General features: G+C 74.2%; 71 protein-coding genes, 5 tRNA genes and 2 pseudogenes (1 of these 78 only partly in view). 36 read left to right on the top strand and 42 right to left on the bottom strand.

Going from position 1 to position 91,703, the window contains the following annotated elements:
- The 5 genes in view from ACIQVD_RS28040 to ACIQVD_RS28060 are tightly spaced (each overlapping or abutting the next) and all read left to right on the top strand, a layout consistent with a single transcriptional unit that may run on beyond the window.
- Nucleotides 1–674 carry the 3' portion of an ABC transporter ATP-binding protein gene (locus ACIQVD_RS28040; RefSeq protein WP_111553388.1) on the top strand. It extends 85 nt beyond the left edge of the window, so only the last 674 of its 759 coding nucleotides appear in the window; the start codon falls outside the window, past its left edge; its stop codon occupies nt 672–674.
- Nucleotides 671–1,399 (top strand): ABC transporter ATP-binding protein, encoded by a 729-nt coding sequence (locus ACIQVD_RS28045; RefSeq protein ID WP_400680112.1) that lies wholly within the window; start codon nt 671–673, stop codon nt 1,397–1,399. The genes ACIQVD_RS28040 and ACIQVD_RS28045 overlap by 4 nt, the downstream gene beginning before the upstream one ends.
- Nucleotides 1,396–2,262, top strand: coding sequence for a branched-chain amino acid ABC transporter permease (locus ACIQVD_RS28050; protein WP_400680109.1), 867 nt, complete (start codon nt 1,396–1,398; stop codon nt 2,260–2,262). The genes ACIQVD_RS28045 and ACIQVD_RS28050 overlap by 4 nt, the downstream gene beginning before the upstream one ends.
- On the top strand, nt 2,259–3,329 hold the full coding sequence (locus ACIQVD_RS28055) for a branched-chain amino acid ABC transporter permease (protein WP_400680107.1): 1,071 nt from the start codon (nt 2,259–2,261) through the stop codon (nt 3,327–3,329). Before ACIQVD_RS28050 ends, ACIQVD_RS28055 begins: the two co-directional genes overlap by 4 nt.
- Complete coding sequence (locus ACIQVD_RS28060; RefSeq protein ID WP_400680105.1) at nt 3,326–4,180, top strand: alpha/beta fold hydrolase; 855 nt, start codon at nt 3,326–3,328, stop codon at nt 4,178–4,180. The genes ACIQVD_RS28055 and ACIQVD_RS28060 overlap by 4 nt, the downstream gene beginning before the upstream one ends.
- Before the next feature lie 69 nt (nt 4,181–4,249).
- Here ACIQVD_RS28060 and ACIQVD_RS28065 read toward each other — a convergent pair whose 3' ends face one another.
- Nucleotides 4,250–5,509: a hypothetical protein gene (locus ACIQVD_RS28065; RefSeq protein WP_400680102.1), complete on the bottom strand. Its 1,260-nt coding sequence runs from the start codon at nt 5,507–5,509 to the stop codon at nt 4,250–4,252.
- A gap of 265 nt (nt 5,510–5,774) precedes the next feature.
- Nucleotides 5,775–6,386 (bottom strand): hypothetical protein, encoded by a 612-nt coding sequence (locus ACIQVD_RS28070; RefSeq protein ID WP_100838141.1) that lies wholly within the window; start codon nt 6,384–6,386, stop codon nt 5,775–5,777.
- A 505-nt stretch (nt 6,387–6,891) separates the two neighbouring features.
- On the opposite strand from ACIQVD_RS28070, the gene ACIQVD_RS28075 reads away from it, so the two are divergent.
- Nucleotides 6,892–8,022: an LLM class flavin-dependent oxidoreductase gene (locus ACIQVD_RS28075; RefSeq protein WP_402292066.1), complete on the top strand. Its 1,131-nt coding sequence runs from the start codon at nt 6,892–6,894 to the stop codon at nt 8,020–8,022.
- Nucleotides 8,023–8,101: 79 nt separating this feature from the next.
- On the opposite strand, the gene ACIQVD_RS28080 is transcribed toward ACIQVD_RS28075, so the two are convergent.
- Together ACIQVD_RS28080 and ACIQVD_RS28085 are read right to left on the bottom strand one after the other, a co-directional pair.
- Nucleotides 8,102–9,961 (bottom strand): putative bifunctional diguanylate cyclase/phosphodiesterase, encoded by a 1,860-nt coding sequence (locus ACIQVD_RS28080; protein ID WP_402292067.1) that lies wholly within the window; start codon nt 9,959–9,961, stop codon nt 8,102–8,104.
- 364 nt (nt 9,962–10,325) lie between these two features.
- Nucleotides 10,326–10,751, bottom strand: coding sequence for an OsmC family protein (locus ACIQVD_RS28085; RefSeq protein WP_400680094.1), 426 nt, complete (start codon nt 10,749–10,751; stop codon nt 10,326–10,328).
- Between the two features lie 322 nt (nt 10,752–11,073).
- Between ACIQVD_RS28085 and ACIQVD_RS28090 the strand changes: the two genes are divergently transcribed.
- The 3 genes from ACIQVD_RS28090 (at nt 11,074) to ACIQVD_RS28100 (ending at nt 12,586) form a co-directional block, all read left to right on the top strand.
- Entirely contained in the window at nt 11,074–11,400 is a 327-nt protein-coding gene (locus ACIQVD_RS28090) for a chorismate mutase (protein ID WP_400680092.1), read from the top strand.
- A 104-nt stretch (nt 11,401–11,504) separates the two neighbouring features.
- Nucleotides 11,505–12,191 carry a signal peptidase I gene (lepB, locus tag ACIQVD_RS28095; protein WP_400680089.1) on the top strand — a complete coding sequence of 229 codons (687 nt, stop codon included), beginning with the start codon at nt 11,505–11,507 and terminating at the stop codon, nt 12,189–12,191.
- A gap of 95 nt (nt 12,192–12,286) precedes the next feature.
- Nucleotides 12,287–12,586, top strand: coding sequence for a YciI family protein (locus ACIQVD_RS28100; RefSeq protein WP_100838147.1), 300 nt, complete (start codon nt 12,287–12,289; stop codon nt 12,584–12,586).
- A 50-nt stretch (nt 12,587–12,636) separates the two neighbouring features.
- Here the strand turns inward: ACIQVD_RS28100 and ACIQVD_RS28105 are convergent, their stop codons facing one another.
- From ACIQVD_RS28105 to ACIQVD_RS28130, 6 genes are all read right to left on the bottom strand, one after another.
- Entirely contained in the window at nt 12,637–13,545 is a 909-nt protein-coding gene (locus ACIQVD_RS28105) for an EamA family transporter (RefSeq protein WP_402292102.1), read from the bottom strand.
- Nucleotides 13,546–13,672: 127 nt separating this feature from the next.
- Nucleotides 13,673–15,955 (bottom strand): transglycosylase domain-containing protein, encoded by a 2,283-nt coding sequence (locus ACIQVD_RS28110; RefSeq protein WP_400680085.1) that lies wholly within the window; start codon nt 15,953–15,955, stop codon nt 13,673–13,675.
- 255 nt (nt 15,956–16,210) lie between these two features.
- Nucleotides 16,211–16,284 (bottom strand) — tRNA-Lys (locus ACIQVD_RS28115).
- A 151-nt stretch (nt 16,285–16,435) separates the two neighbouring features.
- Nucleotides 16,436–16,509, bottom strand: a tRNA-Lys gene (locus ACIQVD_RS28120).
- A 73-nt stretch (nt 16,510–16,582) separates the two neighbouring features.
- Nucleotides 16,583–17,341 carry a hypothetical protein gene (locus tag ACIQVD_RS28125; RefSeq protein ID WP_400680082.1) on the bottom strand — a complete coding sequence of 253 codons (759 nt, stop codon included), beginning with the start codon at nt 17,339–17,341 and terminating at the stop codon, nt 16,583–16,585.
- Nucleotides 17,342–17,488: 147 nt separating this feature from the next.
- Nucleotides 17,489–17,845 carry a nitrite reductase (NAD(P)H) small subunit gene (locus tag ACIQVD_RS28130; protein WP_402292068.1) on the bottom strand — a complete coding sequence of 119 codons (357 nt, stop codon included), beginning with the start codon at nt 17,843–17,845 and terminating at the stop codon, nt 17,489–17,491.
- Nucleotides 17,846–18,374: 529 nt separating this feature from the next.
- Between ACIQVD_RS28130 and ACIQVD_RS28135 the strand changes: the two genes are divergently transcribed.
- The 3 genes from ACIQVD_RS28135 to ACIQVD_RS28145 all read left to right on the top strand — a co-directional run bounded on the left by ACIQVD_RS28135 (nt 18,375) and on the right by ACIQVD_RS28145 (nt 22,410).
- Complete coding sequence (locus ACIQVD_RS28135) at nt 18,375–19,541, top strand: low temperature requirement protein A (RefSeq protein ID WP_400681510.1); 1,167 nt, start codon at nt 18,375–18,377, stop codon at nt 19,539–19,541.
- A gap of 3 nt (nt 19,542–19,544) precedes the next feature.
- Entirely contained in the window at nt 19,545–20,180 is a 636-nt protein-coding gene (locus ACIQVD_RS28140) for a pentapeptide repeat-containing protein (RefSeq protein WP_400680077.1), read from the top strand.
- 178 nt (nt 20,181–20,358) lie between these two features.
- Complete coding sequence (locus tag ACIQVD_RS28145; protein ID WP_402292069.1) at nt 20,359–22,410, top strand: phosphocholine-specific phospholipase C; 2,052 nt, start codon at nt 20,359–20,361, stop codon at nt 22,408–22,410.
- 76 nt (nt 22,411–22,486) lie between these two features.
- Here ACIQVD_RS28145 and pflA read toward each other — a convergent pair whose 3' ends face one another.
- From pflA to adhE, 3 genes are all read right to left on the bottom strand, one after another.
- Nucleotides 22,487–23,257 (bottom strand): pyruvate formate-lyase-activating protein, encoded by a 771-nt coding sequence (gene pflA, locus ACIQVD_RS28150; protein ID WP_402292070.1) that lies wholly within the window; start codon nt 23,255–23,257, stop codon nt 22,487–22,489.
- Between the two features lie 35 nt (nt 23,258–23,292).
- Nucleotides 23,293–25,560, bottom strand: a complete 2,268-nt coding sequence (gene pflB, locus ACIQVD_RS28155) for a formate C-acetyltransferase (RefSeq protein ID WP_402292071.1) — start codon at nt 25,558–25,560, stop codon at nt 23,293–23,295.
- A 107-nt stretch (nt 25,561–25,667) separates the two neighbouring features.
- Nucleotides 25,668–28,424, bottom strand: a complete 2,757-nt coding sequence (gene adhE, locus ACIQVD_RS28160; RefSeq protein WP_402292072.1) for a bifunctional acetaldehyde-CoA/alcohol dehydrogenase — start codon at nt 28,422–28,424, stop codon at nt 25,668–25,670.
- 294 nt (nt 28,425–28,718) lie between these two features.
- Between adhE and ACIQVD_RS28165 the strand changes: the two genes are divergently transcribed.
- From ACIQVD_RS28165 to ACIQVD_RS28175, 3 genes are all read left to right on the top strand, one after another.
- Complete coding sequence (locus ACIQVD_RS28165) at nt 28,719–28,907, top strand: hypothetical protein (protein ID WP_111553407.1); 189 nt, start codon at nt 28,719–28,721, stop codon at nt 28,905–28,907.
- Between the two features lie 86 nt (nt 28,908–28,993).
- Nucleotides 28,994–29,206 carry a hypothetical protein gene (locus ACIQVD_RS28170; protein ID WP_100838156.1) on the top strand — a complete coding sequence of 71 codons (213 nt, stop codon included), beginning with the start codon at nt 28,994–28,996 and terminating at the stop codon, nt 29,204–29,206.
- A gap of 218 nt (nt 29,207–29,424) precedes the next feature.
- Nucleotides 29,425–30,348, top strand: coding sequence for an LPXTG cell wall anchor domain-containing protein (locus ACIQVD_RS28175; protein ID WP_402292073.1), 924 nt, complete (start codon nt 29,425–29,427; stop codon nt 30,346–30,348).
- A 50-nt stretch (nt 30,349–30,398) separates the two neighbouring features.
- Here ACIQVD_RS28175 and ACIQVD_RS28180 read toward each other — a convergent pair whose 3' ends face one another.
- Together ACIQVD_RS28180 and ACIQVD_RS28185 are read right to left on the bottom strand one after the other, a co-directional pair.
- The gene (locus ACIQVD_RS28180) at nt 30,399–30,839 is read right to left on the bottom strand and encodes a nucleoside deaminase (protein ID WP_400680064.1); all 441 of its coding nucleotides are present in this window, start codon (nt 30,837–30,839) and stop codon (nt 30,399–30,401) included.
- A complete protein-coding gene (locus ACIQVD_RS28185; RefSeq protein ID WP_402292074.1) occupies nt 30,836–31,660 on the bottom strand; it encodes an LLM class flavin-dependent oxidoreductase in 825 nt (274 codons plus the stop codon). The genes ACIQVD_RS28180 and ACIQVD_RS28185 overlap by 4 nt, the downstream gene beginning before the upstream one ends.
- Before the next feature lie 93 nt (nt 31,661–31,753).
- On the opposite strand from ACIQVD_RS28185, the gene ACIQVD_RS28190 reads away from it, so the two are divergent.
- Entirely contained in the window at nt 31,754–32,200 is a 447-nt protein-coding gene (locus ACIQVD_RS28190; protein ID WP_400680060.1) for an Lrp/AsnC family transcriptional regulator, read from the top strand.
- Between the two features lie 36 nt (nt 32,201–32,236).
- Here the strand turns inward: ACIQVD_RS28190 and ACIQVD_RS28195 are convergent, their stop codons facing one another.
- Nucleotides 32,237–35,458 (bottom strand): S41 family peptidase, encoded by a 3,222-nt coding sequence (locus ACIQVD_RS28195; protein ID WP_402292075.1) that lies wholly within the window; start codon nt 35,456–35,458, stop codon nt 32,237–32,239.
- Nucleotides 35,459–35,729: 271 nt separating this feature from the next.
- Between ACIQVD_RS28195 and ACIQVD_RS28200 the strand changes: the two genes are divergently transcribed.
- Complete coding sequence (locus tag ACIQVD_RS28200; protein ID WP_402292076.1) at nt 35,730–37,400, top strand: chitinase; 1,671 nt, start codon at nt 35,730–35,732, stop codon at nt 37,398–37,400.
- 259 nt (nt 37,401–37,659) lie between these two features.
- Nucleotides 37,660–38,040 (top strand): VOC family protein, encoded by a 381-nt coding sequence (locus ACIQVD_RS28205; RefSeq protein ID WP_400680053.1) that lies wholly within the window; start codon nt 37,660–37,662, stop codon nt 38,038–38,040.
- Between the two features lie 53 nt (nt 38,041–38,093).
- Here ACIQVD_RS28205 and ACIQVD_RS28210 read toward each other — a convergent pair.
- Nucleotides 38,094–38,167, bottom strand: a tRNA-Lys gene (locus ACIQVD_RS28210).
- Nucleotides 38,168–38,280: 113 nt separating this feature from the next.
- On the opposite strand from ACIQVD_RS28210, the gene ACIQVD_RS28215 reads away from it, so the two are divergent.
- Together ACIQVD_RS28215 and pgi are read left to right on the top strand one after the other, a co-directional pair.
- Nucleotides 38,281–39,861, top strand: coding sequence for a Na+/H+ antiporter (locus tag ACIQVD_RS28215; RefSeq protein ID WP_400680052.1), 1,581 nt, complete (start codon nt 38,281–38,283; stop codon nt 39,859–39,861).
- Between the two features lie 167 nt (nt 39,862–40,028).
- A complete protein-coding gene (pgi, locus tag ACIQVD_RS28220) occupies nt 40,029–41,693 on the top strand; it encodes a glucose-6-phosphate isomerase (RefSeq protein WP_400680049.1) in 1,665 nt (554 codons plus the stop codon).
- 145 nt (nt 41,694–41,838) lie between these two features.
- Here the strand turns inward: pgi and ACIQVD_RS28225 are convergent, their stop codons facing one another.
- On the bottom strand, nt 41,839–42,498 hold the full coding sequence (locus ACIQVD_RS28225; protein ID WP_402292077.1) for a GntR family transcriptional regulator: 660 nt from the start codon (nt 42,496–42,498) through the stop codon (nt 41,839–41,841).
- A 57-nt stretch (nt 42,499–42,555) separates the two neighbouring features.
- Between ACIQVD_RS28225 and ACIQVD_RS28230 the strand changes: the two genes are divergently transcribed.
- From ACIQVD_RS28230 to ACIQVD_RS28240, 3 genes are read left to right on the top strand one after another with little or no spacing between them, the layout of a single operon-like run.
- Nucleotides 42,556–43,344, top strand: coding sequence for a (Fe-S)-binding protein (locus ACIQVD_RS28230; RefSeq protein ID WP_400680043.1), 789 nt, complete (start codon nt 42,556–42,558; stop codon nt 43,342–43,344).
- Nucleotides 43,341–44,909 carry a LutB/LldF family L-lactate oxidation iron-sulfur protein gene (locus tag ACIQVD_RS28235; RefSeq protein WP_402292078.1) on the top strand — a complete coding sequence of 523 codons (1,569 nt, stop codon included), beginning with the start codon at nt 43,341–43,343 and terminating at the stop codon, nt 44,907–44,909. The genes ACIQVD_RS28230 and ACIQVD_RS28235 overlap by 4 nt, the downstream gene beginning before the upstream one ends.
- Nucleotides 44,906–45,580 carry a lactate utilization protein C gene (locus ACIQVD_RS28240; RefSeq protein ID WP_402292079.1) on the top strand — a complete coding sequence of 225 codons (675 nt, stop codon included), beginning with the start codon at nt 44,906–44,908 and terminating at the stop codon, nt 45,578–45,580. Before ACIQVD_RS28235 ends, ACIQVD_RS28240 begins: the two co-directional genes overlap by 4 nt.
- A 15-nt stretch (nt 45,581–45,595) precedes the next feature.
- Here ACIQVD_RS28240 and ACIQVD_RS28245 read toward each other — a convergent pair whose 3' ends face one another.
- From ACIQVD_RS28245 to ACIQVD_RS28275, 7 genes and pseudogenes are all read right to left on the bottom strand, one after another.
- On the bottom strand, nt 45,596–45,838 hold the full coding sequence (locus ACIQVD_RS28245) for a hypothetical protein (protein WP_400680034.1): 243 nt from the start codon (nt 45,836–45,838) through the stop codon (nt 45,596–45,598).
- Nucleotides 45,839–45,928: 90 nt separating this feature from the next.
- Nucleotides 45,929–46,002 (bottom strand) — tRNA-Lys (locus tag ACIQVD_RS28250).
- Nucleotides 46,003–46,077: 75 nt separating this feature from the next.
- A pseudogene (locus ACIQVD_RS28255) lies at nt 46,078–46,641 on the bottom strand (bifunctional DNA primase/polymerase); the annotation flags it as partial.
- A 116-nt stretch (nt 46,642–46,757) separates the two neighbouring features.
- Nucleotides 46,758–47,156: a hypothetical protein gene (locus ACIQVD_RS28260; protein WP_402292080.1), complete on the bottom strand. Its 399-nt coding sequence runs from the start codon at nt 47,154–47,156 to the stop codon at nt 46,758–46,760.
- A gap of 160 nt (nt 47,157–47,316) precedes the next feature.
- Nucleotides 47,317–48,711 carry an AAA family ATPase gene (locus ACIQVD_RS28265; protein WP_402292081.1) on the bottom strand — a complete coding sequence of 465 codons (1,395 nt, stop codon included), beginning with the start codon at nt 48,709–48,711 and terminating at the stop codon, nt 47,317–47,319.
- A 7-nt stretch (nt 48,712–48,718) separates the two neighbouring features.
- A complete protein-coding gene (locus ACIQVD_RS28270; RefSeq protein ID WP_400680026.1) occupies nt 48,719–50,317 on the bottom strand; it encodes a hypothetical protein in 1,599 nt (532 codons plus the stop codon).
- Complete coding sequence (locus ACIQVD_RS28275; protein WP_402292082.1) at nt 50,314–51,534, bottom strand: hypothetical protein; 1,221 nt, start codon at nt 51,532–51,534, stop codon at nt 50,314–50,316. Before ACIQVD_RS28275 ends, ACIQVD_RS28270 begins: the two co-directional genes overlap by 4 nt.
- Nucleotides 51,535–51,672: 138 nt before the next feature.
- Between ACIQVD_RS28275 and ACIQVD_RS28280 the strand changes: the two genes are divergently transcribed.
- A complete protein-coding gene (locus tag ACIQVD_RS28280) occupies nt 51,673–52,323 on the top strand; it encodes a histidine phosphatase family protein (protein ID WP_400680021.1) in 651 nt (216 codons plus the stop codon).
- 115 nt (nt 52,324–52,438) lie between these two features.
- Here ACIQVD_RS28280 and ACIQVD_RS28285 read toward each other — a convergent pair whose 3' ends face one another.
- Nucleotides 52,439–53,821 carry a tetratricopeptide repeat protein gene (locus ACIQVD_RS28285; RefSeq protein ID WP_402292083.1) on the bottom strand — a complete coding sequence of 461 codons (1,383 nt, stop codon included), beginning with the start codon at nt 53,819–53,821 and terminating at the stop codon, nt 52,439–52,441.
- Nucleotides 53,822–54,157: 336 nt separating this feature from the next.
- Between ACIQVD_RS28285 and ACIQVD_RS28290 the strand changes: the two genes are divergently transcribed.
- Nucleotides 54,158–54,589: a hypothetical protein gene (locus ACIQVD_RS28290; protein WP_402292084.1), complete on the top strand. Its 432-nt coding sequence runs from the start codon at nt 54,158–54,160 to the stop codon at nt 54,587–54,589.
- Between the two features lie 226 nt (nt 54,590–54,815).
- Complete coding sequence (locus tag ACIQVD_RS28295; protein WP_400680012.1) at nt 54,816–55,694, top strand: spermidine synthase; 879 nt, start codon at nt 54,816–54,818, stop codon at nt 55,692–55,694.
- 20 nt (nt 55,695–55,714) lie between these two features.
- On the opposite strand, the gene ACIQVD_RS28300 is transcribed toward ACIQVD_RS28295, so the two are convergent.
- From ACIQVD_RS28300 to ACIQVD_RS28325, 6 genes are all read right to left on the bottom strand, one after another.
- Nucleotides 55,715–56,278, bottom strand: a complete 564-nt coding sequence (locus ACIQVD_RS28300) for a Uma2 family endonuclease (protein ID WP_402292085.1) — start codon at nt 56,276–56,278, stop codon at nt 55,715–55,717.
- Nucleotides 56,279–56,367: 89 nt separating this feature from the next.
- Nucleotides 56,368–57,165: a hypothetical protein gene (locus tag ACIQVD_RS28305; protein ID WP_402292086.1), complete on the bottom strand. Its 798-nt coding sequence runs from the start codon at nt 57,163–57,165 to the stop codon at nt 56,368–56,370.
- Nucleotides 57,166–57,331: 166 nt separating this feature from the next.
- On the bottom strand, nt 57,332–58,789 hold the full coding sequence (locus ACIQVD_RS28310) for a glycoside hydrolase family 1 protein (protein ID WP_402292087.1): 1,458 nt from the start codon (nt 58,787–58,789) through the stop codon (nt 57,332–57,334).
- 59 nt (nt 58,790–58,848) lie between these two features.
- The gene (locus tag ACIQVD_RS28315; RefSeq protein WP_111553427.1) at nt 58,849–59,763 is read right to left on the bottom strand and encodes a carbohydrate ABC transporter permease; all 915 of its coding nucleotides are present in this window, start codon (nt 59,761–59,763) and stop codon (nt 58,849–58,851) included.
- A gap of 1 nt (nt 59,764) precedes the next feature.
- Nucleotides 59,765–60,721 (bottom strand): carbohydrate ABC transporter permease, encoded by a 957-nt coding sequence (locus ACIQVD_RS28320; RefSeq protein WP_400680000.1) that lies wholly within the window; start codon nt 60,719–60,721, stop codon nt 59,765–59,767.
- A 109-nt stretch (nt 60,722–60,830) separates the two neighbouring features.
- Nucleotides 60,831–62,147, bottom strand: coding sequence for an ABC transporter substrate-binding protein (locus ACIQVD_RS28325; protein ID WP_400679997.1), 1,317 nt, complete (start codon nt 62,145–62,147; stop codon nt 60,831–60,833).
- Between the two features lie 401 nt (nt 62,148–62,548).
- Between ACIQVD_RS28325 and ACIQVD_RS28330 the strand changes: the two genes are divergently transcribed.
- Nucleotides 62,549–63,613, top strand: a complete 1,065-nt coding sequence (locus ACIQVD_RS28330) for a LacI family DNA-binding transcriptional regulator (protein ID WP_100838181.1) — start codon at nt 62,549–62,551, stop codon at nt 63,611–63,613.
- A 157-nt stretch (nt 63,614–63,770) separates the two neighbouring features.
- On the opposite strand, the gene ACIQVD_RS28335 is transcribed toward ACIQVD_RS28330, so the two are convergent.
- From ACIQVD_RS28335 to ACIQVD_RS28355, 5 genes and pseudogenes are all read right to left on the bottom strand, one after another.
- Nucleotides 63,771–64,217, bottom strand: coding sequence for a DUF4442 domain-containing protein (locus tag ACIQVD_RS28335; protein ID WP_111553431.1), 447 nt, complete (start codon nt 64,215–64,217; stop codon nt 63,771–63,773).
- A 228-nt stretch (nt 64,218–64,445) separates the two neighbouring features.
- Nucleotides 64,446–64,521, bottom strand: a tRNA-His gene (locus tag ACIQVD_RS28340).
- Between the two features lie 114 nt (nt 64,522–64,635).
- Entirely contained in the window at nt 64,636–65,238 is a 603-nt protein-coding gene (gene orn, locus ACIQVD_RS28345; protein ID WP_100838183.1) for an oligoribonuclease, read from the bottom strand.
- A gap of 750 nt (nt 65,239–65,988) precedes the next feature.
- Nucleotides 65,989–67,006: pseudogene (locus ACIQVD_RS28350) on the bottom strand (helix-turn-helix domain-containing protein); the annotation flags it as partial.
- 1,390 nt (nt 67,007–68,396) lie between these two features.
- A complete protein-coding gene (locus ACIQVD_RS28355; protein ID WP_402292088.1) occupies nt 68,397–69,386 on the bottom strand; it encodes an HAD family hydrolase in 990 nt (329 codons plus the stop codon).
- 1,189 nt (nt 69,387–70,575) lie between these two features.
- Between ACIQVD_RS28355 and ACIQVD_RS28360 the strand changes: the two genes are divergently transcribed.
- The 3 genes from ACIQVD_RS28360 (at nt 70,576) to ACIQVD_RS28370 (ending at nt 74,260) form a co-directional block, all read left to right on the top strand.
- On the top strand, nt 70,576–71,085 hold the full coding sequence (locus tag ACIQVD_RS28360; RefSeq protein ID WP_400679991.1) for a universal stress protein: 510 nt from the start codon (nt 70,576–70,578) through the stop codon (nt 71,083–71,085).
- Nucleotides 71,086–71,367: 282 nt separating this feature from the next.
- Entirely contained in the window at nt 71,368–73,293 is a 1,926-nt protein-coding gene (locus ACIQVD_RS28365) for a hypothetical protein (protein WP_402292089.1), read from the top strand.
- A 172-nt stretch (nt 73,294–73,465) separates the two neighbouring features.
- Complete coding sequence (locus tag ACIQVD_RS28370; protein WP_402292090.1) at nt 73,466–74,260, top strand: hypothetical protein; 795 nt, start codon at nt 73,466–73,468, stop codon at nt 74,258–74,260.
- Nucleotides 74,261–74,270: 10 nt separating this feature from the next.
- Here ACIQVD_RS28370 and ACIQVD_RS28375 read toward each other — a convergent pair whose 3' ends face one another.
- The 4 genes from ACIQVD_RS28375 to ACIQVD_RS28390 form a co-directional block, all read right to left on the bottom strand.
- Nucleotides 74,271–75,461 (bottom strand): acyl-CoA dehydrogenase family protein, encoded by a 1,191-nt coding sequence (locus ACIQVD_RS28375; protein ID WP_100838188.1) that lies wholly within the window; start codon nt 75,459–75,461, stop codon nt 74,271–74,273.
- A 67-nt stretch (nt 75,462–75,528) separates the two neighbouring features.
- On the bottom strand, nt 75,529–76,563 hold the full coding sequence (locus ACIQVD_RS28380; RefSeq protein WP_402292091.1) for a hydroxymethylglutaryl-CoA lyase: 1,035 nt from the start codon (nt 76,561–76,563) through the stop codon (nt 75,529–75,531).
- Entirely contained in the window at nt 76,560–78,740 is a 2,181-nt protein-coding gene (locus tag ACIQVD_RS28385; protein ID WP_402292092.1) for a biotin carboxylase N-terminal domain-containing protein, read from the bottom strand. Before ACIQVD_RS28385 ends, ACIQVD_RS28380 begins: the two co-directional genes overlap by 4 nt.
- A 207-nt stretch (nt 78,741–78,947) precedes the next feature.
- Nucleotides 78,948–80,654 carry a carboxyl transferase domain-containing protein gene (locus tag ACIQVD_RS28390; protein WP_400679979.1) on the bottom strand — a complete coding sequence of 569 codons (1,707 nt, stop codon included), beginning with the start codon at nt 80,652–80,654 and terminating at the stop codon, nt 78,948–78,950.
- 130 nt (nt 80,655–80,784) lie between these two features.
- Between ACIQVD_RS28390 and ACIQVD_RS28395 the strand changes: the two genes are divergently transcribed.
- Together ACIQVD_RS28395 and ACIQVD_RS28400 are read left to right on the top strand one after the other, a co-directional pair.
- Complete coding sequence (locus tag ACIQVD_RS28395; RefSeq protein ID WP_400679976.1) at nt 80,785–81,465, top strand: TetR/AcrR family transcriptional regulator; 681 nt, start codon at nt 80,785–80,787, stop codon at nt 81,463–81,465.
- Nucleotides 81,466–81,690: 225 nt separating this feature from the next.
- Nucleotides 81,691–85,464 (top strand): ABC transporter ATP-binding protein, encoded by a 3,774-nt coding sequence (locus ACIQVD_RS28400; RefSeq protein WP_402292093.1) that lies wholly within the window; start codon nt 81,691–81,693, stop codon nt 85,462–85,464.
- 236 nt (nt 85,465–85,700) lie between these two features.
- On the opposite strand, the gene ACIQVD_RS28405 is transcribed toward ACIQVD_RS28400, so the two are convergent.
- Entirely contained in the window at nt 85,701–86,597 is an 897-nt protein-coding gene (locus ACIQVD_RS28405; RefSeq protein WP_402292094.1) for an ATP-grasp domain-containing protein, read from the bottom strand.
- A gap of 158 nt (nt 86,598–86,755) precedes the next feature.
- Here ACIQVD_RS28405 and ACIQVD_RS28410 point away from each other — a divergent pair, with 158 nt between their 5' ends.
- The 4 genes from ACIQVD_RS28410 (at nt 86,756) to ACIQVD_RS28425 (ending at nt 91,277) form a co-directional block, all read left to right on the top strand.
- Complete coding sequence (locus tag ACIQVD_RS28410; protein WP_402292095.1) at nt 86,756–87,529, top strand: NUDIX hydrolase; 774 nt, start codon at nt 86,756–86,758, stop codon at nt 87,527–87,529.
- Nucleotides 87,530–88,370: 841 nt separating this feature from the next.
- Nucleotides 88,371–89,429, top strand: coding sequence for a tryptophan--tRNA ligase (trpS, locus tag ACIQVD_RS28415; RefSeq protein ID WP_402292096.1), 1,059 nt, complete (start codon nt 88,371–88,373; stop codon nt 89,427–89,429).
- A gap of 182 nt (nt 89,430–89,611) precedes the next feature.
- Nucleotides 89,612–90,541 carry an LD-carboxypeptidase gene (locus ACIQVD_RS28420; RefSeq protein ID WP_400679961.1) on the top strand — a complete coding sequence of 310 codons (930 nt, stop codon included), beginning with the start codon at nt 89,612–89,614 and terminating at the stop codon, nt 90,539–90,541.
- A 10-nt stretch (nt 90,542–90,551) separates the two neighbouring features.
- Complete coding sequence (locus ACIQVD_RS28425) at nt 90,552–91,277, top strand: nucleoside/nucleotide kinase family protein (RefSeq protein ID WP_402292097.1); 726 nt, start codon at nt 90,552–90,554, stop codon at nt 91,275–91,277.
- Nucleotides 91,278–91,703 lie beyond the last annotated feature (426 nt).

The following is a 91,703-nucleotide window of genomic DNA, read 5'->3' on the forward strand; positions in this document are numbered from 1 at the left end:
ACGTCGCCGAGGGCGAGTTCGTCGCCTTCATCGGCCCGAACGGGGCGGGCAAGACCTCCCTGTTCAACCTGATCACCGGCATCCACCCCGCCACCCGCGGCACCCTCCACCTGGACGGCGCCGACATCACCGCCCTGCCGGTGCCCGCCCGGGCCCGGCGGGGCCTGGGCCGGACCTTCCAGACCTCCTCGCTCTGGCCCGGCCTCACCGTCGCCGAGCACCTGCGCCTCGCCGCCCAGGCCGCCGCCGGGCCCGCCGCCTCCTACCGGATCTGGCGGCGGGCCGGACGCCACCGGCAGCAGGTCGAGGAGACCCTGGAGCGCACCGGCCTGGCCGACCGCGCCGACGACCCGGCCGGCTCGCTCTCGCACGGCGGCAAGCGCAAGCTCGAACTCGCGGTGCTGCTGGTCGGCGAGCCGCGGCTGATCCTGCTGGACGAGCCGATGGCCGGCGTCAGCGCCGAGGAGGTGCCCGCGCTGGTCGAGCTGATCCGCTCCGTCCACCAGGAGCAGGGCCGCACCGTCCTGATGGTCGAGCACCACATGGACGTGCTGCTGGGCCTGGCCGACCGGCTCGCCGTGATGCACCACGGCACCCTGCTCGCGCTCGACACCCCCGACGCCGTGATGGCCGACGCCACCGTCCAGGGGGCCTACCTCGGGGAGGCGCTGTGAGCCTGCTGACGGTCCGCGACCTGAGAGTGGTGATCGACGGCCTGCACATCCTGCACGGGGTGGACCTGGACGTCGCCGCCACCGGCGTCACCGCCCTGCTCGGGCGCAACGGCGCCGGCAAGACCACCACCGTCAAGGCGGTCATGGGCCTCGTCCCGCGCACCGGCGCCCTCACCTTCGACGGCGCCGACATCGGCCGGCTCCCCACCCACCTGGTGGTCCGCCGCGGCATCGGCTACGCCCCCGAGGACCGCGGGATCTTCGCCGGCCTCAGCGTCGCCGAGAACCTCCGGCTCGCCGAACGCGACACCGCCCCCGCCTACGACCTGGTCTTCGAGCTGTTCCCCGAGCTCAAGCAGCGCCACCGGCAGCCCGCCGGGACGCTCTCCGGCGGGCAGCAGCAGATGGTCGCCATCGCCCGCACCCTGCTGGGCGGCAACCGGCTGATCATCGCCGACGAGCCCACCAAGGGACTCGCCCCGAAGATCGTCACCGAGGTCGCCGACGTGCTCGCCCGGGTCGCCGAGACCGTCCCCGTCCTGCTGGTCGAACAGAACCTCGCCCTGGTCCGCCGGGTGGCCGGCCACTGCGCCGTCCTCGCCGACGGCCGCACCGCCCACCAGGGCGACGCCCGCGCCCTGCTCGCCGACGAGGACGCCGCCCGCCGCCTGCTCGGCGTCGGCGGCCACCGCCCCGCCCCCGCACCCGAGGTGACGCCCCGATGAACACCGTCGTCCTGCTCGCCTGCACCGGACTCGGGCTCGGCGCGCTGTACTTCCTGGTCGCCTCCGGCCTCTCGCTGATCTTCGGCCTGATGGACGTGCTCAACTTCGCCCACGGCGCGCTGCTCTCGGTCGGCGCCTACGCCGCCTGGTGGGCCGCCACCGACGGCGGGATGGGCTTCTGGCTGGCCGTCCCGTTCGGCACCCTGGTCGGCACCGCCGCCTCGGTGCTGCTCGAACTCGCCCTGATCCGCCCGCTGTACACCCGCCCCCGGGACCAGATCCTGGCCACCGTCGGCGTCGGACTCGCCCTGCCCGCCCTGCTGATGGGCGTCTGGGGCCCGGACGCCCGGCCCTTCCCGCAGCCCGCCGCGCTCTCCGGCACGGTCGGCCTGCTCGGCGCGACCGTCCCGGTCAACCGCTTCGTGCTGATGGCCGCCGCGCTGGTGGTGCTGCTCCTGCTCCGGCTGTTCCTGGCCCGGACCCGCTACGGGCTGATCGTCCGGGCCGGCGTCGAGGACCGCGCGATGGTCACCGCCCTGGGCATCGACGTCCGCAAGGCGTTCACCCTGGTCTTCGCGATCGGCGGCGCCGCCGCCTCGCTCGGCGGGGCGCTGGCCGGCCTCTACTTCGGCTCGATCAACCCCGCCCAGGGCACCGGGCTGCTGATCTTCGCCTTCGTCGTGGTGGTGATGGGCGGCACGGGCTCGGTCACCGGCGCCGCCGTCGCCTCGGTCGGCGTCGGCCTCGTCCAGCAGTTCGCCAACTACTACACCGCGGCGGGCCTCGGTGACCTCTCGGTGGTCGTCCTGCTCGCCGTCCTCCTGCTCGTCAAGCCCCGCGGACTCACCGGGAGACTCGCGTGACCACCCACCTCAAGCGCTGGTGGCCGCTGGCCCTGCTGCTCGTCCTGTTCGCCGCGCCCTACAGCACCCTGCCGCTGCCCGGCCTGCTCGACGGGCCGCTCGGCAGCCCCGGCAGCCTGCAACTGATCGCGCTCTGCCTGCTGTACGGGGGCCTGGCCACCGGCTACGACCTGCTGCTGGGCCGGACCGGGCTGCTCTCCTTCGGGCACGCGCTGTACTTCGCCACCGGCCTGTACGCCACCGACCTGGCCATGCTCGAACTCGGCCTCGGCTTCTGGCCCGCCGCGCTCTTCGGCGTGGCCTGCTCGGTGGCCCTCGCGCTGGCGCTCGGCGCGGTCTCGCTCCGGGCCACCGGCATCGGCTTCTCCATGGTCACCCTGGCCTTCGCCCAGGCCGGCTCGATCCTGGTGCAGCGCAACCCCGGCGGCCTCACCGGCGGCGAGGAGGGCCGCTCCGTGCCCGCCGCGCACCTGCCCGACGCGCTGATCGGCATCCAGAACACCGCCAACCTGTACTGGATCGCGCTGGCCTACCTGGTCGTCACGCTCGCCGTCGTGCACCGGACGGTCTCCTCGCCCACCGGCCGGGTCTGGTCCGGCATCCGGGAGAACGAGCGCCGGGTCGAGGTGCTGGGCCTGCGCCCGTACGGCTTCAAGCTGGTCGCGTTCACCGTCTCCGGCGCGCTGGCCGGCGCGGGCGGCGTGGTCTACCTGCTGCTCACCGGCGGCGCCACCCCGCAGGCGGCCGGCTCGGACGCCACGCTCGCGCTGCTGGTGATGGTGGTGCTGGGCGGCTCCGGCACCCGCTGGGGCCCGCTGCTCGGCGGCGTCCTCTACACCTGGGCCGCGCACCGGCTCGGCGACCTGGCCAACTCCGACTCGGTCGCCGAACTGCCGTCCGTGCTGCGGGTTCCGCTCTCCCAGCCGCTGTTCCTGCTCGGTACGCTCTTCGTCGCCGTGGTCTACCTGCTGCCGGGCGGCCTCGCCAAGCTCCCCGCCCGGCTGCGCGGCGGCCGTACCGCCGGGGCCGCGGCCCCCGTCACCGCCGTCCCGGAAGGCGCCGCATGACCAGCCCCCAGCCCGTCGCCCTGACCGTCCCCGTCGAGGGCGGCGACCTCGCCGTCCTGCACTGGCCCGCGACCGTCCCCGGCGCGCCCGTGGTGGTCGCCGTCCACGGCATCACCGCCAACGCGCTGGCCTGGGCCCCGCTGGCCCGGCTGCTCGACGGCCGGGCCGCGCTGTACGCCCCGGACCTGCGCGGCCGGGCCGCCAGCCGCGACCTGCCCGGCCCCTGGGGCCTGGCCCGGCACGCCGAGGACGTCGCCGCGCTGGTCACCGCCCTGGACGCGGGCCCGGTCCGGCTGGTCGGCCACTCGATGGGCGCCTGGGTCTCGGCCCTCACCGCGACCCGGCACCCGGAGCTGGTCGCCGAACTCACCCTGGTGGACGGCGCGGTGACCTTCCCGCTGCCGCCCGGCGTCAGCGAGCGGGACGCCCTCGCCGCGGTCCTCGGCCCGGCGCTGGCCCGGCTCTCGATGACCTTCCCCGACCGCGCGGCCTACCGGGCGTTCTGGCAGGCCCACCCCGCGTTCGACCCGTGGACCGAGGAGCTCGACGCCTACACCCAGCGCGACCTGGTCGGCGAGGCCCCCGAGCTGGTCTCCTCCTGCGTCCACGAGGCGGTCACCACCGACGGCGCCCAGGTCCTGCTCGACCCGGAGGCCGCCGGGGCGATCCACCGCCTGACCGTCCCCGCCCGCCTGCTCTACGCCGAACGCGGCCTGATGGACGAGCCCCGGGCGCTCTACGACCCCGCCCGGCTGGAGGCCGCGAAGGTCACCGTCCCGACCGAGCCGGTCGCGGACACCAACCACTACTCGATCATCCGCTCCGCGCGCCTGGTGGAGCTGCTGGTCTGACGGCGGCACGGCGGCACGGCCGGGGCCCGGGGAGCGGTGCTGCTCCCCGGGCCCCCGCCGTCCCGTCCACTACGCGCCCAGGAAGGTCTGCCAGCCGCCGGTCGGGGCCTGGCCGACGTTGAGGGTGCGCAGCTTGCGGAGGGTGGACTGGTCCTGGACCTCCAGCCAGTCGACGAGCTGCTTGAAGGAGACCAGGCGGACGTCGGGCTTGCCGGCGATCTGCCGGAGGGCCTCCTCGACCGCGTCCATGTAGATGCCGCCGTTCCACTGCTCGAAGTGGTTGCCGACGAAGAACGGGGCCCGGTTGGTGGTGTAGGCGCGCTCGAAGCCCGCCAGGTACGCGTCGCGGGCCTGGTCGCGCCACTGGCCGTACTTCGCCGGGTCGCCCTTGGTGGAGCCGCCGGACTGGTTGGCCAGGATGTTGTAGTCCATGGACAGCACCTGGAAGCTGTGGCCGGGGAACGGGATGCCCTGGAGCGGGAAGTCCCAGATCTTGCCGTCCTGGACCTTCTGCGGCCAGATCTGCAGGCCGCCGGGGGAGCTGGCGTCGTACTTCCAGCCGAGCTTGGCGGCGGTCGGCAGCAGCGCCTTCTGGCCCTCCAGGCAGGGGGTGCGGCCGCCGATCAGCTCCTTCTTGTAGTCGAAGGGGAACGGGTCGACGTCGGTGAAGCCGGTGTTGGTCCTCCACTGGGTGACGAAGGACACCGCCTGCTGGATCTCGCTCTCCCAGTCCTCCGGGGTCCACTTGTTGACGCCGTTGTGGTCGGAGCGGGTGGAGCAGAAGTGCCCGTTGAAGTGGGTGCCGATCTCGTGGCCGGCCTGCCAGGCCTGGGTGATCAGCTTGATGGTGTTGCGGACGGCGTTGTCGGACAGGAACGGGATGTCGGAGGCGCCGACGGGGTGCTGCGGCGGGTGGTAGAGCGAGGACTTCTCCTTCGGCAGGGTGTAGATGCCGGAGAGGAAGAAGGTCATCGCCGCCTTGTGCTCCTCGGCGAGCTTGAGGAAGCGGGCGAACTGGCCGTCGTCGGTGGCCCCGGCGCCGTCCCAGGAGAAGACCACGAACTGCGGCGGCGTCTCGCCGGGCTTCAGCTTCTCGGGCGTGGGCTGGCGGGGCTGGGTGCCGGTGTCGGCGGTGGAGCCGTCGCCGAGCGGGGTGCCCTTGACGGCGGACGGGCTGGTGCCGGCGGTGGCACTGCCGGTGCCGCCGGGGCCGGCGTCGGAGCCGGGGCGGTTCGCCGTGCCGCCTCCGCTGGAACAGGCCGCGACGGCGCCGAGGGCCGCCGTGGCCGCTGTGGCGGTCAGCACTGTCCTGCGCGAGATGCTGCTCATGGTCTCCCCTGCCACGGTGGGCCCGGCCGGAACGAAGACCCGGGCGCCGACACGCGGCTCCCGGGGTCAACTTCTGGCAAAATCGGACAATTTGACGGTATTGCCACCCAAGGATGGCATGCCCGGGACGGACGGTCCAATGCCGCCCACCCTCACCAGGTCATCACGCGAAGTGGTTCCGCCCGGCTCCCGGACCGGCCGCCTTGTTGCCGTCCTGAGACACGGAACGCGAGGTCGCGGGCCCGCCGGGCCCCGCGGCAGCGGCCTACTCGCTCTCGACCAGGGCGGCCAGCCGGCGCCGCCGCCGGACGAGTTGCACCACCGCCGAGCTGATCGCGGTGGCCGCCGCGCAGGAGATCACGAAGCTCAGCCAGGCGGTGTCGAACCAGTGCAGGTTCAACCAGCCGAGGCTGACGATGTACGCCGCCCACACCACCGCGGCCACCGCCGACCAGCGCAGGAAGGTCCAGGGCCGGTTCGCGGAGTGGCCCACCGCGAGGTCCAGCACGGTCCGCCCGGCCGGGACGAAGCGCGCGACGATCACGATGGCGGCCGCGGCCCGGCTGGTGGTGCGGCCGGTCAGCGCCAGCTGCACCCGCTCCACGCTCGCGGCCAGCCGGGGCCGGCGGGCCAGCCGGCGGTGCACCGCGGGCGCGCCGCGCCGGGCCAGGTTGAGCAGCAGCAGGTCGCCGAGGAAGGAGGCGAGCGCCACGCCCGCGCCCAGCAGCAGCGGCGAACCGTCCACGTGCGCGGTCTTCAGCACCGCGAGGATCACCAGCGTCCCGCTGGGCAGGAACGGCAGGAAGGCGTCACCGAGGACGGCGGCCAGCGCCAGTGCGCAGTACCAGGCGGGGCCGATGACGGCGTTCGGGTCCACGGTGTCTCTCCCTCCAGCACGCCCGGGGGGAGCAGCTGCAACGGGGGACAACGCTAGCGCGGGCAAATTTCATGGCATGAAGCACCCCCGTGTGGCATACCGCACACGGGCCCGGGAACGGCGAGAGCCCCCGGGCGGGGTGCCGCTCCGGGGGCTCGTGGGATCGAACGACGCTGGTCGAGCCCGTCGATCTGTCGCTGGCGCGCGGAACCGGTACGTGATCCGCGCCGATCTCCAGACTGCCCCATCCGCGGCCCCGACCGGGCCGCCGGACCTGGCGACTTCTCGCTGTGGCGTGAAGTCGCCACGCAGCGTGGCCTCCTGTCGGGGCGTCAGACGGGGTGTCAGGCGGGGCGGCGGGCGGAGCGGTGGGAGGGGGCCGGGAGCGGCGGTGGGAGCGGCGGCCGGAAGGCCGGCGCCGGGGCGGGAACAGCCCGGACGCCGGGCGGGTTGTGCTCCGACGAACGCCCGGGCACCCGGCCGGGGCACCAGGAGGACGCACCGCATGAGCACCGCACCGGAGCCGACCGCCCCCGGGGCCGCCACCGCCCCCGACCAGGCCGCCGCCGCAGGCCCCGCCACCGCCGCCGACCGGATCCGCGGCCGGGCCGCGGGCCGCGCGCCCGCCCCGCTCTCCATCCTGGACCTGGCCACCGTCGGCTCCGGCCACACCGCGGGCGAGGCGCTCGCCGCGACCACCGAGCTGGCCCGGGCCGCCGAGGGCTGGGGCTACCACCGGTTCTGGGTGGCCGAGCACCACGGCATGCCCGGCGTGGCCTCCTCGGTGCCCGCCGTGCTGCTCGCCCACCTCGGCGCGCACACCGGCACGCTGCGCCTGGGCTCCGGCGGCGTGATGCTCCCCAACCACGCCCCGCTGGCGATCGCCGAGCAGTTCGGCCTGCTGGAGGCCCTGCACCCGGGCCGGATCGACCTGGGCCTGGGCCGTGCCCCCGGCACCGACCAGGGCACCGCCCGGGCACTGCGCCGGGGCCTGGCCGACGGCGCGGAGGACTTCCCGCGCCAGCTCGCCGAGCTGACCCACTTCCTGGACGGCGACTTCCCGGCCGGCCACCCGTACGCCCGGCTGGAGGCGGTGCCGCGCTCGGCGTCCCGGCCGCCGATCTGGCTGCTCGGCTCCTCCGGGTTCAGCGCCCAGCTCTCCGCCCGGCTCGGCTACCCGTTCGCGTTCGCGCACCACTTCAGCGCGGCCAACACCGTCCCCGCGCTCGACCTGTACCGGGAGGGCTTCACCCCGTCCGAGGTGCTGGAGGAGCCGTACGCGCTGATCGGGGTGAGCGCGGTGGCCGCGGAGAGCCGGGAGCGGGCGCTGTGGCTGGCCCGCTCGGCCGGGCTGGGCATGCTGCGGCTGCGGCAGGGGCGGCCGGGGCCGATCCCGACGCCGGAGGAGGCCGCCGCGCACCCCTACACCCTCGCCGAGGAGGACTTCCTGGAGTCCTGGCTGGCGAACGTGGTGCTCGGCACCCCGGCGGAGGTCGCCGAGGGACTGGAGGCGCTGCGACGGCGCACCGGGGCCGACGAGCTGATGGTCACCTCGCACATCCACGGCCACGAGAACCGGCTGGCCTCCTACGGCCTGATCGCCGAGGCGTACGGGCTCACCGCCGCCGCGGGCTGAGCCCGTCCGGCGCCGCGTCCGCACGTCCCGCCGCCCCGGTCCCCTCCGCGGTCCCCTCCGCGCCGGGAGGCCGCGGTCGCTACCGCGGCCGATCCCGGAGTATCGCGGCGACCACCTCGGGGCCGCCGGGGCGGGCGTAGTACCAGCCCTGGGCGGTGTCGCAGCCGGTCTCGCGCAGCCGCTCGGCCTGGGCGGCGTGCTCGATGCCCTCGGCGGTGACGGTCAGGCCCAGGGCGTGCGCGAGCTGCACCATCGCGCCGACGATCTGCTCGTCGGCGGCCCGGCGGCGGCCGTCCGCGCCGGGCGCGGACTCGCGGAACGCCTCGATGAAGGTGGCGTCCAGCTTGAGGGCGTGCACCGGCAGCCGGGACAGGTAGGCGAGGTTGGAGTAGCCGGTCCCGAAGTCGTCGATGGCGATCCGCACGCCCATGTCGGCCAGCGCCTGCAACGCCTGCAACGGCCGGCCGCCCGGGCCCAGCAGCGCGCTCTCGGTGATCTCCAGCTGGAGCAGGCGGGCGGGCAGCCCGGTGCGCTCCAGCACGTCGGCGACGTCCGCGACCACGTCGGAGTCCCAGATCTGGCGGGGCGCCAGGTTGACGCTGACCAGCACCGGCTGCCCGGGGAACTCCTCCAGCCAGCGGCGGGCCTGCCGGCAGGACTCCTCCAGCACCCACTTGCCCAGCGCCACGATCGCCCCGGACTCCTCGGCGAGCGGGATGAACCGGTCCGGCGACAGCAGCCCGTACCGCGGGTGGTTCCAGCGCACCAGCGCCTCGGCGCCGTGCACTGCGCCGTCGGCCAGGCCCACCAGCGGCTGGTAGACGACGGTGAACTCGCCGCGCTCCACGGCCGGGCGCAGCTCGGTCGCCAGCAGGTGCCGGGTGAGCTGGTCGGCGCCCCGGTCGCGGTCGTACAGCGTCCAGCGGGCGCGGCCGTCGGACTTCGACCAGTACAGGGTGGAGTCGGCGTCCCGGACCAGGTCGGCGGGCGTGGAGCCGCGCACCGGGCGCTCCACCACGCCGATCGACGCGGTGACGGTCAGCCGGTGCCCGGCCACCTCGAAGGGCCGCTCCAGGGTCTCCATCAGGTCGGCGGCCAGCCGGGTCAGCTGCTGGTGGCCGGCGCTGCCGGTGACCAGCACGGCGAACTCGTCGCCGCCCAGCCGGGCCACCAACTGCCGTCCGTCCCGGGCGAAGCCGTGCTCCAGCCGGGCGGCGACGGCCACCAGCAGCTGGTCGCCGACGTGGTGGCCGAGCGTCTCGTTGATCGTCGCGAAGCCGTCCAGGTCGACGTAGCAGAGCCCGATCCGGGCCTCGCCGCCGGTGCCCGGACCGTCCCGGCCGTCCGGCTTGAACGCGCTCTCCAGCCGCTCGTAGAACAGCGTCCGGTTGGGCAGCCTGGTCAGCGGGTCGTGCAGCGCCTGGTAGGCGAGCCGGTCGCCGAGCTGGCGGCGCTCGGTGACGTCCTCGACCATCACCATCGTGTAGTACGGCTCGCCCGCGCCGTCCCGGATCAGCGAGACGGTGACCCGGCCCCAGACCTCCCGCCCGCCGCGGTGCTTGAGCCGCTTCTCGGCGCGCATCCGGTCGCGCTCGCCGCGCACCAGCTCGCGGTAGCGGCTGCGGGACGGCTCCTCCGGCTCGATGATCTGGTGGATGTGCATGCCGGGCAGCTCGGCCACCTCGCGGCCCAGCATCGCCGCGAACACCGGGTTGCCCTCGATCACCAGGTCCTCGGAGTCGATCAGCGCCATGCCGATCCCGGCGTCGGCGAACGCGGCCCGGAACCGCGACTCGCTGGCCCGCAGGGCGGCCGCCAGCCGCTCGGCCTCGGTGTCCGGCGGGGTGCCGCAGGCGGCGCAGGGCCCGGTTCCCGGGCGCGGCGTCTCGGGCCGCCCACCCCGATGGTGTGCGTCGGTCCCGACGTTCCGGCCCGGCACGGCACGCTCCCGTCCGCTGCTGCCACTGGTCGCGCCGGCTGCTCCTCGCGGACGGCCACCGGCCGGGCGGCCCGTGCCCGCTCGCGGACCCCGGCCGGTGACCGGGGAGCAGTCGGCGGCCTCGGGCCACGTCCGCCGATCATAGGCCGCAGGGGTAACTGTCCGCGACCGCCGCCAGGGTGATTGGTGACGGTTGTCCGCACATGCCCGTTACATTCTGTACGAGCCACCCGGGCTCCCGCCGGAGCGCGCCGGGTCCGGCACCGCTGCGGCGAGGACGGACTCCGGGGAGTGCGCCCGCGCTCACGCGCCGTGTGCGGGGCGCGAGCACGGGCGGGGGCGGGCCGGCGGGCCCGCCCCGGGGTCAGCCCAGGCTCGCGGAGAGCGTGATGGTGGTGCCGGACAGGGCCTGGCTCACCGGGCAGTTGGCCTTCGCGTCCTCGGCGGCCTTCACGAAGCCCGCCTCGTCCAGACCCGGGACGAGGCCCACCACGGTCAGGTGGATGCCGGTGATGCCGGTGCCCGGCTGGAAGGTCACCTCCGCCTTGGTCTCCAGCTTGGTGGGCGGGGTGCCGGCGCCGGTCAGGCCGTGCGAGAGCGCCATCGAGAAGCACGCCGAGTGCGCGGCCGCGATCAGCTCCTCCGGGCTGGTCTTGCCGTTCGGGGTCTCGGCCCGGGCCGGCCAGGACACCGGGAACTCGCCGACGCCGGAGGAGTCGAAGGTCACCAGGCCCTTGCCGTCGAGCAGGTTGCCCTCCCACTCGGTGTGCGCGGTGCGGGTCGTCGCCACGATCAGGTACCTCCCATGAGATCAGGACAGCGGTCGAACTGCTGTGCCCGCGACCGGACTTCCGGCCGGGGCCCGCCCAGCCTACGGCCCGCACCGCCCCTCGGCGGGCGAACGCCGCGCGGAGCCGGCCACCCGGTCCGGCACCGCCCCGCCGGGCGTCCCGCACGCCGTCCCGCACGCCGTCCCACATGCCGTCCCACATGCCGTCCCACATGCCGGAACGCGCGGGACATCCGGGCGGACCGGCCCGGCCCGCCCTGTTAGATTGGCCGTTCGCCGCGCCCGAGCGCCCACCCGTAATCCCGCATCGGAGCCACCCCACATGACGGACCAGCCCACCCCCTCCCCGGCGGGGATCGACGACGCCGTGCGGGCCGAGCTGACCCGCCTGCGCGAGTCCATCGACAACATCGACGCCGCCGTCGTCCACATGCTGGCCGAGCGCTTCAAGGCCACCCAGCAGGTCGGCCGCCTCAAGGCCGAGCACCAGCTGCCGCCCGCCGACCCGGCCCGCGAGCGCCGCCAGATCAAGCGGCTGCGCGAACTCGCCCTCAGCGCCAACCTCGACCCGGTGTTCGCCGAGAAGTTCCTCAACTTCATCATCGCCGAGGTGATCCGCCACCACGAGGCCATCGCCAACGAGTCCTGAGCGGCCGCTCCGCCGGGGCGGGGTGTCGGCGCGGGGTAAGGGCCGGATTTCGCCCTGCCCCCGGCTCGGGTTAGCGTGCTGTCCTTGCCAAGGAGGCGGTGTCGGTGTCGGTGGCGGTGACCGAGGGGCCCACCCAGGAGCGGAGTCCGCGCAGGCGGCGGCCCTGGTACGTGGAACTGCCCGTGATGATCGTGATCGGCCTGGTCGTCGCCGTGCTGATCAAGACCTGCCTGTTCCAGATGTTCTCCATCCCGTCCGGCTCGATGGAGAACACCCTCCAGGTCGGCGACCGGGTCGCCGTCAACAAGTTCGCCACCCTGACCGGGTGGAAGCCCGAGCCCGGCGAGCCCGTGGTGTTCAAGGACCCGGGCGGCTGGCTGCCGCCCGCCCCCGCGAGCGGCAACGCCTTCACCCGCGCCGTGCACTCCGGCCTCAGCACCGTCGGCCTGCTCCCGCCCGGTGACGACTACCTGGTCAAGCGGGTCATCGCCACCGGCGGCCAGACCGTCTCCTGTCAGGGCAGCACCCTCACCGTCGACGGGAGGACCGTCACCGAGCCCTACCTGCACCCCGGCGACGACTCCTGCTCCGGCCTCGACTTCGGCCCGGTGACCGTCCCCGCCGACCACGTCTGGGTCGAGGGCGACCACCGCAGCGACTCCGCCGACTCCCGCTACCACCGCGACGGACCGGACGGCGGCGCCGTCCCCGTCGCGGACCTGGTCGGCCCCACCAGCGCGGTGGTCTGGCCGCTCGGCCACTTCACCTGGTTCGGCTGGACCGGCCGCTGAGCCCGGCCGCCGAGGCCGAGGGCCGCCGGGCCCGACTGCGCGCCGACGCCCGCGCATCCGGCCCGGCCCGCCCGGGCCCGGCGTACGATGATCACGTGTTCATCCTCGAACTGACCTACACCGCCCCGCTGGAGCGCGTCGACGCCCTGCTGCCCGCCCACGTCGCCTGGTTGGAGCGGCACTACGCGGACGGCGCCTTCCTCGCCTCCGGCCGCAAGGTCCCGCGCGACGGCGGCGTCATCCTGGCCGTCGCCCCCGACCGCGCCGCCGTCGAGGCGATCGCCGCCACCGACCCGTTCGTCCCCGCGGGGGTCGCCGAGTACCGGATCACCGAGTTCCTCGCCACCACCACCGCCCCCGCCCTGGCCGCCCACCGCCAGACCCTGCCGGCCTGACGCCTTCCGGCCCCCGGCCCGGCGCGTGACGCGTGACGCCTGACGCCGCCTCAGCCCCGGCTCGCCGACTGCGCGGCGAACGCGCCCGCCAGGACGAGCGCGCCGCCCGCGAGCTGCGGGGCGCCGAGGTGCTCGCCGAGCAGCACCCAGGCCAGCACGGTGGCCACCACCGCCTCCAGGTTGGCCACCACGCCCGCGACCGGCGGGGAGAGGTGCTGCACGGAGACCACCCCGGTCAGGTACGCCAGGACGGTGGCCACCAGCACCATCCACAGGGCCGGGACGAGCGCGGGCAGCCGGTGCCCGTTCATGGCCACCGACTGGCCCAGCAGCGACCAGTCCGCCTCCCAGGGCCGGGTGAGGGCGGTCAGCAGCACGGCGCCGATCAGCAGCCCGTGCGCCGAGACCGCCAGCGGGTCGATGGGGCGCTCCCCGCGCCGCCCGGCGTCGGCGAGCACGAAGTAGCCGACCTGGCAGCAGGCCGCGCCGAGCGCGAACAGCACGCCCAGCGGGTCGAAGGACAGGCCGTTCCACACCTCCACCACGCAGGCCAGCCCCGCCACCGCGACGCCCGCCCCGGCCGTCGCCCGCCGCGAGACCGGCCGCCGCTGCACCAGTCGGACGTAGGCGATCAGCAGCGGCGGCCCCAGGTACTCGATCAGCAGCGCCACGCCCACCGGGATCCGCGAGATCGCCGCGAAGTAGCACGCCTGCACCCCCGCGACGGCCAGCAGCCCGAACCCGAGCAGCACCCCGGGCCGCCGCAGCACCGCCTCCCGGTGCCGCCAGGCCACCGGCAGCAGCACCAGAGCCGCCCCGGCCACCCGCAGCCAGACGGTGTGCGCGGGGGAGAGCCCGGCCTCGATCAGCGGCTTGGCCGCCGTCCCCGACCCGCCGAACGCGAACGCCGACACCAGCGCGAGCCCCAGCCCCAGCGAAGCCGCCCGCCGCGCCGGCACCGGGGCCGGCACCGGGGCCGCCGGGGTCGGGGCGGGGGCCGCCGGGGTGTCGACGGGAACGGCGGAGGGGTCCGAGCTGCTGCGCATCGCCGCATTCTGCCAGCCCGGACCCCTCCGCCGTAAGGCGTTACTCCGCCGGTTGGTCCTGATCGCCGAGCAGGCCCCCGGCCCCGCCGAGCCCCGGCGCGGTGCTCGCGGACGGGCTCCGGTCGGCCCCGCCGCTGGGCCGGGCGGACGGGGAGCGGGTCGGCCGCCCGCCCTCCCCGCCGGTGCCCGCGCCGGTGCTGGCGCTGCCGCTGGGGCGGGCGGACGGGGAACGGGTCGGCTGGTCGTCCCCGGCGGACGGCGAGGGCGTGCCGCCGGCGCCCTCCTCCGGCGCGGCCGGGCTCTGGCTGGGGGAGGCCGAGCCGGTCGGGCCGGCGGTGGGGGCGCTCGCGGCCGGGGAGCGGGTCGGCCCGGCGAAGTCGCCGACCGGCTGGCCGGCCAGCGCCGCCTTCATGTACGCCGTCCAGACCTGCGCCGGGTACTTGCCGCCCGCCGCGCTGCCGGTGCCGCCGACGCCGTCCAGGCTGACCTGCTTGCCGGTGCCCGGCTCCTGCCCGAACAGGCCGACCACGGTGACCAGCTCCGGGGTGTACCCGGCGAACCAGACCGACTTCGAGTCGTCGGTGGTGCCGGTCTTGCCGGCCGCCGGGCGGTTCAGCGCGGCGGCCCGGTAGCCGGTGCCGCCCTGGTCCTCGATGACGCCCCGGAGGATCGCGGTGGTGGCCCGGGCGGCGTCCTTGGAGATCGCCCGGGTGGCGTCGTGCGCGGGCAGCGCGACCTGCCCGCCGCCCAGCTCCAGGCCCTTCACCAGCCACGGGGTGATCTGCTGTCCGTCGTTGTCCAGGGCGGCGTACACCCCGGCCAGCTCCAGCACGCTCGGGGTGGCCGCGCCCAGCGGGATCGACGGGACGGCCTTGAGGCCCGGCGTGTCGGCGGGCAGGCCGAGCGCCACCGCGGTGGCGCGGACCTTCTCCAGCCCGGTGTCCTGCGCGAGCTGCGCGAACACCGAGTTCACCGACCAGTCGGTGGCCTGCTGGAGCGAGATCTGCCCGTACGAGTGCTCGCCCTCGTTCGGCGGCGCGTACGGGGTGCCCTTGGCGCCGCGCACCGCCCGCCGGTTGGTGCCGTCGTACACGGTGTCGGCGGTGATCCGCTCGCCGGACTGGGTGCGCGCCCCGGAGTCCAGGGCGGCGGCCAGCGCGATCGCCTTGAAAGTCGAGCCCGCCTGGTAGTCGGTGCGGGTGGCGTTGTCGATCCAGTGCTTGGTGGCGTCCGCGCCGCCGTACAGCGCCAGCACCTGGCCGGTCGCCGGGTCGACCGAGACCGCGCCCGCCTGGGCCGCCGCGTCCACCTTGCGGCTGTCCGGCTTGAGGTTGTCGGTCAGCTGGCTCTGCACCGAGTCCTGCAGCTGCTGCTGCTTCTTCGGGTCGACGGTCAGCGTGATGGTGTACCCGCCCTGGGCGAGCTGCGCGTCCGAGACGATGCCGCGGTCGGTGAGGTACGAGGTGGCGGCGGCCACCAGGTAGCCCGCCTGCCCGGACAGGCCCGGCGCCGACTTGGGGGCCAGCACCTCCGGGAACGCGGTGTGCTGCCGCTCCTCGGCGCCCAGCCACTTCTTCGCCACCATGCCGTCCAGCACGTAGTTCCAGCGCGCCATGGCCTTCTCCTTGCCGGCCTCGCTGGCCGAGGAGACGTCGAAGGCGCTCGGCGCGTTCAGCAGCGTCGCCAGGTAGGCGCCCTGCGCGGCGGTCAGCCGGCTCGCGTCCACCCCGAAGTACGCCTGCGCGGCGGCCTGGACGCCGTACGCGCCGCGCCCGTAGTACGAGGTGTTCAGGTAGGAGGAGAGGATCTCGTCCTTGCTCTGGGTGGCGTCCACCTTGATCGCGATGAACACCTCCTTCACCTTGCGGCTGACGGTCTGCTTCTGGTTCAGGTAGGCGTTCTTCACGTACTGCTGGGTGATCGTCGAGCCGCCCTGGGTGGCGCCGCCGGAGGCGGTGTTGAACGCGGCCCGGGCCATGCCCTTGAAGTTGACCGCGCCCTCCGAGTAGAAGTTGCGGTCCTCGGCGGCCAGCGCGGCGTGCTGCGCCTCGGGGGAGACCTTGTCCAGCGAGACGTTCTGCCGGTTGGTCTGGCCGGTGCGGGTCAGCACCGAGCCGTCCGCGTACAGCCAGGTGTTGGACTGGGCGGTGGCGGCCGCGTGCGCGTCCGGCACCTTCACCAGGGCGATGCCCAGGGCGAACAGCCCGACCCCCAGCAGCACGGACGCGGCCAGACCGAGCAGGGTGATCCGCCAGGTGGGTATCAGGCGGCGCCAGCCGGTGCGCTTCTTCCGCTCATTGCGCTCACGGGGCTTTCGAGGCAACGGAGACCTTCCCGCAGGCCCCGGACGGGCTGCTCGCTCGGGCGACGGCGTGAACCTCGCCAGCCTGACTGATCGACTTGTCAGATGTTAGGGACCTATGTCCCATTTCTCCTAAGACGATCTTTAAATACCCCTTAGCTTCCTCTTCTCCCCCTTCTCAACGAGCGCACCGGGCCGGGGACATGGGACGCGGCGGGGGCGGCCGGAAAAACGCCGAAGGCCCCTCGCTCTCGCGAGGGGCCTTCGGACCGTCTGTGCGCCGCCAGGGACTCGAACCCCGGACCCGCTGATTAAGAGTCAGCTGCTCTAACCAACTGAGCTAGCGGCGCGTGCTGACGTGGAGAACACTACACGCTCCCCGACCTGCGGCGAAAACCGGCTTCCCGGGCCGGGCCGGCAAGGCCGGTCGGACCGGCCGGACCCCGGAAGCGGGCCCCGGAACGCCGAGAGCCTCCCCGGAGGGAGGCTCTCGACCGTCTGTGCGCCGCCAGGGACTCGAACCCCGGACCCGCTGATTAAGAGTCAGCTGCTCTAACCAACTGAGCTAGCGGCGCCTGCTGACCCCGAGAACATTACACGCCCCGGGCCGCCCGCCGAAATCGTGACGGCGCGGTCACCCGGCGTGGCTCAGCGCGGCGGTGGCAGCCGGTTCAGGAACACCTGGAAGGCGGTCGGCTTCACCGCGTTCGCCCCGTCGAACGGGTAGTTCATCTCCTTGATCGCCACCAGCGACAGCGCGATCAGCCCGGCCAGGCTGAGCACCATCACCAGGTGCGCCCAGGTGTTGGAGAGGCCGAACAGGAAGGTGAAGGCGATGGTGACCACCGCGCCCGCGATCAGCGCCGCCCACAGCAGCGGCGGCACGCAGTCCGCGATCAGGTTCAGCCGGGCCCGGCGCTTGCTGGCCAGGCCGTCCACGTGCTGCACCAGGTTCTCGTAGATCACCGTCTGCTGGTCCCCGTTCGGCTCGAAGGACAGCGCGGTGTCGCGGATCCGGTACATCAGCGCGGTCGCCGCCGGGTCGCTGTGGTGCTCGTTCATCTCGCGCCACTCGGTGTCCACCACCGCGTGCGCGTAGCTGAGCGTCAGGCCCTCCAGCACCGCGCCCTCGGGCAGCGGCATCTGCCGGGACATCCAGTACACCCCGGCCAGCTCGTCCGCCTCGTCGAAGGTGGTCGCCTTCGCGGTCGAGGCGTTCTCCCACACCACGATCACCACGAACGCCACCAGCACCGCGTAGAACGCCCCGACTGCGGCGAAGATGAACCCCGCCACGTCGTTGCAGCTCTCCCGCGCCGGAACGGGCGCGTACCTCTGCACCAGCAGCATCCCCGCCGCCGTCCCCACCAGCGTGCCGACCATGATCACCACATCGACCCAGTTCACGACGCCCCCCGCTGCCCTCGGTGCCCGACTGTGCGCATGCGGTCATCACACCGCGCCCACCCGCCCCCGGGCCAGCGGAGCTAGTCCCAATGCCACGCGACCGTTACCCCCTCCCGGACCGCCGGGGCGCCGGGTCCGGTCGGGTGGTCAGGTGGTCGGGCGGAGGCGGGCCGGCCAGACGGGGAGGGCGTGGGAGGGGTCGTCCAGGCAGATGCCGGTGCGCAGGTCGAACAGGCGTTGGTGGAGGGGGGCGGAGACGGTGGGGGTGCCGTCGACGCTGCCGGTGATGCCGTCGGCGATGGACCAGGAGTCGGCGAACGGGTCGCGGTTGCCGACCGCCAGCAGTTCGCCGGCCGGGGTGCGGAAGACGGCGGCCTGGTCGCCGCCGGGCAGCAGGACGGCGGTGCCGGAGTCGGGCTCCAGTTCGCGGGCGTCGCAGACGGCGATCCAGTCGCCGTCCGGCGTGGCCAGTTCGACGGCGCGGGGCGGGTCGGTGCGGTGCATGGCGGCGCTCCCCTCGGCGCGGGCGGGTGGGGTCTCCTCCTCGAACGCTACGTCGGGGGCGGGCCGGGGGCAGGAGGGGAAGGGCCCGGTCCGGCGGGACGTTGGTCCCGCGGTCCAGTGCGGGGCGGTGCGGCGCGGCGGGCGGCGCTGTCGGGCAGCGCGGTGATCACGAGGAGTTCGGGTCCTGCGGAGCGCGGGAGCCGGTCCCGCGTTCCACCCTCGTCCTTGACCTTCCGCGTTGCCCGCGAAGCGCCCTCGTCGTCCGTCCATCCGCAGGGGAATCTATCGGTCCAATTCGGACAGAAGGGGCAATCCACGCAACACGCGCCGAAATGGGCCAAGCTGTCACTCGGATCGCGCACTGCGGCGTCAACTCCGCGTGACGACTCGTCGGATCGGATGGAATCCCGACAATCCGCGCGCCGCGCGCGGTGCGTGCGCCGCCCGGCCCGGGCTGCCAGGATCGCCGGTGTCCAACTCCCCTGCCGCGCCCGCCCCCTGCCGCGCGGCCCACCGCGAAGGCAGCGCCATGAGCTCCGCCCCCGACCCCTACCGCCCGGTCCGCCGGATGCTGGCCCGCGACCGGGACGAGTCCCACCGGGCCTCCACCCCGCTCGAGTTGTTCTTCGACCTGTGCTTCGTGGTCGCCATCGCCCAGGCCGGCCGCGAACTCGCCCACGCCCTGGCCGGGGGCCACCTCGGCACCGCACTCACCGGGTTCACCATGTCCTTCTTCGCGGTCTGGTGGGCCTGGATGAACTTCACCTGGTTCGCCTCCGCGTACGACGTCGACGACGTGCCCTACCGGCTCACCACCCTGGTGCAGATCACCGGCGTGCTGGTGCTCGCGGCCGGCGTCCCGCGGATCTTCGAGGACCGGGACCTGACCCTCGGCGTGGCCGGGTACGTGCTGATGCGGCTGGCCATGGTCACCCAGTGGCTGCGCGCCGCCCGCGGCGAGAGCGGACCGGCCCGCACCTGCGCACTGCGCTACGCGGCCGGGATCACCCTCGTCCAGGTGTTCTGGGTGGTGCTGCTGTTCCTGCCGCACGGCGTCCAGGGCCCGCTGTTCCCGCTCGGCGTGCTGGTCGAACTCGCCGTCCCGGTCTGGGCCGAGAAGGACCGGCAGACGCCCTGGCACCGGCACCACATCGTGGAGCGCTACGGCCTGTTCACCATCATCGTGCTCGGCGAGACGGTCGCCGCCGCCACCGTCGCCATCCAGACCGCCCTGGACGAGCACGAGGCGATCGCCGAACTGCTGCCGATCGCGGCCGGCGGGCTGCTGATCTGCTTCGGCGCCTGGTGGATCTACTTCGCCGACGACAGCCACGACCACCTGCGCGACAACCGGCAGGCGCTGCCCTGGGGCTACGGCCACTACCTGATCTTCGCCTCGGCCGCCGCGGTCGGCGCGGGCCTGGAGGTCGCGGTCGAGCACGCGGTGGGCGCCGCGCACGTCTCGGAGCGGGCCGCGACCGCCGCCGTGACCGTCCCCACCGCGCTGTTCCTGTTCACCGTCTGGGCTCTGCACGCCCGCCACCACAAGCGGGGCGCCGCCCAGGCGGTCCTGCCGGTGGCCGCGCTGTCGGTGCTGGCTGCGACGCTGGCGGGGGAGTCCGGCGTGCTGGTGGCCGGGCTCCTGGTGGCGCTCGCCGTCGCCGTCGGCCTCACCCTGTCCGCGAAACGGAGCTGACCCGTGCGCCTCGAAGACCTCCCGTACGCCCACCTGCTGCGCCGCCACACCGGCCCGCTGCGCCCCGACGCGCGGTACGACACCGCGCACTTCGACGGCCTCGCGCTGACCGGGCAGTTCGGCGGCGCGCACTTCCTGGAGTGCGCCTTCACCGGGGTGCGGATCGAGGAGTCGAGGCTGCGCCGGGCCGGGTTCAACGAGGTGTGGGTGCACGGCGGGCGGCTGGTGGGCGTCGACCTCGCGGAGAGCGAGTGGCAGGACGCCGAGGTCGAGTCCACCGTGCTGGCGGGCGTCTCCGCGTACAGCTCGGCGGTGCGGCGCACGGTGTTCCGCCAGTGCAAGCTGGAGGCGGTCAACCTGCGCGGCGCGGTGCTGCGCGACGTGGTGTTCGAGGACTGCCTGCTGCGGGACGTCGACCTCGCCGACGCCAAGCTCACCGACGTCTCCTTCCCCGGCAGCACGCTGGAGGAGGTGCGGCTGCGCGGCGCGGCGCTGAAGAACACCGACCTGCGCACCGCCGTCCGCCTCGGCCTGCCCGACGGCCACCTGGGCCTGCGCGGCGCCGTCATCTCGACCACCCAACTCCTGGACCTCGCGCCGCAGTTCGCCCAGGCCCTGGGCATCACGGTGAAGGACTGACGGCGGCCCTCCCCCGGTCGTTCACCTCCCGGCCGCTGTTGCGGCCGGTGGTGAACAATCCGTCAAACCTTCCTCCGGCCCCATGGCCCGGCGGCCCGTCCTGGACGAGGATGCTCGGCGTTCGACACGAAGGTGTCTGGACAACACCACCAGCAGCGGACGGGACGGGCGGGGCACCATGGCAGAGCTGAGCCGTAGGAAGTTCATGGCGTTGTCGGCGAGCGCGGCGGCCGGGGCGGCGGTCGCCGGCACCGCGGCCGGGGCCGGGGCGGCACCCGCCGCGGCCGCCGCGGCGGGGGCCACCGGCACCCTCGCGGACGCCAGGCACATCGTGATCCTGATGCAGGAGAACCGCAGCTTCGACCACTACTTCGGCATGCTGAAGGGCGTCCGCGGCTTCGCGGACCGGGCGACGATCCAACTGTCCGGCGGCTACGGCGTCTTCAACCAGCCGAACCTGCTGGGCCGCCAGTACCCGTGGCAGTTCTCCGCCACCAAGCCGGCCGGCGGCGCCGACCCGGAGCGCCTGGCCCAGTGCAACGGCGACCTCGCGCACGGCTGGAGCGACCAGCACAAGGCGTGGAACAGCGGCAGGATGGACGCCTGGGTGGCCGCCAAGGGCAACGTCCGGACGCTGGGCTACCTGACCCGGGCCGACATCCCGTTCCACTACGCGCTGGCCGACAACTGGACGGTCAACGACGCCTACCACTGCTCGGTGCTCTCGGCGACCGGCCCCAACCGCACCTACCACTGGTCCGGCCAGATCGACCCGGCGGGCACGGCGGGCGGCCCGGCGTACGACGGCGGCGACGAGTCCGGCCTGAAGTGGCAGACCTACGCGGAGGCGCTGGAGAACGCGGGCGTCAGCTGGAAGGTCTACCAGAACGCCGCCGACAACTACGGCGACAACGCACTCGCGTACTTCACCAAGTTCTCCGGCGCCCCGGCGGGCAGCGCGCTCGCGGTCAAGGGCATGGGCTCGGTCCCGAAGGCCACCGGGAGGACCCCGGACGACATCGTCGCCGCGATCCGGGCCGACGTGCTGGGGGGCACCCTGCCGCAGGTGTCCTGGATCGTGCCGGACCAGGCGTCCTCCGAGCACCCGTACGCGACCCCGGCCGACGGCGCGCACTTCGTGCACAACGTGCTGGACGCGCTGAACGCCGACCCGGCCGTGTTCGACTCCACGATCCTGTTCCTCAACTACGACGAGAACGACGGCTTCTTCGACCACGTCCCGCCGCCGGCCGCCCCGGCCGGCACGGCCGGCGAGTTCTACAACGGCGTCAACATCGGCCTGGGCTTCCGCGTCCCGATGATCGCGGTCTCGCCGTGGAGCCGCGGCGGCTGGGTCTCCTCGGAGACCTCCGACCACACCTCGGTGCTGCGCTTCCTGGAGAAGTGGACGGCCGCCCTCGGCAAGCCCGCGACCTGCCCGAACATCTCGGCCTGGCGGCGCAAGGTCACCGGCGACCTGACCGGCATGTTCGACTTCGCCCACCCGGTGTACGGGATGCCCGCGCTGCCCGACACCTCGCAGACCATCGGCCTGGCCGCCTGCGGCCCGCTGCCCAACCCGGCGCCGGTCGACAACCGGCTGCCGGTGCAGGAGCCGGGCACCCGCCCGGCCCGCGCGCTGCCGTACCAGCCGGTGGCCAACCTGGACCACCTGGAGTTCGGCTCCGGCGGGGTGACGAAGGTGTGGATCGCGATGGCCAACCAGGGCACCGCGAGCAGCCACTTCGCCGCGTACGCCAACGCCTACCGCTCCGGCGGCCCCTGGCAGTACACCGTCGACCCGGCCGGGTCGACCAGCGACTTCTTCAACTGCGGCACCGGCTACGGCGCGGGCAAGTACGACCTGACGGTGGTCGGCCCCAACCGCTTCCTGCGCCGCTTCACCGGCGACGCCACCGCCGCCGGCAAGAACGCGGCCGTCACCGCCACGTACGCGCCCGCGCCGGACACCGGCAAGCTCGCGCTCTGGTTCGAGCTGGCCAACACCGGCACCGCCGCGGTGACCTTCACCGTCACCTCGAACGCCTACCGCTCGGACGGCCCGTGGACGTACACCGTCGCGGCCGGGGCGCGCACCAGCGACCACTTCAACGCGGTCGCCTACACCAACGGCTGGTACGACTTCACGGTGACGGTCAGCGGCGACGCGAGCTGGTCGCAGCGGTTCACCGGCCACCTGGAGACCGGCGCGCCCTCGATCTCCGGCTGAACCGGCTGAACCGGCTGAACCGGCTGAACCGGCTGAGCGGCCCGAGCGGCCCGGACGCACCGCCCGGGCGGGCGACTCAGACGGCGTGCAGGCCGTGCGCGGCGAACACCCCGCGCGCGGCCCGCACCTGCCCGGCGCTGGGCACGGGCGTGTCCGCGAGGGTGAACTCCCGGCCCAGCGCCGCCCACTTGGCCCGGCCGAGCTGGTGGAAGGGCAGCACGTCGACCCGGGAGACGTTGCCCAGCGAGGCGGCGAAGGCGGCCACCCCGGCGACGTTCTCCGCCGGGTCGGTCAGGCCGGGCACCAGCACGAAGCGCACCCACACCTCCTTGCCGAGGTCGGCCAGCCGGCGGGCGAAGTCCAGCGTCGGTTCCAGCGGCTGCCCGGTCACCCGCCGGTACAGCTCCCGGTCCCAGGACTTGACGTCCAGCAGGACCAGGTCGACGTCGGCGAGCAGGGCGTCGTCCGCCCGGGCGCCGAGGAAGCCGGAGGTGTCCAGCGCGGTGTGCAGGCCCAGTCCGTGCTTGAAGCGGTGGAACAGCTCGCCGGTGAAGCGGGGCTGGAGCAGCGGTTCGCCGCCGCTGACGGTGGCGCCGCCGCCCGCCGCCCGGATGAACGCGGTGTACTTGGCGGCCTCCGCGACCACCTCGTCCGCGCCGGTGCGCCGCCCGTCGCCCATCCGCAGGGTGTCGGGGTTGTGGCAGTACAGGCAGTTCAGCGGGCACCCGGCCAGGAAGACCGTGAACCGGGTGCCGGGGCCGTCGACGCCGGTCGACACGTCCCAGGAGTGCACCGACCCGTCGGCGGCCGGGCCCACCGGCGGGGCGGCGGGGAGCGGGACGGTCATGGCGGTGCCTCCTGGGGGCGGTCGGCGGGGCGGGCTCAGAGCGAGCCGTGGAAGGTGCGGTTCAGGACGTCGAGCTGCTGCTCCCTGGTCAGCCGGACGAAGTTGACCGCGTAGCCGCTGACCCGGATGGTCAGCTGCGGGTACTTCTCGGGGTGCTCCATCGCGTCGAGCAGGGTCTCCCGGTCCAGCACGTTGACGTTCATGTGGAACCCGCCGACGGCCGTGTACCCGTCCAGCACGCCGGCCAGGTTGCGGACCCGCTCCTCGGGGGTGCGGCCCAGCGCGTCGGGCGTGACGGTGTTGGTCAGCGAGATGCCGTCCTCGGCCGCGTCGTACGGGAGTTTCGCCACCGACAGCGAGCTGGCCACGTAGCCGTGGGTGTCGCGCCCGTTCATCGGGTTGGCGCCGGGCGAGAACGGCTCGCCGGCCCGCCGGCCGTCCGGGGTGGCGCCGGTCTTCCTGCCGTACACCACGTTGGAGGTGATGGTCAGCACCGACTGGGTGTGCTCGGCGCCCCGGTAGGTGGGGTGCTTGCGCACCTTGCGCATGAACTCCTCGACCAGCCGCACCGCGAGCTCGTCGGCCCGGTCGTCGTTGTTGCCGTACGCCGGGTAGTCGCCCTCGACCAGGTAGTCGACCGCGAGGCCGCTCCCGTCGCGCACCGGGCGCACCCGCGCGTACCGGATCGCGGAGAGCGAGTCCGCGGCCACCGACAGCCCGGCGATGCCGCAGGCCATGGTGCGGCGCACCGCCCGGTCGTGCAGGGCCATCTCCAGGCGCTCGTAGGCGTACTTGTCGTGCATGTAGTGGATGACGTTCAGCGCGTGCACGTACGTCTCGGCCAGCCACTCCAGCTGCCGGTCGAAGCGCTCCAGCACCTCGTCGTAGTCCAGCACCTCGGACTCGATCGCCCCGGTGGCCGGGCCGACCTGGGCGCCGGACTTCTCGTCCCGGCCGCCGTTGATCGCGTACAGCAGCGTCTTGGCGAGGTTGACCCGGGCGCCGAAGAACTGCATCTGCTTGCCGACCTCCATCGCGGAGACGCAGCAGGCGATCGCGGTGTCGTCGCCGGAGCGCGGGCGCATCAGCTCGTCCGACTCGTACTGCACGCTGGAGGTGTCGATCGAGACCCGGGCGCAGAACTCCTTGAAGCCCCGCGGGAGTTTCGGCGACCAGAGGACCGTCATGTTCGGCTCCGGCGCCGGGCCCAGGTTGTACAGGGTCTGCAGGTAGCGGAACGAGGTGCGGGTGACCAGCGGGCGGCCGTCGGCGCCGATCCCGCCGATCGACTCGGTGACCCAGGTCGGGTCGCCGGAGAACAGCTCGTCGTACTCGGGGGTGCGCAGGAAGCGGACGATCCGCAGCTTGACGATGAAGTCGTCGACCAGCTCCTGGGCCCGCTCCTCGGTCAGCCGGCCCGCGGCGAGGTCCCGTTCGAGGTAGACGTCCAGGAAGGTGGAGGTGCGGCCGAGCGACATGGCCGCGCCGTTCTGCTCCTTCACCGCCGCCAGGTAGGCGAAGTACAGCCACTGGATCGCCTGCCGGGCGTCGGCCGCCGGGCCGGAGATGTCGTGGCCGTAGCTCGCGGCCATCGCCTTGAGCTCCGCCAGGGCGCGGATCTGCTCGGCCAGCTCCTCGCGCTCCCGGATGGTCTCCTCCAGCGCCCGCGGGTCGCGGGGCGCGGCGTCCAGCGACGCCTTCTCCTCGTGCTTGGCGGCGATCAGCCGGTCCACGCCGTACAGCGCGACCCGCCGGTAGTCGCCGATGATCCGGCCGCGCCCGTAGGCGTCCGGCAGGCCGGTGACGACGCCCGCCTTGCGGGCGGCCCGGATCTCGGGGGTGTAGGCGTCGAAGACGCCCGCGTTGTGGGTCTTGCGGTACCGGGTGAAGACCTTCTCCAGCTCCGGGTCGACCGGGTAGCCGTAGGTCTCCAGCGCCCCCGCGACCATCCGCCAGCCGCCGTTGGGCATGATCGCCCGCTTCAGCGGGGCGTCGGTCTGCAGGCCGACGATCAGCTCCTCGTCCCGGTCGACGTACCCGGGCGCGTGCGCCGTGATGGTCGAGGGCGTGTCGTACGAGACGTCCAGGACGCCCTTGGCGCGCTCCTCGGGGAACAGCGCGGTGATCCGCTCCCAGATCCGGGTGGTCCGCCCGGTCGGGCCGGCCAGGAAGGCGCCGTCGCCCTCGTAGGGGGTGTAGTTCTGCTGGATGAAGTCCCGGACGTCGACGGCGTCCCGCCACAGGCCGCCCTTGAAGCCGTCCCACGCACCGCTCAGGGTGTGTTCCGCGTGCTGAGTGCTCATTGCTCCCGCTCCCGCCGTCTTCGCCTATGAGCACCATCGTGAATGTTTTCACGAAGTCGCACGGGCTCGGAAGGTCCTCGATCCGGGGGACCTTGGTCCCCCTTCCGTCACACCGCCCGCTCGCCGTAGTACGCCTGGGTCATCAGCCGCCGCATGTCCCGCAGCATCGGCATCCGAGGGTTGGCCGGCGCGCACTGGTCCTCGTAGGCGTTCATCGCCTGCTGCGGCAGCGCCGCCAGGAAGGCCGCCTCGTCCACCCCGGCCTCCTTGAACGACCGCGGGATGCCCACCCGTTCGCGCAGCTCCTCCACCGCCGCCGCCAGCGACTCCACGCCCTGCTCCGGGGTGTCCGCCGGCAGGCCCAGCGTCCGGGCGATCTGCCGGTAGCGCTCCGGCGCCGCGTAGCTGCGGTACTTCGGCCAGCCGGTCACCTTCGACGGGGCCGACCCGTTCCAGCGGATCACGTGCGGCAGCAGCAGCGCGTTGGCGCGCCCGTGCGCCACGTGGAAGGTCGCGCCCAGGGTGTGCGCCATCGCGTGCACCGCGCCCAGGAAGGACGAGCCGAACGCCATGCCCGCGATCGTCCCCGCGTTGTGCATCCGCTCCCGCGCCACCGGGTCGTTCGGGCCGTCCTCGACCGCCGCCCGCAGGTTCTCGAACACCAGCCGGACGCCCTGCAGCGCCAGCCCGTCGGTGAAGTCGTTGGCGTACACCGACACGTACGTCTCGATGCAGTGCGTCAGCGCGTCGAAGCCGGAGTCCGCGGTCACCGCCGGCGGCAGGTCCGTGGTCAGCGCCGGGTCGACGATCGCCACCGTCGGGGTCAGCGCGTAGTCCGCCAGCGGGTACTTCTGGCCGGTCTCCGGGTCGGTGATCACCGCGAACGGGGTGACCTCGCTGCCGGTGCCCGAGGTGGTCGGGATACACACCAGCCTGGCCCGCTCGCCCAGGTCCGGGAAGGCGAAGGCGCGCTTGCGGATGTCGAAGAACTTCTCCTTCAGGTCCGCGAACTCGACCTCCGGGTGCTCGTACAGCAGCCACATCACCTTCGCCGCGTCCATCGGCGAACCGCCGCCCAGCGCCACGATGGTGTCCGGCCGGAAGTCCCGCATCAGCTCCGCGCCCCGCTCCACGGTCGCGATGCTCGGCTCGGGCTCCACGAAGTCCACCACCCGCACCTCCACCGGCTCGGTGCGCCGCCCCAGCACGTCCCGGACCCGGTCCAGGTGCCCGATCTCCACCATCGTCCGGTCCGTCACCACCACGACCCGGCGGGCCCCGCGCATGTCGGCCAGGTACTTGACCGAGTGGCGCTCGAAGAAGATCTTCGGCGGCACCTTGAACCACTGCATGTTGGTGTTGCGCCGCCCGATCCGCTTGACGTTGAGCAGGTTCAGCGCCGAGACGTTGCCCGCCACCGAGTTGTGGCCGTAACTGCCGCAGCCCAGGGTCAGCGAGGGCAGGAACGCGTTGTACACGTCGCCGATGCCGCCCTGCGAACTCGGCGCGTTCCAGATGATCCGGCACGCCTTCACCGCGGCGCCGAACTCCTCGACGAACGCCGCGTCCTCGGTGTGCACCGCCGCCGAGTGCCCCAGCCCGTTGAACTCCACCATCCGCGCCGCCAGCTTCAGCCCCTGCACCCGGCCCTCCGCCCGCAGCACCGCCAGCACCGGGCACAGCTTCTCCCTGGTCAGCGGCTCCGCCTCGCCGACCTCGCCGACCTCCACCAGGATCACCGAGGTCTCCTCCGGCACCTCGAAGCCCGCCGCCGCGGCGATCTCCGGCGCCGACCGCCCCACCACCGCCGCGTTCAGCCTCGCGCCCGCGCGGTCCGCGCCCGCGCCGACCCCGAACACGTACTCCTCCAGCAGCGCCTTCTGCTCCGGCGTCGCCAGGTGCGCCTTCAGCCGGCCGAACTCCGCCAGCGCCGCGTCGTACACCTCCGCGTCCAGGATCACCGCCTGCTCGGAGGCGCAGACCATCCCGTTGTCGAAGGACTTCGACAGCACGATGTCGTTCACCGCGCGCGCCAGGTCCGCGCTCCTCTCCACGTACGCCGGCACGTTGCCCGCGCCCACGCCCAGCGCCGGCTTCCCGCACGAGTACGCCGCCCGCACCATCGAGTTGCCGCCGGTGGCCAGGATCGTCGCCACGTCCTCGTGCCGCATCAGCGCGCCGGTCGCCGCCGTCGACGGCTGCTCGATCCACTGCACGCAGTGCGCCGGGGCGCCCGCCGCGACCGCCGCGTCCCGGACGATCCGGGCCGCCTCCGCCGAACAGCGCTGCGCCGCCGGGTGGAAGCCGAAGACGATCGGGTTGCGGGTCTTCAGCGCGATCAGCGCCTTGAAGATGGTGGTCGAGGTCGGGTTGGTCACCGGCGTGACGCCCGCGACCACGCCCACCGGCTCGGCGATCTCGGTGATCCCGTCGATCTCGTCCCGGGAGATCACGCCGACGGTCTTCATCCCCGCCATCGAGTGCGCCACGTTCTCACAGGCGAAGACGTTCTTCACCGCCTTGTCCTCGAACACCCCGCGCCCGGTCTCCTCGACCGCCAGCGCCGCCAGCCGGGTGTGCGCGGCCAGCGCGGCCAGCGACGCCTTCTTCACGATCCGGTCCACCTTCTCCTGGGTGAGACCGGAGTACTCCTGCAGGGCCCTGCGGCCGTTGCGCACCAGCACGTCGACGGCGGCGGCCGCCTCGGCGGCGCTCTCGGCGGTGTTCCCGGCGGTGTTCCCGTCGGTGGTCTCGGGGGCGTTCTCGGCGGTGTTCCCGGCGGTGTTCCCGTCGGTGGTCTCGGGGGCGTTCTCGGCGGTGTTCTCGTCGGTGGTCTCGGCAGCGGGGGACTGGTCGCTGGACATGGCGCGCTCACCTCTTGGGGGGTGCGGCTGCGGGATCGCCCCGGCGGCGCTGCCGGGACTCGGCCTGACGCCCCCACCCTCTGTCGGCGCGGCGTCGCACCGCTACGGCCGTTGGCCGCCGCCCACCCGGGACCAACGGCCTTCTCCGGTGCCCGGCACGGCAGTTCGCCCCGGACCCCGGGCGGGAGCGGTCCTGCGCCGGACGGGTGAGCGCCGGGTCCTCCGGGTGCGACCGCCCGGAGCCGGTGGCAGGGTGGACCCAGCCCGTTGTCCGCGACACCCCCAGGAGGAGACATGGGCCTGAGTGACCAGTTCAAGGACAAGGCCAAGGACCTCGCCGACCAGGCGAAGTCGGCGCTCGGCGACCACGGCTCCAAGGCCGAGGAGGCCGAGCAGAAGGCCCGCGAACAGGCCGAGGGCGTGATGCCGGGCGGCCAGGAGTCCGCGGACGACCAGCAGCACCAGGAGGGCGAGTCCTCCTGACCGTCCGCACGCACGAGGGACGGGCCCGCCGGGCCCGTCCCTCCGGCGTACGGTGGCAAGGGGGAGCGCCCACCCGAGGAGGAGACATGGGCATCTTCGACAGGTCCCGACCGCAGGAGGCCGACCCGCCGGCCACCGAACCGCCCGAACGCGCCGCCCTCGCCCGCGACGAGGCCGCCGACGCCTTCGCCGACCCGGTCGAACGGGCCCGCGACGACGCGGAGCGCCGGATCCGGCAGGAGCGCGAGGACCGCGCCGCCGCCGAGCGGATGATCTCCGAGGGCGACCCCTGGGGCTGATCCGCACCCACCCCGGGCCGGGGCCGGACACGGGCCCCGGCCCCGGCCCGGCACCCCGCCGGACGCTGTGACACGGCGGTGACAGTAGGTGTACGTCGCAGGGACGTCGAGCTGGAATTGTTTTCCCTGCGCGACCGAGCGGGCCGAGGGGGAACCCGGCCGCCGGGACGCGCCTCCCGCATCCAGCCGCACCACCCGTATCCCTTGGGGGGAACACCATGAACACCCGCCGGACCGCGCCGCCCACCGCTTCCGTGACGAAGGCCGCCGCCGTCGCCGCGCTGATGCTCGCCGCCACCACCGCGGCCGGTGGCACCGCGTGGGCGGACGACAGGCCGGTCGTCCCGTGCGCCGACGGAGCGGTGAAGCTGCCGGGCGAGACGCCGGTCGAGAACGGCCCCGCCCACCAGGGGACGGTGGCGCTCCACCTGAGCGGCGACGCGAAGCCGACCGTCCACGGCGACCGGGCGACCTACCGGGTGCGGATCACCGAGACCAACCGGACCGGGGCCGCGTACCGGAACGTCTCGGTGGTGCCGGTGCTGTTCACCCAGCTCGGCGTCATGAACACCGGCAACACCACGGTGACCCGGGTGCACGGCGGCAGCCGGGTCGAGCTGCCCACCCGGATGGGCTGCGACCCGTCGATCTGGGTCGCCACCGACACCCTGAACCTCCCGCTGGCGGACGGCGCGACCACCACCGTGGACCTGGAGATCACCACCTCCGCCGCGGTGGCGCGGCAGATCAAGTCGCTCTCGGTGTCGGCCCTCGGCGCGGCGGACGGCGACCGCGGCCTGAGCAGCAACCTCCTCGACCTGCCCGCCGCGGCCCCGGCCGTCGAGCCCACCAAGGAGCCGACGAAGGAGCCCACCAAGGCCCCCACCACGTCGGCCACCCCGACTCCGGCCACCCCGGCCACCCCGGCCACCCCGGCCACCCCGACCGCCGCCACCCCGACCGTCCCGGCCACGGCCGCCACCACCGCCCCGGCGCCGGTCGCCGCCGCCGCGTCCGCCCGGCTGGCCTCCACCGGCGGCGGCACCGGCACCGGCGTCCTGGCCGCCGCCGCGGCCGTCCTGCTCGCCGCGGGCGGCGCGGTCCTGTACGTCCTGCGCCGCCGCGCCCGGCACACCGGCTGACCCGCCGCCGCCGGGACCGCGCGGGCGGTGGCTACGCGGTCGGACGGTGGCTACGCGGTCGGACGGTGGTAGGACTCGATCGGGGCGCGGGCCTCGTCGAAGAGCGCGGGCCCGTCCTCGACCAGGGCGGGACGGTCGCCGGAGGCCGGGTCGAGCGCCACCAACTGCTCGGTGGCCAGCGCGAACACCACCCGGCCCAGGCCGGAGCGGACCAGGGCGCCCGCGCACATCCCGCACGGCTGGCAGCTGGTGTACAGGGTGGTGCGGGCGGCCTCGGCCGGGTCGAGTTCGCGGGCCGCCCAGCGGGCCAGTTTCAGCTCCGGGTGGGCCGTGATGTCGGCGTCCCGCCGCACGGTGTTGTGCGCCTCGGCGAGGACGGTGCCGTCGGGCGCGGCCAGCAGCGAGCCGTACGGGGCGTCCCCCGACGCGACGGCCCGGGCGGCCAGGGCGATGGCGCGGCGCAGCAGTGGTTCGTCGGCGGGGGTGATCACGCGGTGTCCTTCCGGTGGGCGGCCACGGCGGCCAGGTCCCGCCAGGCCGCTTCCGGCCGGCGGGTCCGCTCGGGGTCGCCGTGGTAGGGGTCGAGGACCACGGCCTGCGCGCCCAGGGCGCGCAACTGCCGCAGGTCGTCCAGTACTTGCTCCAGGGTGCCGGTCCCGGCGGGCCGGTCGGCGCCGGTGACCGGGTCCGGGGTCAGCCGGAACGCGATCCGCGGGGCGAAGCCCGGCAGCGGGTGCGCGGCGAGCACGGCCCGCATCGCGGGCAGGGTCAGGCGCAGCGGGTGCCAGGCGTCGCCGAACCGGGCGGCCCGGCGCAGCGCCGCCGGACCGTGCCCGCCGACCCAGACCGGTATCCGCTCGGCGCCGGGGGGCGCGCCGGACCCGGCGGGCCCGTTCCCGCGCAGCACCTCCAGGCAGGCGTCGGTCAGCCGCCCGCGGTCGGCGAACGGCACCCCGAGCGCCGCGAACTCCTGCCGGGCCCAGCCGGTGCCCACGCCGAGCACCAGCCGGCCGCCGCTCAGCCGGTCGAGGCCCACGGCCATCCGGGCGGTCAGCAGCGGGTCCCGGTACGGCAGGATCAGCACCGTGGTGCCCAGCCGCACCCGGGTGGTCAGGCCGGCCAGCCAGGACAGCGTGGTGAACGGCTCGTGGAAGGGCTCCGGGTAGCGCTCGGCCACGTCCGGGGTGATCGCCACGTGGTCGGAGACCATGAGCAGGTCGTACCCCAGCTCCTCGACGGTGCGCGCCCATCCGCGCAGCACGCCGGGATCGGCGCCGGGGCCGAAGTTCGGTACGTTGACGCCCAGTTGCATGGGGCGAGGCTATCCCGGCGAAGGTCGGCCGGTGAATGGCCGATCCCCGGTGTTCGGCCCGTTCCGCCGGGGATTGCCCGGTAGGATCGCCGGATGACCGGGGATCTCGACGACATCGACTGGGCGATCATCGGGCAGCTCCAGGCGGACGCCCGCCTGTCGCTCAGCGAGCTGGGGCGCCGGGTGAACCTCGGCCCGTCGGCCACCGCCGAGCGGGTGCGCGCCCTGGAGGCCAGGGGCGTGGTCACCGGCTACCACGCCGCGGTCGACCTCGGCCGGGTCGGCTACCCGGTGCTCGCCGTGGTCCGGCTGAAGTACGCCGGCAGCCGCCACCAGCCCCTGCACCGGCTGCTCGCCGAGCGGCGGGAGATCCTGGAGTGCCTGCGCACCACCGGGGACGACTGCTACACGCTCAAGCTCGCCGCCACCTCCATGGCGCACCTGGAGACCCTGGTCGACGAGCTCTGCGCCTTCGGCTCCACCACCACCAGCGTGGTCTACCGCCAGACCCTGCCCTACCGCGGCCCGGCCCGGCCCTGACGGCGGGGCCCGGCCCCCGGCGTCCGGGCGCGCGTCTCAGGGCCGGGGCGGCAGCGGCGGGCGGCGCAGGTCGGGGCGCGGGGTGCCGGCGGGCGGGGGCGCGGCGGCGGGGGTCGCGGCGAGCAGGGTGAGGGCGAGGTCGACGGCGGCGGACAGGTCGGTGTGCGCGCCGCGGGCCCAGTCGCGCGGGGTGCGGACCACCTCGACGTCCGGGTCGACGCCCCGGTTCTCGACCGAGAAGCCGATCCCGCCGGTGAACCAGCTGGCGTTCTTCGGCACCGAGATCTGGGTGCCGTCGCCCAGCGCGTGCCGCCCGGTCATGCCGACCACCCCGCCCCAGGTGCGGGTGCCGACCACCGGGCCCAGGGCGAGCGCCTTGATCGCGGTGATGATGACGTCGCCGTCGGAGCTGGTGGCGTGGTCGGCGAGCGCGACCACCGGGCCGCGCGGCGCGTCCCGGGGCCACCGGACGGGCTGCCGGCCGCGGGTGAAGTCCCAGGCCAGGACCCGGCGGTGGAGCTTCTCCAGGACCAGCTCGGAGACGTTGCCGCCGGCGTTGCCCCGGACGTCCAGCACCAGCGCGGGGCGGGCCAGCTCGGAGCGCAGGTCCCGGTTGAACTGGGCCCAGCCGGAGCCGCCGAGGTCGGGGATGTGCAGGTAGCCGCAGAGGCCGTCGCTGAACTCCCGGACCAGGTGCCGCCGTCTGGCCACCCAGTCCTGGTAGCGGATCGGGCGCTCGTCGGTGAGCGGGGTGACCGCGATCCGCCGGACCCGCCCGTCGTGCCGGAGGGTGAGCTCGACGGTGCTGCCGCCCGTCCCGGCCAGCAGCGGGGTCGGGCCGCGCACCGGGTCGGGCGGGCGGCCGTCCACCGCGAGCAGTTCGTCGCCGTCGTGCAGGCCGTGGCCGGCCAGCGGGGCGCGGGCCTTCGGGTCGGAGGACTCGCCGGGCAGGATCCGGTCGACCAGCCAGCGGCCGTCCGGGGCGCGGTGCGCGTTGGCGCCGAGCAGGCCGAGCGGCTGCTGGGCGATGGCCGGGCCCTCGCCGCGCCGGGCCGGGGTGACGTAGGCGTGCGAGGTGCCGAGCTCGCCGAGCAGCTCGCGCAGCAGGTCGGCGAAGTCGTCGGGGGAGGCGATCCGCTCCAGCAGCGGGGCGTACTGCTCGGTGAGCGCGGGCCAGTCCAGGCCGCACATGCCCGCGTCCCAGAACTGGTCGGCGACGATCCGGGCCGCCTCGAAGTACGACTGCCGCCACTCGGCGGCCGGGTGCACGGTGTGGGTGATCCGGCGCAGGTCGACCGGGACGGGGGCGGTCGGCGCGGCCAGCGGGTAGAGCTTGAGCGCGCCGGCCGAGAACACCGAGAGGGCCGAGCCGTCCGCCGAGACCGCGAAGCCGTCCAACTGCTCGACCAGGGTGGTGCGGCGGCCCCGGGCCAGGTCGAAGTACTCCAGGGCGGGGCGGCCCGAGGTGTCCTCCGGGTGGGCGAAGGTCTGGCCGAGCGCGCCGGAGATCGGCCAGCGCAGCCACACCACGCCGCCGCGCACCGCGGCCGTCGCCGAGTACTTGGAGGCGATCACCGGGAACGGCACCAGCCGCTTGCTCAGCCCCTCCCGGTCGACGTGCACGGTGCCGTCGCCGGTGGCCTCCTCCGGGTCCAGGCCGACCGGCGGGCGGCCCTCGGCGGGCGAGGCGAACGGCGACGGGGTGCCGGCCGCCAGCGGCACCAGGTACGGGCGGCAGCCGAGCGGGAAGGACAGGTCGCCGGTGTGCACGTCGTGCACCGGGTCGAAGCCGCGCCAGGACAGGAACACCAGGAAGCGGCCGTCCCGGGTGAACACCGGGTGCTCGTCCTCGAACCGGCCGCCGGTGACGTGCACCCGTTCCTCGGGCCGGTCGGTGCGGGCCAGCCGGATCGCCCGCAGCGAGCGGCCCGCGACCGGCTCGGACCAGGCCAGCCAGCGCGAGTCCGGGGAGAACGAGGGGCTGGAGACCGGGCCGAACCGGGACGCGGCGACCTCGGTGACCGCGCCGTCCGCGGTGTCCACCAGCAGCAGCCGCCCGTCCGAGCAGGCCACCGCCAGCCGCCCGCCGTCCGGGGCGGCGGCCAGCTCCTGCACCCGGCCGATCCGGCCGCCCGCGATCCGCCGGTCCGCGGGGCGCTCGTCCGCCGCGCCGTCCCGGCCCGGCAGGGCGGCGATCTCGATCGCGTCCGCGCCGTCCGCGTCCGTGACCCAGGCGGCCTGGTTGCCGTAGCCGAGCACCAGCGGCAGCCGGCAGCGCACGCCCGGGGTGTCGGCCAGCACCCGGGCCGGGCCGTCGCGGTGGGTCAGCCAGTACAGCGCGCCGCGCACGTTCAGCACCCCGGCCCGGCCGGTCGCGTCGCAGGCCAGGTCCTTGACGTTGTTGGCCGCGCTCACCTGGTACGGCCGCCGCCCGGCCCGGGCGCCGCCCAGCGGCACCTCCAGGCGGCGCGGCGCCGGGGCGTCCAGCGAGTCGAGCAGCCAGACGTCCCCGGCGTGCTGGTAGACCACCCGGACGCCGTCGGTGGCGGCCTCCCGGGCGTAGTACGAGGCGTGGTCGGTGTGCCGGCGCAGGCCGGTGCCGTCCGGGCGGACCGAGTACAGGTTGCCGACGCCCTCGTGGTCGGAGAGGAACGCGATCCGGGTGCCCCCGGCGCAGGCCACCGGCATCGGCGAGGCCAGGTGCCCGGGCAGGCCGGGCAGCAGCAGGTCGTGGTCCACCCAGAGCCGGCCGGTCGCGCCGCCCCGGTAGCGCTTCCAGAACGCGGGCTCGTGCGGCGCCGCGTCGGTCAGCAGCACCGTGTGCCCCTCGCCGACCTGCGCGTCCGCGACCGGCCCCCACGGCATCCGCCGCCCCGGCGCGCCGTCCGGCGGCAGCTCCCACGCCCAGGCGTAGTGCGCGAACGGCTCGTGGTACGAGGTCACCGCCAGCACCTCGCCGTTCGGCAGCCAGCCGCGCACCCGGGTGTCCTGGCTGCCCCAGTACGTCAGCCGCACCGCCGGACCGCCCCCCACCGGCGCCGTGAACACCTCCGGCGTCAGCGCGAACCAGCTGGTCCACGCCAGCACCTCCCCGTCCGGCGACAGCCGCGGGTGGCTCACCCTGGTCCGGTCCGCGCTCACCCGCCAGGCCCGCCCCACCCCGCCGTCCGCGGCGAGCGGCGCGACCCAGACGTCGTCCTCGGCGGTGAAGGCGAGCAGACCGCCGCGTACATGGGGGTACCGCAGGTATCCGGACACCCTTCCATGGTTCGATCGGCGGCCGGGGCCCGCAAACGCGGCCGGGCCGGGCGGGCGGCCGGGCGGGTGGGCGTACGGAGTCCGGAGCGGCTGACGGCGGGTCAGTGAACCGTGTTCTCCCGTCCATTGACAGGGAGGAGTCACAGCCGGTTCAGTGGTCTAGTCCAACTCCCTGGGTGGGTGCCGGTGCGGCGGCATGACCCGGCCGGGAACCCCACAGCCTGGCGGACGGAGGAGGGCGTCCCCCACACAGAGGCAGGAGCATCCCCACATGCGTACTCCCCGAAGGAAGCGGCTGCTCGCCGCCGGAACCGCCTGGGCGGTGGCCGCCGCCGGCGCCGTCGCGCTCAGCTTCGGCCTGGCCGGGTCGGCATCGGCCGGAGAATTCCTGGTCAACGGCGGTTTCGAGACCAACGCACTGAACCCCTGGACCTGTACCGGCTCGACCGGCTCCGTGGTCACCGGCCACGCCCGCACCGGCAGCTACGCGCTCGCGGGCGCCGCGTCCGCGTCCGACACCGCCCAGTGCGTCCAGACCGTCGCGGTCGCCCCCAACACCACGTACACGCTCAGCGCGTACGTCAACGGCGCCTACGTCTACCTCGGCGTCAACGGCGGCGCCTCGACCTGGACGCCGAGCACCGGCGGCGGCTACCAGAAGCTCTCGGTCAGCTTCACCACCACCGCCACCCAGACCTCCGCCACCGTCTTCACCCACGGCTGGTACGGCCAGGGCACCTACTACGCGGACGACGTCTCGCTGGACGGCCCCGGCGCGCCCGCCTCGCCCTCCGCCAGCGCGAGCCCCTCCAAGTCGGCCTCGCCCTCGCCCTCCGCCTCCGCCTCGCCGTCCGGCAGCCCCTCCGCCTCGGCGTCGCCCTCCAGCAGCCCGTCCACCTCCAGCTCGCCGACCACCCCGCCGCCGCCCGGCGGCCACGCCCTGGTCGGCTACCTGCACGCCAGCTTCGCCAACGGCGCCGGCTACCTGAAGATGGCCGACGTCCCCGACAGCTGGGACATCATCGACCTGGCCTTCGGCGAGCCGGACTCCATCACCGGCGGCACCATCCACTTCAACCGCTGCCCGGCCACCGAGTGCCCCGGCGTCGAGTCCGACGCCGACTTCAAGGCGGCCATCGCCGCCAAGCAGGCCAAGGGCAAGAAGGTCCTGCTGTCGATCGGCGGCCAGAACGGCGAGGTGCAGCTCACCACCACCGCCGCCCGCGACAACTTCGTCAACTCGGTCTCCGCGATCATCGACAAGTGGGGCCTGGACGGCCTCGACATCGACTTCGAGGGCCACTCGCTGTCGCTCAACACCGGCGACACCGACTTCAAGAACCCGACCACCCCGGTGATCACCAACCTGATCTCCGCGGTCAAGACGCTCAAGGCCAAGTACGGCGCGAAGTTCCAGCTCACCATGGCGCCGGAGACCTTCTTCGTCCAGCTCGGCTACCAGTACTACGGCTCGGGCCCCTGGGGCGGCCAGGACCCGCGGGCCGGCGCCTTCCTGCCGGTCATCTACGGCCTGCGCGACGACCTCACGCTGCTGCACGTCCAGGACTACAACTCGGGCTCGATCATGGGCCTCGACAACCAGTACCACAACATGGGCAGCGCGGACTTCCACATCGCGATGACCGACATGCTGCTCACCGGCTTCCCGGTGGCCGGCAACACCAACAACGTGTTCCCGGCGCTCAAGCCCTCGCAGGTCGCGATCGGCATGCCCGCCAACAGCTACGCCGGCAACGGCTACGTCGCCCCGGCCGTGGTCAACCAGGCGCTGGACTGCCTCACCAAGGGCACCAGCTGCGGCTCCTACACCCCGCGGGCCGGCAAGCAGCCGAACCTGCGCGGGCTGATGACCTGGTCGATCAACTGGGACAACTACAACGGGAACGAGTTCTCGAAGAACTTCCACAGCTACTTCGGCTGAGCCCGGTCGGCAGTGGTGGAACGTGGAGCCGGTCGCCCCTGGCGGGGGTGGCCGGTTCCGGCTGTTGTGGGGGAGGCGGGGCGGGCGGCTGGCGCCGGGCTGTGGGGGAGGGGGGTCTGAGCCCGGTCGGCAGTGGTGGAACGTGGAGCCGGTCGCCCCTGGCGGGGGCGGGCGGCTCCGGTCGTCCTCCGGGCCGGGCCGCCGCTGGTCGACCGGCCGGGGCGGCGCGCCTAGCCTGGAGGGGAAGGAGGTGGTGGCGATGCTGGCAGACGCGCCCCTGCTCGCGGTGATCCCGGTGACCGACCTCGAGCGGGCCAAGCGGTACTACCGCGACACGCTCGGGCTCACCCTGTCCCGGGAGGGCACCGGAGAGGTGGCCTTCCGCAGCGGAAGCACCGAGTTCGGGATGTACGAGACGCCGTACGGCGGACGGGCCGGCCACACCCTGGCCAGCTGGAAGGTCGCCGACCTGGACACCGAGATGGCCGAACTGCGCGGCCGAGGCGTGGTGTTCGAGGAGTACGACCAGCCGGGGCTGAAGACCCTCGACGGGGTGGCCGAGGCCGACGGGATGCGGGCCGCCTGGTTCAAGGACCCGGACGGCAACGTGCTGTGCGTCAACGAACTGCCCGCGGAGTGAGACGGGCCGGAAACGCCGAAGACCTCCCCGGAGGGAGGTCTTCGCGCTGTCGGTGCGCCGCCAGGGACTCGAACCCCGGACCCGCTGATTAAGAGTCAGCTGCTCTAACCAACTGAGCTAGCGGCGCGTGCTGACGGGGAGAACATTACCTGGTCAGCGCCCGAAACACACAATCGGCCCGGCCGGGGCACCGACGTATGCTGAGGTCGGCGCACCCCGCACCTGCCGAGAGGAACCACCGTGGGCCAGCTGACCCTGCTCTTCCTGGTGCTGCTCGCCTCGGTGGTGACGATGCCGCTGGCGCGCCGGACCAGGATTCCGCAGCCGGTGCTGATGACGCTGGTCGGCCTGGCCTTCGCGCTGATCCCGCAGATCCCCAACATCCAGATCAACCCCGAGTTCATCCTGCCGCTGGTGCTGCCGCCGCTGATCTTCGCGGTGGCCCGACGCTCCTCGGTGCGGTACTTCAAGGCGAACATCCGCTCGATCCTGCTGCTGGCCGTCGCCCTGGTGGTGGTGACCACCACCGCGGTGGCCGGGGTGTTCAGCTGGCTGGTGCCCGCCGCGCCGCTGGCCGCCGCGGTCGCGCTGGGCGCGCTGGTCTCGCCGCCCGACCCGGTCGCGGCCGTCGCGGTGGCCGGCGAGGTCGGGCTGCCGCGCCGGCTGACGGCGGTGCTGGAGAGCGAGGGCCTGTTCAACGACGTCACCGCGATCGTGATCTACTCGCTGGCCGTCGAGGCCGTGGTCGACGGCGACCTGTCGGTGGGCCGGGCCGCGGAGCGCTTCCTGCTGTCCGCCGTGGTCGCGGTGGCCGTCGGCATCGGGCTCGGCTGGCTGAACGCCAAGATCGCCGGGTTCCTGGAGGACCCGACCCAGCAGGTCGCGCTCAACCTGCTCGTCCCGTTCGCCGCGTACACCCTGGCCGAGGAGGCGCACGGCTCCGGCGTGCTGGCCGTGGTGGTCTGCGCGCTCTACCTCGCCGACCGGGCCTCCGACGCCGACGAGGTCTCCTACCGGCTGGTCGGCAACGCGTTCTGGGAGATCGTCGAGACCCTGATCACCGGCGTCGCGTTCGGCCTGATCGGCCTGGAGCTGTCCACCGTCCTGCAGGACGTCCGGGACACCTGGCACACCATGATCGGCGACACCGCGACCGTCATCGCCGTCGTCGTGGTGCTGCGCCTGCTCTGGCTGCTGCCCGCCGCCTGGCTCTCCCGCCGGGTCACCCACGGCGAGGAGGACACCCCGATCAGCTGGCGGGAGACCGTCGTCCTGTGGTGGTCCGGCATGCGCGGGGTGGCCACCGTCGCCCTCGCCCTCGGCATCCCGCTCACCCTGCACAACGGGCTGGACTTCCCGGCCCGCAGCGAGATCGTCTTCATCGCGTTCAGCGTCGTCCTGTTCACCCTGGTGGTGCAGGGCCTCACCCTGCCGTACGTGGTCAAGCTGCTGCGCATCGACGACACCGGCGACGAGCACGAGCGGGCCGTCCGGGAGCTGTGGTGGCGCGCCGCCAGGGCCGGGCTGCACCGGCTCGCCGAGCTGGAGGAGGAGGACCAGCTCCCGCCCGAGATCACCGAGCGCCTGCGCGAGCGCCAGCACGACCGCCTCGCCCGGCTCTGCCCGGAGAAGTACGAGGAGGAGGAGGCGCTGGAGGCCAAGCGCCGCGGCAAGCAGTGGCGGCAGGCGTTCGCGATCGAGCAGGAGATGATCGCCGCCTCCCGCCGCGAGGTGCTGGTCGCCCGCGGCGAGGCCGGCGCCGACCCCGAGGTCGCCGACCGGGTGCTGCGCGCGCTCGACCTCCAGTCGGCCCGGAAGTGACGTCCCGTCGACCACTCGCGGTGCAGCACTGCCCGGCCGCATCCAGGGCATAGGGTTGGAGGCGGGCGAGGCCGTCGACGGCGCCGGCACCCGTACCCGCCGGGCCCGGCGCCACCCTCCCGCCGGAACCAGCCGGTATCTGCACCCGACGACGCTAGGAGCAACCGATGTCGGACACCCCCGCCAACGGCCGGACCCCGTTGGACCGCACCCCGCAGTGGGCCGCGCTGGGGAAGCACCGGGCAGAGCTGGGCGAACAGCACCTGCGCGAGCTGTTCGCCGCCGACCCCGACCGCGGCACGCGCTACACCCTGCAGGTCGGCGACCTCTTCGTCGACTACTCGAAGCACCTGGTCACCGACCGCACCCTGGACCTGCTGCGCGAACTGGCCGCCGCCACCGGCGTCGCCGAGCTGCGCGACGCGATGTTCCGCGGCGAGAAGATCAACAACACCGAGCACCGCGCCGTCCTGCACACCGCGCTGCGCGCCCCGCGCGGCGCCGTCGTCGAGGTCGACGGCGAGAACGTGGTGCCCGCCGTGCACGCCGTCCTCGACAAGATGGCGGCCTTCTCCGACCGGGTGCGCTCCGGCGAGTGGACCGGCCACACCGGCAAGCGGATCCGCAACGTCGTCAACATCGGCATCGGCGGCTCCGACCTCGGCCCCGCGATGGCCTACGAGGTGCTGCGCTCCTACACCGACCGCGACCTGACGGTCCGTTTCGTCTCCAACGTCGACGGCGCCGACCTGCACGAGGCGGTCCGCGACCTGGACGCCGCCGAGACGCTGTTCGTCGTCGCCTCCAAGACCTTCACCACCATCGAGACGGTCACCAACGCGGTCGCCGCCCGCGACTGGCTGCTGGAGCGGCTCGGCGCCGGCGAGGAGGCCGTCGCCAAGCACTTCGTGGCGCTCTCCACCAACGCCCAGGGCGTCGCCGACTTCGGCATCGACACCGCCAACATGTTCGAGTTCTGGGACTGGGTGGGCGGCCGCTACTCCTTCGACTCCGCGATCGGCCTCTCGCTGATGATCGCCATCGGCGCGGAGCGGTTCGGCGAGATGCTGGCCGGCTTCCACCTGGTCGACGAGCACTTCCGCACCGCCCCCGCGGAGGAGAACGTCCCGCTGCTGCTGGGCCTGCTCGGCGTCTGGTACGGCGCGTTCTTCGACGCCCAGTCGCACGCCGTGCTCCCGTACTCGCACTACCTGTCGAAGTTCACCGCGTACCTCCAGCAGCTCGACATGGAGTCCAACGGCAAGTCCGTGGACCGCGAGGGCAACCCGGTCTCCTGGCAGACCGGCCCGGTGGTCTGGGGCACCCCCGGCACCAACGGCCAGCACGCGTACTACCAGCTGCTGCACCAGGGCACCAAGGTCATCCCCGCCGACTTCCTCGGCTTCGCCCGGCCCGTCGCCGACCTCCAGCCCGGTCTGGTCGCCCAGCACGACCTGCTGATGGCCAACTTCTTCGCCCAGACCCAGGCGCTGGCCTTCGGCAAGACCGCCGAGGAGGTCGCCGCGGAGGGCGTGCCCGCCGAACTCGTGCCGCACAAGACCTTCCGCGGCAACCACCCGACCACCACCATCCTGGCCCCCGAGCTGACCCCGCACGTCCTCGGCCAGCTGATCGCCCTCTACGAGCACAAGGTGTTCGTCCAGGGCGCGGTGTGGGACATCGACTCCTTCGACCAGTGGGGCGTCGAACTCGGCAAGGTGCTCGCCAAGAAGATCGAGCCCGTGCTGCTCACCGGCGAGGGCACCGAGGCGCTGGACGCCTCCACCGCCCACCTGGTCGGCCGGTACCGCGAGCTGCGCGGCCGGGAGTAGGCCCCTTCGGGCCCGGCGGGGGAGCGGGGGACGGTCGGGAGTTCCGGCCGTCCCCTTCGCGTGTCCGGGCTTCGCGTGCTCCGGGCTTGGCGTGCCCTGTGCTGGGGGGTGCCTCGGGCTTCGGGCGCCTCGGGCTTCGGGTGCCTCAGGTGACCCGGGCCAGCAGGGAGTCGGCGTGCGCGGTGACCAGCTCGCGGGCCAGCGCCGGGTCGGGGACGGCCAGGGCGCGGGCCAGCGCCAGGTGCTCGGCGTGGTCCCGCTCCGCGTGCGCGGGGGAGGCCGTCGCGGTGGCGGAGATCCGCACCTGCCGGTCCCAGAGCGTCTCGTAGAGGGAGGTCAGGACGGGGTTCCCGGCGGCGCGCAGCAGGGTGAGGTGGAAGTGCCGGCCGGCCTCGACGGGGTGCGGGTCGCGGTGCTCGCAGGCGGCCAGCAGCTCCGCGGCGGCGGCCGCCAGCGCGGTGGGGCCGCGGGCCGCCAGGGTGTCGACGGCGGCGTGCTCGAACAGGACCCGGGCGGCGAGGACGTCGCGGGCCTCGCCCGGGGCGATCGGGACGACCTGGGCGCCGCGCTTGGGGTACAGGCGCAGGAAGCCCTCGGACTGCAGGCGCAGGAACGCCTCGCGGACGGGGGTGCGGGAGAGTCCGAGCTCGGTGGCGACGACGCCCTCGGAGAGCAGCGTGCCGCCGGGCCAGCTGCCGTCCAGCAGGCGGGTGCGGACGTGCCGGTAGGCCCGGTCGGCGGTGGGGAGGGCGGGGTCGGCGGTGGGCCGGGCGGGGTCGGCGCTGGGGAGGGCGGGGTCGCTCACGCCGTCATTCTGCCACGCCCGCTAGCTTGCATCTAAGCTTGCATCTATGATGCGGGCATGCCTCCGAACGCCCCCCGCTCCCGGACCGCCCTGTTCGTGACCTGCCTGAACGACACCCTCTTCCCCGGCACCGGCCGCGCCGCCGTCACCCTGCTGCGCCGGCTGGGCGTGGAGCCGGACTTCCCGCCGGGCCAGAGCTGCTGCGGACAGATGCACTTCAACACCGGCTACCGCCGGGAGACCGCCCGGCTCGCCCGGCACTTCGTGGACACCTTCGGCGGCTACGAGGAGATCGTCGTCCCCTCCGCCTCCTGCGCCGGGATGCCCGCCGAGGCGTACCCCCTGGCCGCCGTCGGCGACCCCGGGTTGGCCCGGGAGGTGGCCGAACTCGCGCCCAGGGTGGTCGAGTTGACCGAGTACCTGACCGACCGGCTGGGCGTCGAGGACGTCGGCGCGCACTTCCCGCACCGGGTCACCTACCACCCCACCTGCCACAGCCTGCGGGCCGCCCGGCTGGGCGACCGGCCCTACCGGCTGCTGCGCGCCGTCGACGGCATCGACCTCGTCGAACTGCCCGCGCAGGAGGAGTGCTGCGGCTTCGGCGGCACCTTCTCGGTGAAGAACCCGGCGGTCTCCGGCGCGATGAACGGCGACAAGGCCCGGCACGTCCTGGAGACCGGGGCGCCCGTGCTGGCCGCCGTCGACAACTCCTGCCTGATGAACATCGGCGGCCGGCTCACCAGGGACGGCCACCGGGTGCGCACCCTGCACCTGGTGGAGATCCTGGCCCGCACCGCCCAGGACGGGCCGCTGCCCGGCGTCCCGGTGGCGGAGGCCGTGCGATGACGAGGTCGTTCCTGGGCTGGCCCGCGTTCCCCGAGGCCGCCGAACGCGAGGTCGGCAACCGGCAGTTGCGGGAGAACGTCCGCCGCGCCACCCGCACCATCCGGGGCAAGCGGGCCGTCCTGGCCGCCGAACGCCCCGACTGGGAGCAGCTGCGCGACAGCGCCGCCGCGATCAAGGACCGGGTGCTGGCCGACCTGGAGCGTTACCTGCTCCAGGTCGAGGAGAAGGTCACCGCGGCCGGCGGCACCGTGCACTGGGCCCGCGACGCCGCCGAGGCCAACCGGATCGTCACCGACCTGGTCAGAGCCACCGGCGAGCGCGAGATCGTCAAGGTCAAGTCGATGCTGACCGAGGAGATCGGCCTCGACGCCGCCCTGGAGGCCGCCGGGATCAACGCCCGGGAGACCGACCTCGCCGCCGCCATCGTCCAGCTCGGCGACGACCTGCCCTCGCACGTGGTCGTCCCCGCGCTGCACCGCAACCGCAGCGAGATCCGCGACATCTTCGCCCGCGAGATGGGCCGGCACGGCCGCCCCGCCCCCGACGGGCTCACCGACGACCCCGCCGAACTCGCCGAAGCCGCCCGGCTGCACCTGCGGGAGAAGTTCCTCGGCGCCAAGGTCGCCGTCTCCGGCGCCAACTTCGTGGTCGCCGAGACCGGCACCCTGGTGGTCGTCGAGTCCGAGGGCAACGGCCGGATGTGCCTCACCCTCGCCGACACCCTGATCTCCGTCGTCGGCCTGGAGAAGACCGTCCCCGGCTGGCAGGACCTCGAAGTCTTCCTGCAACTGCTGGCCCGCAACGCCACCGGCGAGCGGATGGCCCCCTACACCAGCACCTGGACCGGCACCACGGACGGCGACGGACCGCGCGACGTCCACCTCGTCCTGGTCGACAACGGCCGCACCCGCGCCCTCGCCGACCCGGTCGGCCGGCAGGCCCTGCGCTGCATCCGCTGCGGCGCCTGCATGAACACCTGCCCCGTCTACGAGCGCACCGGCGGCCACGCCTACGGCTCCGTCTACCCCGGGCCGATCGGCGCGATCCTCAACCCGCTGCTCAAGGGCCTCGACGACGCGCAGACCGCCTCCCTGCCGTACGCCTCCACGCTGTGCGGCGCCTGCAACGAGGTCTGCCCGGTGCGGATCCGGTTCACCGACGTGCTGCTCGACCTGCGCGCCCAGGTCGCCGACGGCGGACGGCACCCGGTGGAACGGGCCGCGCTGAACACCGTCGGCGCGGTGATGGCCCGCCCCGCGGTGTGGAAGGCCGCCGTGAAGGGCGCCGGACTGGTCGGACCGCTGCTGCCCCGGCGCACCGCGCTGCCCGGCCCGCTCGGCGGCTGGACCGACAACCGGGCGCTGCCCGAGATCCCCGGCGAGTCCTTCCGCAGCTGGTGGAAGCGGAACGAGCGCGCCGGCCGGAACGGGCCCGACGGACGGGGCGGGGGCGGCAGTCGGGACGAGCGCGGTGGCCGGGACGAGCGCGGCAGCCGGGGCGGACCCGGCGGGCGGGGCGGGCCCGACGGACGGCAGGCCGCACGGAACCGAGGAGAACACGCATGACCGGCACCGCCCGGGACGAGATCCTGCGCCGCATCCGCGCCGCCGCCGTCCCGCCCGCCCCCGAACCGCCCCGCGACTACCTCCGGCACGCCCCCGGCCTCGACCCCGACGACCGGACCGCCGTGCTCGCGCTGTTCGCCGAACGGCTCGCCGAGTACGGCGCCACCGTGCTGCGCGCCGAGGACCCCGGCCCCGCCGTCGCCCGGGCGCTCGCGGACGAGGGCGCCCGCAGCCTCGTCGTCCCGGACGGGCTGCCCGCCGGGTGGCTGCCCGCCGGGTGGGACGGCGAGGTGCGCACCGACCGGCCGCCGCTCGGGAAGGCCGAACTCGACGCCACCGACGCCGTCCTGACGGCCTGCGCGGTCGCCGTCGCCGACTCCGGCACCCTGGTCCTCGACGGCGGACCCGCCCAGGGGCGCCGCGCCGCCACCCTGCTGCCCGACCTGCACGTGTGCGTGGTCCGGGCCGAACAGGTGCGCTCCGCGCTGCCCGGCGCGCTCGCCCGGCTCGACCCGGCCCGGCCGCTCACCTTCGTCAGCGGGCCGTCGGCCACCGCCGACATCGAGATGATCCGGGTCAAGGGCGTCCACGGGCCCCGCCGGCTGGTGGTCGTCCTGCTGGACCGGGCGGACGCGGCCGACGGGGCGGACCGGCCGACCGGGTCGGGCTAGCCCGCCGGACAGGGCCTAGCCGGCCGGGCTGGGCGAGGCGGAGACCGCCGGGCGCGGGGCCGGGCCGTGCTGCGCCGTGTACACCAGTCCGAAGCCGAGGCCGGCCGCCAGCGTCACCGCGCCCGTCCAGGCCAGCGCGCGGCCCAGACCCCGTCTGCGCCGCTCCCGCCGGTGCGCGCGCAGGGCGGCCGCCTCGGCCTCGGCGAGCTCCGCGTCGAGCCAGGCGGCCCAGTCGGAGTGAAGATCGTCGGACGCCATGACCCGGACATTAGCAGCCCTTTACACACCCTCCGGGCGTGCGGCGCAACGCGAAAGGCCCCCCGGTGAAGGGGGGCCTTTCGCTGTCGGTGCGCCGCCAGGGACTCGAACCCCGGACCCGCTGATTAAGAGTCAGCTGCTCTAACCAACTGAGCTAGCGGCGCCTGCTGACGTGGAAGACTCTAGCAGCGGCCGGGGCCGGGGCTCAAATCGATTCCGGCCCGGACGGCACCCCCCGTTCAGCGCGCGTTCGACCCCGGGTCGCCCGCCTCCCGGGTGCGGCCGCGCGCCGCCCGGACGCACGCCCACAGCACCACCGAGGCCCCCGGCAGCCAGGGCTCGCCGGTGTCCGGCGCGACGATCCACCGGCTGGACGAGGACTCCGGCTCGTCGATCGCCCGCTGCACCGGCGGCACCGTGATCGCGTCCCCCGGCCCGTGGCACAGCAGCGGCGGCACGTCCCGGGCCCACTCCTCCCAGGCCAGCAGGGTCCGCAGCCGGGCCGCCGTCCCCGGCTGCACGAACAGCAGCGTCCGGCCCCGGTACGTCGCCACCGGGCCGCAGCCCGGGCCCGAGGTCCACAGCTCGTCCAGCACCCGGCGGCCGAACACCGCCGGCAGGCTGATCACGTCGAAGACCCGGCCGCACGGCAGGACCGCGGGCGCCCACGGGCGGGCCTCCCACAGCGCGCGCATGCTGCTCGGGTACTCGCTGGCGGAGGCGAGCCACGCCTCCCCGGCGACGCTGACGTACTCCACCGATTGATAGGTCCAGATGTCCACCCGGCCAGGGTGGCCCGGCGGCGCGGCCGGGCGCGCCGAAAACGGCGTTCGCCGGACAGCGGCGGGGGTCCGGGCGTACCATCGCCCGCCGCATATGCCAGTGGCCTGGCGGAGCCGACGGCGGCTGAGGACGGGCCCTACTCCTCCGGGCCGCGGCGCTGCAGCGACCGGCCGTACTCGACCATCTTCACCGCGTAGTCCGGCGTCCAGTCCGCCCGCTCGGCGATCTGCTCCGCGGAGAGCGCGTCGAACCGGCGCGGATCGGCGAGCTGGGCGGCGGCCAGCGCCTGGAAGTCCGTCGCCCGCTCCGCCGCGGCCCGGAACGCCAGGGCCAACTCGGTGGAACGCGACAGCAGTTCGGACGGGTCGTCGATCGACTCCAGGTCGAAGAACCGTTCCGGCTCGGGCGCCGCGCCCTCCGGCTCGAAGATCAGCTGAGCCGGACGGATCCGTCGGGCCGGCCCCGGCACCGGCGGGACGACCGCCGGAGTCGGCGAACCGCCCTGGTCGGACGCCTGCGGATGCGAGTCGGGCATGACGGGGGCACCTCCGGGGGTGAAAGGGGAAAGACGGCCGCCGTCCATTGTCGCGCGCGGACCGCCAGAACCGGAACGGTGCGGCCACGGGCGCTATTCCCCGCCGGGGGCGTACGGGTGGCTCCGCGCGCCCCCGGCGGCACTCGGCGGCACCCGGCGGCTAGAGCCGGACGCGGTGGTGGGCGAGGTGGGCGAGGACCGCGTGGTTGGCCTCCCAGCCGTCGGGGAACTTGACGGCCACGCCGAGCTGGACCGGCTCGGTGGCCGGGTGGTCGTCGAGCAGTTCGGGGATGCCGGCCCGGGCGACCACGATGCAGGCGTGCCGGTGGCGGGAGGCCAGGACGCAGAGCCGGCCGGTCTCCAGGTGGAACGCGGTGGCGTCGGGGCGGCCGGAGAGCGGGTGCAGCACGACCGTGACGTCGTACTCGCGGCCCTGCAGCCGGTTCGCCGTGTCGACCGTCACCGCCTCGCCCGCCGCCGGGTCGACCGGGACACCGAGCCGGGCCAGTTCGGCGCGCACCGCGGCGGCCTGGTCCCGGTGCGCGGTGCCCACCGCGACCCGGCCCGCGGTGAGCGGGGCGCTGCCCTGCTCGGAGTGCGCGGTCAGCTCGCGCTCCAGCAGCCGGCGGACGGTGGCCGCGACGGCGGCGACCGCCTGGGCGTCGGTGCGGACGGTGTGCCGGGCGGGCAGCTCCAGCAGCGCCCAGCCGCTGCTCGCCGCCTCGTCGATCGCCGCGTCCACCGCCGAACCGTCCCCGCGCCGCCCCGGCCGCAGGGTGCGGTCGCCCGGGCCGGTGCCGGAGCGGAACGGCGTGTACGGGTAGAACGCGGCGGACACCAGCGGCGCCGCCGAGGCGGGCAGCCGCCAGGAGACCGGCAGGCGGTGCGGCTGGATCGCCGGGTTGTGGGCCAGCAGGGTGACCACCGCGGAGGAGGACGGGTCGTAGGACAGGCCCGCCCACTGGTCGGTGCCGACCACGGTGAACGGGTCGAGCTGGCCCGGGTCGCCGACGAACAGCGCCCGTTCGAAGAGCCGGGCGACGGCCAGCAGCGCGTCCGAACGCATCTGGTACGCCTCGTCCACGATGGCCTGCCGCCAGGGCTGCTCGGTCCGCACCCACTGCCACTTCGCGGCGGTGGAGATCACCACGTCCTGCTCCAGCAGGTCGGCGACCTTGTCCCTCGCGGTGACGTTCGGGTGCCGCAGCGCCTCCGGCGCGGGCCGCGCGTCGCTCGCGTGCAGCCGGCCGACGGTGATCCCGGGGGCCTTGGACGCCAGCCGGTCGACCAGGTCGTCGACCTGGCTGTTGGTCTGGGCGACGATCATCAGCCGCTCGCCCGCGCCGACCAGTTCGCGGGCCGCCCGCACCACCAGCGTCGACTTGCCCGCGCCCGGCGGGGAGTCCACCACCACGCCGCGCGGCGCGCCCGGCACCGGGCGCACCACGGCGTCCAGGATGCCCGCGACGGCCCGGTCGGCGGCCTCGCCCGGGGCCGGCCCGGCGACGGGGGAGGAGGTCTGACGGCCGGTCACCGGCGCTCCGGAAAGGTCCATGCGCTGATCATTCCCACTCGTCCGCACCGGCCGACACCTCCTCGACGGCCACCGGGGGGCCGCCGTGCGTCCACGGCGTGTCCGCCGGGTCCGGCAGCGGCGCGGACTGCCGGGGCGCCAACTCGAACAGGGTGAACACCACGGCCGTGCCCGGCTCCGGCACGCTGCCCGGCTCCGGCTCCCGGCGGCGCCCCATCCCGGACAGCAGCCGCACCACCACCTCGCCCGGCGCGGCCGAGACCACCTCGGCCCGCTGGGCGGGCTCCGCGTGCGCCCGGTGCACCTCGCGGCCCGGATCGGCGTGCGGACGGTCGTCGGTGCGCACCACCAGCAGCGGGCGCGGCTTGGGGGAGCGGCCCGCCGACCACTCCGGGACGACGTCCACCACCTCGCCGGCGAACGCCTCGCCGGACAGCCGGCGCTCCGCCATCGCCAGCGGGTCGTCCAGCGACTCCTGGATCTCCAACCTGGCCTGCTCGCGCTCGCGCTGGGCCAGCTTGCGGGCCGCCGTCACCGCGTCGTCCCGGCGCGGCTGCGGGGGCTCGCCCGCCGCCACCCGGTCCCGGTGCATGGTGAACGACCAGCGGTCGCCCTCCCAGCGCTCCGGCAGGTGCCCGGCCGCCGGCAGCGCCCGCAGCAGGTCGAGGCCGCGCCAGACGTCGTGCCAGGTCGGCAGCGTCGCCGCGCGCAGCACCCGGGCCAGCTCGGCCCGCGCCTGCTCGACCAGGGCCGCCGCCCGGCGGGACTCCGCGCCGTCCCGGGCGGCCTCGGCCCGCTCGCGCACCGCGACCGCCGCGTCGTGCCGCAGGATCGCCGGGGCCAGCACCCGCTCGTCGAACTTCGGATCGGTGGTCGGACCGGCCGGCGGGTGCAGCAGCAGGCCGTCGCCGTCCCGCGCCGACTCCACCCACTCGGCCGCCGCCGCCCCGGTCGCGGCCGGCTCCAGCCCGGACGGCGGCAGGTGCCAGGCCAGCCGGGCCGCCAGGTGCTGGTCCTCCAGGTTGCTCTGTCCGGTCGCCCAGTGCCGCGCCAGCAGACCGGTCACGGTCAGCAGCATCGAGGAGCCCGGCACCTGCGCCCGGTCCGTCAGGTGCGTCAACCAGCGCCCCAGCAGCGGGACTTCGGTCGGCGCCGGGTACTCACCCGGATCCGGGTCCTGCGCCGTGCGACGGAACCGGGTGGAGCGGCCCAGCAGCGCCAGGTGCGCCACGCCCCCCGCGTTCGGCACGACCAGCTGCGGCGCGTCCGCGCACAACTCCCGCACCACCGGCACCTTCTCGCCGCTCACCGGGTCCTTCTCGGAGCCCTCCAGCAGCTCCACCTCGTCCCCGAACGACTCCAGGTACGGCACCACGTCCCGGGCCACCGCGGCCAGGAACTCCGAACGCTGGGTGCGGTTCAGCGGCTGCGGCACGAAGTGCAGCCGGGGCGCCTCCCGGTCGGTGCCCAGCAGCACCGCCAGCGGGGCCCCCGCCTCGCCCGCGGCCGCCAACGGCACCAGCACCATCGGACGCTCCGACAGGTGCCGGTGCCGCACCGTCGCCAACGGCTGCGCCCGCTGCGCCCGCACCGCCTCCAACCGGGCCAGCGTGGACAGCAGGCTCACCGCGCGCCCCCCGCCGCCGCCAGCGCCTCGGCCCGCAACCGGGCCGCGTACGCCAGCCGCTCGGACGCCTCGTCCAGCCCCAACTCGGCCGCCAGCTCCGGCTCCAGGCCCGCCGCGGCCCCGGACTCCGCCGCCGCCAGCGCCTCCTCGACGGTGCGCAGCGCGCCCAGCTCCCCGCGCACCCCGCGGCCCAACTGCTCCACCGCGCCCGCGCAGCGCGCCTGTGCCCGGCAGTGGAAGCCCAGCTCGCAGGTGGAGATGCACTCCGGGGCGTACGCGGCGGGCACCGCGTCGACCGCCTCCGTCAGCTCCCCGACCGGCCGGGTCGGCGCGCCGGTGTCGTCCCGGGCCAGGTCGAAGGTCACCCCCTCGGGCAGCGCCGCGAGCAGCTGCTCGACCCTGGTCATCCGGGACAACTGCCGCCGGGTGGTCGCCAGTTCGCGCCGCACGTCGACCGGGACGGCGACCGGCTGCGCGGAGAAGTCCTTCGGGCAGACCAGCAGCACCGTCAACTCCGGTGTCCCCGGCAGCTCCTGGACGGCGTACGGATCGGCGGACAGCGGGCGACCGGCCAGCCGGGCCGCCGCCTCCTGCAGCGCCAGCACGTACACCGCGGCCTGCCGGGCCGCCGCGCCGACGTTCGCCGGATCGGCCGAACCGTCCAGCACCGGGAAGGACTTGATCTCCACCACGGTGCACCGCCCGGCGTGCACCACCAGCGCGTCCGGCTCCAGGTAGGCCGGGCTGCCCGCCACGTCCAGCCGCAGCATCGGGTGGTCCAGCAGCGTCCAGGCCGCCGGATCGGCCGCGGCCTCGGCGAGCGCCGCCAGCGTCCGCTCCGCGCGGACCGCCGGGGCCGCCGCGGGCAGCAGGTCCGGCACGGCGGGCGAGGACGCCTCGTCCGCCGCCACGCCCAGCCGGCGGCGCAGCGGATCGAGCAGCACCGCGTAGCCGTCCCGCTTCAGCCGGGACTCGAACTGCAGGCCGCGGCGGATCGCGAACGGCGACTGGCCGAACGGCGCGGGACGCCCCAACTGCCGGGCGAGCGCGGTCTTGTCGACGCCGGCGGCGTCCAGCAGGGCGCGGCGGCGGCACCCCGGATTGGCGGCGAGGGCGGCGAGGGCCCGGGCGTCGAGGCTGCGCTGCGGCGCCGGGCCGCGCAGCTCGGAGAGCCGCCGCAGCGGCGGGGTGGCCTGCCCCAGGTGCGAGACGTTCATGGTGCGGCCCAGTCTCGCATCCGCAGCCGACAACGCGGAGCCCGGAGGTCGGTCCGGTGGGTCGGGTGGGGGATCATGGGGCGGTGGCCCTCGACGCCGGGGCCAGTGAACCGCACCCTTCCGAACGAGGTACCCCGCATGCCCGCCCGCATCGTGCTGGTCCGCCACGGCGAGACCTCCTGGTCGGCCACCGGCCGCCACACCGGCCGCACCGACGTCCCGCTCACCGACGAGGGCCGCGACATGGCCCGCGCCCTCGGCGAACGCCTCGCCCGCGCCCCGTGGAACGGCCTGCCCGACGCGACCGTCTACACCAGCCCGCTCTCCCGGGCCCGGGAGACCGCCGAACTCGCCGGCTTCGGCGACCGCGCCACCGTCCGCCCCGAACTCCTGGAGTGGGACTACGGGCAGTACGAGGGCCGCACCGGCGCCGAGATCCGCGAGACCGACCGGCCCGGCTGGCTGATCTGGCGCGACGGCGTGCCCGGCGGCGAGACGCTGGCCCAGGTCTCCGGCCGGGTCGACGGCTTCCTCGCCGAACTCAACGCGGAGCACGGCACGCCCGACCCCGACACCACCACGATGCACTGCGCGGACCGCGACGTCGTCCTGTTCGCCCACGGCCACCTGCTGCGCATCCTGGCCGCCCGCTGGCTCGGCCTGCCCGCCGAGTACGCCCAGCGCCTCAAGCTCGGCACCGCCGCGCTCTGCGTGCTGTCCTGGGAGTACGGGCTGCCCGCCGTCGAGATCTGGAACGACCACAGCCACCTGGAGCGGCTGGGGCACTGACGTCCGGCCGGGCGTTCGCGTCCGCGCGGACGCTGACGCCCACCCGAGCGCTGACGTCCGCCCGGGTGTTCGCGTCCGCCCGAGCGTCGACGCCTGCCCGGGCGCTGACGCCCGCTCAGGCCGCCGCCGCGTCGTAGCCGTCCAGGAAGTCCCGGACCTCCGGCACGGCGGCGTGGTCGCGCAGCCGGTCCGCGGTCCGCGCCAGCATGCCGCGGATCCGCGCGGACCGGACCCGGTCGAGCAGCGCCACCGCCGCCGCGCCGTGCTCGGCCGCGCCCGCCAGGTCGCCCCGGCCCAGCCGGTCGTGCGCCAACTCGGCGGTGTACAGCACCCGGTTGCGCACGAAGTGCGGCTCCTGGAGGCCGATCGCCCGCTCGGCCCGGCCACTGGCCCGGTCCCACTCGCCCAGCGCCGACCAGCACTGGGCCTCCTGCCCGGCCAGTTCGGCCTCGCCGAAGAAGGACATCCACTCCGGGTCGTCCGGCCGCTCGCCCCGGTCGAACAGCGCGTACGCCCGGGCCAGCGCCCGCTCGCAGGCCGACCGGTCGCCGAGCAGCGCCCAGGCGCCCGCCTCGCGCAGCGCCAGCAGTGACAGCAGCCGGTCCGAGCCCAGCCCGTCCGCCGCGGCCTGCCCGGCCTGGGCGGCCCGCAGCGCCTCCCGGGGGCGCCCGGCGTCCCGGGCCAGGAAGGCGCTGTTGCTGAACACGTGCGCCTCCAGGTGCGGGTCGCGGGCCATCCGGGCGGTGGCCAGCGCCTCCGAGTAGAACGACCTGGCGTCCGTCAGCCGGTTCGAGTCGTGGGCCAACCAGCCCACCGAGACCGCGAGTTCGCCCGCCCCGCCCTGCAACCGGCGCTCGGTCGCGGCGTTGTACTCGCCGTCGTTGAGCAGCACGTAGGCGCTGCGCAGCGACTGCCCGGCCAGCTCGAACAGGGCGTCCGCGCCGTGCGCGTCGTCCAGCAGCCGGATGTCGCGGACCGCCTGCTCGACGCCCTCCACCTCGGCCGCGCCGACCCGGCGGCGCTCCGGCCGGGGCGGGGCCGCGGGCAGCGGGGCGGCGGCGGAGGGTGGGGCCTGGTCCAGGCCGAGCACGGCCGCCAGGGCGGTGGGACCGCCGTTCAGGAACGTACGGCGAAGCACGTCGTCGTTCTCCTCGTCAGACCGGAGCGGGGCGTCCGGCGGGTGCGCCGGGACGGACGGTTCGGTGGCCGGCGCCCGGCGGCGGACCGCCGTGCGCGGGGCGAACCCGAGCTCCGCCAGCGACTTCTCCGGCCACATGTGCCGGAACACCCGCTCGTACGCGTAGTTGGGGCAGCGGATCTCGCCGGACTCGACCCGTCCGACGTAGCGCGCGTCGCAGGACACGTGCTCGCCGATCTCCCGGGCGGCCCGGCGGACCAGGGTGGCGAACTCCCCCGGCGAGAGGGCGCCGCGCAGCTCGCGCATCGCCTGGTTGGGGACGGGCGCCGGACGGGGCCCGCCGGTTCGCGTGGCTGCCATGCTGCACTCCGAGGTCGTGCCGGGGTGGTCGCGCCGACCCCTGGGGGGAGGGCCGCCGCGTCGCCACGACAGTACCGGCAGTCACCGTGCGAACACGGCGAGTTGCGAGGAGTAGGTGGGTCAATTGCGGACAATACGGACCTAGTTGCCGCGTTGTGCCATGAAATGCCATGGCTTGCTGTATCGGAGGCCGTGGCCTGGACGCCCGGTCCCGCGTTGTCCTGGTACATGGACACCGGCGGTGCGGGCCCCCTCCCGCACCGGGCCCCCGTCGCACGACCGGGTGACGGAGCACCATCCGGTTTCCGCGCGACCCGAGGCGACAGGAGGTCCCCCATGGCCACCGGAGTTCCCCAGTACCGACGGCCGGCCGCCCCCGCCGCGCCGCCGAGCCCCGCGCCGCCGGCCCCCGCGCCCGTGAGCTCGGCCGCCCGCGTGGTCCAGTACGACACCGTCACCGTCCAGGTCCGGCACGGCCTGGAGGCGGTCGACATCCTCCGGCTGCGGCGCGCCTGCGGGGCCGTCCAGCAGACCGCCTCCGGCGGCGCGATCGCCTTCCTGGTCCCGGCCGGCACCGCGCTGCGCTGGCACCTGTCCGGCTCCGCCTGTACCCCGGGGGCCGAGCTGCTCCCGCCCACCGACCCGCGCTGGATCATCCCGCCCTCCGGCTCCCAGCCGTACCCGCGCCCCACCGACGCCTGGGTGCTGCGCTCCGCGCTCTGCGAAGCCGCCACCACCCTCACCGCGGGCGGTCTCGGCCCGCTCTGAGCGCATCCGGGCGCTGTCTGACGCCTCATCAGAGAACCTGCCCGAAACGGCAGTTGGCATGCAACCGTCGTCTCAGCGGGCGGAACGCCCGACCCCGCAGCGGGCAGCGCCCGTCACCCACCGTCGCACCCCCTCGCCGGTGGGCCCTCCGCCGTTCCGCCCGCGGCGCGACGGGGCGCGACCCCGACCGGCGGCCGCTCCGGGGCGGTCACCGGATAATGGGGCCATGGGCCGTCCACGTACCACCCCCGCCGTCCCCGGCCGCGCGCACAGCCAGGGTCCGCTCACCGCGGCCGTCGCCTCCGGCACCGCCGAGCTCCGCCCCGACCGCGACCGGCCGCACGCCTGGCAGCTGCTCCTCGACGGCGCGCCGCAGTCCCTGGTCGACCTCGCCGACCCCGGCCACCTCGGCTTCGCCTACCAGCGCCGGATCGGCCACCTGATCGACCTCGCCGCCCCCGCCCGGCAGCCGCTCACCGCCCTGCACCTCGGCGGCGGCGCGCTCACCCTGGCCCGCTACACCGCCGCCACCCGGCCGCGCTCCCGCCAGCAGGTCGCCGAGATCGACACCGGGCTCACCGAGCTGGTCCGCGCCGAACTGCCGCTCGACCGCGGCTGGCAGATCAAGGTCCGCGGCGGCGACGCCCGCGCCGTCCTGGAACGCACCCCCGACGACTCCACCGACCTGGTCATCGCCGACGTCTTCGCCGGCGCCCGGGTCCCCGCGCACTGCGCCACCGTCGAGTTCGCCCGCCACGCCGCCCGCGCCCTCACCGGCGGCGGCCACTACGCCGCCAACATCACCGACGGCGGCCCGCTCGCCTTCGCCCGCGCCCAGGCCGCCGCCCTGGCGGCCGTCTTCCCCGAACTCTGCCTGATCGCCGACCCCGCCGTCCTGCGCGGCAAGCGCTTCGGCAACCTCGTCCTGCTGGCCGCCCACACCCCCCTCCCGCTCGCCGAACTCACCCGCCGCCTGGCCACCGACCCCGCCCAGGCCCGCCTGCTGCACGGCCGCGACCTCACCGACTTCACGGCCGGCACCGCCCCGGCCACCGACGGCACCGCCGTCCCGTCCCCGGCCCCGCCGCCGAGGGCCTTCGACTGACGGCCCCCGCCGGTCAGCGGTCAGCGGCGCAGCACGGCCGGATCGAGGTCGAGCGGGAACGGGTCGGTGAGGGCGGTGGATTCGCCGGGCCGGACGGTGCGGTCGAGGTAGCCGCCGTCCCGGTCGAGCCGGCCGAGGTGCAGGCCGGGCAGCGGGTCGAGGTCGAGCCGCCAGTAGTGCGGGATGCCGGCGGCGGCGTACGGGCCGGGCTTGGTGCGGCGGTCGATGACCCTGGTGGACGGCGAGGCGATCTCGACGACGACCACCACGTCGTCGGCGTGCAGGGTGGCCCCCGCCCCGGCGGCGGCGGACGCGTCGGCGATCACCAGGTCGGGGATCAGCAGGCCGTCGGGGACGAGCACGTTGACGGCCTCCAGCACCTCGAACGGGGCGCCCGAGGTGTGGATCGCGGCATCGAGGAGTGCCCACAGCCGCGAGCTGATCCGCTGGTGCGGAACTCCGGGATTGGGGCTCGTCAGCAGGGCCCCCCCGACCAGTTCGATGCGATGGCGGGTGTCTTCGGGCAGGGCGAGGACGTCTTCGACCGTCCACGGCCCAGGGTGATCGGAAACGGCGACACTCACGATCCTTCCCACCTTCCTTCGACGCCGTGGAGCGGAATGCCTCCATCGTCCCCACAGGCGCCGTTCGGCGATACCAGGGGGAGACCGGGTCAGTGGCCGCCGCCCGGGAGGCCGCGGTGCTTGTACATGGCGGCGGCGGTGAGCAGCAGGCCGGCCGCGATGGGGAGGAGGACGGCGACGGTGCCCTCGCCGGCCGGGCGGGTGGGCGCGGCGGTGAGGGCGACCCGGTCGGGGGTGGTGGGCGAGGGGCGCGGGGCCGGGGTGCCGAGCGGCGGGGCGGGGCGGGGGGCCGGAGTGCGGGGTTCGGCGGGGGCGGCGGCGGCCGGGGCCTCGGCGGTGGTGGTGGCGGGGGTATCGGCGGAGGTGCGCTGGGCCGGGACGGTGGGCGCGGGGGCGCCGGGGGCGGTGCTCCCGTCGGGGTCGCGGCCGTTCGCGGGGCCGGAGCGGGAGGCGCGGGGGCCGTTCTCGGGGCGGAGCTGCGGGGGGACGCCGGAGAGCAGGCCGGCGGCGAGCGAGAAGGCGTCGGCGTGGTGGCCGGGGAGCGGGAGTTCGCCGGTGCCGAGGTGGTGGCCGAGGGTGGCGCCGAGGCCCTGCACCGGCCGGTCGCCGACCGCGCCGAGGGGGAGCGCGCCGCCCGCGCCGCCCGCGGTGCCGGCCGGGTCGAGGGCGTCCACGGCACCGGCCGCACCGGCCGCACCGGCCGTGCCGACGGCGCCGACCGTACCGGCCGCCTCGCCGACCGGTCCGTCGAGCGGGTCGCCGTCGTCCGAGCCGGGGCGGACGACGGTGCCGAGGGCGCGGCCGGGGTGGTGCGGCGGGTGCCCGGTGTCGGCGGCGCGGGCGTCGGCCGCCCCGAGGCCGAGGCCCAGCACCTGGGCGGCGAGCATGCCGCCCGCCGCCAGTGCCCCGGGCCGTCCCCACCGCTGCCGGGTGGTGTCCGAACGTCGCGGTCGCTTCGCGTGGTTGGTCCGCACACCAGGGGAGAACGAGCGGGACTCCCCGCGGTCACGCCCGTCGCTCACACTCCGTCACACCGTGCGGGCGCACGGGAGTTCAGGCGAGCCCCCCGCGCCGGATCACCTCCGCGTACCAGCGGGCGCTGGTCTTGGGGGTGCGCCGCTGGGTCTCGTAGTCGACGTGGACGATGCCGAAGCGCTTGCTGTAGCCGTACGCCCATTCGAAGTTGTCCAGGAGCGACCAGAGGTAGTAGCCCCGGACGTCGGCGCCCGCCGCGATCGCCTCGGCCACGGCCGCCAGGTGCAGCTCGACGTAGCGGACCCGCTCCGGGTCGTGGACCTCGCCGTCCGGGCCGACCACGTCGTCGAAGGCGGCGCCGTTCTCGGTGACCATCAGGGGCAGGCCGAAGTCGCGGTGCATGCCGATCAGCGAGTCGGTCAGGCCGGAGGCGTCGATCGGCCAGCCCATCGCGGTGACGTCGTCGTTGGCGAGGTGGAAGACCACGTCCTCGGAGCCCGGCCAGCAGCTGAACTCGCTGTCGCCGTGGCCGTCGTTGCGGGCGGCCTCGGCGCTCCCCGCGGCGTCGGCGCGCGGGGCCGAGACGACGGTCGGGTTGTAGTAGTTGAGGCAGAGCAGGTCGATCGGACGGCCGATCTCCGCCTCGTCGCCGGGGCGCACCAGCTCGTCCCAGTCGACCAGGTGGGCGGTGTCGGCCTTGAGGTCCTCGGGGTACCCGCCCTTGAACATCGGGCCGGTCCAGACCCGGTTGCCGACCGCCTCGATCCGGCGGGCCGCCTCGCGGTCCTCCGGGGTGTCGGTGAGCGGGCGGACCAGGTGCAGGTTGAGCGAGACCGAGACCTTCGCCGAGGCGGGCAGCACCTCGCGCAGCGCGCCGACGGCCAGGCCGTGGCCGAGGTTGAGGTGGTGGGCGGCCTTGAGCGCGTCCGCCGGGTTGGTGCGGCCGGGGGCGTGGACGCCGGAGCCGTAGCCGAGGAAGGCGCTGCACCAGGGCTCGTTGAGGGTGGTCCAGACCGGGACGCGGTCGCCGAGCGCGCCGGCGGCCAGCGCCGCGTACTCGGCGAAGCGGTGGGCGGTCTCCCGGACCGGCCAGCCGCCGGCCTCCTCCAGGTCCTGCGGGAGGTCCCAGTGGTAGAGCGTGGCCACCGGGGAGATGCCGTGTTCGAGCAGGGTGTCGACCAGGGCCCGGTAGAAGTCGAGGCCGCGCTCGACGGCCGGGCCGCGGCCGGTCGGCTGGATCCGCGGCCAGGACAGCGAGAAGCGGTACGAGGTGAGGCCGAGGTCGGCCATCAGGCGGACGTCCTCGCGGAAGCGGTGGTAGTGGTCCACCGCGACGTCGCCGGTGTCGCCGTTCAGCACCTTGCCGGGGGTCCTGGCGAAGGCGTCCCAGATGGAGGGGGTGCGGCCGTCCTCGGCGGCGGCGCCCTCGATCTGGTAGGCGGCGGTGGCGGCGCCCCAGGCGAAGCCGGGCGGGAAGGCCACCCGGGGGGCCGCCACGGAGGCGTGGGCGGCTGTGGTCGGATCGGTCATGGTCATACGGGAGCGCTCCCATGGTTCGAGGGTGGACAGGGCGGTGTATCCGGTCTTCCGGCGGATCAGCTCTTGACGGCGCCGGAGGTGATGCCGCCCACGATGTGCTTCCCCAGAACGGCGAAGATCAACAGCAGCGGCAGGGTGCCGACGAGCGCACCGGTCATGATCACGGCCTGGTTGATGTCGTGGCCGGAGCCGCCGCCGATCGCGGAGAGCGCGACCTGCACGGTCGGGTTCTGCTGGGTGAGCACCACGAACGGCCAGAAGAAGTCGTTCCAGGACTGCACGAACACCAGCATGCCGAGCACCGCCATCGCGGGCCGGGCGATCGGGAACACCACGTGCCAGATGATCCGCAGGCTGTTCGCGCCGTCCACCCGGGCCGCCTCGATCAGCTCGAACGGCAGCGCCTCGGTCAGGAACTGGCGCATGAAGAACACGCCGAACGCGGCCACCAGCGAGGGCAGGATCACCGACTGCAGGTGGTTGCCCCAGTCCAGCTTCGTGACGATCCGGTACAGCGGGATGACGCTGAGCTGCGGCGGGATGGTCATGGTGGCGACCACCAGGGTCAGCAGCGCGTTGCGGCCCCGGAAGCGCAGCTTGGCGAAGGCGAAGCCGGCCAGCGTGGAGAACAGCACCGTGGACAGCGACACGCAGCCCGCCACGACGGTGGAGTTCAGCAGCGCGGTGCCCATGTCCGCCTGGTCCCAGGCGGTGGTGATGTTCGTCCACAGCTCGCCGCCGGGCACCATCGGCGGCGGCGACTGGGCGACCCGCTCGCCGGTGCTGGAGGCCGCGACGAAGGTCCAGTAGAGCGGGAACAGCGAGACCAGGGCGGCGATCCCGAGCAGCAGGTAGGCGACCGGGCCCGCCTTGTCGTGGTCGCCCGCCCCGCGGCGGAACAGGCCGCGCGGGCGGTCCTGCTCGGCGGGCACCGCCCCGCGGGTGGAAGGAGTGGACAGGGTGGCGGCCATGTCAGCCTCCCAGCTCGTGGCGCTTGCGGTAACGGGTGATCAGGTACTGCGCCAGGCCGAGCAGCAGCAGGAGCAGCAGCATCGTCCAGGCCACCGCCGAGGCGCGGCCCAGCTGGCGCGACGGCCAGCCCAGCTCGTACAGGTAGAGGCTGAGCGTCTGGAACTGGTGCGCGGAGCCGCCGGACACGCCGACGCCGCCGCCGAACAGCATCGGCTCGCCGAACAGCTGGGTGGCGCCGATGGTGGAGACGATGATGGTGAACATGATCGTCGGGCGGATCGACGGGACGGTGATCCGGGTGAACTGCTGCCAGCGGTTGGCCCCGTCCAGGCTGGCCGCCTCGTACAGGTCCTTCGGCACCGCCTGCATCGCGGCCAGGTAGATCAGCGCGTTGTAGCCGGTCCAGCGCCAGGTCACGATGGTGGAGATGGCGATCTGCGAGGGCCAGGTCTCGGAGTACCAGTTCGGGTGGATCCCGACCGTGCCCAGCATCCAGTTGACGAACCCGTAGTCCGGGTTGAACAGCTGGACGAACACCAGGGTCGCGGCGGCGATCGAGGTGGCGTACGGGGCGAGGATCGCGACCCGGAAGAAGCCCCGGCCGCGCATCCGGTAGTTGAGCAGGTGGGCCAGCCCGAGCGCCGTCAGCAGCTGCGGGACGGTCGAGATGACGCCGATGGTGAAGGTGTTGCGCAGCGCCGTCCAGAACTGGTCGTTCGACCACAGGCGGGTGTAGTTGTCGAAGCCCCGCCACTCCATCACGTCCGGCTTGAGCAGGTCGACGTAGTGCAGCGACAGCCAGCCCGTCCAGATCAGCGGGAAGAGGCCGAAGGCGGCGAAGCAGAGGAAGAACGGGGCGATGAAGGCGTACGGGGAGGCCTTCAGGTCGAACCGGTACAGGCGGGAGCGCCAGGCGGGGCGCGCGGGCGGGGCCTCGGCGCGGACGTGGGTGGCCACTTGGGGTTTCCTTCCCGGAGGTGGCGAGGGGCGGCGGAACGGCGCCCGGCCGGGTGGGCGGACCCGGCCGGGCAGTAGGGACCGGCTACCGGCGCGCGGCCGGCCCGGATCAGTTGCTGGTCTTGTCGTCGATCAGCTTGGACACGTTCGCCCAGGCCTTGGCCGGGTCGGTGCCGTGCTCCTCGATGTCGAGGATGCCGTTGTCGGTGATGATCGTCTTCACGTTGCCGTCCTGCTCGCCGATCGGCGCCGGCTTGATGGACTGCGCGGCGGCGGCGAAGATCTGGCCGGTCGGCGCGTTGTTGAAGTACTCCTGCTTGGCGCCCTGGACGGCGGGCTGCTGCAGGCCGCCGACGGTCGAGGGCAGGTTGCCGACCTTGGTGAAGACCTTGGCCTGCTGCTCCGGCGCGGTCAGCCAGGCGGCGAGCGCTGCGGCCTCCTTGGTGTGCTTGCCGGCCTTCGGGACGGTCAGGAAGGCGCCGCCCCAGTTGGAGGCGACCGGCGGGGCCGCGACGTCCCACTTGCCCTTGCCGGAGTCGCCGGAGTACTTGCTGATGATGCCGGTCATCCAGGACGGGCAGACCACGGTGGCGAACTTGGCGTTGGCGAACGCGGCGTTCCACGGGTCCTGGAACTGGCGCAGACCGGCGCTGATCTTCGCCTGCGAGGCGGCGACCGCGAGGTCCCAGGCGGTCTTCACGCCGGCGCTGGTCTTGTAGACGAGCTTGCCGGAGGCGTCCGAGTACTGCTCGGGCTGGGCCGACAGCGCGGCGTTGAACAGGCCCGAGGCGGAGTCGGTGAAGAAGGTGCCGGCCGGGGCCTTGGCCTGGTAGGCCTTGCCCGCCTCGACGAACTTGGACCAGTCGCCCGCCCACAGCTTCGCGACCTCCGCGCGGTCGGTCGGCAGGCCGGCCTGCTGGAACAGGTCGGTGCGGTAGCAGATCGCCATCGGGCCGATGTCGGTGCCCAGACCGATCAGCGAACCGGACGCGGTGGTGGCCTGCTTCGACTTCCAGTCCAGCCAGTTGGCCGGGTTGACGCCCTCGGCCTTGCCGAGGTCGACGAACTTGTCGCCCAGCGTGTTGGTGGCCTGCGCGATGTAGCCGACCTCGACCGCCTGGATGTCGGCCAGGCCGCTGCCCGAGGCCAGGTGGGTGGTCAGCGCGTCCCAGTACTTCTGGCCGTCCTGGACCGTGTCGTACTTGATGGTGATGTTCGGGTGCGCGGCCATGTACTCGTCGTACAGGCCGGCCTCCACGTAGCCGAAGGTGCCGAAGTCGCCGACGTTGAGGGTGATCTTCCCGTTGGCGTCGGTGGAGCCGCCCTTGTCCGAGCTCGACGAGCAGGCCGTGAGCAGCAGGGTGGACGCGGCGAGGACCGCGGTGGCGGCGACGGCTGCTCTGCGGGGGCGGGAGGTGGTGCGCATGGGGGCGAACTCCTTTGTCCGGGTGTCTTCCGTGGGTGTGGCGTGGTCGTGCCGGGCGGGAAACGAGAGCTTCGTGGGTGTTCTTGGTGCGCTGAATCTTGGCTACAGTGTGGGAGCGCTCCCACAGCTGGCATGCCGGAAGGTTGCTGTGTCGCGGGGGTGAGTGTCAAGACGTGGTGACATAAACGTTGCCGGAGCGTTTCCACCTCCGTCACCGCCGCCGCCGACGCTCCCGGGCTCCCGTCCGGGTCGGCCCCGGACCGCTCCGGACCGCCCCGGATGGTCGGAAACGCGGCGGGACCGGCCACAATGAACAGTCCGTACGGGCCCGGGCGGGTCCACCGGATCCATCCCGTCCGCCCCGTCCGTCCCGTCCGTCCCAGAGACCGAGAGGTGTAGCGATGAGCCCGACCGCACAGCGCCCCGACGCGCTCCACCCGGGCGCCGGCGGCAGAGCCACCGCGCGCCCCACCCTGGAGGAGGTGGCCGCGCTGGCCGGCGTCGGCCGCGGCACCGTCTCCCGAGTGATCAACGGCTCCCCCCGGGTCAGCGCCAAGGCCCGCGAAGCCGTCCAGACCGCCATCGCCGAACTCGGCTACGTGCCCAACCGGGCCGCCCGCACCCTGGTCACCTCGCGCACCGACTCGATCGCGCTGGTCGTGCCCGAGGCCGAGACCAGGCTGTTCTCCGAGCCGTACTTCTCCGACATCATCAGCGGCGTCTCGGCCGAACTCGCCGAGACGGACATGCAGCTGCTGCTGATCCTGGTCCGCAACCAGCGCGAGCGGGACCGGCTCTCGGCCTACCTGACCGCCCAGCGCGTCGACGGCGTCCTGGTCGTCTCGGTGCACCGCGACGACCCGCTGCCCGGGCTGCTGGAGAGCCTGGAGATCCCCTCCGTGCTGGCCGGCCGCCGCAGCGACCTCGAACCGCTCAGCTACGTCCACGCCGACAACGCCGGCGGCGCCCGGATGGCCGTGCGCCACCTGCTCCGGCGCGGCTGCACCCGGGTGGCCACCCTCACCGGCCCGCTCGACATGGAGGTCGCCCAGGCCCGCCTCGGCGGCTACCGCCGGGCCCTGGAGGAGGCCGGCCACGCCTACGACGAGGAACTGGTCGGCCTGGCCGACTTCACCGAGGAGGGCGGCCGGGTGGCGATGCGCGAACTCCTCGACCGCAGGCCCGAGTTGGACGGCGTGTTCTGTGCCTCCGACGTGATGGCGGCCGGCGCGATGCAGGTGCTGCGGGCCGCCGGGCGGCGGATCCCCGACGACGTCGCGGTGATCGGCTTCGACGACTCGATCGTGGCCCGGCACACCGACCCGCCGATGACCAGCGTCCGCCAGCCGATCGAGGAGATGGGCCGCACCATGGCCCGCCTGCTGCTCGACGAGATCCACGAACGCGGCCGGGCCCGGCGGCAGGTGGTGCTGGCGACCGAGCTGATCGTCCGCGACTCCGCCTGACGGCGGGGCGGGCGCGTGGGGCGGGCGCGAGGGGCGGGCGCGAGGGGCGGGGGCGAGGGGCGGGGGCGGGTGTGGGGGCGGGCGTGGGGCGCCGTCTCCCGCGTGCCGCCCGGGTCGGGGTGTGCGGTCGCCCCGGCCCGGTCGGCCCGCCGGGTGCTCAGGAGTTGGGGCGCAGGGTCCAGACGATCTCCAGCACGCCGGTGACGGCGCCGTCCTCGCGGGTGATCTCCACGGTGATCGGGAACTCGGGGCGCTGGCCCTCGTCCAACTCGGCGATCACCTCGGCGACCGGCCGGCCGAGCGTCGCGGTGGCGGTCACCACGCCGCGGGCGAGCTTCTTGAACGAGATTTCGCCGACCGTCGGCAGCGGCACCGCGCGCCCCAACTGGTCGCCGAACGCCGCCAGCACGATCGCCCCGCTGGCGGACTCGGCCAGCGTGAACATCGCCCCCGCGTGCGGCCCGCCCACGTGGTTGCGGTACTCCGGCAGGTCGGGCAGCCGCAGCACGGCCCGCTCCGGGGTGGTCTCCAGGTACTCCAGCTGCAGGGTCTTCACCATCGGGACGGTGGACGTGAGCAGCTCGCCGATCGCAGTAGTGGTCATGCCGCGATGTTACTAGCGGGTAGCTTGGCCGTCCATGCCCGGTCGGCGGCCCCCTCCCGCCGCGCGGGGCCGACCGCTCCAACCGGTGCGCCCCCGTCCCGAATCGCCGCTGCCGCTGCCGCTGCCGCTGCCGCAGCCGTTTCGGCGTATTGGCGTATTGGCGTATTGGCGTTCCGGGCGGGAACGACGAAGGCCCCGGTCGATTCCTCGACCAGGGCCTTCGTGCGATGGGGTGAGTGACGGGACTCGAACCCGCGGCCACCTGGACCACAACCAGGTGCTCTACCAACTGAGCTACACCCACCATCTGTCAGGTGCTTTCCCGCTCTCGCGTTCCCGCTCCGACAGGAAGAACTCTACAGGATGCGGAGGGATGCTCGCGCCAGGGTTTCCCCGACCGATCGGACCGGTCCGCTGGTCAGGTGGTGGGCACCTGGTGGCGGGCGGCGATCTCCCGCGCGGTGTCGCTGTCCGGGCCGGGCTGCGGGACGAACACCGCCTCGCGGTAGTAGCGCAGTTCGGCGATCGACTCGCGGATGTCGGCCAGCGCGCGGTGGCTGCCGCCCTTCTGCGGGCTGTTGTAGTAGGCGCGCGGGTACCAGCGGCGGGCCAGCTCCTTGATCGAGGAGACGTCCACGATCCGATAGTGCAGGTGCCCTTCCAACTCGGGCATGTCCCGGGCCAGGAAGCCGCGGTCGGTGGCCACCGAGTTCCCGCACAGCGGGGTCTTGCCGGCCTCCGGGACGTGCGCGCGGACGTACGCCAGCACCTGCTCCTGGGCCTCGGCCATGGTCAGGCCGTCCGCGAGCTCGTCGAGCAGGCCCGAGGAGGTGTGCATCTGCCGCACCACCTCGGGCATGCTCGCCAACGCCTCGGCGGGCGGGCGGATGATCACATCCACGCCTTCGCCGAGCACGTTCAGCTCGGAGTCGGTCACCAGGGCGGCGACCTCGATCAGGGCGTCCCGATCGAGGTCGAGGCCGGTCATCTCACAGTCGATCCATACCAGACGGTCATTCACGCCTTCACCCTACGGCGCGATCGCGCGCCCCCGACACCGCACGCGCCCCGCCCGGGGCGAAGTCCGCCGTGTCGCGCGCCCCGCGCTCCGGCTCGGCCTCCGGGCGGTGCGCCGCCTGCCGGCCCCGGGCGCTCGGCTGCTCGCCGGTCGCGTCCTCCGCGATGGCGTGCTCCACCGGACGGTCCGGACGCTCCGCCGGACCCGACCCGCGCCCGCCCGGGTACGCCGCGCTCGGCCGCACTGGCTGCCCGGGAGAGGGCTGCGCGTGCGCGTGCGCGGGCGACGACCCCTGCTGGGCACCCGGGTACGGGCCCCCGGCCTGGCCGGGCTGGCCGCCGCCGTGGCCCGCCTGACCGCTGTGACCGGACTGACCGCCGTAACCCGACTGACCGGACTGACCGCCGTGCGCCGCCGGGCCGGTGCCGCGACCCGCGTACCGGGGGTCGCCCGGACGCTCCGCCGAGCGCGCACCGAAGGCGCTCGGCGGCGGACCGGCCTGCGGCGGCACCAGCGGACGCGGACGCTGCTGCCCCGCCGCACCCCCGCCCGGACCGGTCGGCCGGCCCAGCGGACCGCCCGCCGATCCGGCACCGGCCGGAGTCGGCTGACCGTGCGTCACCGGCCCGTGCGCCGAAGCACCGTGGGCGCCGTGGACGGCGGGCCCGTGGGACGCCGGGGCGTGCCCGTTCTGGCCCGGGCCGCGCTCGGCCAGGGCGTTGTTCGGGACCACCGGGGCCACCTGACCGCCGGCGGCCGGGCGGCGGGCCCGGAAGGTGGTCCGGTACGCGGCCGGGGAGACCCCGAGCTGCCGCCGGAAGTGCCCGCGCAGCGCCACCGGCGAGCGGAAGCCGCAGCGGCGGGCGACGTCGTCCACCGACAGGTCCGAGGTCTCCAGCAGCCGCTGCGCCTGCAGCACCCGCTGGGTGATCAGCCACTGCAGCGGCGCGCTGCCGGTCAGGGTGCGGAAGCGGCGGTCGAAGGTGCGCCGCGACATGTACGCGCGGGCCGCCAGCACCTCGACGTCGAACTGCTGGTTGAGGTTCTCCAACGCCCAGGTGACCACCTCGGCCAGCGGGTCGTTGCCGATCTCCTCAGGTAAAGACTGATCGATGTACTGGGCCTGACCTCCACCGCCGCGGCGGTTCGGCACTACCAACCGGCGGGCCAGCGCGTTGGCGGCCTCGGCGCCGTGGTCGCTGCGGACCACGTGCAGACAGAGGTCGATGCCAGCCGCGGTGCCTGCGGAGGTGAGGACGTCGCCGTCGTCCACGAACAGCTCGCGCGGGTCGACGTGGACCCGCGGGTAGCGCTTCGCCAGCGTCGGCGCGTACATCCAGTGGGTGGTCGCCGGGCGGCCGTCCAGCAGCCCGGCGGCGGCCAGCACGAAGGCGCCGGTGCACAGGCCGATGATGCGGGCGCCCTCGTGGTGGGCCTTGCGCAGCGCGGCGATCGCCTCGACCGGCGGCGGCTGCGAGATCGACCGCCAGGCCGGAACCACGATGGTGCCCGCCCGGGACAGCGCCTCCAGCCCGTACGGGGCGGTCAGCGTCAGGCCGCCGGTGGTGGTCAGCGGGCCCTCCTCGCCGGCGCACACCAGCAGGCGGTAGCGGGGGACGCCGGCGTCCTGCCGGTCCACGCCGAAGACCGACAGCGGGATCGAGCTCTCGAAGATCGGCGCCCCGCTGAACAGCAGCACCGCCACCGTCTCGCGCCGCCGCCGTCCGGCCAGCTTGCGCGGGGAGGAGAGCAGACCGGGACCGGCGAGCACGTCCGGCGCACCGCCCGCGCCCGCGCCACCCGCCGTCGCGGTGGCCGCACCGCCGTGACCGCCGTGGGAGTTGTGGGCGCCACCGTGGGAGTTGTGGGCGGCGTGGCCGCCCGGGGTGAGACCGCCGTGGCCGGGGGCCGCCTGCGCGGGGGACTGGGCCGCGGCATACTGAGCGCCCGTCACCGCTCCCGGACCATCTTGGAGCTGGCCGCTGTTCGGGCCGCCGCCGGTACCGATGCCGCTGCCGGTTCCAGGGCCGGTTCCGGAGCCGTGGCCACCGCCGGGGTTGCCGCCCAGCGAACCGGCCGACGCGCCACCGAACTTGCCGAGTCTCGCCGTGCCACCGGGATGGGACGACGGCTGGCGGCCGCTTTCAGGACCCGCGTCGCTCCTGCTCACCCTGCTCAAGGCGCTCCAGCCCCCTCGGTGGTGTGGTGGTCTCGGCTGCCGCTCTGCGAGCCAAGATCGAATCTACTTGGTGGACCGTTGCCGTTGTGACAAGTTCACCATCCGACGCTATGTCGACATGGCAATTTGGCGTGAAGCATTCGATCACGAAGCGTGGCACCCGTCGACCCCGCTGTGAAGGGGGCGCGAACAACCGTGGCCGGTTGTCGCACGACCTGTCGGCGATTCACCCGTCGACGGTGCACCCACCGCCCGCTGTGTGCTGCGGATTTGCCCGAACGGCAGGGCAGCGAGGCAAGTTGGCCGAAAACGTACGGTTCAAATCGGGGGCGTGAAACCGCCTTCCACGCGCCACAGCGCACACCTGAGCCATGATCCCCGCGCCCCGTCAGCCCCCCGGCCCAACCCGAACCGGCCACTCCTGAACGCCTCTCACCTCACGCTCCGTCACTTGAGCCCCTCCGTTCCGCTTCCGTCCCACTGGCACCACGCCCCCCACCCGTCCCGGCCGCCTCGTCGCTTCGTCGCCGCCCCGAACCTCCCGGCCCGCCGCCCCGAGCGCCGCACATTCGTCCGAATCCAATCCCTCCCGAGGCGGCCACACGCGCCACGCGGCCACGCTCCGGCGGCATCCCACCACCACCTCGCCCAGCCCCCGCCGTCGCCGAGCCGCCCCTTCGCGCCGCTCGCCGGACTCCCGCGCCCGCAGACCGGCCGATGTCGCCCCGGCCCGCCCCGAAGCCTCCGGGCCGTCGAACCGGAGCACCGACTTCACCCGGCCCCATTCGGGCCGTCGGGCCGGGAGGGTGCGGGGTGGCGCGAGGAGCGCGCAACGGCGGGACACCTCTCCGTCGGAGCACCTTTTCAGTGACGCTCCGTCAAATCCTTTTATCGGAAGCGGGTTTGGGTGAACGCATCCAACCGGATGCGTGCGTGGTGGCGGCGGCGGCAGCGGCGTCCGCGTCCTGCGTCTGATGTCCGGTCAGCTCGCGGCGGTCGCGGTGTCGCTCCAGCGGACCTGGGCGACGGCGGCCGAGGCCGGAACCGGAGCGGACTCGATCGACATGAGCGGTACGGTCTTCGTCCGCAGGACCGGCTGGGCGAGCGGTGCGCCCGAGGCTGCCGGAGCGAGTGGAGTGACCGGGATGAGCGGCGACTTCGACGCGGCCGGAGCGTTCGGGACACTCGGAATGTTCGGAGCACTCGGACCGTGCGGCGTCAACCGGGATGCCGGGATGGCGAGTTGGCCGCGCAACCGCTGGGGTCGGGTGGTCGTGGCCGCGGCGAATCCCCGTCCGGCGAGGGGGTGTTCACCTGCGGCGAGGATCACCCGCACCGCCTCCGGCAGGCTCGGCGCGCTGACCGTCGGACGGTAGGCCCGCTCCGCCCACGGCCGACCGTGGTGCAGCCACGCGCTGCGCAGCCCCGTCGCCTCCGCCCCCGCGATGTCGGCCGGACCGTAGTCGCCGACCATCCAGGTCTGCGCCTTCCAGTCCCCGGCCGGCCGGAAGCCGCACCGCCGCGCCGCAACCTCGAAGATCAACGGGTCCGGCTTCAGGCAGCGGGCCTCCTCCGAGATCACCCACCCGTCCACCAGAGAGGCGAGCCCGGTCAGCCGGATCTTCTCCAGCTGGGGCAGCGTCCCGCCGTTGCTGACGATCCCCAGCGTCCATCCCGCCTCGCGCGCCTCCCGGAGTGCCGCGACGTGTGAATCCGGGCACTGGATGTGGGAGTTGATGCCACTCCGGTAGTGCGCGAGCAACGAGTCGACCGACCGGTCGATGCCGTAGCGGCGCTTCGCCGCACCCAGTACGGTGCTGCGCGGCACGTAGCCGCTGCCGTCGAGCATGACCAGCCAGTCGAGGTCCCCGGCGGGCAGGCCGTTCTCGGCGAGGAAGCCCTCCGCCCACGCTCTGAACGCGGCGTCCCTGGGCAGCAGGGTGTTGTCGAGGTCGAGCAGGAGCAGCGGCATGTCGAGCATGCTGCCAGCGGCCAGCACGTATGCACGTGGCAATTGCCAAAGGCGGTTCGAATTTCCGCGAATTGGCCGAATCCGGTTGGTACGCGTGCAACCCGGACCATGATCCCAAAAGGAACCCCGCGCGGACCGAATCCCCGGCCGAATCGCCGCACCCGCTCCAGTACCCGGCCGGACGGCCCCGACCGGGACGGCCGGGCACCGGAGGACGCTGGGTGGGGCGCGGCCGATGGGCAACTACCGTGCGCCGCCCATCGGCAGGAGCGATGACAGTCGGGTCACGTTGTGTCGTCGCACTGTTGCGCGCATCGCGTCCCGTCGGTCAAGCTCCTGGGAACCCGCCGCGAGGGGGCGCACGCCAGAGCGCGTGTTTCCCCCACACGCGGGAACCTCATCGCACGAGGGTGCCGTCGCTGGGCGGGGCCCGTTCCGAGCCGTACTCTGAAAGGCAGAGGTCGCCAACGGTGCCAGTCGTTCCCGGACGCATCGCCACCGCTGCCGTTCCTGCCACCGGGGCCTGGCGGTCCCCCGCCGCGTCCCCCTGCGTAGGCCCGTTTCAGTTGAAGAGTTTTGAGCCATGGCCGGTGAAGAGCCTTCCGCTTCTGCCCACGGCAGCCCGCACGACAGCAGGTCCGCTGTCGAGAATCCCGGCGTCCCGCCGCTCGCCGATCAGCCGCGCCACCCCGACGCCCGGCCTGCCGGCCCCGCTCCCGCCTCTGACCCCGACCCGGCAACTGGACCCGGTCTCGGCCTCGGCGTCGGCTCCGGCCACGAGTCACCCCGTCCCGACCCGGACCACGAGGACAGCCCGCACTTCCCCGACGCCGCCCCCGCAGCCCCTGCGGACGCGCTCGCCCCGCCTCCGCCGCCCGTCCGTCTCCCCGTGCCTGCCGCCCGCTCCGGCCGGCCGAGTCGGGCGAGTCGGGCGGGTTGGGCCGGACTGTTCGGCCGCGCCAACCCGCTCGGCCGCGCCGCCCACCGCCGCAACACCGACCCCGACCCCGGCCCTGCCCCTGGGCCAGATCGTGCCGTTGGGCCCGCCCCCGACCCGGACCCTGCTCCTGGTCGGTCGCGGCGCGGCGCGGCGCGTGGCACCCCTGAACGTGACACCCCAGGAAACGACACCCCCGGACCCGCGGCGGACGCCGTCGTCGGACCACGACCCGGTACTGCGGAGGACGCGATGACCGACCGATCCCGTCCCGCCGTCGGCCGCCGCGACGGCGAAGGCGAACCCCAGCTCCAGGAACACGGTTCGCGCGCCTGCGACCCGCAGTTCCAGCACGGCGTGGTGGTCGGCTTCGACGGCTCGCTCTCCAGCGAGCGCGCCCTGGCCTACGCCGTCGGCATGGCCCGACGCTCCCGCTGCGGCCTGGTGATCGTCCACGTCGCCAACCGGCTCCCCACCACCGTCTGGGCCGGCTGCGAACCGCCCGTCTTCGTGGACCTCCCGGACCAGCGCACCGAGATCCTCGGCCTCGAACTCGCCTGCGCCGACTTCCTCTCCGGTGTCCCCTGGATCCTGATCGAACGCGGCGGGGACATCTGCCACGAGATCGAGGAAGTCGGCCGCGAGTACGCCGCGGACGCCATCGTGGTCGGCAGCACCCACGGCCTGCTCGGCAAGCTCTTCGGCTCCGTCTCCGGCCGACTCGCCCGCCGCGCCAACCGCCCGGTGATCGTCATCCCCTGACCGCCCCGCACCGACCCGCCCGGGCTCGCACCGCCCCGCACTGACCTGTGGCCGCGGTACAGCCGACCGCGCCCTCCTGCGGGAGCGCGCGGCCAGGCGGTCGGCGGGCAGGCGAGCGAGCCATACACAACCGTTCCTACCCCCGCGCCCGCCTCCGCCCCGTCCCGCCCTCCGGTAGTCCCACCGCCAGGACGAGGGCTGCCACCGCGTGACCTGGTGGTATCGGCCGATCGAGTCGTTCCCCACCACACCGGTGCGCCGCGTCAAGGGACGATCGCCCTCTTGGCCGATCATGCCGAAGTGACCAATCGTCATATCGACGTACTGACTGCTCGATGGCGCCTCGCCGCAGCCGCAGCCGCAGCCGCACCACGCCGCCCCGTGCCCACCGTGCTCGGGATCGCGCTGCTGGCCCCTGCCGTCCTCGGCACCTGGACGTCGGAGGCGGGCACCACCCGCGGTGGCGAGGTGCACAACGAGTTGAGGCTGAGCGTCAGCACCAACGCCGGCACCGACCCCGGTGTGCGGCTCCGGGCGGGGGAGCCCGCCACCCGCACATACCACCTGAGCAACCACGCCGAGTACCCGCTCGGCAGCGTGGTGCTGAGCGACCCCCAACTCCCCGGCGGGCGGCTCTCGTGCGGCGCCGACCGGAGCATCCCGCCCGGCGGCACCCTCGACTGCACCGCCACCTTCACCGTCGCGGCCGGTCCGCAGACCGCGCAGGTCGCGGCAGTCGCCGATGCGCCCGACCACCTGCCGCAGGCGCACGCCGAAGCACCCACCGGCTACCTGGGCATCGCCGCAGGCATCCGGCTCACCCGGGTGGGCACGCCCGGCGGCACGGGCCTGTCCCGCCGGTCCGCACCTCGAACGCCCCCGAGCGACCTCCGCGGATCCATCCTCGAATCCACTCGCGCATCCGTCCCGGGATCCGCGATCGAATCCGCGACCGGAACCGCCTCCGGGCCCACGACCGGTGCGGCCACCCGGCCTGCGGCCAGGGCGGTGGCCGGTGTCGGCGGCACCGTTGAACTCCAGTACCGCCTGGAGGCGTTCGGTGACGTCCCGATCACCGCGGCCTCGGTCACCGAGGGACTACCCGGCCTGGGCACGGTGGACTGTGCGGGCCCGGACGGTGGGCACACCCTTTCCCCCGGGCAGGCCGTCGACTGCCGGGCAACGGGGACCGCCCGCCCGGGACGTCAGACCGGTACGGCCCGGGCGGTCGGCCTGGCGGACGACGCGACCGTCGGCCCGGACGGTAACCGCCAAGCACCCCGCCAGGTCTCCGCCGAGGCGGACGGGGCCTACGACGGACTGCGACCGACCCCGTCCCACCCGGAGCCGACCGAGCCCGCCCCCGTCGGCCAGGGGGCCGGTTCCGGCTCGGGGGCTGGAGGGGGTTCCGGTGAGGGCTCCGGAACCGGGACCGGGCCGGGCACCACCCCCGGCTCGGGTCCCGTCACCGGATCGGGAGCAGGCGCGGGAGTGGGAGCGGGAGCGGGCCAGGGGCAGGGCGGCGGTGCGGCTGCCGGTGCCGGGCCTGCCGCTCCCGGCACGACGGGCACCGGCGGCACCGCAGCTACGGGCACGGCTCCGGCGCTCTCGAACGACGCGGTCCCGCCCGGGCTGTTCCCGGTCTCCGTCCCGCCCGGTACCCGACCGGAGGCTGCCGCGGTCGGGCAGCAGCCCGGCGTCGCAGGGCAGGCGCAGCCCGCGGCGGGAGCCCCGGCCCTGGCAGGGCAGTTGCTCGTACCGTTCCTCCCCGGCCAGGCGCCGGAGCTGCTGCCGGGCGGGACCGCCTTCGCCCGGCCCGCCTCACCCTTCGCCGCGCCGGGACGGTCCGGTGCGGCGAACCCCTTCTCCGGAAACCCGGCGGCGAGCACGACGGACAGCCGGATCGCCTCCGCCCTCGCATCTTCCTCCGTCCTGGCCTCCACCCCCGCCTCCGGCCCGAGCCGGGAGACCGACCGGGCCTCCGGCACCGCGGTGGGCCGGCAGCCGTCGGCGCCCGCCACGGGCCGGTCCCCGGGCATGCAGGCGCAGAGCCAGTTCGCGGAGGAGGACTGGCCCCGGGGAGACGAGGACGACACCTGGGACGGCGCCCAGGTGATGATGCTCCTGCTGGCGATCCTCCTGCCGGTGCTGTGCGTGCTGGCGGCGGCCTTCACCACGCGGAACCGCGGTCGGCGAGGACGGCCGTGACCACGGTGACAGCGACGGCGCGGGCAGCGGTGGCGGCGACACCGCGGCGGAGCACACGGCGTCTCCGCCCCAGCAGCCCTGTTGGCATTCTTGTCGAGTCAAGGAACGGTTCGGAGCACGCTCCTGAGGCCGGCGGCAGGGCAGGCGCAGCCGCCGACACGGTCGGGCCGCGATGCTGACCGTCGCCCTCGCCGCGGTGTCGGGCGCGGCGCTGGCGCTGGTGATCGGCCTGCTGCTGGGTCGGACCAAGCGGGCGCGGGAAGGAGCGACGACACCGCAGGCGATGTCCTTTGCCGGGGCGGCGATCCTCGGCTTCTTCGCGCTCTTCCTGGGGTTCAGCATCGCGGGCACCTGGCAGCAGCTGAACTCGGCGCGCCAGCACACCTATGAGGAGTCGCGGGCCCTCACGGAGGCTTACTGGACCGCCGGCGGCCTGCCCGAGGCCGACCGCCCCGCCGTGCGGGACAGGCTGCGGACCTACACCAGGGTGGTGATCGACGACGAGTGGGCCACCATGCGGCACGGCACCGGGAGTCAGGCCGCCTGGCAGGCGGTCGACCAGGTGCGGGCCGCCGTCGACCGGGCCGCCGTGCACAGCCAGGCCGAGGCGAGTGCCCGGACCGATGTGCTGCGGAGCCTGTCCGACGTCAACGCCAAGCGGAACGCGCGGCTGGGTGATCTCCGTGCGTCCGTGCCCGCGCTGGCGATCGGCGGTCTGCTGGTGGGGGCGGTGTTCGTGCTGGCCACCCCCTCGGTGATCGGGCTGACCTCCAACCCGCGGAACCTGGTGCTGATGTGTTTCGTGGGCGCCTCCGTGGCGTTCGGGGTGAGCATGGTGGCGGTGATGAGCGGGCCGTTCTCCGGCGCGGCGCGCGTCCAGCCGACGGCGTTCCAACTGGCGTTGGAGCGCTACGACCAGATCGACCGCAACGCCGGGGCCTCGGCCCCGCCCCCGTTCCCGTCCTGACCGGTGCGGTTCAGGACGTCATGCCGAGTTCACGGGCGATGAGCATCCGCTGGACCTCCGAAGTTCCCTCGCCGATCTCCAGGATCTTGCAGTCGCGCCACATGCGGGCGACCGGGTACTCGTTCATGAAGCCGTAGCCGCCGTGGATCTGGGTCGCCTCGCGGGCGTTGTCGACCGCGGCCTCGGACGCGTACAGCTTGGCGATGGCTGCCTCCTTCTTGAAGGGCTCGGAGTGCAGCAGCCGGGAGGCGGCGTCCCGCCAGGCCAGGCGGGAGGTGTGCGCGCGCGTCTCCATGTCGGCGAGCTTGAACTGGATGACCTGGTTGGCGCCGATCGGCCGGCCGAAGGCGCGGCGGGCGGCCGCGTACGAGAGGGACTGGTCGACGCACCCCTGGGCCAGGCCGGTGGCCAGGGCCGCGATGGCGATGCGGCCCTCGTCGAGGATGCGCAGGAACTGGGCGTAACCGCGGCCTCGGCGTCCGAGCAGGTTGGCGGCGGGTACGCGACAGTCGGTGAAGGACAGTTCGCGGGTGTCCGAGGCGTTCCACCCGACCTTCGAATACTTCTTCGACACCTGGAACCCGGGAGTCCCAGTGGGAACGATGATGGAGGAGATTTCCCTGGTGGGCGAGTGATTTGACGATCCATCACTCGAATGTGTGATCGGTTCGGTCAGTGCGGTGACGGTGACGAGCCCGGTGACGTCGGTGCCGGAGTTGGTGATGAAGCACTTGCTGCCGTTGATCACCCACTCGTCGGTGGCCTCGTCGTAGCGCGCGGTGGTCCGGGTCGCCCCGGCGTCCGTGCCGCCCTCGGGCTCGGTCAGGCCGAAGGCGCCGAGCATCTCGCCGGAGGTCAGCTTCGGCAGCCACTCGCGCTTCTGCTCCTCGGTGCCGAAGAGGTGGATCGGCATCGCGCCGAGCGAGACCGCGGCCTCCAGGGTGATCGCCACTGAGGAGTCGACCCGGGCCAGTTCCTCCAGGACCAGGCAGAGCGCGAAGTAGTCGCCGCCCATGCCGCCGTACTCCTCGGGGAACGGCAGTCCGAACAGGCCCATCCGCCCCATTTCCCGGACGATTTCGTACGGGAATTCATTCTGCTCGTAGTATTCGCCGATCTTCGGCGCAATCACATCGTTGGCGAACTCCTCGACGGTGCGGCGGAGTTCCTCGTACTCACTGCTCAGGCGGTGGTCGAGCACGGCTGATCCTCCCGGGATCGCGGCCTGGTGGGCCTGGTGAGGGTGGGGAGTCGGAGGGTGTCGGGGATCAGGACGTCGGCTCGAGTAGGGCGCGGACCGTCCTCGACGGGCTGGGGCGGCCGAGGTGACGGGCCATCCAACCACTGGTCGCGGCGAGTGCCGCGAGGTCCACGCCGGTCTCGATGCCCAGGCCGTGCAGCATCCAGACGAGGTCCTCGGTGGCGAGGTTGCCGGTCGCGCTCTTGGCGTACGGGCAGCCGCCGAGGCCGCCGGCCGACGCGTCCACCACGGTCACGCCGGAGCGCAGCGCCGCCAGCGTGTTGGCGAGCGCCTGCCCGTAGGTGTCGTGGAAGTGCACGGCCAGCCGTTCGACCGGTACGCCGGAACGGGTGAACGCGTCGAGCAGCCCGTTGACGTGGCCGGGGGTGGCGACGCCGATGGTGTCGCCGAGGCTCAGCTCGGCGCAGCCCATCTCCAGCAGCGCCAGGCCGTGGCGGACCACCTGTTCGACCGGCACCGGGCCCTCCCAGGGGTCGCCGAAGCACATCGACAGGTAGCCGCGCACCGGGATCCCGGCGTCCGCGGCGCGCCCGACCACCGGACGGAACATCGCCATCGCCTCGTCCGCCGAGCGGTTGAGGTTGCGCCGGGCGAAGGTCTCGGTGGCGCTGGCGAACACCGCGACCTCGGCGGCGTGGTGCGCCAGCGCCCGGTCCAGCCCGCGCTCGTTGGGCACCAGCACGGGCAGCCGCAGGCCCGGGTACCGCGCGGGCAGGTCGGCCAGCCGGGGCACCAGCTCCTCGGCGTCCGCCAGCTGCGGCACCCACTTGGGGTGGACGAAGCTGGTCGCCTCGACGGTGCGCAGCCCGGCGGCGGCGAGCCGGGCGATGAACTCGGCCTTCACCTCGACGGGGACACGGGCCGCCTCGTTCTGCAGCCCGTCGCGCGCGCCGACCTCGTGGATGCGGACCCGGGCGGGCAGCCCGGGATCGCGCACCGGCTGCGGGAGGCCGAGCTCCAGCACGGTCGGTCCGGCTGCGGCGGAGGGCGTGGTCGTGGATGTGGACACGGGGGCGGTCGGCCCGGACGGCGTGGTGGTCATCGGGTCGCCTCCGGGAGGGGCGCGGCGGGGACGGACGGCTCCTCGGCCGCCGTGACCGTCACCAGGGGCGCGTCCATGGCCACCGTCGCGCCGGCGGCGACCCGCAGGTCCTCGACGGTGCCGTCGTGCGGCGCGGAGATGACGTGCTCCATCTTCATCGCCTCCAGGACCAGCAGGGCCTGCCCCCGGTTCACCCGCTCGCCGGGCTCGACCTTGACCACCGTGACGGTGCCGGGCATCGGCGCGGTGAGGGTGCCGTGGTGGGCGGCGCCGGCCGCGGCGCGCTCGGCGGTTACGTCGAACGGGTGAACGGGCCAGGCGTCGCCGTCGATGCCCAGCCAGTGGACGGCGCCCTCCGGGGTGTGCTCCGAGGCGACCGTGAAAGTGGCCTGCAACCCGTCCACCGCAAGGCGCAGCAGGTCTCCGTCGAGACTCGCGCGGGCCCGCCGGACCGGTGCGTCACCCAGCCGCACCTCCCACTCGGGGGTAGACGTCGCGGAAAAACCGATAGCGCTCTCGATTTCGCCGCTGGTAATCATTCGGCAGCTCACGGTGACCGGTTCGCGGCCGGGCAGCCGGAGCCGGTGCGTGGTCCACGCGGCCTCGCCACCGAGCCGCCAGCCGGAAGGGAGGGAGAAGGGGTCGGTCCAGCCGTCGGAGGCACCGACGCGGCCGAGTTCGAGCTGCCGCAGCAGTGCGGCGGCGAAGTGGAGCAGGTCGATCGACTCGGGACGGGTGTACGGGGAGCTCAGCAGCGAGGCGTCCTGCTGGGCACTGCGTTCCACCAGTCCGGTGTCGAGCCGCCCTGCCGTCACCTCGGGCTGCGCCAGCAGCCGGCGCAGGTAGCCGGTGTTGGTGGTGACGCCCAGGATGCGGGTCTCGGCGAGTGCGGCCCGCAGCCGACGGATCGCGGTCGGGCGGTCGGGCCCGTACGCGATCACCTTGGCGAGCATCGGGTCGTACAGGCTGCCGATCCGGTCACCGGGTGCGATTCCGGAGTCCACCCGGACGCCCTCCCCGGAGGGCTCGTCTAGCAGCAGTACCTCGCCGCCGGTGGGCAGGAAGTCCCGTTCCGGGTCCTCGGCGCAGATCCGGGCCTCGATCGCGTGGCCCAGGAAGGAGATGTCCGACTGGGCGAACGGCAGTGCCTCGCCCGCGGCGACGCGCAGCTGCCACTCGACCAGGTCGAGCCGTTGCGGGCCGTCGGGCCCGGCCACGGCGACGGCCAGTTCGGTGACGGGGTGTTCCACCTGGAGACGGGTGTTCATCTCCATGAAGAAGAAGTCGAGGACGTCGTCCGCGCCCGGTCCCGCGGGATCGCCGCCGGGGACGATGAACTCGACCGTGCCGGCGCCGGTGTAGCCGCAGGCTTCGGCGGCGCGCACCGCGGCCGCGCCCATCGCGGCGCGGGTCCGAGGGTTCAACAGGACGGAAGGGGCCTCTTCGATGAGCTTCTGATGGCGGCGCTGCAGACTGCACTCGCGCTCGCCGAGGTGGACGGTCCGGCCGTGGGTGTCGGCCAGGACCTGGACCTCGATGTGCCGGGGCTGGTCGACCCAGCGCTCCAACAACAGGGTGTCGTCACCGAACGCGGTACGGGCCACCCGACGGGCCGCGGCGAGCTCGGCGGGCAGCTCGGCCGGGTCGCGGACCAGCCGCATGCCCTTGCCGCCGCCGCCGGCCGAGGGCTTGAGCAGCACCGGGTAGCCGATCCGGGTCGCCGCCTCGATCAGCTGCTCGTCGCTGGGCGAGCCGTCCTCGCTGCCGGGGACGACGGGCACCCCGGCGGTCCGGACGGCCTCCTTGGCGTTGATCTTGTCGCCCATCAGTTCCACCGCGGCCGGCGGCGGACCGATGAAGACCAGCCCGGCCCGGGTGCAGGCTTCGGCGAAAGCGGAGTTCTCGGCGAGGAACCCGTAGCCGGGGTGGACGGCCTGCGCCCCGGTCCGGCGGGCGGCGTCCAGGATCAGGTCGGCGCGCAGGTACGTCTCGGCGGCCGAGCTGTCGCTGCGGTCGGCGGGCCCGAGCCGGACCGCGAGGTCGGCGGCCCGGACGTGCGGGGCGTCGGCGTCCGCGTCGCTGTGCACGGCGACCGACCGCACGCCCAGCCTCCGCAGGGTGCGGATCACCCGCAGCGCGATCTCGCCGCGGTTGGCGACGAGCACGGTGTCGAACATGAGAGGTGTTCCTCCGTCAGGAAGGGAACGGTGGGCGAGTTGGCGAGGTGTCACTAGTGCTGGCCCCGGCGGCCGTTGCGGGCCGTCGGGCCGGTTCTGTCCCGGGCCGGTTCTGTCCGGGCCGGATCTGCCCGGTCCGGCCGGTGGCGGCGGTCAGACCGGCCCGGGCGGCGCGGCGCGGTGCGGCGCGGCGCGGCCAGTCGGGCGTCACATGCGGAAGACCCCGAACGGGCGCGGTTCGGCGAGCGGGGCGTTGGCGCAGGCGGTGAGCGCCAGGCCGAGCACGGTACGGGTCTGCAGCGGGTCGATCACACCGTCGTCCCACAGCCGGGCGGTGGCGTAGTACGCGTTGCCCTGGCGCTCGTACTGCTCGCGGACGGGGCGCTTGAACTCGTCCTCGTCCTCGGTGGACCAGTCCTCGCCGCGGGCCTCCACCTGGTCGCGGCGGACGGTGGCCAGCACCGACGCCGCCTGCTCGCCGCCCATCACGGAGATCTTCGCGTTCGGCCACATCCACAGGAAGCGGGGTGAGTAGGCCCGGCCGCACATCGAGTAGTTGCCCGCCCCGTACGAGCCGCCGATCACCACCGTCAGCTTGGGCACCCGGGTGCAGGCCACCGCGGTGACCATCTTGGCGCCGTGCTTGGCGATGCCGCCGGCCTCGTACTGGCGGCCCACCATGAATCCGGTGATGTTCTGCAGGAAGAGGAGGGGGATGCCGCGCTGGTCGCACAGCTCGATGAAGTGCGCGCCCTTGAGCGCGGACTCGGCGAACAGGACGCCGTTGTTGGCGACGATGCCGACCGGGTGGCCGTGGATCCGGGCGAACCCGGTCACCAGGGTGGTGCCGTACTCGGCCTTGAACTCGGCGAACCGGCTGCCGTCCACCAGCCGGGCGATCACCTCGCGCACGTCGTAGGGGGTGCGCGGGTCCACCGGCACCACGCCGTACAACCCGGCCGGGTCGACCGCGGGCGGCTCGACCGGGGCGAGCGGCCACGGCTTGGCGGCGCGCGGGCCGAGCCCGGCCACGATGGTGCGGACGATGGAGAGCGCGTGCGCGTCGTCCTCCGCCAGGTGGTCGGTCACGCCCGAGGTGCGGGAGTGGAGGTCGCCGCCGCCCAGTTCCTCGGCGGTCACCACCTCGCCGGTGGCGGCCTTCACCAGCGGGGGCCCGCCCAGGAAGATGGTGCCCTGGTTGCGGACGATCACCGCCTCGTCGCTCATCGCGGGCACGTACGCGCCGCCCGCGGTGCAGGAGCCCAGCACCGCCGCGATCTGCGGGATCCCGGCGGCGGACAGCCGCGCCTGGTTGTAGAAGATCCGCCCGAAGTGGTCGCGGTCCGGGAACACCTCGTCCTGCATCGGCAGGAACGCCCCGCCGGAGTCCACCAGGTAGACGCAGGGCAGCCGGTTCTCCAGCGCCACCTCCTGTGCGCGCAGGTGCTTCTTGACCGTCATCGGGTAGTACGTGCCGCCCTTGACCGTGGCGTCGTTCGCCACCACCAGGACCTCGCGTCCGGCGACCCGGCCGATCCCGGCGATCACCCCCGCTGCCGGGGCGGCCCCGTCGTACAGCCCGTCGGCGGCGAGCGGGGCCAGTTCGAGGAACGGCGAGCCGGGGTCGAGCAGGGTGTCCACCCGCTCCCGGGGCAGGAGTTTGCCGCGGGCGACGTGCTTGGCGCGCGCCTTCTCGCCGCCGCCGAGCGCCGCCGCCGCGAGCTTGCCGCGCAGCTCGGCGACCAGCTCCCGGTGCGCCTGCGCGTTGGCCAGCCCGGCCGGGGCGGACGGGTCGACCGCGCCCTCCAGCCGGGGGGCCGGGGCGTCGGCGGCGGCGAACGGCGGGGCGGCCGGCGCCGTGCCCCGCGCGGGGGCGGCGGACCACGGAAGGCTCTGTGCCGAAGAGAGGACCATCCCAAGAGCTCCCTTGCCCCTCGGATCGGATCCGGGCAGGCCGAAGGGCGAGCCGGCCAGCCCGTGTTAATGAGCGTTAACTCTGCGGCCAGGTTAACCATGGATAACCCAACTGTCTACGATGGGCAGCATGCCCAACCGCCCCGCCGCCCCCGCGCTCCCACGCCGTGACCAGATCCGGAAAGAGGCCGCCAGGCTGTTCGCCGCCCGCGGTTTCCTCGGAGTCGGCGTCGACGAGATCGGCAAGGCGGTCGGCATCAGCGGCCCCGGGCTGTACCGGCACTTCGCGGGCAAGGACGCCATGCTCGCCGACCTCCTGGTCGGCATCAGCGAGCGCCTGCTGGACGAGGGGCGGCGGCGCGAGGGCGAGGCTGCCGGGCCGCGGGCCGCGCTGGACTCCCTGATCGACGGGCACATCGACTTCGCCCTGGACGACCGGGACTTGATCACCCTCCACGACCGCGAACTGCTCCACCTCAAGGAGGACGACCGCCGCCGGGTGCGCCGGCTCCAGCGCGGCTACGTGGAACTCTGGGTCACGGTGGTGCGCGAGGCGTTCCCGCCCCTGGCCGCGCCCGAGGCGGAGCCGCTCGCCCGCGCCGCCGTGCACGCGGTGTTCGGCCTGCTCAACTCCACCCCGCACAGCGCCGCGCCGCAGCCGCCCCAGAGCACCCAGGGGGCCCAGGCCGAGCCGGGCCCCGAGCGGTCCGGGCTGGCCCGCGACAGCATGGCGGCCCTGCTGCGCGCGCTCGCCCAGGGGGCGTTCGTGGCGGCCGCCGCCGAGGTCGGACAGGACCGGCCGACCGCCTGACCTGCCGGTACCGGTACCCCGCGGTCGATGGGGGGTGGAGCTGCCTCCACCCCTCGCCTAGGACGATCGGCTGACCCAGGTCTAGCCGATCGCCTGAGGCGCACCACCGCGCACCGCGGGCAACCTGTAGACGGGAAGGAAGCTCGGCCCCAGGTCGTTCAGCCTCCCATGCGCCCCTCGAACCCGATGGACGCTCGACCGGCCGAATGGTTAGCATCACTAAATATGCCCGAGACTCATGGTTTCCCAGAGCGAACTTGGCTCCGCCGGCTCGGTGGCTACTGCTGGCGCTACCGTCGCAACCTGCTGCTGTCCTTCGGGGCTTCCCTGGTGGGCATGGCGATCACGGCGATCGTCCCGCTCATCACCAAGCTGATCGTCGATGACGTGATCACCACGCACAGCCGTCCGCTCACCCCGTGGGCGGTGCTGCTGCTGGTCGCGGCGGCGGTGGTGTTCCTCTGCACCCAGATCCGGCGCTACTACGGCGGGCAGCTCGCGCTGGACGTCCAGCACGACCTGCGCGCCGACCTGTTCCGCTCGCTGACCGGGCTCGACGGCCACCGGCAGGACCGGCTGGACACCGGCCAGGTGGTCGGCCGGGCCACCTCCGACCTGCAACTGGTCAACGGCCTGCTGTCGATGATGCCGATGATGACGGGCTACGCCCTGATGTTCGGCATGTCGCTGGTGGTCATGCTCTGGCTGTCCCCGCCGCTCACCCTGATCGCCCTGGTGATGGGCCCGGTCCTGTGGTGGATGGCCACGTTCAGCCGCAAGCGCCTGTTCCCCGCGACCTGGGCCGCCCAGCAGCAGGCCGCCGAGGTCGCGGGCGTGGTGGATGCGGCGATCGGCGGCGTCCGGGTGGTCAAGGGCTTCGGCCAGGAGGCCCAGGAGCGCGGCAAGCTGGAGCGCGCCTCGCGCGAGCTGTTCGCGGCCCGGCTCCGGTCGATCAGGCTGAACGCCCGCTACACCCCGGCCATGCAGGCCGTCCCCGCGCTCGGGCAGGTCGCGGTGCTCGCCGTCGGCGGCTGGCTGGCGGTCCGGGGCAGCGTCACGCTCGGCACCTTCGTCGCCTTCTCCACCTACCTGGCGCAGATGACCGGCCCGGTCCGGATGCTCGCCATGGTGATCACCGTCGGCCAGCAGGCCCGCGCCGGAGTGGAGCGCGTCCTGCAGCTGATCGACCAGCGCCCGCTGGTCGCCGACGCCGTCGGCGCCCACCCGCTCGACCCGGCCGCCGCGCCGCCCGGCACCCCCGCGCTGGAGCTCGACCGGGTCGACTTCCACTACCGCGCCGAGGAGCACCCCGAGCCGGGCAGCGTCCCCGACGGTGCCCCGGTGCTGGAGGGACTCAGCCTGCGGCTCGCCCAGGGGGAGACGCTGGCCCTGGTCGGCGCGTCCGGATCCGGCAAGTCCACCGTCGCCCAGCTGGTGCCCCGCTTCTACGACCCCACGTCCGGCACGGTCCGGCTGTTCGGGCAGGACGTCCGGGAGCTCACCCTCGACTCGGTGCGCGCCACCATCGGCATCGTGCCCGAGGAGAGCTTCCTGTTCTCCGAGAGCGTCCGGACGAACATCTCCTACGGGCACCCCGAGGCCACCGAGGAGCAGATCGAGGCCGCCGCCCGGATCGCCCAGGCCGACGCCTTCATCCGGGAGCTCCCCGACGGCTACGACACCAAGGTCGGCGAGCAGGGCCTCACCCTCTCCGGCGGCCAGCGCCAGCGCATCGCGCTCGCCCGCGCCGTCCTCACCGACCCGCGCCTCCTGCTGCTCGACGACGCCACCTCCGCGGTCGACCCGCAGATCGAAGCGGAGATCCACGACGCGCTGCACAGCGTGATGGCCGGCCGCACCACCCTGCTGATCGCCCACCGCCGCTCCACCCTCCAGCTCGCCGACCGGATCGCGGTCCTGGACGCCGGCCGGCTGATCGACCTCGGCACGCACGAGGAGCTCACCGCCCGATGTCCGCGCTACCGGTCGCTGATCACCGACCCGGACGCGCTGGCCGCCCCCGCCCCCACCCGCGGAGCCGAGCCCGAGCGGGCCACCGGGGCCGAAACCGCCGCGCCCGCAGCACGCACCGCCCCTGCCGCACCCGCAGCACCCGCCGCCGTGGCCGAGAAGTCCGGCGCGGACGCCGAACTGCTCGCCAAGGTCGCCGCCCTGCCGCCCGCGACCGACACCCCCGACATCCCGGTCGAACGGGCCGAGGCCGCCGACCCCCGGTTCGGCCTCGCCCGGCTGCTCGCCCCCTTCCGCCGCCCCCTGCTGCTCGCCCTGTTCCTGGTCGCGCTGGACACCGCCGCCGGGCTCACCCTGCCGGTCCTGATCCGGCACGGCATCGACGACGGCGTCAGCAAGGCCGCGTTCGGCGGCGTCGCGGTCGCCTCCCTGCTGGCCCTCGCCGTCGTCCTGCTCGACTGGCTGGTGCAGGCCACCGAGAGCCGGATCTCCGGCCGCACCGGCGAACGCGTCCTCTACACCCTGCGGCTGAAGATCTTCGCGCACCTCAACCGGCTCGGCCTCGACTACTACGAGCGGGAACTGACCGGCCGGATCATGACGCGGATGACCACCGACGTCGACTCCATCTCCTCCTTCCTGCAGACCGGCGTGGTCACCGCCGTGGTCAGCGTCCTCACCTTCTTCGGCATCTTCGCCGCCCTGATCGTGATCGACCCCGGCCTCGCCCTGGTCGTCTTCGCGGTGCTCCCGCCGCTGGTCATCGCCACGCTGGTGTTCCGCAAGAAGTCCGCCCAGCAGTACCAGGTCTCCCGGGACTTGATCAGCACCGTCAACGCGGACCTCCAGGAGAACGTCGCCGGCATGCGGATCGTCCAGGCGTTCCGCCGCCAGGACGCCAACACCGAGCGGTTCGTCGAGCGGGGCCTCGCCTACCGGCAGGCCCGGGCCAAGGCCCAGTTCTACATCTCGCTGTACTTCCCGTTCGTGCAGTTCCTCTCCAGCGTCGCCTCCGCACTGGTGCTGATCGCCGGAGCCTCCCGGGTCGACGACGGTACCCTCACCATCGGCGCCCTGGTCGCCTACCTGCTCTACATCGACCTGTTCTTCGCGCCCGTCAACCAGCTCTCGCAGGTCTTCGACGGCTACCAGCAGGCCGCCGTCGGCCTCGGCCGGATCCGCGACCTGATGCGCACCCCCACCAGCACCCCCCAGGCCGAGCACCCCGTCCCGGTCGGCGCGCTGCGCGGCGACATCGACTTCCGGAACGTCAGCTTCGCCTACAACGGCGGCGGCGAGGGCAACCCCGAGGTGCTCTCCGGCATCGACCTGCACATCCCGCCCGGCCAGACCGTCGCCCTGGTCGGCGAGACCGGCGCGGGCAAGTCCACCCTGGTCAAACTGGTCGCCCGGTTCTACGACGCCACCGGCGGCACCCTGCGGGTGGACGGCACCGACCTCACCAGCTACGACCTGGACGAGTACCGGCACCGGCTCGGCGTCGTCCCGCAGGAGGCCTACCTCTTCGCCGGGACGGTCCGCGACGCCATCGCCTACGGCCGCCCCGACGCGAGCGACGCCGAGGTCGAAGCGGCGGCCAAGGCGGTCGGCGCGCACGACATGATCACCCGGCTGGCTGGCGGCTACCACCATCAGGTCGCCCCCCGCGGCCGCAACCTCTCCGCGGGCCAGCGCCAGCTCATCGCCCTCGCCCGGGCCGAACTGGTCGACCCCGACATCCTGCTCCTCGACGAGGCCACCGCCGCGCTCGACCTCGCCAGCGAAGCAGCCGTCAACCACGCCGCCGACCGGCTCAGCGGCGGACGCACCACCCTGGTCATCGCCCACCGGCTCACCACCGCCGAACGCGCCGACCGGGTCGTCGTCCTCGACCACGGCCGCGTGGTGGAGGACGGCACCCACACCGAACTGCTCGACCGCGGCGGCACCTACGCCAAGCTGTGGAACGCCTTCACCGCGGAGGGGCACCCGGCACCGGCACCGGCCCCCGCCCCGGCCCTCGGCTGAGCCACGGCGCCACGCGGTCGCGGAGCCGAACCGCCGAGGCCGACGGCACCCGCGCCCGCCCTTGAAGCGGCGGGCGCGGAACGGCCGCCGACCTCGCAGGTGCTCGGGGACAGTCGGAGGTGGTCGGAGACAAGGCCGTCCGGCCCCGGAGCCGGCCCGGGCGGGTCGCGACCCGGCCACCGCCCGGGACGGACCGCCCCGCCGGGTCCGCCAGGTCCGCCGGGTCCCTGCCCGGGCTACGCCTCCAGCAGCGCCCGGAACAGCGCCTTGACGTCCACCCCGGAGGGCAGTTCGCTGACCTGGCCGTCCCCGACCTCCACCACCCGCCACCGACCGGCCCCGTCCGCAGGCCCCGCGTCGGCGCGGCGGGCCAGGTCGGTGGTGACGAACCGGCACCCCAGTCGGCGGACCAGCGGGCGGACGGCGGACAGGTCGGGCTCCATCCGGTTCGCCGGACTGTCGGGGTGCGGTCCGACCAGCACCGGTTCGCCGTCCAGCCACCAGACCCGGGCCTCCTCCGCCCGCCCGTCCGCGGTCCGGACGAACCGCTCGAAGCGGCGCACCACCAACCCGCCCGCCAGGAAATCGCCCTGCAACTCGGCGAAGCGCGACGCCACCCGCTCCAGCGCGTCGAGGTCGGCCAGCTCGGGCACGTAGCAGGCTTCGGCCCACTCGTGCTTGCGGGACTTCACGTAGTCCTTGACCACCGCGGGCCCCCGTCCGCCCAGGGCGGCGGCGGCCACGGCCAGCGCGCTCCGGTCCCAGGCCGGGCCGGGCAGCCAGCTGCTGGCCGGGGTCAGCGACTCGAACGTCCCGTACCAGCCGGGCAGTTCATGGGCGGTCGCGTACGCGTCCGGGCCGGTCAGCAGCGGTCGGCCGAGGGCGGCCAGGGCCTCGGCGAGTTCGGCGTACCGGGCGGTGGGGATCATCCAGCCCCGGTACCAGAGCGGTCCCGGACCGGCCGGGACGCGGCGGACGGCGGCCCCGACGTCCCCGGCGAGCAGCGCGTCGTGGTCGAGCAGGAGAGGATTGCCGCCCACCGCCCGGACCGCCCCGGCCTCCCAGGCGAAATGCGGGTCCACCCGGCGGGGGAGGAGCGGGTCTGACGGAAGGATGACGGCGGGCTCTACCATGCGGCTCAGATTAGGTCCACCGATCGGTGGAGAGTCCGGAAATCCCTTGGCCCCTCCCGCATTTCCGCCCGGAAACCCGATCGACACCCCGTTCCGCCCTCTGCCAGGGTGCTCGCATGCGATGGATCACAGGGCGCCGGAAACCCGACGGTCAGCGGGTGCCCCGGCAGGCGGCGCGGACGGTGGTGCTCTCGCCGGACGGCGAGGTGCTGCTGTTCCGGTCCGACAACTCCGAGGTCGGACTGCACTGGAACGCCCCGGGTGGCGGCCTGGAGCCGGGCGAGTCCCCGATCGAAGGCGCCCTCCGGGAGCTGCACGAGGAAACCGGCTGGACCGACCTCCGGCCCGGCGCGCTCATCTGCACCTGGGAGCACGACTTCACCTGGCACGGCACCCCGGTCCGCCAGCACGAGCACATCTTCCTGACCCACGGCCCGCGGCGCGAGCCGGGAGACGTGGCAGCGGTCCACCGGATCGACGGCATCCTCGGCTGGCACTGGTGGACGCCGGCCGAACTCGCCGCGCCGGACGCCGACCCGCTCTGGCCGCCGAACCTGTCCAGCCTGCTCACCGCAGTCCGCGCCGCGGCACCCGACCCGATCGAACCCGTCCACCTCGGCTACGTGCCGAACCCCGCCCCGGAGGGGGGACGACTGACAGCCGCCCGACCCCCGGACGGCCGCGCGGCCCGAGCCGCGACCGAACCGGTTCAGCGGATCGGGCGCCGACCCCTCCGGCGCCCACGAGCCGCCGGGAGCTCGGCCTGCCAGTCACGCAATCCGAGCTCCCGGTCGTGCACCGCCTCCGGATTGATCACCACCGACAGCAGGGCGGAACGGAGCTCCTCCGGGCCCAGCCCGGTCGAACGCTGCAACTGCTCGGTGGGCACCGACACCGCGATGGCCGGCCGCCACTCCGGCAGCACCACCTGACAGGTGCCGGACCCGAACCGCAGCAACCGCGCCGCCACCCGGCGGTCCGGCCCCCGCCCGCCCGGCCCGGCCCCCTCGACCGGCCCCGGCGACCCGCCGATCAGCACTCCCATCGGCACCCCGACCGGTTCCACCGGCGCACCCGCGGCCCCGACGGCGACGTCCTCCGCCGGATCGGGAAACCCGTCCGGCGCCGTCGGCACCGCCCGCACCTGGCTCAGCCGCCGCGAAGGCGCGGGCCGCCGCTGCGGACGCGCCCGACCCACCGGCCCACCGACGCCCCAGGCCCCCGGCGACCACCCGACCACCCCGGGAACACCCGCACCCAGCACCCGCCCCCCGTCACCCGTCCCCCCGAGCATGTCCCCGCCCCGGTCCGACACGACGCGCTCCCGCTCGGCCCGGTCTGCCGCGCCCGCCGCCCCGCGACCGTCCGGCACTGGGTCGCCCGGCACCGAACCGCCCGTCGCCGCAGGCCGGTTGGCGTCCGCGTACGGCCGGTCCGACGCGTTCTGTTCGCGCGAGGTCATGGCTGCTGCCCCTCCGGATTCTGAGCTCGCCCGATCCTGCACCACCGGCGCGCATCGGGCCAAGGGACGTACGCACACACTCGATGGTTCCGCGCCGAGGGGCCAAACCCGTTGCGGGCCCGGGGCGCAGCGTTATGGTGGGAGGCATGTCTCTCACGTCATGCCTGCGCTGGTGGCCGTCCTAGGACGGCCGTCCCCCACGCATGACTCCAGGGCCGTCCGCAAGGGCGGCCCCGGCGCGAGCACCTCGGACGGACCAGGGCCCACCCCGGCGGGCGGCCACCGACCGCAACCGAGGAGCACCTCCCGCCATGACCGTCGCCACCACCGGCAGCACCGACCTCCGCCCCGCCACCGCCGCCACCGCGAACCCGCTGGTCGCGCCCACCGCCGCGGGGCACCACCGCATCCTGACCGGCGACCGCCCCACCGGGCCGCTGCACCTCGGCCACTACTTCGGGACGCTCCGCAACCGGGTCGAACTCCAGGCACAGGGGCTCGAGTTGATGATCGTCATTCCCGACTACCAGGTGATCACCGACCGGGACCGCGCCGACCGCCCCGCCGAACACGCGGAGAACCTGGTCCTCGACTACCTGGCCGCCGGCGTCGACCCGGAGCGCGCCACGATCTTCACCCACAGCTCCGTTCCCGCGCTCAACCAGCTGATGCTGCCCTTCCTCAGCCTGGTCAGCGTCGCCGAACTCTCCCGCAACCCCACCGTCAAGGACGAGATCGCCCACTCCCGGCAGTCCGCCGTCAGCGGGCTGATGTTCACCTACCCCGTCCACCAGGCCGCCGACATCCTGTTCTGCAAGGCCGACCTCGTCCCCGTCGGCCAGGACCAACTGCCGCACCTGGAAGTCACCCGCACCATCGCCCGCCGCTTCAACGACCGCTACGCGCCCCTCTTCCCCCAACCGCAGGCCCTGCTCTCCCGTGCGCCCCTGCTGCTCGGTACCGACGCCGGCAAGATGAGCAAGAGCCGGGGCAACGCCATCGCCCTCGGCGCCGACGAGGACGAGACCGCCCGGCTGCTCCGCGGCGCCGTCACCGACCCCGACCGCCACATCGCCTACGACCCGGAGAACCGCCCCGGCGTCTCCAACCTCCTGCTGCTCACCGCCCTCTGCCAGGACCGGGACCCGCACGCCGTCGCCGAGGAGATCGGCAGCGGCGGAGCCGCCCTGCTCAAGCGCACCGCCACCGAGGCGGTCAACGAGTACTTCCGCCCCCTGCGGGCCCGCCGCGCCGAACTCGCCGCCGACCGCACCGTCCTGCGCGAGGTCCTGCACGCCGGAAACGCCCGCGCCAACGCGGTCGCCGACCGCACCCTCGACGAGGTGCGCACCGCGATGGGCACCTGCTGACCCCCGACCGCCCGAACCCCCGTCCCGGCAGGGCGGCAGCGGCAGCGGCACCGCCGGGATGGGCCGACACCGGACGGGGGATACCGTCAGCAGGCGGAACAACGGCCGGCCGCCTCCCGACCCCCTCGCCGCCCCGCCCCGCCCCGCCACGTCCCCGTTCGCGCTCCCCGAAGGAGTACCGGATGTCCCTGCGCCCGCTCCGCCCCGGCGACCGGGTCGCCCTCGCCGCCCCCAGCGGCGCGATCGACCCCGCCCGACTCGACCTCGGCACCGACATCGTCCGCTCCTGGGGCCTGGACCCGGTCGTCCTCCCGCACCTGCACGACACCCACCCCACGCTGCCGCACCTGGCCGGAACCGACGCCCACCGCGCCGCCGACCTGCAGTCCGCCTGGCTCGACCCCGACATCGCCGCCGTCCTCTGCGTCCGCGGCGGCTTCGGGGCGCACCGGATGGTCGACCTCCTCGACTGGGACGCGATGCGGGCGGTACCGCCGAAACCCCTGGTCGGCTTCAGCGACATCACCGTCCTGCACGAAGCCGTCGCCCAGCGCCTCGGCATCCCCACCCTCTACGGCCCGATGCCCGGCACCACCGTGTTCAGCACCGACCCCGCCACCGCCGAACACCTGCGCCGCACCCTCTTCGAACCCGCCACCACCACCGTCCTCACCGGCCCCGACGCCACCGCCCTCGTCCCCGGACGCGCGCACGGCGTCCTGACGGGCGGCTGCGCCTCCCTGCTCTCCGCCGACCGCGGCACCCCCGGCGCCCGCCCGTCCTTCGCCGGCGGCCTGCTCATCCTGGAGGACATCAACGAGCAGCCCTACCAGCTCGACCGCATCCTCACCCAACTCCGCCGCAGCGGAGCCCTGGAGGGTCTGGCCGGCGTGGTCCTCGGCTCCTGGGAGGGCTGCGGCCCGCTCGACGGCGTGCGCGCCGTGATGCTCGACCACTTCGGCGACCTCGGCATCCCCGTCCTGTGGGAACTCGGCTTCGGCCACTGCCCGTCCTCGATCACCGTCCCGCTCGGCGTCCCCGCCACCCTGGACGCCGACGCCGCCACCCTCACCCTCGACGCACCCGTCCTCGGCACCCCTACCGGCGCGTAGGGTGCGATCCATGCACGTCGAAGGCACCCCCAGCACCGCCCCCGACCCCGCCGCCACCGGGGAGCCCGCCACCGCGGAGCAGGCAGTGGCCCGCGCCCTCGGCCTGCTGCGCGGCCCCGGCAGCGGCACCGGACGGACCCTCCTCGGCCTGGCCGGACCGCCCGCCGCCGGCAAGTCCGCCCTCGCCCGCCTCCTGATCGACGAGGTCAACCACCGCGAGGGCCCCGACACCGCCGCCTACCTCCCCCTGGACGGCTTCCACCTCTCCAACGCCCAGCTCGACCGCCTCGACCTGCGCCCCCGCAAGGGCGCCCCCGAGACCTTCGACGCCCGCGGCTACCTCGCCCTCCTCCAGCGCGTCGCCACCGACCGCTTCCACGAGGTCTACGCCCCCGACTTCGACCGCACCCTCGACGAACCGGTCGCCGCCCGCCACCTCATCCACCCCCACACCCGACTCGTCGTCACCGAGGGCAACTACCTCGCGGCCCCCACCACCCCGTGGACGGACGCCCGAGCCCTGCTGCGCGAACTCTGGTACGTCGACGCGGACGAGAAGACCCGCGACGCCCGTCTGCTCGCCCGCCACACCGCCGGCGGCCAGGACCGGACGGCCGCCCGCCGCCGCGTCGACAGCAACGACGGACCCAACGCCGCGTACGTGGCGACCACCCAGGCGGCCTGCGACTGGGTGGTCCGTCCGGGCGAGTTTGCATCTGTCCATCAGTCGGCGTAGTGTCGACTAGTCGCTCGGCAGGGAGCACCGGACACGTGTCTGCGTGGACGGTCCCGGGGCGGCCAATCCCTTGAGAAACCGGTTCGGCTGATCCGTGACGGGTCGCGTGTCTTTCGCGTCCCCGTTCGTATTCGTCGTGCGCTTTTTCGGAGATTGCGGCCGATTCGCTTTTCGGAGCGGGGATCGGCTAGAGTTTGAAACGTCGGAAGGGCCGTCAGGCCGCGGAAGACGAAAGCGAGTCGGGAAAGAGCACGAGCTCGGATCTGATAAGCTGGAAACACGAAAGAACGAAGCGCCCGGAGATGCGGTCGGAAGGCCGGTCGAAGGAAGTGTCCGTTCCTTGAGAACTCAACAGCGTGCCAAAAGTCAACGCCAGATATGTTGACATCCCCGGCCTCGACTCTGTTCGGGGTTGGAGATTCCTTT

Origin of the sequence: Kitasatospora sp. NPDC090308 (assembly GCF_044769485.1) — a bacterium.
Taxonomy (GTDB): domain Bacteria; phylum Actinomycetota; class Actinomycetes; order Streptomycetales; family Streptomycetaceae; genus Kitasatospora; species Kitasatospora fiedleri.

Excerpts from the sequence above, each read along its gene's own strand:
- ACIQVD_RS28050 (WP_400680109.1), top strand. The coding sequence starts at position 1,396 with ATGAACACCGTCGTCCTGCTCGCCTGCACCGGACTCGGGCTCGGCGCG.
- ACIQVD_RS28060 (WP_400680105.1), top strand. The coding sequence starts at position 3,326 with ATGACCAGCCCCCAGCCCGTCGCCCTGACCGTCCCCGTCGAGGGCGGC.
- ACIQVD_RS28065 (WP_400680102.1), bottom strand. The coding sequence starts at position 5,509 with ATGAGCAGCATCTCGCGCAGGACAGTGCTGACCGCCACAGCGGCCACG.
- ACIQVD_RS28075 (WP_402292066.1), top strand. The coding sequence starts at position 6,892 with ATGAGCACCGCACCGGAGCCGACCGCCCCCGGGGCCGCCACCGCCCCC.
- ACIQVD_RS28090 (WP_400680092.1), top strand. The coding sequence starts at position 11,074 with ATGACGGACCAGCCCACCCCCTCCCCGGCGGGGATCGACGACGCCGTG.
- ACIQVD_RS28130 (WP_402292068.1), bottom strand. The coding sequence starts at position 17,845 with ATGCACCGCACCGACCCGCCCCGCGCCGTCGAACTGGCCACGCCGGAC.
- ACIQVD_RS28135 (WP_400681510.1), top strand. The coding sequence starts at position 18,375 with ATGAGCTCCGCCCCCGACCCCTACCGCCCGGTCCGCCGGATGCTGGCC.
- ACIQVD_RS28145 (WP_402292069.1), top strand. The coding sequence starts at position 20,359 with ATGGCAGAGCTGAGCCGTAGGAAGTTCATGGCGTTGTCGGCGAGCGCG.
- pflA (WP_402292070.1), bottom strand. The coding sequence starts at position 23,257 with ATGACCGTCCCGCTCCCCGCCGCCCCGCCGGTGGGCCCGGCCGCCGAC.
- pflB (WP_402292071.1), bottom strand. The coding sequence starts at position 25,560 with ATGAGCACTCAGCACGCGGAACACACCCTGAGCGGTGCGTGGGACGGC.
- adhE (WP_402292072.1), bottom strand. The coding sequence starts at position 28,424 with ATGTCCAGCGACCAGTCCCCCGCTGCCGAGACCACCGACGAGAACACC.
- ACIQVD_RS28165 (WP_111553407.1), top strand. The coding sequence starts at position 28,719 with ATGGGCCTGAGTGACCAGTTCAAGGACAAGGCCAAGGACCTCGCCGAC.
- ACIQVD_RS28170 (WP_100838156.1), top strand. The coding sequence starts at position 28,994 with ATGGGCATCTTCGACAGGTCCCGACCGCAGGAGGCCGACCCGCCGGCC.
- ACIQVD_RS28175 (WP_402292073.1), top strand. The coding sequence starts at position 29,425 with ATGAACACCCGCCGGACCGCGCCGCCCACCGCTTCCGTGACGAAGGCC.
- ACIQVD_RS28185 (WP_402292074.1), bottom strand. The coding sequence starts at position 31,660 with ATGCAACTGGGCGTCAACGTACCGAACTTCGGCCCCGGCGCCGATCCC.
- ACIQVD_RS28190 (WP_400680060.1), top strand. The coding sequence starts at position 31,754 with ATGACCGGGGATCTCGACGACATCGACTGGGCGATCATCGGGCAGCTC.
- ACIQVD_RS28200 (WP_402292076.1), top strand. The coding sequence starts at position 35,730 with ATGCGTACTCCCCGAAGGAAGCGGCTGCTCGCCGCCGGAACCGCCTGG.
- ACIQVD_RS28205 (WP_400680053.1), top strand. The coding sequence starts at position 37,660 with ATGCTGGCAGACGCGCCCCTGCTCGCGGTGATCCCGGTGACCGACCTC.
- pgi (WP_400680049.1), top strand. The coding sequence starts at position 40,029 with ATGTCGGACACCCCCGCCAACGGCCGGACCCCGTTGGACCGCACCCCG.
- ACIQVD_RS28230 (WP_400680043.1), top strand. The coding sequence starts at position 42,556 with ATGCCTCCGAACGCCCCCCGCTCCCGGACCGCCCTGTTCGTGACCTGC.
- ACIQVD_RS28235 (WP_402292078.1), top strand. The coding sequence starts at position 43,341 with ATGACGAGGTCGTTCCTGGGCTGGCCCGCGTTCCCCGAGGCCGCCGAA.
- ACIQVD_RS28240 (WP_402292079.1), top strand. The coding sequence starts at position 44,906 with ATGACCGGCACCGCCCGGGACGAGATCCTGCGCCGCATCCGCGCCGCC.
- ACIQVD_RS28245 (WP_400680034.1), bottom strand. The coding sequence starts at position 45,838 with ATGGCGTCCGACGATCTTCACTCCGACTGGGCCGCCTGGCTCGACGCG.
- ACIQVD_RS28260 (WP_402292080.1), bottom strand. The coding sequence starts at position 47,156 with ATGCCCGACTCGCATCCGCAGGCGTCCGACCAGGGCGGTTCGCCGACT.
- ACIQVD_RS28265 (WP_402292081.1), bottom strand. The coding sequence starts at position 48,711 with ATGGACCTTTCCGGAGCGCCGGTGACCGGCCGTCAGACCTCCTCCCCC.
- ACIQVD_RS28275 (WP_402292082.1), bottom strand. The coding sequence starts at position 51,534 with ATGAACGTCTCGCACCTGGGGCAGGCCACCCCGCCGCTGCGGCGGCTC.
- ACIQVD_RS28280 (WP_400680021.1), top strand. The coding sequence starts at position 51,673 with ATGCCCGCCCGCATCGTGCTGGTCCGCCACGGCGAGACCTCCTGGTCG.
- ACIQVD_RS28285 (WP_402292083.1), bottom strand. The coding sequence starts at position 53,821 with ATGGCAGCCACGCGAACCGGCGGGCCCCGTCCGGCGCCCGTCCCCAAC.
- ACIQVD_RS28290 (WP_402292084.1), top strand. The coding sequence starts at position 54,158 with ATGGCCACCGGAGTTCCCCAGTACCGACGGCCGGCCGCCCCCGCCGCG.
- ACIQVD_RS28295 (WP_400680012.1), top strand. The coding sequence starts at position 54,816 with ATGGGCCGTCCACGTACCACCCCCGCCGTCCCCGGCCGCGCGCACAGC.
- ACIQVD_RS28305 (WP_402292086.1), bottom strand. The coding sequence starts at position 57,165 with ATGCTCGCCGCCCAGGTGCTGGGCCTCGGCCTCGGGGCGGCCGACGCC.
- ACIQVD_RS28310 (WP_402292087.1), bottom strand. The coding sequence starts at position 58,789 with ATGACCATGACCGATCCGACCACAGCCGCCCACGCCTCCGTGGCGGCC.
- ACIQVD_RS28315 (WP_111553427.1), bottom strand. The coding sequence starts at position 59,763 with ATGGCCGCCACCCTGTCCACTCCTTCCACCCGCGGGGCGGTGCCCGCC.
- ACIQVD_RS28325 (WP_400679997.1), bottom strand. The coding sequence starts at position 62,147 with ATGCGCACCACCTCCCGCCCCCGCAGAGCAGCCGTCGCCGCCACCGCG.
- ACIQVD_RS28330 (WP_100838181.1), top strand. The coding sequence starts at position 62,549 with ATGAGCCCGACCGCACAGCGCCCCGACGCGCTCCACCCGGGCGCCGGC.
- ACIQVD_RS28335 (WP_111553431.1), bottom strand. The coding sequence starts at position 64,217 with ATGACCACTACTGCGATCGGCGAGCTGCTCACGTCCACCGTCCCGATG.
- ACIQVD_RS28355 (WP_402292088.1), bottom strand. The coding sequence starts at position 69,386 with ATGCCGCTGCTCCTGCTCGACCTCGACAACACCCTGCTGCCCAGGGAC.
- ACIQVD_RS28360 (WP_400679991.1), top strand. The coding sequence starts at position 70,576 with ATGACCGACCGATCCCGTCCCGCCGTCGGCCGCCGCGACGGCGAAGGC.
- ACIQVD_RS28370 (WP_402292090.1), top strand. The coding sequence starts at position 73,466 with ATGCTGACCGTCGCCCTCGCCGCGGTGTCGGGCGCGGCGCTGGCGCTG.
- ACIQVD_RS28380 (WP_402292091.1), bottom strand. The coding sequence starts at position 76,563 with ATGACCACCACGCCGTCCGGGCCGACCGCCCCCGTGTCCACATCCACG.
- ACIQVD_RS28385 (WP_402292092.1), bottom strand. The coding sequence starts at position 78,740 with ATGTTCGACACCGTGCTCGTCGCCAACCGCGGCGAGATCGCGCTGCGG.
- ACIQVD_RS28390 (WP_400679979.1), bottom strand. The coding sequence starts at position 80,654 with ATGGTCCTCTCTTCGGCACAGAGCCTTCCGTGGTCCGCCGCCCCCGCG.
- ACIQVD_RS28395 (WP_400679976.1), top strand. The coding sequence starts at position 80,785 with ATGCCCAACCGCCCCGCCGCCCCCGCGCTCCCACGCCGTGACCAGATC.
- ACIQVD_RS28400 (WP_402292093.1), top strand. The coding sequence starts at position 81,691 with ATGCCCGAGACTCATGGTTTCCCAGAGCGAACTTGGCTCCGCCGGCTC.
- ACIQVD_RS28405 (WP_402292094.1), bottom strand. The coding sequence starts at position 86,597 with ATGGTAGAGCCCGCCGTCATCCTTCCGTCAGACCCGCTCCTCCCCCGC.
- trpS (WP_402292096.1), top strand. The coding sequence starts at position 88,371 with ATGACCGTCGCCACCACCGGCAGCACCGACCTCCGCCCCGCCACCGCC.
- ACIQVD_RS28420 (WP_400679961.1), top strand. The coding sequence starts at position 89,612 with ATGTCCCTGCGCCCGCTCCGCCCCGGCGACCGGGTCGCCCTCGCCGCC.
- ACIQVD_RS28425 (WP_402292097.1), top strand. The coding sequence starts at position 90,552 with ATGCACGTCGAAGGCACCCCCAGCACCGCCCCCGACCCCGCCGCCACC.